Below are 115,343 nucleotides of genomic sequence, written 5' to 3' on the forward strand. Positions count from 1 at the left end.
GACACCGCTCTCTGCGCAGTTGCCCACTCACCCGGCGACTACGGCGTGTGCTACTCGCCCGTCGCGACGCCTCGCTGCGGATCATTGATCCATTCGCTCCACGACCCGGCGTACAGTTTGCCCAGCGGATAACCAGCCAAGGCCAGCGCAAACAAGTTGTGACACGCCGTCACACCAGACCCGCAGTACGCCACCAACTCATCCGGCGAGCGATCACCCAGTTTTTCGGCGAAACGCCGCTTGAGTTGCTCAGCCGTGAGAAAACGTCCGGTGCTGTCGAGGTTTTCGTTAAAGGCCGCACACTGCGCCCCCGGAATATGCCCGGCCACCGGATCTATCGGCTCAGACTCGCCACGAAAACGCGGCAAGGCACGCGCATCAATCAAGGTCAGGGCCGGGTCGTCCTGCCGCCTCTGAAGCGCATCGGCAGTGATCAGTAACCGGTTGTCCGCAACACCATCAAAATGCCCGCGGGGCAGCTTGACCGAATCAAGGTTCAACGGAAATCCCGCGCCGTGCCAGGCTTTAAGACCGCCATCGAGCAGCAATACCCCGTCCCGCTTGCCCAACCACGCCAACAACCACCACGCCCTTGCGGCAAATGCCCCCGGACCGTCGTCATACAGCACCACATCGCTGTCGTTGTTGATGCCCCATCCGCGCAAACGCTCAATCAGATCATCGGGGTCAGGCAAGGGATGGCGCCCTGTGACACCTTTAATCACCGGGCCACTCAAATCACGCTCCAGGTCCGCGAACTGCGCCCCCTCGATATGACCTTGAGCATAACTGCGCAGCCCATAGTCCGGGTCTTCAAGCGCAAAGCGGCAATCCAGAATGACCAGACCGGGTTGCGTTTGACGTTCGTTCAGGGCGTGCGGGCTAATCAATTGCGCAACGGGCATTGTGAACTCCTGTGACGGGTGAAAAGCAGTTAGTGAGCATCCAGCGCGGTTTCCAGCGCAACGTAATATTCCCTGATGACTTCATCCACAGCCTCTCGGGCCTGATCGGTGACGAACCCGGCTTCCAGCATCAGCAGTTGATAAACACCGCGTTTGATCGCCTGCTCGCTGAGCTGGTCGCTGTTCTCACGCGTGGTACACAGGAATCCGACCCATGAGGTGAGGATGATCCACGCATTGAGCGTTAACGACTCGATTTGCAGCGGGGTCATTTTGAGGATGCCGGCCTCGACGAAGCTCGCATAAATCAACTGGGCCTGCTTCAGGCAGTTTTGCGAAAAAAGCCGGTAACGCGCGGCCAGCTCATTGTCGCTGCGCAACAAGTGCTCAATGTCGCGGTACAAGAATCGATAGCGCCACATGGCATCGAGCAATTGCTGCAAATAAAAATGCTTATCCGCAACAGTCGCTAGCCGCCCCTCAGGCGCACGCAAAAAGCTCAGGACAAGCGTTTCATATTCGCCGAACAATACAGCGATGATCGCCTGCTTATTGGGGAAGTGGTAATACAGATTGCCCGGAGAAATCTCCATGTGAGCCGCAATGTGGTTGGTGCTCACACTGCGCTCGCCCAGCTGGTTAAACAGCGCCAAGCTGGTGTTGATAATGCGCTGGCTGGTTTTTATTCGCGTGGCCATGGGCTTGAGCTTTACTTGAAAACGAATGGCATCTTACGGCCTAACCCCGAATCGACAAACAACGCGACAGGCAGGCCCCTTGATTGACAATTTAGAGCATACGCTCTAGAAACGATCTGGCTCTTGTAAATATTACTTATAAAAATCTACCCGGAGCGGATCATGTCTGTCGACAGTGCCTACCATCAAGACACAACAGTCCTAGCAGGTGATCTCCTCTCTCTGCTCGAAAAACAGCGTCAGGCCTACGCTGCGCATCCTTATCCGCCGCTTGCACAACGCCAGCAGTGGCTTAAAAGTTTAAGGCGGTTGCTCAGTGATGAGCGCGATGTGTTAATCGACGCCATCAGCCAGGATTTTAGCCACCGTAGCCCTGACGAAACCCTGTTTGCCGAGCTGATGCCCAGCCTGCATAACATCGATTACACCCTTAAACACCTTAGACGCTGGCTCAAGCCCTCTTCGCGCAGCGTAGGCGTAATGTTCCAGCCCGCCAGCGCCCGCGTGCTGTATCAGCCGTTGGGTGTAGTCGGGATTATTGTTCCGTGGAATTACCCGCTGTATCTGGCCATGGGCCCCTTGATCGGTGCGTTGGCGGCGGGCAACAGGGTAATGCTCAAACTCAGTGAGTTCACCCCGGCCACCGGGCATTTGCTCAAGGACTTGCTGGGGCGCATTTTCCCCGACGACATGGTCACCGTGGTGCTGGGCGATGCCGAGGTGGCGGTGGCCTTTTCTTCTCTGCCATTCGACCATGTGCTGTTCACCGGCTCCACCCATGTTGGCAAGTCAGTGATGCGCGCGGCGGCAGAACACCTCACGCCAGTCACACTGGAGCTGGGCGGCAAATCCCCTGCCATTGTCTCGGCCGACATACCGCTCAAGGACGCCGCCCAGCGCATCGCCTGGGGCAAAAGCCTGAATGCGGGACAAACCTGTATCGCCCCTGATTACGTGTTAGTGCCTGAAGACCGGGTAGGCGCTTTTATTGATGCGTATCGTCAAGTGATGCACAGCTTCTATCCCACTTTGAGCGATAACCCGGACTACACAGCCATCATCAACGAGCGACAACTGGCGCGTCTTGAGCATTTGAAAGCAGATGCCTGCGCCAAAGGTGCACGCCTGATTCAGCTGTACGAGCAGAGACAGGGCCGACGCATGCCCCATTGCCTGCTGCTGGAGGTCAACGACGACATGCAGGTGATGCAGGACGAAATCTTCGGCCCGCTCCTGCCGATCGTGCCGTATCGAACCCTGGAACAGGCATTGGCCTACGTCAACGACAGACCCCGCCCGCTCGCGCTCTACTATTTCGGTTACAACAAGGCCGAACAGCAGCAGGTGCTTGAAAACACCCACTCAGGCGGCGTGTGTGTGAATGAAACCTTGCTGCACGTGGCCATCGATGATCTGCCGTTTGGCGGCGTCGGACCTTCTGGGATGGGCCGTTATCACGGCCACGAAGGTTTTTTGACCTTCAGCCATGCCAAAGCCGTGCTGACCAAGCAACGGGTTAACAGCTCGTCGGCCATCTACCCGCCCTACGGACGCACACTTGGGCGCTGGGTGCAGAAACTCTTTATTCGCTGATCGAGGAGTGGGCATGCCTGACGCCCGTATTGAACACGCGCTGTTGTCACGCCGGGGCGTAATGAAGGTCGGCCTGCTGGCCAGTACCTTATTGGCCACCGCAGGGCTAACTGCCAGCCTGAGTGGTTGCTCGTCCAGCGACCGAGCCTGCGGCTTTGCTGTCCTGCGCAACAGTGACCTGCCCTTTTTGCAGGCAGTGATCCCCGTCATGCTGGCTGGCAGCGTAAGGCCATCACTGATGCCCGGTGCGAACGATGCCACGCTGCATAAGCTGGACAACAACCTCGATCGCCTGTCCCCTGCGTTGTTAACGCTCACTCAGCAACTGTTTGATGTGCTGGCCATGCCCGTGACACGCGGCCCGCTCACAGGCGTCTGGAGCGGTTGGGAAAACGCCACGCCGGAGCGTATCCGGGATTTTCTCGAACGCTGGCAGAACAGCAGCCTGAGCCTGCTGCGCATGGGGCACGCTTCATTGCTGCAACTGGTGATGATGAGCTGGTATGAACGACCGGAATCGTGGGCACATTGCGGATACCCCGGTCCGCCGACCGTCTGACACGCGCCATCCAAAACAATAAAAACTCAATGGATACCTCTTTATGCCTGTCCCTGACCTTTTTCGCGAAGGCATGGCCCGTGGCTGGAAAACCCTCAACGGTTCTCAGCTCGAACATGACCTGATACTGGACGCCGACGTTGCCATCGTCGGCAGCGGCGCAGGGGGCGGCACCACGGCCGAGATCCTCAGTGCGGCAGGCTTTAAGGTGCTGCTGATCGAAGAAGGCCCACTCAAAACCAGCAGCGACTTCAAGATGCTTGAAGACGAGGCATACGCCAGCCTGTATCAGGAAGGTATCGGCCGCATGAGCAAGGACGGCGCCGTCAGCATTCTGCAAGGCCGGGCCGTCGGCGGGACCACGCTGGTGAATTGGACGTCGAGTTTTCGCACCCCCCCGGCCACCCTCGAGCACTGGGCCCGTGAGCATGCGGTGGTCGGTCATGACAGCGAGCAGATGGCGCCCTGGTTTGAGCGCATGGAACAGCGCTTAGGCGTGGCGCCCTGGTTGATTCCACCCAATGCCAATAATCAGGTGCTGCAAACCGGTTGCGAGCAGTTGGGCTATAGCTGGCACGTGATCCCGCGCAACGTACGCGGGTGCTGGAACCTCGGTTATTGCGGCATGGGCTGCCCGACCAACGCCAAGCAGTCGATGCTGGTGACCACCATCCCTGCCACCCTCGAAAAGGGTGGTCAATTGCTGTATTTGGCCCGCGCCCACCGCCTGCTGATCACCGGCGATCAGGTCACAGGTTTGCAATGCCAAGGCATGGACGCGCGCTGCGTTGCCCCCACTGGCCGACTTATCACCGTCAGGGCACGGCATTACGTGCTGTCGGGCGGCGGCATCAATACGCCAGGTCTGTTACTGAGATCTGACGCACCCGACCCACACAAAACACTGGGTAAGCGGACCTTTCTACACGTGGTCAATTTCTCGGCAGCGCAGTTTCCTACCGCCATTAACGGGTTTTACGGTGCCCCGCAGTCGATTTATTCCGACCATTTTCAGTGGAAAGACGGTGTGACCGGGCCAATGGGTTACAAACTCGAAGTACCGCCCTTGCACCCGGCGCTGGCCGCCACCTTGTTTGCCCGCTATGGCGAAACCGGCGCGCACCCCATGGCGCAGCTGCCCAACACCCAAATGATGCTGGCCCTGATGCGCGATGGTTTTCATCCCGACAGTCCTGGTGGCAGCGTTGAATTACGCAGCGATGGCTCACCGGTGCTGGATTACCGCCTCACGGCGTACGGCTGGGAGGGATTGAGGCGCGCCTTTCACAGCATGGCCGACATTCAATTCGCAGCAGGCGCCAGCGCTGTCATGCCACTGCACAGCGATGCACGGATGTGCACCAACCTGCGAGAAACCCGTGAACTGATCGACAGTTTGAGCCTTGAGTTGTATCGGACACGTCTGGCCAGCGCCCACGTGATGGGCGGTTGCGCGATGGGAGAAAATCCGCACCTGGCCGTAACCGATAGCCTTGGGCGCCATCATCAACTGAGCAATGTGTCGGTACATGACGGCTCATTATTCCCCACCAGCATTGGCGCCAACCCCCAACTGTCGGTGTATGGGCTCACGGCAAAACTGGCGACGCAGTTGGCTGAGCGTCTCGCAAACACACGATGAAAACAGTAAAAAAGCATCAAATCAGCGGCGTCTATAGTGCTTTCTACTGCGAATGGCGACTTGGCCGACCGGGATTGCTGCGATACCATCCGACTCCCCAACGGATTCCCGCCAGGACGACGCGATGAACCGAGTGTTGTACCCAGGTACATTCGACCCTATTACCAAGGGCCATGGCGACCTGGTTGAACGCGCTTCGCGCCTGTTCGACCACGTCATCATTGCTGTCGCTGCCAGCCCCAAGAAAAACCCGCTGTTCCCTCTGGAACAACGCGTTGAGCTGGCGCGCGAAGTCACCAAACACCTGCCCAATGTCGAAGTGGTCGGTTTCTCGACCCTGCTTGCGCATTTCGCCAAAGAGCAGAACGCCAATGTATTTTTGCGCGGCCTGCGAGCGGTGTCGGACTTCGAATATGAGTTTCAGCTGGCGAACATGAATCGCCAACTGGCACCGGACGTTGAGAGTCTGTTCCTCACACCGTCGGAGCGTTATTCGTTCATATCGTCGACGTTAGTGCGAGAAATTGCAGCGTTGGGCGGTGATATCAGCAAGTTCGTGCATCCGGCCGTTGCCGATGCCCTGACTGAGCGCTTTCGCAAGAAGTGACCGCTGAAGCGGCGCCCGCGTGCACTGCGGGCGCCAATGCGGCACAATTGCCCGCATTCGATTTCAGTTGCCCGGGCCGACCGCCCCGGCAGGAGTACCCATGTCCCTGATCATCACCGACGATTGCATCAATTGCGACGTCTGCGAACCCGAGTGTCCGAACGCCGCGATCTCCCAAGGCGAAGAGATCTACGTCATCGACCCGAACCTCTGCACGCAGTGCGTCGGTCATTATGACGAGCCGCAGTGCCAGCAGGTCTGCCCGGTCGACTGCATCCCCCTGGATGAAGCCCACCCGGAAACCGAAGAACAGCTGATGGAAAAATACCGTCAGATCACCGGCAAGGCGTAAAGCAACGCTGTGCAGTCAGTTGCGCGACCCGATTTATTTCTGGCAGCGCGGGCAAAACACGCTTGAGCGCTGGCCCAGCTTGACCTCGCGCAATTCACTGCCGCACACCTTGCACTGCTCGTACGCGCGCCCGTAGACAAACAGTTCTTGCTGGAAGTAGCCGGGCTGGCCATCGCCGCCGATGAAGTCACGCAGGGTGGTGCCGCCGCGCTCAATCGCTGCCGCCAAAATGCGTTTGATCTCAACCGCCAGCTTCAGGTAGCGCGCCCGCGAGATGCTTTTGGCTTCGCGGCGCGGATCAATGCCAGCCGCGAACAGCGCTTCGGTCGCATAGATATTGCCCACCCCCACCACGACCGCGTTGTCCATGATGAACGGCTTGACCGCCATGGCGCGTTTGCGCGACAGCTGGAACAGGCGTTCACCGTCAAACAGGTCGGTCAGCGGCTCAGGGCCCAAGCGCAATAACAGTTCGTGGTTGAGCGGGTCGTGGGTCCAGAGCATCGCGCCAAAACGCCGCGGGTCGGTGTAGCGCAAGGCAAGCCCGGACTCCAGCTCGATGTCCACGTGCTCATGCTTGGCCGCTAACGAACCCGCTTCAACCAGACGCAAGTTGCCGGACATGCCCAAATGACTGATGAGCGTCCCGACTTCAGCGTTAATCAGCAGGTATTTGGCACGGCGCTCCACCCCGATGATTTTCTGCCCGGACAAACGCACATCCAGGTCTTCCGGGATCGGCCAACGCAAGCGCCGCTCGCGCACGATCACCCGGCTGACCCGTTGCCCTTCAAGGTGCGGGGCAATGCCGCGGCGAGTGGTTTCGACTTCAGGTAATTCAGGCATTCGACACTCCGGCGGGGGACAACCTAGTGGGCACCCAACTCGCGGATGCTCTCTTTGAGGTTCTCAAAGTCGTACTCGGACAGACCGATGTAATCCAGCACCAGATGGCTGATGCTGCTCCATTCGTGGTCCTCACGCTGATTGCCCAGGACTTTGTGCGAGGCACAAATATGCTCGGCCATCTTGAGGATCGCCAACAGGTTTTTCAGTTGGCTGTGGCGCGACGAGTCGTCGCTAAAGATCGCCAGCGCGTTGTGGTGATTGGCAATGGCGTGGGTCAGGTGTTCCGGCAAGCGCCAGGACTTGGCTGTGTAGTAGCCGACCACGGCATGGTTGGTGTTGAAATGCGTATTTTCGGTGTCGACCACGCGACTGTTCGCACCGGCATGGGCGTAAGCCTGTTCGAGCACCCCCATGTAATTGGGAAAGCGTTTGAGCATCAACGGAATGCCGCAGTCGTGGAACAGCCCCAACGCGTAAGCCTCATCGACCGCCTGCGAACCGGTGCGCTTGGCCAGCGTCATGCTGGTCATGGCCACATCTTGCGCGGTGTCCCAGAAGCGGTTGAGGGTCACGATGGTTTCGTCACATATCTCGCCCTTGATCGACTGCGCGTTAATCAAGTTGATCACGGTCCGGCTGCCCAGCAACGTCACGGCGCGCTGTATGGACGCAATCTTGTTGGTCAGGCCGTAATGCGGGGAGTTGACGATTTTCAGCAACGCACCCGACAAACCGGGGTCTTGGGCAATCAGCCGGGAGATCGCTTCCAGATCCGGATCGGGCATGTACTGCTCCATCTGCAAATCCACCATGATTTGCGGTTGAGGCGGCACGCTAATGCCTTGCAGCGCTTGGCTGATCTGTTCGGATGAAAGCTCTGGGGGCATGACGACACACTCTGGAATAGCACGCGATTCTAACGGAATTCCTCGCAGCTTTGCGCAGGCAATCCGACGCAATGCGGTGAATCAACCAAGCCCCGCGTACGCGTCTAGGGCTATAATCGCGCCCTTTTCAATACCCGGAGCGACGTCATGTCCCTGCCAAGCCTGCGCCTTAAAGCCAACGCCGATCGACGCCTGCGCGCCGGCCACTTGTGGGTCTACAGCAACGAAATCGATGTAGCCACAACGCCGTTGCACGGTTTCAAGGCTGGCGACCAAGCGGTGCTGGAGACTGCTGGCGGCAAACCGCTGGGCATCGTTGCCATGAGCCCGAACAACCTGATCTGCGCGCGCTTGCTGTCGCGCGACGTCAAAGTACCACTGAACAAGTCGTTCCTGGTTCACCGCCTGAATGTGGCCCTGTCGCTGCGTGATCGCCTGTTCGACAAACCGTTTTACCGCCTGGTGTACGGCGATTCCGATTTGCTGCCGGGTCTGGTGGTGGATCGTTTCGGCGACATTCTGGTGGTGCAACTGGCTTCCGCGACCATGGAACAGCACAAGGCTGACGTCATCGCCGCGCTGGTTCAAGTCGTCAAGCCGAGCGGCATCCTGTTCAAGAACGACTCGGCCGCCCGTGATGCCGAAGGCCTTGAGCGTTACGTCGAAACCGTGTTTGGCCTGGTGCCAGAGTGGGTTGCGCTGGAAGAAAACGGCGTGAAGTTTGAAGCCCCGGTGATCGCCGGACAAAAAACCGGCTGGTTCTACGACCACCGCATGAACCGTGCGCGTCTGGCGCCGTATGCCAAGGGCAAGCGCGTTCTGGACCTGTACAGCTACATCGGCGGCTGGGGCATTCAGGCCGCCGCTTTCGGCGCCAGCGAAGTCATGTGCGTGGATGCGTCTTCGTTCGCACTGGACGGCGTAGAGCGCAACGCGGCACTCAACGGTTTCGCTGACCGCGTGACCTGCCTGGAAGGCGACGTGTTTGAAGCGCTCAAAGAGCTGAAAGCCAACGAAGAGCGTTTCGACGTGATCGTGGCCGACCCACCAGCGTTCATCAAACGTAAAAAAGACCTGAAAAACGGCGAAGGCGCCTACCGTCGCCTGAACGAGCAAGCCATGCGCCTGCTCACCAAAGACGGCATTCTGGTCAGCGCATCGTGCTCGATGCACTTGCCGGAAGACGACCTGCAAAACATCCTGCTGACCAGCGCCCGTCACCTTGACCGCAATATCCAGTTGCTGGAACGCGGCAGTCAGGGCCCGGATCACCCGGTACACCCGGCGATCCAGGAAACCCGCTACATCAAGAGCATCACCTGCCGTTTGCTGCCAAACAGCTAAGTAACGACGCTTCCCTGACCGCTGCCAACGGTGGCGGTCAGGGGTTCATTTTTACGGCTGCGGTTCGCGATCCAGCTCCGGATTCAGCTCGGTTGAGCCGATCTGCAACGCTTGATAGCGGGGTTTCACCACCTTCACCTGCCCCTCGCGAATCTGCTCGATCATCTCCAGAGGGCTGTCGCCACCTTCATAGGTGCCTGCCCGTTTCCATCGCCCTTGGGCGTCACGCGTGAAGAAATACAACGGATCAGACCACTTCTGTTTCGGCAGTTGCAGCACCTCCATCTGACCGTCCTGATTCAGGTCTACCGCCCACAACACGCACCCCGGCGCCCAGCAGGGCTGTCCGCCAATTCCCGGCTCGCCAAATTGCTCACTGCCTTCGACTTCAGGGCCGATCCATTCCAGCACCCGGTCATTCGGCGCGCGCACACCGTTGCCCATGTCCGCATCCTTGAGACGCTTCAACAGCACATCACGTGCTGACGCAGACAGCACCTGACCTTGCTCCACCTGCGCCCGCAGTGCCTCAAAAGCCTGTTTGCCGGGAGGCCCCAGTCGATAACGCAAGGTGTCTGCATCAAAGGTTTCGACGGACGACTTACCGCTCAATACTCGGTTCACCTGATTCTGCGCACTGAACTGCAACGGGCTGAACCACGGCGTATGAATCGCCAGTAACAGCAGCACGCTCAAGAGTGCAATCACTGGGTTGCTAACACGTAAACGCCACAACCACTGACGCTGCGGCAGCACCACTGCCCAAGCCGCTGCAAGGCTGTGCACCAGCATCACGGCCACCAGCAGCATCGCCAACAGGCGGCTCGGCGTCAGGCCATATTGTTCAATTCTTAACCAGGTCGAATACCCGGCCAGCACCACCAGAACCGGCAAACACAACAGGCACAGGTCGATCATGCGCAACAGCCACGTCGGGTAGCCGATCTCGTGTTCGCCGTCCTGTACCACGCCGTTGAGCAAGAACAGATTAACGGCCACCAGGCACACCATGATCGGCGTTGAATACCCTGTGTCCCAGATCGGCTCCAGCCCGGTGAAGGGCAATGCGAACGTGAACACCAGGGCAATCAAAGCGCCGAGTGGCAGCAAGAAGCGGCACAACGTGAGCAGAATGCCGCGCAGCAAGCCGATCACCCGATCATTGTCGCGGCCCATCTTCAAGCCCAGGGCAAACACCATGGCCGTGCTGATGTAGATAAAACCGTCGGTGGAGAACACTTTGTTCAATGCCACAATGCCGAGCATTTTGAACAGGCTGCCCCACAGCAGAATCAAGGCCCAGAACACCCCGTTAAGCAGCAACCCCAGCAACACAATGAAGACGGTGTCCCACGCGTGGCGGAATAAATCTTCGTAGCGCGGGTAACGTCCTTCGCGGGTTGGCCAACTGAGGATGAAGGCCGTGCAGATGTAGGTGATCACGACGGCGAAACAGGTCCAGCTACCCGTCAGCCAACTGCTGGAACGCCACTGCTCCCCACCCTCCCAGAACACCCAGGCACTGATGGCGCTCATCACGGCGGTCAATCCGAGTACAAGCCAGCCGGTGCCGCGGTGACGCACGTTATCGCCCAGTAGCAGCAGGTTGATCCCGCCCACCAGCACCGCGGTCACGAGTGCGAACTTGATGCCGTTTTCGGTGATGGAGCGAGCGAGCCAGAGCAACACTCCCTGCACCAGACCAATGGCCAGGCAGGCCTTGATGGAGCGCGTAATGACCATCTTTCAAAATCCCTGTAAGGAAAGCACCCCGCCACTTTAAGGCGTAACCCACCAATCGCCTACACAAGCTGCGTTTATTAAAACGCCCCGGATATAAACAGCGATTTAACCCTTACATAAGATGAAACTTACGCAAAAGCGGGCAATGCCCCACTTTATATAACATTGTTGTTTTTCATTAAGCAGCTAGTTTTAACCAAGTCACTGAGCGAACACCGCAGTACTCAGCGACTGCACTTACGCACTGAAGTCACCCACTTTTAAGTAAGGAGCAATACGATGAAAGCCATTACGCTGGAAACCAACAAAATCGCCAACCTCGCTTGTTTGGCGGTTACTCAGCGCTAACGCAACGTCGCTGACTATGAAGCCGGGGACATCCGACACCCCGGTTTCATTACCTTCTCAATTCAGAGCTGTTGATCCATGCATATAAATCCTTATTTATTTATATTGGCCCGATCACCGCACCATATTGTCTGGAATTATGCCAATCACACCCAATTTGAACTCGACTTCCATTACAGCAAACGATTAACCCAACTGATTACTTGCCCGGAACTGTTCGACCCTGACAACCGGATTGATCAAGACTTTTTAGCCGCGTCCATTATCACGCCGGATGAAATGCCGGTGCCTGAATGGGGCTGGGACGAACTGTCCATGATCTTTCATATCGGCACTAAAAACCTGCCGCAGGAACACATCCCTCAAGATGTCCATGAATGGGCCTCGCAGTACCTGGCACATTGCAATGAGGTCCTGAATAGCCCGGCCCCTGCGCCCAACCGGGTCGACCCACATAACGCGCCCCTGATTGCGTTACCCGTATGCAGGCCTGCCGACACGTTGAAAGGCACATTGTCGGCGGCGCTGCTCAACCGCAAAACCTCACGCGCCTTCACTGAGCAAAGCCTCACGCTTACCCAACTCAGCTCGCTGCTTTATCTGTCGCTGGGGTATCTCAACGAGCGCCGGGGCGAGGTCAACCCCACGCTCCCCTTGGGCATGGAGTCGCGCCGCAGCAGCCCTTCAGGTGGTGGGCTGAACGCGTGCGAAGGTTACGTCTATGTCCGGCATGTGAACGGCCTGAAACCCGGCATTTATGCCTATTCAAGCGATCTGCATGCTTTGAGCCTGATCAACCCGCTGCCGGAAGAACCGCTGGGGCAACTGCTGTGCGGCCAACACTTCATCAACTCGCTGCCCGTGGGGTTATTCATTACTGCGCGCTTCGACAAGTTGTGGTGGAAGTACGAGCATTCTCGCGCTTATCGAATGGCCTACGTCGAAGCCGGGCATATCTCTCAGACATTTCAGCTCGTCGCCACACAACTTGGGCTCAATACCTGGCTAACCGGCGCCCTGACCGATGACCGGGTTGAAGCACTGCTGGATATGGACAACAGTCCCGAACAGCCGCTGTTCTTTGTGGGTTGCGGCAAAGGTGACGGCCAAGTGCAGTGCCCGGAACTGGTCGCATTAATCAAGCAGGAGGAATCGACGTTGTGAGCGAATCCACGTCCCCGAAAAGGCTTGCCGCGAGCCCCCCATACACCTTGCCTGACTGGGACAACAAGGCCAGCGTGCGCCTGGATCGAACACCTTACTCGCTGCCTGCCGACCTGGAATGTCAGCTGGGCGAGCGTCATTGGTTTGTACCCGCGTTCATGCCTTACCTCGACCACCCGGACATCGTGCAGGCAGGCCAGTCAGTTGCGCGGCGCCTTGAAGCCAATCAACTGGTGTATTTCCTCGACCACACCACGGTGCTGGAACACAAACTGGTGAACCGGGCGGTCGAAACCCTGATTCATAACGAACTTGGCGTTCACGTGCCCGCGGCGATGAAGAACGCGGCCTTGCAGCTTTATATCGACGAGGGCTATCACGCGCTGTTTTCCTGCCAGATCGCAGAACAGGTAGCCGACCTGTACGGGATAAACAACCGCTCGCGCCCCGCTCATCGTATCCAGCGCCTGCTGCATCAAATAGAGGTATGCCGCCCGGCTGACAGGCCGTTGAACTGGTTTTTGATCGGCTTTGTGTCCGAGACGATTATTGCCAAAGAGCTGTTGGGCGCCATCCATGTACCGCTGGTTACCACTGTTTTGGACATGTTCAAAAGCCACCTGGGGGACGAAGCACGGCACAGTCGTTACTTCAGTGAAGTGTTCGCCCATGTGTGGTCACGGCTGGATGACGTTCAACGCGCCCAAGCCTCGACACAATTACTGATCCTGCTTGGCATCTTTTTCGAGAGCGACACCCGCTGGCTCAAAGAAAGCCTCAGCAGTGTCGACCTCAACCCTGCCACCATCGAGCAGATCACCACCCACTTGCAGCAACCCGCCGTTCATCAGCAGCGCGTGCGTGCGGGGTCCAAAGCCACAGTGCTGGCGTTGGCCAATGCCGGTTTTTTTAACTGTGATCACAATCGACGCCTGTTTATGAGTGCAGGGTTTATGGATGCCTGAAACCCCCGCAACCCGACCGGGACTGGCGATTGTGCTGTTGCTGAGCATGGTGGTGCTCGGGGTGTTCCCGCTGGATGTGGTGTTGCCCTCATTTCCCGCCCTGGCTGACTTCTTTGAACGAACACCGGGCGATATCGCACTGTCCATCAGTCTGTTCGCTATCGGTATTTCACTTTCACAACTGCTCATAGGCCCGCTTTCAGACCGCATCGGGCGCAAATCCTTGTTGCTTGCCGGGATGGCTTTGTCGATTCTGGGCGCGGCGGGTTGCGTACTGTCCACCCATTACACGGGATTCCTGTTTTTTCGGTGCATGCAGGCCGTCGGGTGCGGGTGCTTTGTGTTGTCTCAAGCCTTGATTCAGGACCTGTTTATAGGCAAGCAACGTGACCAGTTGCGCATCCTGATGGTCACCGCCAGCGGGCTGGCGATTTCGCTTTCGCCCCTGGCTGGCACCGTGCTGCAAGAGGCATTCGACTGGCCCGGGAGCTTCGGGGTGTTCATTGCGCTGGGTTCAATCGTATGGGCCATGGCGTGGAAGCACTTAAGAGAAAACCCTGCTCGCAAGCCTTCGACCCTCGGCCTGCTGAAGGCGTACGCCATGGTGTGCCGCAATCCCACGTTCATCAGCTACTGGTTGATAGCGGCCATCGCGTTCGCCTGCCACTTTTCATTCATCGTCATTTCACCCTTGTTGTTTCTGGAACAACTGCACCTGTCCAGCTACACCTACTCACTGATTTTGCTGGTGTATGGCGCGGCCTATGTCGGCGGCGGCGTGTTGGCTCACGTCCTCGGCAAACGCATCAGGGCGAACTGGCAGATCATTACCGGGCTGTTGTTGATCGTCCTGGCAGGGGGGTTGATGTGGCTGCTGCACCGCCATACGGGCTTGACGGTTTTTAACGTGTTGCTGCCCATGATTGTCTGCACCACGGGCATCACCCTCGCCCGGCCAATTGCCACCTCGCGGGCCATGGACGTTTTTCCTGATCTGGCAGGCACTGCGTCGTCAGCCGGCAGCGCGCTGATCTTCATCTGCGGCGGGGTTGTCAGTGCCTGGGTCAACCTCAGCCCGGCCAGCCTGCAAGTGACACTGGCGATCACCTTTATGGCGCTGGGCCTGATTGCGTTGGGCCTGATCTTGTCCACTCGCCGACGCCAGCGCGCACAACACCCTGCATAGCCCCCTCCTCTGTGGCCCGTGTGTCAGGCCCATTCCCTCCGCACGCCAGCCGTGTAGAATCGACGCATTCATCGCCAATCATCCCCGGCGGGTTTATGAGCTCAGGCCCAGACGCGCGGCGATCCCGCAGCGTTAACGGCAGCTTGCTGACACGTAGTCATTTTCTGTGTTGTCAGTCAGCAATTAGAAGCTCACTTCCCTGTTTGTTACCTGATTAGCCGCCCGGAGTTGCTCCATGCCTGACTATCGTTCGAAAACCTCCACCCATGGCCGTAACATGGCCGGTGCCCGCGCTTTGTGGCGCGCCACGGGGATGAAAGATGCCGACTTCAAGAAGCCGATCATCGCCATTGCCAACTCCTTTACCCAATTCGTGCCGGGCCATGTGCACCTCAAAGACATGGGCCAACTGGTCGCCCGCGAGATCGAGCGTGCAGGCGGCGTCGCCAAAGAATTCAATACCATCGCGGTGGACGACGGCATCGCCATGGGCCATGACGGCATGCTCTATTCGCTGCCAAGCCGCGAGATCATTGCCGACTCCGTGGAATACATGGTCAATGCCCACTGCGCCGACGCCATCGTGTGCATTTCCAACTGCGACAAAATCACCCCCGGCATGCTGATGGCCTCGTTGCGCCTCAACATCCCGGTGATTTTCGTCTCCGGCGGGCCAATGGAGGCGGGCAAAACCAAGCTCGCCAGCCATGGTCTCGACCTGGTTGATGCCATGGTGATAGCAGCCGACTCCAGCGCTTCTGACGAGAAGGTTGCCGAGTACGAGCGCAGCGCTTGCCCGACGTGCGGTTCATGCTCCGGCATGTTCACCGCCAACTCGATGAACTGCCTGACTGAAGCCCTCGGTTTGGCACTGCCGGGTAACGGCTCGACACTGGCCACCCACAGCGACCGCGAACAACTGTTCCTGCAAGCGGGCCGTACCATCGTCGACCTGTGCCGCCAGTACTACGTCGAGAACGACGAATCCGTACTGCCGCGCAACATCGCCAACTTCAAGGCCTTCGAAAACGCCATGACGCTGGACATTGCCATGGGCGGCTCGACCAACACCATCCTGCATTTGCTGGCCGCTGCCCAGGAGGCCGAGATTGATTTCGACCTCAAAGACATCGACCGCCTGTCACGCCACGTGCCGCAGCTGTGCAAAGTGGCGCCGAACATTCAGAAGTACCACATGGAGGACGTACACCGCGCTGGCGGGATTTTCTCCATCCTCGGCTCGCTGGCCCGTGGCGGTTTGCTGCACACCGACTTGCCGACTGTGCACAGCAAGACCATGGCCGACGCCATCGCCAAGTGGGACATCACCCAGACTGACGATGAAGCCGTGCACACGTTCTTCCGCGCAGGCCCGGCCGGCATCCCGACGCAAACCGCGTTTAGCCAGTCAACCCGCTGGGACACGCTGGACGACGACCGCGAAAACGGCTGCATTCGCAGCGTCGAACACGCTTACTCCCAAGAAGGCGGGCTGGCCGTGCTGTACGGCAACATCGCGCTGGATGGTTGTGTAGTGAAAACCGCCGGGGTCGATGAGTCGATTCACGTGTTCGAAGGCAACGCCAAAATTTTCGAAAGCCAAGACAGCGCCGTGCGCGGCATCCTCGCGGACGAAGTGCAGGCGGGCGACATCGTGATCATTCGCTACGAAGGCCCGAAGGGCGGGCCGGGCATGCAAGAGATGCTCTACCCCACCTCGTACCTCAAATCCAAGGGGCTGGGCAAAGCCTGCGCCTTGCTGACGGACGGCCGCTTCTCGGGGGGTACGTCGGGCCTTTCCATCGGCCACGCCTCACCGGAAGCCGCTGCCGGTGGCGCAATTGGCCTGGTACAGGACGGCGACAAAGTCCTGATCGACATCCCGAACCGCTCGATCAATTTGTTGGTCAGCGACGAAGAGCTGGCGGCGCGCCGCGTCGAGCAGGACAAAAAAGGCTGGAAACCGGTCGAAGTGCGTCCACGCAAAGTCACCACGGCATTGAAGGCATACGCCTTGCTCGCCACCAGCGCCGACAAGGGCGCGGTACGTGACAAAGCCTTGCTGGACAAACTGGTGCCGTAACTCGCCTCGCTCTACCCAACAATCCCGGCCATGTGCCGGGATTTTTAATGAACGGCCAAAAGATGTTCACCCTTGCAACGAAGAGCATCCGGAAAAGATGTGCCCTGCCTGGCATGCTCTGGATTGAAAGCTCATCGTCAGTTCTTTGTTTGAATTTCAGGAATCCCTCGACCGTGCGCTTACGTTCCCTCTGACGACACGTCAACGCAGCGCCGATTTCTGAGTCGTCTGACGCATAGCCGCTATGCTTCTCTATAAGCGACACGAGAGGCACAAACAACCTTCGCACTGTCGACAGTCTTATGCCTAAATCAAAGGTAGTCATTCCAGAACGGTATATTTCTAGCTATATCAACCTGTTAGCATTTCCGGTTCGAAATTGTTACATCCCAAGACTGGTACAAGTCGCCCCTCGGAGCTTTCATGAATTACCCGCTGATCCTCAATCTGCTGGTGTTCCTCGCGTTGCTGTTCGGCTTGTCGCTGACCCGCCACACCGCGTGGAGCCTTGCTAAAAAAGTCCTGCTGGCGCTGGTTGTCGGTGTGATTTTCGGTCTTGGTTTGCACTTTATCTATGGTGCTGAAAACCCTACCCTGAAAACGTCCATCGGCTGGTTCGATCTGGTTGGCAGCGGCTATGTGCAGCTGCTGCAAATGATCGTGATTCCGCTGGTATTTGCGTCGATCCTGAGCGCCGTGGCGCGGCTGCATAACGCGTCGTCGTTGGGCAAGATCAGCTTTTTGACCATCGGCACCCTGCTGTTTACCACCATGATCGCAGCGCTGGTGGGCATCGGCCTGACCAACCTGTTCGGCCTCACGGCTGAAGGTCTGGTGGCGGGCGCTGCGGAGATGAGCCGCCTGCAGATCATTCAAAGCGATTACGCAGGGAAAGTGGCCGACCTGAATGTGCCGCAGTTGCTGCTGTCGTTTATCCCGCAAAACCCGTTTGCCGACCTGGCCCGCGCCAAGCCGACGTCGATCATCAGCGTGGTGATCTTCGCTGCATTCCTGGGCGTTGCCGCGCTGCAACTGTTCAAGGATGAGCCGGAAAAAGGCAGCAAAGTGCTCAATGCCATCGACACCCTGCAAGCCTGGGTGATGCGTCTGGTACGTCTGGTCATGAAACTGACCCCGTACGGCGTGCTGGCGTTGATGACCAAAGTGGTGGCTACGTCGAATTTGCAAGACATCATCAAACTCGGCAGTTTCGTGGTGGTGTCTTACATCGGTCTGGCGCTGATGTTCGTGATTCACGGGCTGATCGTGTCATTGTCCGGGGTCAACCCGCTGCGTTTCTTCCGCAAGGTCTGGCCGGTGCTGACGTTCGCGTTCACCAGCCGTTCAAGCGCAGCCAGCATTCCGTTGAGCATTGAGGCGCAAACCCGTCGCTTGGGGATTCCGTCGTCCATCGCCAGCTTTGCGGCCTCGTTTGGCGCGACCATCGGTCAAAACGGCTGTGCCGGTCTGTACCCGGCCATGCTGGCCGTGATGGTTGCCCCGACCGTGGGCATCAACCCGCTGGACCCGCTGTGGATTGCGACGCTGGTGGCGATCGTGACGTTGAGTTCAGCCGGTGTGGCGGGCGTAGGCGGTGGCGCAACGTTTGCCGCGCTGATCGTACTGCCCGCGATGGGCCTGCCCGTGTCGCTGGTGGCGTTGTTGATCTCGGTTGAACCGCTGATCGACATGGGCCGCACAGCCCTGAACGTGAGCGGCGCCATGGTGGCCGGTACGGTGACCAGCCAGATCATGAATGAGACGGATAAAGCCATCCTGGCTGAAGACGATCATGGTGAGCTGGCGCACGCGTAAGGTTTGAACCTTGCCCCTCTCCCATAAGGAGAGGGGCTTCAACGTCTGCTTAAGCCCTTTCCCACACTTCAAAACTGAACGCCGGCTTTCCGTCTTCAGCTGCATGCGGTTCATTCGACACCAATGTCCACTGCGACTGATCAAATTCTGGAAACCAGGCATCGCCTTCCGGGCTCAGGCCCACACGCGTCAGGTACAACCGGTCGGCATCCGCCAGCCCCTGGGTGTACAGCTGCGCACCGCCAATCAACATGACTTCGCTGACACCTTGTTCAAGTGCCCAGGCTTGTGCGCGCGCCACTGCGTCCTCAAGGGAGGGGAATACTTCGGCACCTTCAAGTTGCAACCCGGTCTGACGACTGACGACAAGGTTCAACCGGCCCGGCAACGGGCGGCCCAGCGAATCCCAGGTTTTACGCCCCATGATGATGGGCTTGCCGAGGGTGGTGGCCTTGAAATACTTGAAATCCGCCGGCAAATGCCACGGCATGCTGTTATCGACGCCGATCACGCGGTTTTCACCGAGGGCTGCGATCAGGCTGAGGGGGAGTGTTTTTTTCATGGCGGCGAGGATACCAGAGCGACCCGCGCCCGCAGTACCCCGTCCGGCGCCGCAGCGGTTATGCTCTTGGCTCACTTGAATGGATCGGCCTGTGACTCAACTCTCTCCTTTGCAACGCCTTTGGCTGACTGAAACCGTGCGTTTGCGCGAAGCACATGCTGGCCCGCTGGATGATCAGGAGGCCAACCGCCGCGCCCGCAGCACCGGCGGTGACTTGCCCGCTCGCCTGGAAAACCGGGCGCTTTGGCTGGCCGAGCGCGATGGTTTACTCAGCGCCATGCAGCATTGGCTGCAAGGCGCGCGGCTGGCACTGTTGGTGCTCGCGGTGATGGCTGTCGTCAGCGGTGCCGGGCTGGCCTTTGCGGCGCTGGGCAATGGCCAGACCCCGGTCAACGTGTTCTGGGCGCTGGGCAGTTTGCTCGGGCTCAACCTGATCCTGCTGCTGAGCTGGGTGGTCGGCCTGGTGTGTGCCGGTGAGCACGGTGCGGGCCTGGGCCGATTGTGGCTATGGCTCAGTGAAAAACTCGCCCGCGATGCCAAGGCTGCACAGCTTGGCCCCGCGTTAGTGCTGTTGCTGCAACGGCGCAAGCTCAATCGCTGGGCCGTTGGCGCGCTGGTCAATGGCCTGTGGCTGCTGGCGATGCTCAGCGCACTGGTGATGATGTTGCTGCTCATGTCTACGCGCCGTTACGGGTTTATCTGGGAAACCACAATCCTTGGCGCCGATGTGTTTGTCGCAGCCACACGGGCGTTGGGTGCATTGCCCAACTGGCTGGGTTTCAGTGTGCCCACCGTGGAGGTGATCCTCGTCAGCAACGACAGCAGCCTCTACAACAACGAACTGGTCCGTCAGTCCTGGGCGATCTGGCTGGTCGGCGTTGTCCTGATTTATGGCGTGATTCCGCGTCTGCTGCTCTACGTGTTTTGCCGGTGGCGCTGGAAGACCGGGCGCAACACGCTGCGACTGGACCTCAACCTGCCCGGCTACAGCCAGTTGCGTGAAGCCTTAATGCCGAGCAGCGAGCGCCTTGGCGTCAATGACATCGCCCCCGAGCAGTTGCATCACGTACAGGCTGGACGTTCGGAACTACAAACCGATGGCGCACTGATCGTGGGCATCGAACTTGACGACCAACAACCCTGGCCACCCACCTTGCCCGCCTCGGTCAAAGACGCAGGCATTCTCGACAGCCGCGAGTCACGGCAAACCTTGCTTGAGCAAATGACCCGTTTCCCGCCTGCGCGCCTGGCGATTGCCTGTGACCCCCGGCGCTCCCCGGATCGCGGCAGCCTGGCCCTGATCGGTGAACTGGCGCGCAGTGCCGCCGCCACCCGGGTGTGGTTGCTGCAAGCCCCGCCCGGTCAGGCGCTGGACGCCGAGCGCCTGAGTGACTGGCACGCCGCGCTGGAGCAACTGGGCCTGCCCTTTGCCGCCAGCGCGCCCTTGAACTGGCTGGAGACAGGTCATGACTAAGCCGCTCACACTGGCCGTGGTCGGCCACACCAATGTCGGCAAGACCTCGCTGCTGCGTACCCTGACCCGGGATGTCGGTTTCGGCGAAGTCTCCCATCGCCCCAGCACCACCCGCCACGTCGAAGGGGCACGCCTGTCGGTGGACGGCGAACCGCTGCTGGAGTTGTACGACACGCCGGGGCTGGAAGATGCCATCGCGCTGCTCGACTACCTTGAGCGCCTTGACCGCCCCGGTGAACGCCTGGACGGCCCTGCCCGGGTGGCGCGCTTCCTTGAAGGCAGTGAGGCCAGACAGCGTTTCGAGCAAGAGGCCAAAGTCCTGCGCCAACTGCTGGCCTCGGACGCCGGGCTCTACGTGATCGATGCCCGCGAACCCGTGTTGGCCAAATACCGTGATGAACTGAGTGTGTTGGCCAGTTGTGGCAAGCCGTTACTGCCGATACTCAATTTCGTCAGCAGCCCGCAGCAGCGCGAACCCGAATGGCGCGACGCGCTGGCGCGCCTCGGTTTACATGCGTTGGTGCGCTTCGACAGCGTGGCGCCGCCCGAAGATGGCGAGCGGCGTTTGTATGAAAGCCTTGCGCTGTTGCTGGAGCATTCACGCGACGCATTGCAACGCCTGATTACCGATCTTGAAGCCCAGCGACAAGCGCGCAAGCACAGCGCGCTGCGGCTAATTGCCGAACTGCTGATCGACTGCGCGGCGTGTCGACGCAGTGTGGTCAGCGACAAAACGGCCGAGCAGGATGCTATCCATCAATTGCGTCAGGCCGTTCGCCAGCGTGAACAACGTTGCGTGGAAGCCCTGCTCAAACTCTACGGTTTTCGTACCAGCGACGCGGCCGCTGGTGATTTGCCGCTGCTGGACGGCCGCTGGGGCGATGACCTGTTCAACCCCGAAACCCTCAAACAACTGGGGGTGCGCGTGGGCGGCGGCATTGCCGCAGGCGCAGCAGCGGGTGCAGGCGTGGACTTGATGGTGGGCGGTCTGACGCTGGGCGCGGCAGCATTGGCCGGGGCCATTGCAGGCGGTGCGCTGCAAACCGCGCGCAGTTATGGCAGCCGGTTGCTGGGCAAAATCAAAGGCCAGCGCGAACTGACCGTGGACGACAGCGTGCTGCGCCTGCTGGCCTTGCGCCAACGCCAATTGCTGCATGCGCTGAACGCCCGAGGGCATGCAGCGGTTGACAGCATCAAGGTGGCGACACCGCAGGAGACCACCTTGCGCGAAGGCAAACTGCCAGAAGCACTGAGCAAGGCCAGGGCGCACCCGCAATGGTCCTCACTCAATCCGCACCCCAAACTGAGTCAGGCTGAGCGTCAGGAGCAGATTGAAGCGTTGGCCCAACACATCTGAGCCAAGGCACCTCACGCCTCCAGCAGCATCCGGGCGATATTGCGCTCGGCCATGGCGGGCCCGATGCTCATGCCCACCCCGGTGTGCATGAGCGCGGCATGCAGGCCCGGCGCCACGTCCAGCCATGAGAACGGTCTGACCCCTTTGGCCCCATACACCCCTTGCCAGCGTTCAACGACCTGCACGCGACAGCCGAGGGTTTCCTCACACAGTTGTAGCATCCAGTTATCGACCTGTTCGCCGTTGAAGGGCGATGGATCGTCGCTGTACTCATGAGAGTCCCCCACAATCAAATCGCCATAAGGGGTCGGGCTCATCAGCAGGTGAATCCCGTGATCATCCAGATGAGGGCTGTTGCACAAAATTTCCTCCTGCACCGCAGCGGCCTCGGGCAAATCGGCAAACGCCCCGTAATGCACACAACTCAACCCCGTGAGCAAAGCATGTTGCAGGTTCAACGCCACCTGCGGGCGCACCCGTAACATTTGCAGGCGACAGACTTGAGGCGTCAGCTGCGCCATGGGCTCTGCAAGCAGGGTCTGGTAATCGTGGCCCGAACAGACAATCACCTGCGCGCCTTCAAAGCTGCCCGCAGTGGTGTGGACCGCGCCCGGCTCGACGTCGCGTACCAGGGTTGAGAAATGGAACTCGACGCCGAGCGCGTTACCCAGGTACTCGATCAACGCCGGGATGGCTTCACGGGAATAGACTTGTTGATCGTCCAGGCCATGCAAAGCGGCGCGATGATGCTTGAACTGGCCGCCATACAAATGGCTGAGATCACGGGCGCCGAGCAATTCGACACGGTAGCCCTGTTCTTGGGCGCGGCCCTGACAGAACGCATCGAGCAGGTGTTCTTCGGCTTGCGTGCGGGCGAACAGGTAAGAACCGTTGCGCTTGAGGTCGAAGCCCGCCTGCCGGGACCAGTCGACCCAAATGCCGCGACTGGCGCGGGCCAGCTCCAGCATCACGCCGGGCGGCTGCCCCGTGACCAGCGCCTGGCCGAAGTTGCGCACCGACGCACCCAGTGGCGTGGCGGTGCGTTCGAAAACCCGCACGTTTAAGCCGCGCCGGGCAGCCGCGTAGGCGTGGGACAGGCCAAGAATCCCGGCGCCGACGATCAGAATCGTGTTGGAAACGGACATAGCGAACTCCTTGGATGGCCCTTTACTGCGCCGCTTTCTCAGTCTTGCCGTCGTACCGCTTACGCCACTCGGCCAAAATCCGGTCACGGTTTTTCGAGGCCCAGGCAAAGTCGTTTTTGATCAAACGCTGCTCATAATCGGCAGGCAATTCGGTCTGCGGCTTGGCAATGCCGGGCTGGGCCAACACAGCAAAGTTCTCTTTGTAGAGTTCCATCGCTTCAGGGCTGGCCGAAAAGTCTGCCAGTTTCTTCGCGGCGTCTTCATGCGGTGTTCCTTTGATCACCGCCGTGGCTTCGATCTCCCAGCCCAGCCCTTCCTTGGGCAACACGATGTCGAGCGGCGCGCCCTGACGCTTGAGCTGCACGGCCGGGTATTCAAACGAAATACCGATCGGAAACTCCCCTGCGGCTGCCAATTTGCAAGGTTTGGAGCCGGAATGAACGTATTGCCCGATGTTCTGGTGCAGATCGTCCATGTACTGCCAGCCCTGCTGCTCACCGAAGGTTTGCAGCCACGCGCTCACGTCCAGAAACCCCGTCCCGGAGGACGCCGGGTTAGGCATCACGATCTTGCCCTTGTATTCAGGCTTGGTCAGGTCTTGCCAGCTCACAGGCTTGGTCAGCCCCTGTTTTTCGGCTTCGATGGTGTTGAAGCAAATCGTCGCGGCCCACACGTCCATCCCCACCCAGCCCGGTGGGTTGGCCGCGTCGCGGTAGTTCGGGCCGATTTTGCCCAAGTCTTTGGGCGCGTAGTGTTGCAGCATCCCTTGCTGGTCGAGGATCGCCAGACTCGACGCCGCCAGCCCCCACACCGCATCGGCCTGTGGACGCGCTTTCTCGGCCAGCAGTTTGGCGGTGATGATGCCCGTCGAGTTGCGCACCCACTTGATGTCCACGTCCGGGTTGGCCTTTTCGAAGGCGCGTTTGTAGGTCTTGAGCTGTTCGGCTTCGAGGGCGGTGTACACCGTCAACTCGGTTTTCGCGGCGAATGCATGGCCGCTCAAAGCCGTGAGGACAGCAGCGACAAGGGCAACAGGCTTGAACATGGTGCGGTTCCTTTGAGGGGGAAGGGGACGGATCATTGCGCCGGGGCGCCCTGACGCCAGGCTTGATAACGGCGCAGCACGCCGCGCGACGCCCAGGCCAGCAGCAGGGAAACACCCGCCGAGGTAAACAAAATCAGGGTCGACATGGCGGCTGCACCGCCCACGTTGCCCGCGTCGTCCATGTTCAGCACGGCCACGGCCGCGAGCAGGGTGTCGGGGCTGTAGAGGAAAATCGCGGCCGACACGGTGGTCATGGCCGACACAAACAGATAACGCACGATGTCCAGCAGCGCCGGAAGGCAGATCGGCACCGTGACCCGCAGGTAATGGCGATACAGCGGGGCCTTGAGCGACAACGCCGCCGCTTCGAACTCGCCATCCAGTTGGCGCAGGGCCGTGGTGGCAGTCATTTGTGCAGTGGTCAAATAATGCGCAATGGTGCACACCACCAGCAGCGTCATGGTTCCGTAAAACACGTGCAGCGGGTTGCCGGTGAGGTTGAAAAAAAACACGTAGCCCAACCCCAACACCAGGCCTGGAACAGCCATGGGCACAAAGCTGAGCATGCGCAAGGCCAGGGTCAGCCCTTTCTGGCCTTTGGTTTTCTCCATCAGGTACGCGCCGGTGAAGATCACAGTGCTGCCGATCAACGCTGTGCACAGCGCCATGGTCAGGCTGTTGCGGTAGGCCAGCCAGCCGCCCCCGGCCGTGTCGTTGAATTGATAGTGGCCGAGCGACAACGACAGGTTGTAAGGCCAAAATTTGACCAGCGACGAATACACCGCCATCCCGAACACCATCAGCAAAACCGCGCAAATCAGCAGCACGATGGCCAGATAGCAGCCGTCACGCACCTTGCCAGGCAACGGTGTGAAGACTTGAGCGCGGCCGCTCATCGCGTCGCCGTGTTGCCTGCGCAACCACGCATCGACGCCGAAGCTGAACAGCGCAGGCAGCAGCAAAACCATGCCGATCAAGGCGCCCCGGCCAAATTGTTGCTGCCCGACCACGGCTTTGTAAGCTTCCAGCGCCAGCACTTGATAATCGCCACCCACCACCACGGGCACGCCAAAATCGGTGATGGTCAGGGTAAACACCAGACAAAACGCCGCAAACACGGCCTGACGCGTTCCGGGCCACGTGATACTGCGAAAGGCTTTGAACGGCCCGGCGCCCATGCTGGACGCGGCATCGAACAGGCGTGCATCGGCCAACGACAGGGCCGAGAGCAAAATCATCAGCGCATGGGGGAAGGTGTAAATCACCTCGCCCAGCACAATCCCCCAAAAGCCATAAATGTTGTCCGAGAGCAGACTGCGCAACATGCCCTGATTCCCAAACAGGTAGACCAGCGCAATCCCTGGCAGCATGGACGGGGCCATCAACGGCAACAGCGACAAGCCGCGCCAGACACGTTTGCCGGGGATCAGGGTGCGTTGCAGCGCGTAGGCAAAGAGATAGGCCAGCGGTACGACAATCACCGCCACGCTCAGCGAAACCTTCAGGCTGTTGCCGAGCAACCAATGGAAGTTGTCACTGACGAGCAGCTCCCGTGCAGCGACCCACCCGCCGCCCTGCCCGTCTTCTGCGCTGAAACCGCGCCAGAAGATCGCCAGCAACGGCATCAGCACCGCGACGCCCAACAGCAGCAGTAACAACAGTTTGCCGCCGACCACGAAAAGCCGGTCGCCCAATTCGGCACGCGACATGCTGCGGGTGTGTTTGCCGGGCAATGGCAACGCCATGTCTGCGGCCATCTCAGGCAAACACCTGCAAACTGGCGGGCGGCAAAGCGACCACAATGTCCTGATGACCAAGGCGCGGCAGGTCGTGGCTGCCCACTTCGGCCATCAGCGCATGGCCTGGCAAATGATTGAGTTCAAGGCTCATGCGGCAGCGGTTGCCCAGGAACGTGATCTCCCGTACGCGGGCCGGGAACAGGTTTTCCTGATGCAGCACCGGGTTGACCGTGATTGCCTCCGGACGGCAAAACAGTCGGCCTGATGCGGCCTGGCTGGCGTCATCCGCCAGTCGCACGTTCAAACCGCCGACCTGCGCCTGGCTGTCGCCGCTGCGCTGGAACGGCAGCCAATTACCTTGCCCGACGAACTCGGCTACAAACGGCGTGGCCGGCGTGTTGTAGATCGCCTGCGGCGTATCGTATTGCTCGACCTTGCCCTGGTTCATCACCGCAATACGGTCGGCCATGAGCATGGCTTCGTCCTGATTGTGGGTGACCATCAGCGTGGTGATGCCAAGCTGGCGCTGCAGTTGACGCAGCTCGGTACACAAATGCTCGCGCACTCTGGCATCGAGGGCCGACATGGGCTCGTCGAGCAACAACAGAGAAGGCGACGGCGCCAGTGCCCGGGCCAGTGCCACACGTTGTTGCTGACCGCCCGAGAGTTGGCCGGGGAATTTTTTCTCGCTGCCACTCAGGCCCACCAGCTCTAACATCTCGCTGACCCGTTTGCGCACCACGTCGCGATTACTGCCCGCCAGCCCGTAGGCGATGTTGGCTTCAACGCTGAGATTGGGAAACAAGGCATAGGACTGAAACAGAATCCCGTAATCCCGCGCTTGAGGTGCGAGGTCGGACACATCGCGACTGCCCAGGTACAACACGCCGCTGTCCTGACGTTCGAGCCCGGCAATGCAACGCAGCAGTGTGGTCTTGCCGCAGCCGGACGGCCCGAGCAGACACACCAGTTCGCCAGCAGCGACCTCCAGCGACACATCCTCCAGCGCGGTGAACGCGCCAAAGCGTTTGCTCACATTGCGCACCTGCATCGGTACGCCGGGTTGGGACACAACGGTTGCGTTGGAGCGGTTCATGGATGCACCTCATCAAGCTGATGAGCGTCATCCTAAAGAGGCAATGCGTACAAGATGTGGCAGCAAGGCAAAAGCTACCGATAGTGGTATTGGCGGATTTGCGCTGAAGGACTTTTCAGCAGCCGGCCATTTCTTGCGCCATCCCCAGAAAGGCCGCTGGCAAACGCGCCGCTTTTCGCTCCTTAAGGCAGTACAGGTATTCGTGAATCACGGGCGCGTTTTCCAGCGTCAGGACTCGCAACTGGGGATCGTGCGGCACTTCCTGACGGGCAATGATGCTGATGCCGATGTTGCGCAAAACGGCTTCACGAATGGACTCGCGACTGCCGATTTCCAGCAACGGACCAACGCCCACCCCTGCACTGGCCAGCAGGTCTTCAGTCAGACGGCGCGTGGTGGACCCTTGCTCGCGCATTAACAGGCAATGCCCGGCCAATGCCGCGAGCGGCACGTGATCCAGCGCGGCCAACGGGTGATTGCGATGCACCGCGAGGACCAGCGGGTCCGAGCCGAGCACGCGGCGTATCAGGCGCGGGTCTTCCAGCAGTTGCGAGGACACCGCAATGTCGACGCGGTATTCCTCCAGCGCCTCCAGGACCTGCTGTGAGTTGCCGATGTCGACCGACACGTCGATCTGCGGCAAACGTTCGCGAAAGGCTTTGACCAGATCGAGGATGTAATACGGCGCCGTCGCGGCGATACGCAGCGCGCCCATACCCTGACCGCTGTTACGCAGGAAGAATTCGATGTCGGCTTCTTGCTGGAGCAACGCCTTGACCATTGGCATCAAGCGCACGCCATCTTCGGTCAAGGTCAGGCGCCGCCCGCCACGGTAGAACAACTCGACGGCGTACTGGCTTTCGAGCTGGCGAATCTGCGTGGTAACCGTCGGCTGGCTGAGCCCGAGCTTTTTCGCGGCCTGAGTCATGCTGCCCAATTGGGCCACCCGGTAAAACGCTTTCAGCTCGGCACTCAGCACTACAGCCTCTCTTGATCTATTTGCGCAACAGGCGCAACCCGTTGAACACCACCAACAGGCTTACGCCCATGTCGGCAAACACGGCCATCCACATGGTGGCCAGACCGAGGAAGGTTACCGCAAGAAAGATGCCTTTGATGACCAGCGCCAACGCGATGTTCTGCTTAAGAATGCTGGACGTTTGACGTGACAGTCGGATGAATGCCGGGATCTTGCGAAGATCGTCGTCCATCAGGGCGACATCGGCTGTTTCTATCGCCGTATCGGTGCCCGCCGCCGCCATGGCGAAGCCGATTTCAGCGCGCGCCAGCGCAGGCGCGTCGTTAATCCCGTCACCGACCATGCCGACGTGGTGGCCTTTGGCATACAGCGCTTCAATAGCTTTCAGTTTGTCATCCGGCAGCAGGTTGCCCTGCGCTTCGTCGATTCCCACTTGAGCGGCAATGGCCTTGGCCGTGTGCGGGTTGTCACCGGTCAGCATCAGGGTTTTGATGCCAAGGGCATGCAACTGCGCGATCGCTTCGCGGCTTGAGGCCTTGACCGTGTCAGCCACGGCAAACAACGCCATAGGCCCCGCGCTGTCGCACAACAAAATCACCGTCTTGCCCTGCTCTTCCAGGGCGAACAGTTTTTCTTCAAGCTCGGGCGAGCACAGGCCCAGTTCTTCCACCATACGGTGGTTGCCCAAGTGATACAGCGTGCCGTCGATTTCGCCGCGCACCCCGCGCCCCGCCAGCGCAGTGAAGTTATCCACAGAGCGCCACGCCAGTTTTTTATCCACAGCCGCATTCGCCACGGCCAGCGACACCGGATGATCGGAGCGCGAGGCCAGGCTGGCGGCCAGCAACACGGCGCTGTCGGCTAATAGCGGGTCCAGCGGCAGGTAATCGGTTTGCACCGGCTTGCCGTGGGTGATGGTTCCGGTTTTATCCAGGGCCAGATAGTCGAGTTTGTGACCGCTTTCGAGGTACACCCCGCCTTTGACCAGAATGCCCTTGCGCGCTGCCGCCGCCAGCCCGCTGACGATGGTGACTGGGGTCGAAATCACCAGCGCGCACGGGCACGCCACCACCAGCAACACCAGCGCACGGTAGATCCAGTCAAACCACAGGTCACCCATGAACAGCGGCGGGATCACGGCCACGGCCAGTGCCAGCAGGAACACCACGGGGGTGTAGATTTTGGCAAAGCTGTCGACGAAGCGTTGAGTCGGCGCGCGAGCGCCCTGGGCTTGTTCCACGGCATGGATGATGCGCGCCAGGGTAGAGTTATTGGCAGCCGCTGTGACACGGTACTCCAACGATCCGGCCTGGTTGATGGTGCCAGCGAAGACTTTATCCCCGACCGTTTTCTCAATCGGCAAGCTCTCACCGGTGATCGGTGCCTGATCGATGGTTGAACGCCCTGAGACCACGTCGCCATCCAGGCCGATGCGCTCGCCGGGGCGTACGCGCACGATGGCATCCAGGGCGATATCTTTGACCTCCAGCACACGCCAGCTGCCGTCTGCCTGCTGCACTGTGGCTTTATCAGGCGCCATTTGCATCAGGCCGCCAATGGCGTTGCGGGCGCGGTCGAGGGATTTGGCTTCGATCAGCTCGGCCACGGTAAACAGGAACATCACCATCGCCGCCTCAGGCCACTGCCCGATCAATACGGCACCGGTAACGGCAATGCTCATCAGCGCATTGATGTTGAGGTTGAGGTTTTTCAGGGCGATCCAGCCCTTCTTGTAGGTGGTCAGACCGCCGCTGAAGATCGACACCAGCGCCACCAGCGCAATCACCCAGGTCGGCGCTGCGTCGGTGAAGTGCAGCACTTCAGCTGCCAACGCACCCACGCCGGACACCGCGAGCGGCCACCCCTGTTTTTTCTCGACAGGCGCAGGCGGGCTATCGCTCCCCGATTCCAAAGGATCGGCTTGCATGCCAAGGGACTTGATTGCGTCGACAATGGGATCGGTAGACGGCAGGTCGTGGGTCACGCCGAGCACGCGGTTAATCAAGTTGAATTCCAGTTGCTGCACACCCGCCAACTTGCCCAGTTTGTTCTGGATAAGCGTTTGCTCGGTCGGGCAGTCCATCGCTTCGATGCGAAAACTGCTCACGCGGGCGCCTGCCGTAGGCGCAGCGCCAAGTTTGATGACGCTAGGACTTTCTGCCGCCGAGCAGCAACTGTGGGCATGGGCCGCAGGCACGTGCTGAGTGCTGTGATCGTGATCGTGATCGTGATCGTGATCGTGATCGTGATCGTGATCGTGATCAGCGTGGGATTTGTGCGGGGTGTGAATGGAATCGCTCATCAGGGTGCGTCCAGAAAAGGTGCTTGTTGCCAAGTAAAGACCCTGTAGCCACTATAGGGTCAAGCGACCTTCGGAGAAACGCGTGATGAAAATCGGTGAACTGGCAAAACTGACCGACTGTCAGGTTGAAACCATCCGTTATTACGAGCGCGAAGGGCTGCTGCCGGCGCCGGCGCGCAGTGAAGGCAATTACCGTTTGTACAACCAGGCGCATGTCGAGCGGCTGACGTTTATTCGCAATTGCCGCAGCCTCGACATGACCCTTGAAGAAATCCGCAGCCTGCTCAGCTTGCGCGATAGCCCGCAGGACCAGTGTGAGAGCGTGAACGCGTTGATTGATGAACACATTCATCACGTCAAGGCGCGAATTGACGGGTTGCTGGCGTTGCAGACACAACTGCTCGACCTGCGCCAACGCTGCAGCGAAGGCGCCGACAAGGACCATTGCGGGATTTTGCAGCAGTTGGAGGTCAGTGGCTCGGTCATGGCGCACGATGGCGAACCCAGCCATGTGGGCAGAAGCCACGGGCATTGATGGGTAAAGTACAGTCAATTAACAAGAAAGCGTCGTTAATTGACTGTTTGTGGAGGTCAAATCAAGTTGAATTCTGCCTGCGTCAGAGTGCTAGCTGACCACCTCAGATTCGGGCTCATGTTGGCCCCAAGAAAAATAAAGTACTGCACTAAAACGCGCTTGCCCACATGGGGCTGGTAGACAACCGGAGGAATAGTGAACGCCATTGATTGGTCTGGGTAGACGGTCATTCTGTGTTGAGAGTCGACCCAAATACCGGAGTCCTGTGTCCAGCGGATCTCCAGCGCGTTATATCGGTGCATGTTGGCAATGGGATCAATAATGACTTTAATGCCATCCGGGTGAGCTGTCGTATCCAGAACACCGTCAACCACACCCATCACCTTCAGGATGGGTTTAGGCCCCAACGATGGCGCGACATACACCAACCTTCCAGGCGAAGGTGTGACTCCCCCCGCTTGTGGCATATGGAAATAGACAATTTCGGATTTCTTCCCTACAAATTTGACAGCCTCGGTGTCAGGCAAGGTGATCAGCACATCCTTATTTTTGCTATCAACACGCACGGGGTCCGATCGATACTCATAAAAATCCTCTGCCGAGAGTACAGTCCAGACCGCCTGAACTTCGTCGCCAACTTCAATCTCTGGTACATCTGTTTCTATTAATACTTTTATTGCATTTCTAAAAAAGGAATGTCCGATCATTTCCTGCGCAATGACCGCTCCCTCGGGTGCAGTGATACCAAAAGAGAATAATCTATCGTCGTAGAGATACAGGACCGCTGGCAGGAATAAACCCGCCTGAACACTTTTACTGCTCGTCCGGGTTTCACGTTTTATAGCGGTGCCAACGTGTTCGCTTGGCCAGAAACCTTCAGTCTTTAATTCATCTTTATGCGTCATGACAGGCTCTCCAGTTGCATAGCAATTGAAGAGCCAAATAAACATGCATCTGCTTTATCAGGAACTGTCACAACTCACAGTTGAATAGACGCTTTCGGTATAGACCCAAGCACCTGTTGTAGCGCCACGTACAACGCTAGGGTTGGACGCGGCGCGGGATTGGGAGTGTGAGTTACACCGCCATCGGCGCGGTCATGGGCGCATGGTGCTCATAACCTTCAAGGCTAAAGTCGCTCGGCTCGATCAGCTCCAGCCACTCGGGCTGGTAAACGCCGGTCTTGGCAAATTCGGGCACGCGCTCCGAAATCACCAGTTTGGGCATCGGGAACGGCTCGCGGGTCAGCTGTTCGTTGAGCATGTCCAGGTGGTTTTCATACACGTGGGCATCGCCGATGAAGTAGGTGAACCAGCGCGGTGTATAACCCGTCAGGCGGCCGATCAGGCTCAGCAACGCAGCACCTTCGGTCAGGTTGAACGGCGTGCCCAGGCCCAGATCGTTGGAGCGAATGTAGAGGCTCAGGGAAATTTCCTTAGTCTCGACGTTCGGGTGGAACTGGTACAGCAGGTGGCACGGCGGCAGCGCCATTTCGTCGAGCTGGGCGCAGTTCCAGCCGTGGAACAGGATACGGCGGCTGCCCGGGTCGTTAATGATAGTGTCGACGCACTGGCGCACCTGATCGATGGCCTTGTACAGCACCACATACGGTTGGCCGTCTTCTTCACCTTCAGCGATCTGCCGGTAGCCCTGGCTCAGGCACAGTTCGATGGCAGCCTGATTGCTGCGCGCGACTTGTTTGTACGCAGGCCATTTGCGCCATTGCACGCCGTAGATTTCGCCAAGGTCGTCTTCACCCTGACGGAACGGGTTGGCCAGCCATTGCGCGTTTTCGTTAGCGTTCTGGTCCCAGACTTTGCAGCCTAGGGCGCGGAAATCCGCTGCACTGTTAACCGGACGCAAAAAGCCGCACATCTCGCCGATGGCCGATTTGAAGGCCATGCGCCGGGTGGTGATGGCCGGGAAGCCTTCCTTGAGGTCGTAGCGCAACATGGCGCCGGGCAGACTGATGGTCTTAACGCCAGTGCGGTTGGCTTGCAGGGTGCCGTTTTTGATGACGTCGGCAACGAGGTCGAGATATTGCTTCATGGTTTTCCTACCGTTTGAATGCAGGACCGCGCAGCCCTGCAATTCGAATTTATTGCGCTGCTTGGCGGGCTGCAGGATCGCGGTGGTAAGCCCACCAGATCAAGAACAGGCCACCGAGAATCATCGGGATGCACAGGATTTGCCCCATCGTCACCCAACCGAACGCCAGATAGCCTAGCTGAGCATCCGGTACGCGGACGAACTCGACGATGAATCGGAAAATACCGTAGAACAGGGCGAACATGCCGGAAACGGCCATGGTCGGGCGCGGTTTGCGCGAGTACAGCCAAAGAATCAGGAAGAGTGCCACACCTTCGAGGGCAAACTGATAAAGCTGCGACGGATGACGCGCCAGTTGTTGCGGATCGGTCGGAAAAATCATCGCCCAAGGCACGTCAGTGGCTTTGCCCCACAGCTCGGCGTTAATAAAGTTACCGATACGCCCGGCCCCCAGACCAATCGGCACCACAGGCGCAATGAAGTCCATGATTTGGAAAAATGACTTGTTGTTGCGCTTGCCGAACCACCAAGTGGCCAGCATCACGCCGATCAGCCCGCCGTGGAACGCCATACCGCCTTTCCACACTTCGAAGATCAGCAGCGGGTTGGCGATGTAGGCGCTCAAGTCGTAGAACAGGACGTAGCCTAAACGGCCGCCGACGATCACGCCCATGGCCACCCAGAACACCAGATCAGAGAGTTTCTCTTTGGTCCAGGTCGGGTCGAAACGGTTCAGGCGGCGCGACAGGATCAGCCACGCGGCGCCAATGCCGATCAGGTACATCAAGCCGTACCAATGGATTTTCAGCGGACCGATGGCCAAGGCCACCGGGTCAATCTGCGGGTAAGGCAGCATTGCGACTCCTTGTTAGATCAGGAAACTCAAACCGACACAGAACAACAGTGCGGCAAACAGCCGTTTCAGCAAGCGCGGCGAAAGTGTGTGGGCCAAACGCGCACCAAAACGGGCGAAAAACATGCTGGTCAGGGCAATCCCGAGCAGCGCCGGCAAATACACAAACCCGAGACTATGCGCGGGCAGGTCGGGGTTGTGCCAGCCAATAATCATGAAACTTAATGCACCTACCAGCGCAATCGGCAGCCCGCAGGCGGCCGACGTGGCCACGGCTTGCTGCATCGGTACACTGCGCCAGCTCAGGAACGGCACGGTCAAGGAGCCACCGCCCACACCAAAAATCGCCGACGCCCAACCAATGACAGTGCCAGCCAGGGTCAGACCGACTTTACCCGGCACCGTTCGGCTGGCTTTGGGTTTGAGTTCAAGCGCCATCTGCACAGCGATGACCAAGGCAAAAACGCCAATGATTTTCTGCAAATGAGGACCGGCGATCGCTTCGGCCGTCAGAGCACCGATACCCGCGCCGATTAAAATGCCCAGCGCCATCCACACAAACAACGGCCAGCGCACCGCGCCTTTGCGGTTGTGTTCACGAATCGAGTTGATTGAGGTAAAGATGATCGTGGCCAATGAAGTGCCCACGGCCAGGTGGGTCAGCACCTCGGGGTTGAAGCCCTGCAACGTAAAACTGAACACCAGCACCGGGACGATGATGATGCCGCCCCCGACCCCGAACAAACCGGCCAATACCCCGGCAAAGCCTCCCAGCACCAGATAGAGCAGAAATTCCATGACGCCCCCCAAATTTGACCCGCATGGTAACGGAGCAAGGGCTTGGGCTCCACACATGGCGCAAGGCGCCTGAGCAATCTATAAGTACAGGGGTTAAAAAAACATTAAGGACTGATCATGTGCTTGATTGTCTTCGCGTGGCGCCCCGGCCATGCACAGCCGCTGGTGGTGGCGGCTAACCGGGATGAGTTCTACGCCCGCCCCGCCAAGCCCCTTGCGCAATGGGCCGATGCGCCGCACGTGTACGCAGGGCGTGACCTGGAGGCTGGCGGCACGTGGCTGGGCATTGGCGCTGACGGCCGCTTTGCGGCGTTGACCAATATTCGCGAGCCGCACAAACCGCCGACACGACGTTCGCGGGGGGATTTAGTGGCGCGTTTTTTATGCGGAAATCAATCGATTTCCGAATTTTTCAACGACATTGGCCGACGATCAGTCGATTACGCAGGCTTCAATTTGCTCGTGGGCACTCGGGACGCGCTGTGGCATTTCAATTCAAAGGTTGTCGCCCCTGAACCCTTGAAGGCCGGTGTTCATGGCCTGTCTAACGCTGGCCTGGACACGCCGTGGCCAAAATTAGTGAAAGCCAAGGCTGCGCTCAGTGAAGTGTTAGACCAGGCTGACCCGCAAGCGCTGCTGGCTATTTTGAAGGATCAACAGACGGCGACGTATAGCGACCTGCCCGATACCGGTGTGGGGCTGGCCACGGAGTTTTTGCTGTCGAGTGTCTTTATTGCCAGCACCACCTATGGCACCCGTGCAAGCACGGCATTGATTGTTAATGCTGACGGTTCCAGGGTGATGGTGGAACACAGCTTCGGGCCCAAGGGCGGGCGCCTGGGGGAAGTCAGGCTGGAGCTGCCCCCACCCTCTCCCTTTGCGAGCGGGCCGGGTGAGGCGCTTTTCAGTACGGTTTGATTGCCGCCGGATTCATCATGCGGGTCAGCCCCATGTTTTTCAGGGCCAGTTGCACGGTGCTGCGAATCACCTGCGGGTTGTCGATGGTCATGACTTCGGCCAACAGCTCCTTGGCGCGACTGAGCTCGACCTGACGGAGCATCCATTTCACTTTCGGCAAGTTGGTGGCGTTCATCGACAGGCTGTCAAAGCCCATCGCCATCAACAGGATCGCCGCCGCCGGATCGCCCGCCATTTCGCCGCAGATGCTCGCAGGCTTGCCTTCGGCGTGGGCGTCGCGCACCACCGATTGCAAGGCTTGAAGCACCGCCGGGTGCAGGTAGTCGTACAAATCGGCAACGCGCGGGTTGTTGCGGTCCACCGCCAGCAAGTATTGAGTCAGGTCGTTGGAACCGACAGACAGGAAATCCACCTGCCTCGCCAGCTCCCTGGTCTGATAGACCGCGGCCGGGATTTCGATCATCACGCCGATGGGTGGCATCGGCACATCGGTGCCTTCATCACGCACTTCGCCCCAGGCACGGTGCAGCAGGTGCAAAGCTTCTTCGAGTTCATGAGTGCCAGAAATCATCGGCAACAAAATACGCAGGTTGTTCAGGCCTTCGCTGGCCTTGAGCATGGCCCGGGCCTGAACCAGAAAGATTTCAGGGTGGTCGAGGGTGACGCGAATCCCGCGCCAGCCGAGGAACGGGTTGTCTTCTTTGATCGGGAAGTACGACAGTGACTTGTCGCCGCCAATGTCCAGGCTGCGCATGGTCACCGGTTGCGGATGGAAGGCGGCAAGTTGCTCGCGATAAATCGCCAGTTGCTCCTTTTCGCTCGGAAAGCGTTGGTTGATCATGAACGGCACTTCGGTGCGGTACAGGCCAACGCCTTCTGCGCCGCGCTGCTGCGCCCGTGCCACATCGGCCAGCAAGCCGGTGTTGACCCACAGCGGCATGCGATGCCCGTCCGGGGTGATGCACGGCAGCTCGCGCAGGGCATCGAGGCCCTGAGACAGCTGACGCTCTTCTTCCACCACGTCGGCATATTGCTTGCGCAGCAGTTCGCTGGGGTTGGTGTAAACCTCGCCGTGGTAACCGTCGACGATCATCTGAATGCCGTCGACCTTGGAATACGGCAGGTCGACCAGGCCCATGACAGTCGGGATACCCATGGCACGGGCGAGGATCGCCACGTGAGAGTTGCCCGAACCGAGTACCGACACCAGACCGGCCAGCTTGCCCTCGGGCACCTCGCCAAGCATGGTCGCCGTCAGCTCTTCACTGACCAGAATCGTGTGATCGGGGTAAACCATGGTTTGTTTATGGTCGTGCTGCAAATAGGCCAGCAGCCGCCGACCCAGGTCGCGCACATCCGATGCCCGCTCGCGCAGGTAATCGTCGTCCATCAATTCGAATCGGTTGACGTGGTCAGTCACCACTTGGCGCAACGCGCCCTGAGCCCACTGACCGGTCTTGATCACATTTTTGACTTCGCTGCCCAGCGACGCGTCGTCGAGCATCATCAAGTAAACGTCGAACAGCGCCTGTTCTTCAGGGCGCAGTTGGGTGGCGAGTTTCTTCGACACGGCACGCATGTCATTGCGCACGCCTTCGAGGGCAGTCTTGAACAGGGCGATTTCCGCCGGGATGTCGGTAATCGCCTTGTCGGGCACCACGTCAAGGTCGGCCGGGGGCAGCATGACCACCGCCGTGCCGACCGCCGCGCCGGGCGAGCCAGGCACGCCGACAAACTTGGCTTCCTGGATGCCCTTGCCCTGACGCCCCAGACCACGAATCGAGCCGGTGGCTTCAGCGTGGGCGATAACCCCGGCCAATTGCGCACTCATCGTCACCAGAAAGGCTTCTTCGCCTTCGTCGAACTGGCGACGCTCCTTTTGCTGGATCACCAGAACGCCGACCACACGCCGGTGGTGGATGATCGGCGCACCCAGGAAGGCGGCATAACGCTCTTCACCGGTCTCGGCGAAGTAACGGTAGCGAGGGTGATCGGCGGCGTTTTCGAGGTTCAGAGGTTCTTCACGGGTGCCCACCAGGCCGACCAGGCCTTCGTTGGGCGCCATGCTGACCTTGCCGATCGAGCGCTTGTTCAAGCCCTCGGTGGCCATCAACACAAAACGGTTGGTCTCTGGATCAAGCAAATAGACCGAGCAGACCTGACTGCCCATGGCCTCTTTGACGCGCAACACAATAATCCCCAACGCCGCCTTGAGATCCTTGGCGGAGTTAACTTCCTGGACGATCTTGCGCAGCGTATTGAGCATGGCTCGGGGTCGAACTCCGTGTCAGGCGCGCGTTAAAAGGCGCGGGGCAAGCTCTTTGAGAGCGCGACGGTAGACCTCGCGCTTGAATGTCACCACCTGGCCCAACGGATACCAATAGCTGACCCAGCGCCAGCCATCGAATTCCGGTTTACCGGTCAAATCCATCCGCACCCGCTGCTCGTTAGAGATCAGGCGCAGCAAAAACCATTTCTGCTTCTGGCCGATGCACAGCGGCTGGCTGTGGGTACGGACCAAACGTTGCGGCAGACGATAGCGCAACCAGCCTCGCGTACAGGCGAGTATTTCTACATCTTCGCGTTCAAGGCCAACTTCTTCGTTCAGCTCACGGTACAAGGCGTCTTCTGGCGTCTCATCAGGGTTGATACCACCCTGCGGAAACTGCCACGCGTCTTGATTGATTCGGCGAGCCCAAAGTACCTGACCAGCATCATTTGTCAGAATAATCCCGACATTAGGACGGAAACCATCGGGGTCGATCACGGCAACAACCTCGCAAACGCATGTCGCCGCATTGTTCCACAAAGGTTGTGAAAGCAGCAACGCGCCACCCTGTCTTATGTGCACTCTTATTAAAAGACCGTATTCTTGTGCGCTTTCAACCGACAGCTCAGCGGGTAATTGCAATGCGTCTGGCTTTATTCGACTTGGACAACACCCTTTTAGGCGGCGACAGCGACCACGCATGGGGCGACTACCTGTGCGAACGCGGCATTCTCGACGGTGCTGCTTATAAAGCACGCAACGATGCGTTTTATCAGGATTACCTGGCAGGCACACTCGATAATGCGGCCTATCTGAATTTCAGCATGGAAATTTTCGGCCGTCATGACATGGCGCAACTGGATCAGTGGCACCGCGAATTCATGCGCGACTGCATCGAGCCGTTGATGCTGCCCAAAGCGCAAGCACTGCTGGCCCAACACCGCGACGCAGGCGACACGCTGGTCATCATCACCGCCACTAACCGCGTGGTCACCGCCCCCATTGCCAAACGCCTGGGCGTGGAACATTTAATCGCCACCGAGTGCGAAATCGTCGATGGCCGCTACACCGGCCGCAGCACCGACGTCCCGTGCTTTCGTGAAGGCAAGGTCACACGCCTGACACGCTGGACAGAAGAAAACGGCTACACGCTCGAAGACAGTTACTTTTACAGTGACTCGATGAACGACTTGCCGTTGCTGGAACGTGTCACCCATCCAGTAGCCGTGGACCCGGACCCCAACCTGCTGGCCGAAGCCAAGAAACGCGGCTGGAAGGTAATGTCGCTACGCGACTGAATGTAAAAGCCCCTCCTGGCAGAGGGGCTTGACGGGGTCAGGGCTCGTTTTAAACCGGCTTCGCGCCCATCAAACCTGCGATGGCGACAAAACAAACTGCGCAAAAAATAGCCAGTCCCAACGTGAAACGGGGGTGTTTGGCGACGCGCCCCAAACGCAGGCGATTGAGGCGTACCACCAGCCACACCCAACTCAGCGCACCCAGCAGGTATAAACAACTGCCCGCCAGCAGCCACAGTTGACTCAACGGCCAGCCCGCCAGATGCACCAGCCACCATCCGCTAACGGGTAATGCCAGCAAACACAGCCCCATCAATGCCCAGACAAAGCCCCAGGGGCGTCGTAACACGCCGCCCGACAGGTTTTTATCCCCGGCCCGGTAACGGCGAGTGACCACCACCAGCAACGCGATTGCGCAGACGAACAGCAGCAGCGTCGACACCCCATGCAACAGCTTCAACGCGGTGAAGGTTTCCATGTCATTGATTCCTTGAACGGTCCATTCAGCTTAGCGGCAATCAGCCAAGAAACAGCTGATAAGCCGGGTTATCACTTTCATCCCAATACGGGTAGCCGATGTCCGCCAATGCGGCAGGCACCAGATGGCGCTCGTCCGCAGGTACTTGCAGGCCCGCCATCACACGGCCATCAGCCGCGCCGTGGTTGCGGTAGTGGAACATTGAAATATTCCAGCGCCCGCCCAACTTGTTGAGGAAGTTGAACAAGGCACCCGGGCGTTCCGGGAATTCGAAGCGGAACAGTTGCTCATCACTGACTTTATCGGCATGCCCGCCCACCATGTGGCGGATGTGCAATTTGGCCAGTTCGTTGTCAGTCAAGTCCACCACCGGGAAGCCCTGTTCCCGCAGGCTCGCCAGCAGGGCGCTGCGCGGATCATTGATCGGGTGTGTCTGCACGCCGACAAAAATATGCGCTTCGCGCCCGGTGTGGTAGCGGTAGTTGAATTCAGTGATCTGGCGCTTGCCGATGGCCTGACAGAACGCCTTGAAACTGCCGACTTCTTCGGGAATGGTCACCGCGATAATGGCTTCACGGCCTTCGCCCAGTTCGGCGCGTTCAGCGACATGGCGCAACCGGTCGAAATTGACGTTGGCACCCGAGTCGATGGCGACCAGCGTTTGCCCCTTCACGCCACGCTGTTCGACATATTTCTTGATCCCGGCCACGCCCAGCGCGCCGGCAGGTTCGGTGATCGAGCGGGTATCATCGAAGATATCCTTGATGGCTGCACAGATCTCGTCCGTGCTGACCGTGATGACTTCATCCACGTAGTCTTTGCAGATATCAAACGTATGCTGGCCAATCTGGCCGACGGCCACGCCGTCCGCAAAAATGCCCACGGTCGGCAATACCACACGCTCGCCAGCGGCCATGGCGACTTGCAGGCAGTTGGAATCGTCAGGTTCAACGCCAATGACCTTGATGTCCGGCCGCAAGTACTTCACGTACGCGGCAATCCCTGCAATCAGCCCGCCGCCGCCCACCGGCACAAAAATCGCGTCCAGTGGCGCCGGGTGCTGGCGCAGAATTTCCATCGCCACGGTGCCCTGCCCGGCGATGGTGTGCGGGTCATCGTAGGGGTGTACGTAGACGTAGCCTTTTTGTTCGACCAGTTGCAGCGAATACGCCAGCGCCTCAGGGAAGGAGTCGCCGTGCAGCACCACAATGCCGCCACGCGAGCGTACGCCTTCAATCTTGATCTCCGGCGTGGTTTTAGGCATGACGATGGTGGCCTTGACCCCCAATTTTTTGGCGGCCAGGGCCAAGCCCTGAGCGTGATTGCCTGCAGAGGCCGTGACCACGCCACACGCGCGCTCGGCGTCAGTGAGGTGCATCAACTTGTTATAAGCGCCACGAATCTTGAACGAGTACACCGGCTGCAGATCTTCGCGTTTAAGCCAAATCTGATTGCCCAACCGCTCGGTCAGCTGGTTGGCGGCTTGCAAGGGCGTTTCAACGGCCACGTCATAAACGCGCGAGTTGAGGATCTTCTTAACGTACTGTTCGAGCATCGGAAAGCGTCACTGTGCGAGTTAGCAGGGACCAAGGAGTCTACCCCAGCGTTTACGCGGCCGACCACACGAAATGGGAGGTTTATACAGACCCTCCCCCTGACCCTCTTCTAAAAGGGAGAGGGAACTGAACAGGCGTGCTCGCTGAGCCAGACAGCAGCGCAAGGGCAAAGGGTCGCACCCATTGTCAGACCACGCCCACAGTTTGGCGCTTGCCCGTATAATGCCGCCCTTCTGTTTCCCTTCCCGCCCCGGAGCCCGCATGACCCAGGATCAACTCAAACAGGCCGTCGCCCAGGCGGCTGTCGATTTCATCCTTCCAAAACTGGATGACAAGAGCATCGTCGGGGTCGGCACCGGCTCCACCGCTAACTGCTTCATCGACGCACTCGCCCAGCACAAGGGTGCGTTCGACGGCGCTGTCGCCAGCTCCGAAGCCACCGCCGCACGCCTCAAGGGCTACGGGATTCCGGTCTACGAGCTGAACACCGTCAGCGATCTGGAGTTCTACGTGGACGGCGCCGACGAAAGCGACGAAAACCTGAACCTGATCAAGGGCGGCGGTGCTGCCCTGACCCGCGAGAAAATCGTCGCTGCCGTTGCCAAAACCTTTATCTGCATTGCTGACGCCAGCAAGCTGGTGCCGGTGTTGGGTGCATTTGCGCTGCCAGTTGAAGTGATCCCGATGGCCCGCAGCCACGTGGCCCGCGAATTAGTCAAACTGGGCGGCGACCCGGTTTACCGTGAAGGCGTAATAACCGACAACGGCAACATCATCATTGACGTGTTCAACATGCAGATCACCAACCCGGTGGAGCTGGAGCGCCAAATCAATGCCATCGTCGGCGTGGTGACCAACGGTTTGTTTGCCGCACGACCTGCTGATTTGCTGTTGCTGGGCACGCCTGAAGGCGTAAAGACCCTGTCCAGGTAATTCCTCGGGCATGAAAAAGCCGACGCATGCGTCGGCTTTTTTGTGCGCGGTGGTTTATCCGCGCTTGTAAACGATTTCCTTGGTGTCACCGTCACAGGTGCCAACCACTTTGCCATTAGCCGAAGCGCCTTTGTCGACGATCTCCAGCGAATAATGTGGAACACCTTTGGCGTCAATCTTGGCGGCAATTTCGCTTTTCAGCTCACCGCAGTCTTTCGCAGCGAAAGCGGTGCTCGCCAGTGCCATCAAACCGACAGCCACTAAAATCTTCTTCATCCGTCACATCCCCTGTTCAAAACAAAAAGGGTGCGCCGTGCTTGCGCAACGTCGCACCCAGACGGTGTAGCGGAGTTTATGGCAAACGGCCAGCTCACAAGTTCAAAAGGTTTGCACGACTCAGCTGCTGGCGATACGGAATCCGACCTTGAGCGTCACCTGATAGTGCGCCACTTTGCCGTCCTTGATATGCCCGCGGGTCTCCAGCACTTCGAACCATTCCATGTGCTTGATGCTTTTGTTGGCCTCGGCCAGTGCATTACTGATGGCGTCTTCTATGCTGCTCGGGGACGAGCCTACCAGTTCGATTTTTTTGTAGGTGTGATGGTCAGACATAACGTTCTCCATTTGTCGTAAGTCAAAGCCTAGCAGCGAATGTGCTGAATACTTGGGAAGCGATGCAAAAGGAAAAGTTCAGGTTTACTGCACTTTCTGAAAACGCCGCAGTCGGACTTAACACACACAGTCACTCATCAATGCAGGAGAGCCCAAATGGCTAGCAATTCTTTACGTAAAGCCTCGTTGCAAAGTATGGAAGCTGAGATCGAGAGCCTGCTTAAGTCTCTGGAAAGCCTCAAGGATGATGCCTCGGAAGAGTCCAAAAAGACCCTCAAGGCACTCAAAGGCAATGCTGAGAATGCCCTCAAGCATTCCCGTCATCTGCTGAGCGAAACTTTTGAAGAAGTGAAAGACAAAACCCGCGAGACGGCCATCGCCACTCGTGAATACGCCCAAGAGCATCCCTACGCGACTGCGGGCGTTGCCATCGGCGCGCTGGGCCTGCTGGCCGCTTACCTGATGTGCAAACGCGGCAACTAAACCGCGTTACGCGCAAGCTCAGCCTTGAGCCATTGCGCCAGTTGCCGGGCGCGCCCATCTGCGGCGCGCTTGGGCAGCCATAACGCCAGTTGCGCCGGGGTTTCCCCGAAACCCCATGGCGCAATCAGGCGTCCTGCCTTCAGATCCTCCGTAACCAACGGCTCAGGGGCAATTGCCACGCCCAACCCGGCGACGGCGGCTTCCAGCAAGTAATACAAGTGCTCAAACCCTTGTCCGAATTTCAACGCAGTTGCGTCGAGTGCCTGCTGCTGCGCCCAACTCGGCCATGCCTGTGGCCTTGAGGTCGTATGCAATAAGGGTTCGTCCAGCAAGGCGCCCGGCGGCGCATTGCGCAATTGCTCATAACGGACGAAACGCGGGCTGAGCACCGGCCCGATACGTTCGCTGCCCAGTTCATACACTTGCATATCGGCAGGCCACGGCGGTTCAGCGAATACCAGCAGCGCGTCGAGACCCGGTTTACGAGGGTCCAGATCGCCTTCACCGGCTGACAGGTGCAAACGCAAATCCGGCAAATCGGCATTCAACCGACCCAGGCGCGGGATGAACCAGCGCGCCAGCAAACTTCCCGAACACCCCAGCACAAAGGGCGCGTCGACATGGCTTTGCGTGAGTTCACTGCATACGTTTCGTAAGCGATCAAACGCCTCGCTGCTGGCATCGCGCAGTCGCACACCGGCATCAGTCAACCTCAAACCGCGGCCTTCCTTGACGAACAGGCTGACGCCCAGGTGCTCTTCAAGAACTTTGAGTTGCCGACTGACGGCGCCGTGGGTGACGTTCAACTGCTCGGCCGCCTGACTCACGCTGTTCAGGCGGGCGGTGGCTTCAAAAGCACGCAGGGCATTTAAGGGAGGAAGGTCGCGGCTCATGGTATCTGTGAGTTTTCCTGACAGGTTGCAGCGATCTTATCGGTTTTCATCCCGGTCTGTCGCGCGTAGAGTCAGGCCCATCGACCTTCGTACCTTTTCAGCTGGAGCGTCCCATGACCCAATCCAATTTGCGTAGCGGCCCTGATGCCAATGGCCTGTTCGGTTCATTCGGCGGCCGTTACGTGGCAGAAACCCTGATGCCGTTGATCCTTGAACTGGATCGTGAATACGAGCTGGCCAAGCACGACCCCGAATTCATTAAAGAGCTGGCCTACTTTCAGCGCGACTACGTGGGTCGCCCCAGCCCGCTGTACTACGCCGAACGCCTGACCGAATTCTGCGGCGGTGCAAAGATCTACCTCAAACGTGAAGAGCTGAACCACACCGGCGCGCACAAGATCAACAACTGCATCGGCCAGATTCTGCTGGCACGGCGCATGGGCAAAAAACGCATCATTGCTGAAACCGGCGCCGGGATGCACGGCGTAGCCACCGCCACCGTAGCGGCGCGTTTCGGCCTGCAATGCGTGATTTACATGGGCACGACCGACATCGAACGCCAGCAGGCCAACGTGTTCCGCATGAAGCTGCTGGGCGCCGAAGTGATCCCGGTCGTGGCCGGCACCGGCACGCTCAAGGACGCCATGAACGAAGCCCTGCGTGACTGGGTGACCCATGTCGACAGCACGTTCTACCTGATCGGCACCGTGGCGGGCCCGCACCCGTACCCGGCGATGGTGCGGGATTTCCAGGCGGTAATCGGCAAGGAAACCCGTGACCAAATGCTGGCGCAGGAAGGCCGTCTTCCCGACAGCCTGGTGGCCTGCATCGGGGGCGGCTCCAATGCCATGGGCCTGTTCCACCCGTTCCTGGATGACACACAGGTTGAAATCATCGGCGTGGAAGCGGCCGGGTACGGCATCGAAACCGGCAAACACGCGGCCAGCCTCAATGGCGGCGAGCCAGGCGTGTTGCACGGTAACCGTACCTTTCTGTTGCAAGACGACGACGGTCAGATTATCGACGCACACTCGATTTCTGCGGGTCTCGACTATCCCGGCATTGGCCCGGAACACGCGTGGTTACACGACATCGGTCGCGTTGAATACACCTCGGTCACTGACGACGAGGCCCTCGACGCGTTCCATAAATGCTGCCGCCTGGAAGGCATCATTCCCGCACTGGAAAGCGCCCACGCGCTGGCTGAAGTATTCAAGCGCGCGCCGACCCTGCCAGCCGATCACCTGATGGTGGTCAACTTGTCCGGCCGGGGCGACAAAGACATGCAAACCGTGATGCACCACATGGAACAATCCCAGCAGGAGAAACACTGATGAGCCGCCTGCAAACCCGCTTTGCTGAACTCAAGCAACAGAACCGCGCCGCATTGGTGACCTTCGTCACGGCGGGCGATCCTGACTACGCCACCTCGCTGGCCATTCTCAAAGGGCTGCCAGCGGCGGGGGCTGACGTGATCGAGTTGGGCATGCCGTTCACCGATCCGATGGCCGATGGCCCGGCCATTCAGTTGGCCAACATTCGCGCCCTCGGCGGCCATCAAAATTTGGCCAAAACCCTGCAAATGGTGCGCGAGTTTCGTGAAGGGAATAGCGATACACCACTGGTGTTGATGGGTTACTTCAACCCGATCCACCATTACGGCGTGGCAAAATTCATTGCCGAAGCGAAGGAGTCGGGCGTTGACGGCATGATCGTGGTCGACATGCCGCCGGAGCACAACAGCGAGCTGTGCGACCCGGCACAAGCGGCGGGTCTGGACTTCATCCGCCTGACCACACCCACCACCGACGACGCACGCCTGCCCAAAGTACTGACCGGCAGTTCGGGTTTTGTGTATTACGTATCGGTGGCGGGTGTGACCGGCGCCGGCTCAGCGACCACCGACCAGGTGAGTGAAGCGATTGAGCGTCTGCGTCGGCACACTGATTTGCCAATCAGTGTCGGGTTTGGCATTCGCACCCCGGAACAGGCGGCCGCCATTGCCCGTTTGGCCGATGGCGTGGTTGTCGGGTCGGCGCTGATCGACAAGATCGAAAATGCCGCCACACCTGAGCAGGCCGTGGATGGCGTGCTGAGCCTGTGCGCAGCGTTGGCTGAAGGTGTTCGCAAAGCCCGCGGCTGACCGGGGCAAACCTGCTGGCAGGTTGTGCCAGCAGGTCATCGGACGGATTTCCGCTTGTTGAGCACCCTTGCCAGACGGTCTCCCCCTTGCTGGATCACCGCCACCAGCACCACCAGCAACACAATCACGGTGAGCATCACTTGCGTGTCAAAGCGCTGGTAGCCATACCGATAGGCAATGTCACCCAGCCCGCCCGCACCGATGGCACCTGCCATGGCGGAGGAATTGATCATGGTCACCAGGGTGATGGTGAATCCGCCGACGATGCCGGGTAATGCTTCAGGCAGCAGGACATGCCAAATGATGTGATGGCGTTTACAGCCCATGGCTTGTGCCGCCTCGATCAGGCCGTGGTCCACTTCACGCAAGCTGACTTCTGCAATCCGCGCAAAGAACGGGGTCGCGGCGATGGTCAGTGGCACAACGGCCGCCCACACGCCGTACGTCGTACCGACAATCAGCCGGGTGAAAGGGATCAGCGCCACCATCAGAATCAAAAACGGGATGGAGCGAAACAGGTTCACGAACGCGCCCAACGCTTTATTCAGCGCGGGCGCCTGATAAATGCCGCCCTTGTCGCTGGTCACCAGAATCACGGCCAGTGGAATGCCCAGCACGAGCGCGATCAACGACGACACGCCGACCATCAGGAAGGTGTCGATCACCCCCTGCCACAAACGATCAAATGCCATAACCGACCACCTCGACCTGTTGTGCCCAATGTTGAGCGCGTTTACGCAATTCCTCTGCGCCCAGTGATACACCGCTGACACTGAGCAGCAGTTGCCCCAGCGCATGGCCCTGAATCTGCTCAACCCCGCCATGCAGCAAGCGCACCTGGCCGCCGAGTGCAGCAAACAAGGCGCCAAGGTCAGGCTCCTGCGCCTGCTGGCCCGTAAATCGCAGGCGCAGGATCACATCCGATTGCGCCGACACGGGTTGCGCGCTAATGCGCGCCTGCAAGCCTTCGGGCAACGCATCCTGTAGCGGTGCGAGCAGGGTTTTGCTGACCTCGTGCTGCGGGTTGCCAAACACTTGCCACACAGGGCCCTGCTCAACGATTCGTCCTTGTTCCAGCACCACCACCCGATGACAGATGTCGCGAATCACCGCCATCTCATGGGTGATAAGTACGATGGTCAACCCAAGCCGCTGATTGATTTCGCGCAACAAGCCGAGGATCGATTGGGTGGTTTCGGGATCAAGTGCCGACGTGGCTTCGTCGCACAATAAAATGGCAGGGTTATGCACCAATGCGCGGGCAATGCCTACGCGCTGTTTCTGCCCACCGGACAGCTGCGCCGGGTAAGCCGTGTGCTTGCCTTGCAGGCCCACCAGCTCCAGCAGCTCGCGGACTTTTTGCTCACGTTGCAATTTGGGAACGCCAGCCACTTTCAGCGGCAGCTCCACGTTCTGCCACACGGTCTTGGCGGACATCAGGTTGAAGTGCTGGAAGATCATGCCGATCTGCCTGCGCAACGCCACCAGCGCGTTTTCATCAAACCCGCCAATGTCGACCTGATCAATCAGCACGCGGCCGCTGCTGGGCTGTTCAAGGCGGTTGATGGTGCGAATCAACGACGATTTACCCGCACCACTGCGGCCGATGATGCCGAAGATCTCCCCGCGTTGAATCGCCAGGTCGATGCCCTTGAGCGCATCCACCGGGCCTTGGCGTCCGTCATAGGTTTTGCCCACGCCGATAAAACGCACATGGGCGCGGCTTAATTCAGGGTGCAATTGAGTCTGGGTCGCACTGGGCGGCTGGACGTCGAGCCGCCCCGTGCGAGCAATGGCCACGCTCATGATCAGCCTCCCCAGCCCGGCTGGTACAAGGTGCCGTAGGTTTCATCCAGCGAGGCCTTGACCACCGGCGAGTGCTGATAAATGTCCACGAATTTGGCGATGCGCGGATCGTCCTTGTTCTGCGGTTTGATGACGAACTGAATCACGTACTCCGGGTGATCGAGACCATCAAACAGCAGGGCGGATTGTGCATCGAACGTTTTGGCCAGACGGATGTAAGCCGGATATCCCTGGACCAAATCGGCGTCATCGTACGCGCGCACCAATTGCACGGCCTCGACTTGCAAAATATTGATTTTTTTCGGGTTGGCGGTGATGTCGGCTTCGGTGGCTTTGTAACCGACACCCGGTTTGAGCGTAATCAATCCCGCCTTGGCCAGTAACTGCAGACCGCGACCGCTGTTGATCGGGTCATTGGCGATCGCCACTGTGGCACCTGCGGGTAGGGCTTCCAGGCTTTTGTACTTTTTGGAGTACAAACCGATGTTGTTGATGATCCCCGGTTTGAACGGCACCAGATCACTGCCGGATGCTGCGTTGGCGTTTTCCAGAAATGGAATGTGCTGGAAATAGTTAATGTCGATATCGCCCGCGGCCAGTGCGGTGTTGGGCACGATCCAGTCCGTGAACTCTACCAGCTCCACCTTCAGACCCTGTTTGTCAGCTTCAGCGACGGCTTTTTCCAGCGGCATGGCAAAAGCGGCCGTCGTGCCGACCTTGAGCGGGCTATCGGCGGCGTGGGTAAATCCGCTGAGCAGACCGAGGGCTAACACCAGTGCGTTGACTGGGTGAGTGATGTGTTTTTTATTCATGGGTAGGTTCCAGTCAAGGGGTGAAATTCAGTGACGCTGCTTCAAGCGCTGTGGCGGTAACCCGCGCCGGTGTGGCGTTGGGGCAAGTGCGCATCGCCTTCGGTAAACAGTTTTTGACGCAGGCTGCCGTGGTCGTAGGCCGTCTTGTACGAACCCCGGCGCTGCAGTTCGGGAATCACCCACTTGATGAAGTCCTCGTAACTTTCGGGAGTGACAATGCGGGTCAGGTTGAAGCCGTCTAGGCCGGTTTCAGCAATCCACGATTCCAGCTCATCGGCTACTTGTTCCGGTGAACCCACCACGGTCATGTAGCGACCGCCCAACGCGTGCTGTTCGAGCAGTTTGCGACGTGTCCAATCGTTGGTTTGCAGCACCTGGGTGGCGGACTGAATGGCGTTGCTCTTGACGTACTGGATCGGTTCGTCCAGTTCGTAGTCCGAGAAGTCGATGCCCGTGGAGCTGGAGAAATGCGCCACACCGGCTTCGGCGCTGGCAAAGCTCAGGTATTCCTCGCGTTTGGCGCGCGCCTGTTGCTCAGTCGGCGCGACGATCACGTTGAGCCCCATGAACACCTTGATGTCATCCGGGTTGCGCCCGGCCGCCTCGGCGCTGGCACGCACTTTATCGACCTGCTGCCGGGTCGCCGCTTTGGTCTGACCGCTGATGAACACGCATTCAGCGTGGCGTCCGGCGAAGGCCAGACCACGATCGGAGCTGCCTGCCTGAAACAGCACCGGCGTGCGCTGGGGCGAGGGCTCGCACAAGTGATAGCCCTCCACCTGATAGAACTCGCCGTGGTGCTTCACCTTGTGCACCTTCTCCGGCCGGGCATAGATGCGCTGCGCCGGATCGTTAATCACCGCGCCGTCTTCCCAACTGCCTTCCCACAGTTTGTAGAGCACCTCAAGGTATTCGTCGGCCTGGTCATAACGGCGGTCATGCTCAACTTGTTCCTTCAACCCCATCGCCTTGGCAGCGCTGTCGAGGTAGCCGGTTACGATGTTCCAGCCCACCCGGCCGCGACTCAGGTGGTCCAGTGTCGACATGCGACGCGCGAATAAATACGGCGGTTCGTAAGTCAGATTCGCCGTCAGACCAAACCCAAGGTGTTTGGTGACCGCTGCCATCGCCGAAACCAACAACAAAGGGTCATTGACCGGCAATTGAATCGACTCTTTGAGCGGCACATCCACCGACTGCTGATACACGTCGTACACGCCGACGATGTCCGCAATAAACAGGCCGTCAAAAAGCCCGCGCTCCAGCAACTGCGCCAGTTCTGTCCAGTACTGGAGGGTATTGAATTGAGTGGAGTTATCCCGCGGATGCGTCCACAGCCCATGGTTGATATGGCCAATGCAATTCATGTTGAAGGCATTGAGCAGGATTTTCTTCTTGGCCATCAGATGGTCCCCCGCCGTGGTGGGTTTTCATCATTGAGGTAGTAATTGCCCACAGCGTGATACTTCCAGCGCACCGGATCATGCAGGGTGTGCACCCGGGCGTTACGCCAGTGGCGGTCCAGCCCGTGCTCGGCCAGGGTTGCCTGGCTACCCGCCAGTTCAAACAACGTACTGCCGGCGGCCAGGGAAATCTCCGTGCTCAAGGCGCGCACCTCGGCCACGGCGATAGATGCGGCGGCCACTGTCTGCGCGTTCGGGTTGGCCTGGGCAATATCAAGGAACTCCCCGGCCCGCTCCAGCAGGGCTTCGGTTGCACTCAGGCGCACGCTCAGGTGACCAAAACTTTTGAGGGTCAACGGGTCTTCGCTGGCGATGTCGGTGGTGGCGTCGATCCACGGGCGGGTTTTGGTGCGCACAAAGTGCAACGCGTCTTCATAAGCTGCCCGTGCAATACCGGTGTCGATGGCCGCATGAAGGATCTGCGCCAGAGGGCCAACCGTCGTCGGACGTTCGAAAGCGCTTTGGAACGGAATCACGTCTTCAGCGGCCACAAACACGTTGTCGAACACCACCGAACCACTGCCAGTGGTGCGCTGGCCGAAGCCACTCCAGTCATCAATCACGGTCAGTCCATCGCTGTCACGTGGCACAAACGCCAGATGCTGCACACCGTCGTCATCGACGACAGAGGTCGGAATGCGCTGCGCATACAGCGCGCCCGTGGCGTAAAACTTGCGCCCGGTAATGCGGAAACCATGCTCGGCCTTGGCCAGATGAGTGGTGCGCTCATGGGCGTTTTTGGTACCCAGCTCTGCCAGCGCATTGCCGAAACGCTTGCCCGCGAGGACCTCTTCGTAGAAACGCTGCTGTTGCTGCGGCTGACCATTTACACGCAGGACTTCAAGTGCATAAAAATGGTTTTGCGGGATTTGCCCGAGCGAGCTGTCGGCAGCCGAAATCAAGGCAATCACGCTGGCCAGCGTGGTCGTTGAAACCCCCGCACCGCCATAGGCTTTGGGCACGGAAATGCCCCACAGGCCGGTGCGGGAAAACAGTTCGAGTTCATCATGCGGCAAGCGCCGTTCGCGGTCGCGCAGGGCGCTGTCGCGCTTCAGGATGGTAGCCAGCTCACGTGCTACGCTCAGGGCCTCGGTGTCGCTGCGCAGCACCGGGACCTGTTGGGATGTCAGTGACATGGTTCTCTCCAGCGTCAGATCCAGGAATGCCGGGCAGGCAAGGTGCCGTTCAGGCGGTAGGCGCCGATGGCGTGGTATTTCCAGCGCACGGGGTCGTGAAGCGTGTGAACGCGGGCGTTACGCCAATGCCGGTCAAGGTTGAACTCCGCCAGGGTGGCGCGGCTGCCGGATAGCTCGAAGAGCTTTTCGCTGGCCAATAACGAGAGTTCGGTGCTCAGGACTTTGGCTTCGGCCACGGCAATTGAGGCCCGAGCGGCTGCCTGAGCGTCGACGGGGTAGGCGCTGACGTCATCCAGCACGCGTGCGGCCTTACGCAGCAGCGCTTCGGCGGCATGCAACTCAATGCTGAGCTTGCCAATGTCAGCGACCACATACGGATCATCGCTGTTGCGCTCAACGTTGGCGTCAATCCACGGGCGAGAGCGTTCGCGTACGAAACGGATAGTGTCGGCAATGGCTTCGCGGGCGATGCCCAGGTCAATGGCCGCCTGAACCAGCTGCGACACCGCGCCTTGAATATTCGGGCTTTCGTTAATGCGCCAGTTGTCGACCACCAGGTCAGCGTCAACGCGCACATTGTTGAGCAGCACGGTGCCACTGGCGGTCGTGCGTTGACCAAAGCCTGACCAGTCGTCCACCACGCGTAAACCCGGCGTTGCACGCTGCACAAAGGCAATGACTTGCTTGCCTTCGTCGTTTAGCGCTTTGACGGCAATCCAGTGGGCAAACAACGCGCCGGTCGAGTAAAACTTCTGACCGTTGATAACGAACGCATCACCCTCAGCCGTGATTCGCGCTTTGAGGTCGAGGGTATTTTTACTGCCGCGCTCCGGGCCGGCATTCCCGATGCGCCCCCCCTTCAGCACGCGACTAAACAGCTGCTCTTTTTGAGCCTGAGTTGCCGTATTCAGCACCAGGTTCAGGATTCCGACCTGATTTTGCGGGATCTGCCCGAGTGCCGGGTCGGCTGCCGAGATGATCGCAAAGACTTCGGCCAAGGTGACATAAGACACCTGAGGGCCGCCAAACTCGCGGGGAATGGTAATACTGCCCAAACCACTTTGGGTGAACGCCTCGATCTGGGACCACGGCAGTTGGCGTTGCCGGTCACGCTTGGCAGCCTGTTCGCGGGCCACCGCAGCCAGGGCGTGCGCAGCTTCAAGGGCTTCATTATCCGTACGCAGAATGTGCGCAGATAACAACAAAGGCGCGACGTCCTGGTCGCTGTGCAAATGTGCATTAGCCAAATCAGACATTAGTACCGCTCCTTGGCTGCACCCAATGCCCTGGCGTTACGCACAAGGGTGATTGTGTTACTGACCATACCTACCTCGCATCTCATGGGAGCGCCATTCAAACGGCGCGGGTAATCACTAGAGAGTCCGGTGGTCCGGTCTATATACCCTAATCGAGTATAAAAATTTTAAACACTAACTTTTAGGAATATGGATAGACGCTTCTCACATCATTTTTTCTTATTTCCTACGGCGTTGTGCCGTCTATTCTCGCCAATTAGGCCTCGGCTCGGCTGCGCGCAACAGCTCGCGGGGTGCAGGGTTAACGTAACGTTTGTTGGCGCCGACCTTGATGCTGCGAGGAGGCGCCCAGCGCGAGTTGTTGCCGACGCGATCAATCACGCAATAGGTGATTTCCAGCTTCGGGTCTTCTCCGGCCTCCTGAATGATCTCGGGCGCCACGAACACGTTGACGGGTCTACCAATATCCATCACACGCAATTTGGGTACATCCATGCGAATGTCGCCCCACATCAGCGTGATGGCGTCTTCGACTGCCATGTTGGGATAAGGCTCGATGGTCAGCGGCACCCCACGCTTCATTTGACTTGGGTTGATCCCATAGCGCTGGATCGGATCAGGAATGGTCACGGGCGCCAATCCCTGATTTTCCTCACCGATGGCCTTTCCGCCTGGCGAATCCAGCTTTACCAGGACTTTGAGTTGAGTGGAAAGTGCAGGGCTGCTGCCGATATGCATGACGCGATAATAAAGCCGGGACGTACCGTTCTGAATGAAACTCTCAGGCACTCTAAGCTGGCAGGGCTGCCCCACATCCAACTTGCCAACTTGCTGGGAAGTTACATAACAGCCATCCCAGAACAAATCGATCAGGTCGCCCTCCTCCATATTTGGATAAGGCAGTATTGTAATGAACAACTGCTCGGCGGCTAACGCACAAATAGTGCTTTTATTAGTTTGATAAAGGGTGGGCGCCGCGAGCTTTTGAGTGTGCGAGGTGAACGGCATATAGAAACTCCATAATCAATTATTAAGTACATAACCGCGTACGCCAGAGCATTTACATGCCTGACAGGGAGGCAAGCAACGGATGTCGTTAGCCCTGAATTCGTGTGATTGTCGCGAACTCGATCACCCCTGCAGTCGGTGCAATCGATAGTAAGTACATGCACTGGCAATCTTTTTATTAGATAAGAGGCTAAGAAGGTGGGTGTCAAGTTAGAACTAAACGAATACACATGTCTTCGCGCTATTCGGAAAGATCCTACTTACGAAACGCTTCTGTCACTAGAAGTGTGCATGTGTAAGTTTAAAATCTACACATATGTAATGTGCGCTCGCACAAGTTTTAGTGTTCTAAAGCACAGTTAACATATTAGCCGCTTTAAATACTTTTCCGGATGTATCGCTTTTTTGTTATCGCGCGTATTTACAGACAATTCCTACATCGGCTTGAACATAGACCGCCGGGACGGTCTGAGTTCATGTTGGGCGAGCCACCCTAATATGGCGATACGCCAAAGCTGAGTTTTTTTCGGCTTCCCTCTAAGCTGGTAGGCCACAGCTGAAATTTTTGTCAAAAATTTCACATGTAATATGGATAATCCCTACGCGAGAAAACCGTCTCTGCCGCCTGTTTGTATTATTTAGACGTAGCAAAAAATTCTGGAAGAGCACACCAATGCCCACCGATCCTCAGCAAAATCCGCCCGCCAGTCGAGCTTCCCGCTTTGTCTTGCGCTGGTATTACTGGCTTTTATTATTGGCAGTTTTGCTCTACGGCCTGATGATAGCGATGCACTGGGACGATCGTGGCGCGTTATGGGTGCTAGAGCGGTTTGAGAGCAAGACAGAACAGAATGAAAGCGTCTGGCTGCCTGATTACACGGCGGTCATCGATGCCAAAGTGTTGCCCGGCATGGAAAAAGATGAAGCGTCTGACCTTGCGTATTCGCCACTCACAAAGACGTTGTTTTCGGTCATGGGGAAAAACCCGTTTTTGGTCGAGTTAACCCTTGAGGGTGAGGTGTTGCGCAAGATCCCATTGGAGGGCTGGAATAACCCGGAAGGGCTGACCGTGATGGAAAACGGGTTGCTGGCGATCGTTGATGAACGCATGCACTCACTGTCACTTGTGAAGGTCGACGCCAATACCAAGCGCTTGAACATCGCTGATTTCCCGCAATACGAACTGGGGCTTTCAAAGAATCAGAACAAGGCTTTTGAAGCCATTGCCTGGGACCCGCGCCGCCAACAATTGCTGTTGGGCGAAGAGCGACCGCCCGCCATGTTCACGTGGAAAAGCGATGGCAGCCAGGTGCTCAGGGGTGACAAGCAAAAAGTAATCAGCGATGAGCTGGATCTGCGCAACCTTTCGGCTTTGAGCGTTGATCCGCGCACAGGTCATACGCTGGTGCTGTCAGCCGATTCGCACATGTTGCTCGAACTGGATGAGCAGGGTCAGCAAGTCAGTTTCATGACCCTGCTCGGCGGCTTCAATGGCTTGAAAGACACAATTCCTCGTGCTGAAGGCGTCGCCATTGATGAACATGGGACTCTGTACATGGTGAGTGAACCCAACCTGTTTTATCGCTTTGAGAAAACGAAGAAATAACCTATTGCTGCGTAGGATTTTTCTATGAGGCGTCAGCGACCATTGTGGATTAAGGTTTAATTCATACAGCCGTGGTATTTACACGGCCTGATCTGATTTGAGTCCGACCCCCATGCGCCGCACCCGCCGCACTACCGTTTTTATTATTAGCCTCATGATTGTGCTGTTCGTGGCCGCAGGCTTTGCTGCGCAGCACTTTCGCCTGTTTGAGCGAACATGGTTCAACGCCCGCCAACTGTGGGAACCGGTTGATCCGAATAGCATTAACCTGGGTGAGTATCAGGCCGTGCTTCAGGGCCAGAAGATTGATGGCCTTGAGGATGACGTATCGGCACTCACCTACGACCCGGTGCGCAAAAGCCTGTTCACGGTCACCAACAAGCAAGCCGAGTTGGTGGAGCTGTCGCTGGATGGGCGAATTTTGCGACGTATCCCGTTAATCGGTTTTGGGGATGCAGAGGCAGTGGAGTTCATTGGTCCGGATACCTACGTCATTACCGATGAGCGCCAGCAGCGTTTGATCAAAGTCCATGTGGATGACAACACCCACGTACTGGACGCCGCTGATGCAGAACAGCTGACGTTGGGCATCAACCTGTCGGGTAATAAAGGGTTTGAAGGGCTGGCGTACGACTCGGCGGGCAAGCGTCTGTTTGTGGCTAAAGAGCGTGATCCCATGCTGATCTACGAAGTGCGCGGCTTTCCTCAGTCCAATCCCCAGCAGCCGTATGCAACCCACGTGGTAAACAACCCGCGCCGCGATTCCCGACTGTTCGTGCGCGACTTGTCGAGCCTGCAATTCGATGAACGTAGCGGCCACTTGCTGGCGCTGTCTGACGAGTCGAAGCTGTTGATCGAACTGGACGTAGAAGGACGCCCTATCAGCATGTTGTCCCTGAAGAAAGGACGGCATGGCTTGAAGAAATCGGTCCCGCAAGCTGAAGGCATCGCGATGGATGATGAAGGCACGGTATACGTGGTCAGTGAGCCGAATCTGTTTTACGTATTTAAAAAGCCCTCGGCCGATCAGTGATCGGCTGAAACAGGTGCTGTGCGCTTGGGCAGGAACGGCGGCAAATACAGCGCCAGATATGCCTCGAAAACCCGCATGCCCTCTTCGGCCATACGCGGCGTAATGCTGCCATGAAGCTGGATGGAACGTGCATACACGCGATCCCCCAATTCCATCGCCAAGGTAAAGACGTCTACATCGTCGGGCAGGGCTGGCAGTTCGAAATGCCGGGAAAAGACGGTGTGGAGCAGTTGGCCCAGTTCCAGGTCGTGTTGGCGGTCGGCCTGAGTGACTTCAGTCAAACCATGTTGCGCCAGAATCAGCTGTCGCGCGGCCGCATCCTCGTTGTAAATCCTCAGCATGCGTTGCTCCAACACACGCGCTAAATCGTGCCAGCCGTGCAGTTGCGCATGCTCGACAGGGGCTTGCAGGCAGCCACGAAAGGCCGCATGCACATCACTGGTGAGGGCTTCGAGCAACCCCGGCACACCGGAGAAAAAATGGTAGACCGAGGACGGAGGAATGTGCGCCCGCTCTGCCACGCTGTAAATGGACAAACTGGCCACCCCTTCGGTGGCAAGCAACGTGCGGGCGGCATCGAGTATTGCCTCAATCCGACCCTGGCTACGTGCGCGGGCCTTGCGAGGTGTTGCGCGTGAGGCGGCGGGACGCGTCATGGGTGTCTCCTGCGGGGCAGCAGGCATTGTACGAGCCGTATGAGCAGTTAGCCACTGACCCTCACCGTGCGTGGGCTCACCGGCTGGACCGAATGTGAGTCCGTGGGAAACATCAACTGAAAAGTCGCTATCTGCGCCTGCGACACCTCTACGGGAGTCTTCAAGAGATGCCAGCGGACCTTCTCAATGCAGGCTGGGTCAGGTAAGGCCCTTTTGTATACAAAGTAGTCCCGTTGAGCCGGCAGAAACTGTTCCACATTGAAATGCCCCAGCACGTAGGCATCGTCCTTGTGCCGAGGCATCACCCCCAATAACTGGGCCAGGCCGTTGTTTTCTTTTCCTTGCTCGAACTGAATGGCAATCACCGCCAGCGCACCTTTGTCATCGCGATGAACAAGGTGCGCAACCAGTGGGTAAATCCGGCCCTGAATGTGCTCTGCGCTGGGTGTATGAAAATGCAACTGCACAAATTCGTAGACTTTATTGCCTAACCTGAGCTCACCTTTGGTGTCTGTAAGCACTTCCAGACTATGGCCGTTATGCCTCACAGTGGCAGGCCCCGGGAGATAGCGGGTCTTCAATGCCGGCAAGTCGGCAAGCACCGCGCGCTCAATATTGATGGGCGCCTGCTGCTCCCCGGCGTTACACAACGCGTATTTTGGGTCCAACGCTGCCAAATTTTCAGCCAAGGCAGAGTGATAGACCAGCAACGCCAGTAACAAAATAAGCGCAGCCAAGCGGTGATGTTTGAGAGCTGAACGCTTCAAGACAAGATGCATAAAAAGGCAGTCCGATAAAGGTCATGGAGCGCCCTACGTGAGGCTCAACAAGTCGATCATCTTGGGAGCTTCAGATGCATTTATATGTAGGATTTATCCTGTTTCTCATCAGAAAAAGCCTGAATAACCGAAAGTAATGACCATAAAAAACGCCGCGGGCTTGGGAGCCGGCGGCGTCTTTATAAAGCACGGACCGTTTACACGGTGTGCAAGTACCAGTTGTATTCGAGATCGGAGATGGAGTGTTCAAACTCTTCCAGCTCACTCTCCTTGCAGGCCACAAAAATATCGATGTATTTCGGGTCGATGTATTTGGCCATGACTTCGCTGTCGTCCAGCTCGCGCAGGGCATCACGCAAGTTGTTGGGCAGGCTTTGCTCGTTCTGCTCGTAGCTGTTGCCTTCGACCGGTGCACCCGGCTCGATTTTGTTGGTCAGGCCGTGGTGAACACCGGCCAGAACAGACGCCATCAACAGATACGGGTTGGCATCGGCACCCGCAACCCGATGCTCAATACGCACAGCGTCGGACGAACCGGTCGGAACGCGGATCGCAACCGTGCGGTTGTCCAGCCCCCAGCACGGCGAATTCGGCACGTAGAACTGTGCGCCGAAACGACGGTAGGAGTTAACGTTAGGGCAAAGGAACGCCATTTGGGCGGGCAGGGTCTCCAGCACACCGCCGATTGCATGGCGCAATGCGGCGTTCTGCTCGGGATCCTCGCTGGCAAAAATGTTCTTGCCGTCTTTGTCCAGAATCGAAATATGTACATGCAACCCGTTACCCGCCTGGCCCGGATAAGGCTTGGCCATGAACGTGGTGTCCATCTCATGGTCGTAGGCGATGTTTTTGATCAGGCGCTTGAGCAATACCGCGTAGTCGCAAGCCTTGATCGGGTCGGCAACGTGGTGAAGGTTCACTTCGAACTGAGCCGGGGCGCTTTCTTTAACAATGGCGTCAGCCGGGATGCCTTGCTCTTTCGCACCTTCCAGAATGTCCTGGAGGCAATCGACGTACTCGTCGAGGTCGTCGATCAGGTACACCTGTGTCGAATGCGGGCGTTTGCCAGAAATTGGCGAGCGCGGAGGTTGCGGACGACCGTTCACGTTCTCCTGGTCAATCAGGTAGAACTCCAGCTCGAACGCGGCGCAAATGGTCAGGCCCAGATCGTCAAATTTGGTCACCACTTGACGCAGGACTTCGCGCGGATCGGCGAAGAAAGGTTCACCTTCAAGTTCGTGCATGGTCATCAGCAGTTGCGCGGTTGGGCGCTTTTGCCATGGTTCATTGCACAGGGTGTCAGGGATTGGATAACAGATTCGGTCTGCGTCACCGATGTCCAGACCCAAACCGGTGCTTTCCACCGTCGAGCCATTGATATCCAGGGCAAATAAAGAGGCTGGCAGGTTGATGCCTTTCTCGTAAACCTTGTGGAGGCTGGTGCGTTCAATGCGCTTGCCGCGCACTACACCATTCATATCCGCAATTAGAAGGTCAACGTACAGAACCTCAGGATGTTCCTTAAGGAACGCGTTCGCTTCATTCAGCTGAACGGCACGCGGGGGTACCGACATGATGCAACACCTTTGTTGTTAAAAATATCAATCATTGAGCGCTACGGGTTTCAGTCAACCCGAACGGCATACCGAAGTCAAGCAGCCTGTTTTTCGCCCTAAAAAAGCGCCGAAAGGCCATTTTTGACGCTTTTTAGGGCGTCATTTATCCAAAAAAAACTGTGCCGCCCGCAGGCTTGAGCGGGCCGTGTTGTATTTTTTACGGGGGTGTTGTGTAAAAAAATGAACAAGGCTAAGCTCGATTCAAACCCATAACAGCAATAATACCGGGGTGTTACATGTCACGCCTGCCGTTAATCGGCGTCACCGCCTGCACCAAGCAGATCGGTTTGCATCCTTATCACATTACCGGTGACAAGTACGTGCGAGCTGTTGCGGTAGCAGCCAAAGGCTTGCCTCTGATCGTTCCGTCGTTGGCGGAGCTTATTGATCCGACCGATATTCTTGACGGTCTGGATGGCCTGCTATTTACCGGGTCACCCTCCAATATCGAACCTCATTTGTATCACGGCCCGGCCAGTGCCCCTGGCACGCTGCATGACGCTGACCGTGACCGCACCACCCTGCCCTTGATCCGTGCCGCATTGGCAGCGGGCGTACCCGTGCTCGGCATTTGCCGCGGGTTTCAGGAGTTGAATGTAGCCCTCGGCGGCTCGCTTCACCAGAAACTCCACGAAGTCGACGGTTTCATCGAGCACCGTGAAGACCCCAGCGCCCCCGTTGACGTGCAATACGCCCCTAGCCACGCCATGCACGTTCAGCCCGGCGGCGTATTGGCCGGCCTGGGCGTACCCGCCGAGTTCGAAGTCAACTCCATTCACACCCAAGGCATTGACCATCTGGCCCCGTGTTTGCGGGTTGAAGCCACTGCTCCGGACGGTCTGGTAGAAGCGGTTTCGGTCGAAGGCGGCAAGGCTTTTGCTTTAGCGGTTCAGTGGCACCCCGAATGGCAGGTAAGCTCTAACCCGATTTACCTCGCCATCTTCCAGGCATTTGGAGATGCCTGCAGACGGCGCGCAACACAACGCGACGCCGATGCGTCAGTAAACGCCTGACTTATTCAAGTCAGGAAACTCAGCCCAGAGGCATTTATGAGTAACAACCTCGACCAGCTCACCGATTGGTTGAAAGACCACAAGATCACAGAAGTCGAATGCATGATCGCCGACCTTACCGGGATTACTCGCGGCAAGATCTCGCCGACCAACAAGTTCATTGCCGAAAAAGGCATGCGCCTGCCCGAGAGCGTATTGCTGCAGACCGTAACGGGCGACTACGTCGAAGACGACATCTATTACGAACTCCTCGATCCGGCCGACATTGATATGGTCTGCCGGCCCGACGAGAACGCCGTATTTCTCGTGCCTTGGGCGATTGAGCCTACGGCCCAGGTGATTCACGACACCTACGACAAGCAAGGCAACCCGATTGAGTTGTCGCCGCGCAACGTGCTGAAAAAGGTGCTCAAACTCTACGCCGACCACGGCTGGCAGCCCATCGTGGCACCGGAGATGGAGTTTTACCTGACCAAGCGCAGCGACGACCCGGACTACCCGCTGCAACCGCCAGTCGGTCGCTCTGGCCGCCCGGAAACAGGTCGCCAGTCCTTCTCTATAGAAGCCGCCAACGAATTCGATCCGCTGTTCGAAGATGTTTACGACTGGTGCGAACTTCAAGAGCTGGATCTGGACACCTTGATCCATGAAGACGGCACCGCACAGATGGAAATCAACTTCCGTCATGGTGACGCGTTGTCGCTGGCCGACCAGATTCTGGTGTTCAAGCGCACCATGCGCGAAGCTGCGCTCAAGCACGACGTGGCCGCTACCTTCATGGCCAAGCCCATGACGGGCGAGCCTGGCAGCGCCATGCATTTACACCAGAGCATCATCGACATCGCAACCGGCAAAAACGTCTTCTCCAATGAAGACGGCACCATGAGCCAGCTGTTCCTCAATCACATCGGGGGCCTGCAGAAGTTCATTCCAGAGCTGCTGCCGCTATTTGCACCGAATGTGAACTCCTTCCGTCGCTTCTTGCCTGACACGTCGGCACCCGTGAACGTGGAATGGGGTGAAGAGAACCGGACCGTGGGTCTGCGGGTACCGGACGCCGGCCCGCAAAACCGTCGGGTCGAGAACCGCCTGCCGGGCGCCGACGCCAATCCGTACCTGGCGATTGCTGCCAGCTTGCTGTGCGGCTACATCGGCATGGTCGAAGGCGTTAACCCGAGCGCGCCTGTTGTCGGCCGCGGGTATGAGCGCCGCAACCTGCGTCTGCCGTTGACCATTGAGGACGCTCTTGAGCGCATGGAAAACAGCAAGACCATCGAGAAGTACCTGGGTACCAAGTTCATCACCGGCTACGTGGCTGTAAAACGTGCCGAGCATGAAAACTTCAAGCGCGTCATCAGTTCGTGGGAGCGGGAATTCCTGCTGTTCGCCGTCTGACACGCCGGGGCCGCGCTTGGGAAGCGCGGCTCCCCACTGAATAAAGGAGAGCCGTATGACCAACAAGAACCCGCAAACCCGCGAATGGCAAAACCTCAGTAACGATCACCACCTCGCGCCATTCAGCGACTTTAAACAGTTGAAAGAAGTCGGACCGCGCATCATCACTCACGCCAAGGGCGTGTACCTGTGGGACAGCGAAGGTCACAAGATTCTCGACGGCATGGCCGGCCTGTGGTGTGTAGCCATCGGTTACGGGCGTGACGAGCTGGCCGACGCTGCCAGCAAACAAATGCGCGAACTGCCTTACTACAACCTGTTTTTCATGACTGCGCACCCGCCGGTGCTTGAGCTGTCGAAAGTCATTGCCGAGATTGCGCCTGAAGGCATGAACCACGTGTTCTTCACTGGCTCCGGTTCCGAAGGCAACGACACCATGTTGCGCATGGTCCGCCACTACTGGGCGATCAAGGGCAAACCGAACAAGAAGGTCATCATTAGCCGCAAAAACGGCTACCACGGTTCGACCGTGGCCGGTGCAAGCCTGGGCGGCATGACCTACATGCACGAACAGGGCGACTTGCCGATCCCGGGCATCACCCACATCCCGCAGCCTTACTGGTTCGGCGAAGGCGGTGACATGTCGCCGGAAGAGTTCGGCATCTGGGCGGCCAACCAACTGGAAGAAAAAATCCTCGAAATCGGCGTCGATAACGTCGGTGCGTTCATCGCAGAGCCCATTCAGGGTGCGGGCGGCGTGATCGTGCCGCCTGAAACCTACTGGCCGCGCATCAAAGAAATTCTCGCCAAATACGACATCCTGTTCGTGGCCGATGAAGTGATTTGTGGTTTTGGCCGTACGGGCGAGTGGTTCGGTAGCGATTTCTACGGCCTCAAGCCCGACATGATGACCATCGCCAAGGGCCTGACTTCGGGCTATATCCCGATGGGCGGCCTGATCGTGCGCGATGAAGTGGTGGCGGTGCTCAACGAAGGCGGTGATTTCAACCACGGCTTTACCTACTCCGGCCACCCGGTGGCCGCTGCGGTTGCGCTGGAAAACATCCGCATCCTGCGCGATGAAAAAATTATCGAAAAAGTTCACGCCGAAACGGCACCGTATTTGCAAAAGCGTTTACGCGAACTGAACGATCACCCGCTGGTGGGCGAAGTGCGCGGGGTGGGCATGCTGGGCGCCATCGAACTGGTGCAGGACAAGGCCACGCGCAAACGTTACGAGGGCAAAGGCGTCGGCATGATCTGCCGCCAGTTCTGCTTTGATAACGGTCTGATCATGCGCGCCGTGGGCGACACCATGATTATTTCGCCACCGCTGGTGATTACCAAGGACGAGATTGATGAGCTGGTGACCAAGGCTCGCAAGTGCCTGGATCTGACCTTGGAAGTCCTGCAAGGTTAACTGCTAGGCTTCGAGCACAAGACAACTGCCGTTTTAATGTAGGTAATTGCGCTCGAAGCCTTAAGAATCAAGGCTCTTCCCTTGAAAGCCTGCCCCGGATCTTGCCAGACTAGCCGCCGGCTTTAGTCACCCTGAGATCAGGACGCTGAATCGGTGGTTTAAAAGAATAATTGGAGCATTACAGATGAAGGCATCAGGTTTTAAAAAAGCTGGCAAGACCCTTCTCGCCCTGTCCTTGATGGGTGTGATGGCGGGGGCAGCCCAAGCGGCAGATAAAGTGCTGCATATCTACAACTGGTCCGATTACATCGCACCCGATACCGTGAAAAAGTTTGAAGACCAGACCGGTATCAAAGTCGTGTACGACGTGTTCGACAGCAACGAGACCCTCGAGGCCAAGCTGCTAGCGGGCAAATCAGGCTACGACATCGTCGTGCCTTCCAACAATTTCCTGGCCAAGCAGATCAAGGCCGGGGTTTACCAGGAGCTGGACAAGTCCAAGCTGCCTAACTGGAAAAACCTCGACCCTGCGTTGCTCAAGGCCGTTGGCGATGCCAGCGACAAAGACAACAAACACGCGTTCCCGTACATGTGGGGCACCATCGGCATCGGCTACAACCCTGAAAAGGTGAAGGCTGCTCTGGGCGTCGACACCATCGACTCCTGGGACGTGCTGTTCAAGCCCGAGAACGCGGCCAAGCTGAAAAGCTGTGGCATCAGCTTCCTCGATTCCCCGACCGAGATGATCCCGGCTGCCTTGCATTACCTGGGCTACCCGACCGACACCCAAGACAAAAAGCAATTGGCCGAAGCCGAAGCCCTGTTCCTGAAGATCCGTCCTTCGGTGGGTTACTTCCACTCCTCCAAGTACATCTCCGACCTGGCCAACGGCAACATCTGTGTCGCTGTGGGTTACTCGGGTGACCTGGAGCAGTCGATTTCCCGTGCCAAGGAAGCCGGTGACAAGGTCAAGCTCAAGTACGTGATTCCTAAAGAAGGCGCTGGTAGCTTCTATGACATGGTTGCCATTCCTAAAGACGCCGAAAACGTTGATGCGGCTTACGCTTACATGAACTTCCTGATGCAACCGGAAGTGATGGCCGAAATCACCAACAGCGTACGTTTCCCGAACGGTAACAAGGCTGCAACGCCACTGGTGAACAAAGATATCTCGGGCGACCCGAGTATCTACCCGTCCGACGAGGTGAAAGCCAAGTTGTACGCAATCAGCGATTTGCCACCGGCCACCTTGCGTTTGCTGACCCGCAGCTGGACCAAGATCAAGTCGGGCAAGTAAGCCTCCTGTCGCCGCGGCGCAGGGTTGCGATTGAGACAAAAGGACACCGGTTTTTGCCCTTTTGCAGGCCCTTAAGGCCTTATCGCAGCCCGGCGCAACGGCGACAGAATCCGGCGATCGCGCAATTAATCGCAGAAAACTTTGCTGTGCAGGTTTATCGAGGGTAAGTTGCGCGCCGGTTTTGTCTTTGGCGGTACTGCTGCCGTGTGACGCGGGCAACTCAGGCCCAACTATTTTGAGGACCATCACGTGTCTATATCTTTGTTTCGCAAGACCTTGCTGGTCGGCGCTGGTTTGACGCTTGCCGTCAGCGTACAAGCGGCACCCACCGTGCACATCTATAACTGGTCGGACTATATTGCCCCGACCACGCTGGCCGATTTTGAAAAGGCCGCCGGTATCAAACCGGTCTATGACGTCTTCGATTCCAACGAAACCCTGGAAGGCAAACTGCTGGCCGGACGTACCGGTTATGACGTGGTCGTGCCGTCCAACCATTTTCTGGGCAAGCAGATCAAAGCGGGCGCGTTCCAAAAGCTCGACAAATCGCAGCTGCCCAACTATTCCAACCTGGATCCGGCCTTGCTCAAGCGTCTTGAGCAAAACGATCCGGGCAACCTGTATGCCGTGCCTTATCTCTGGGGCACCAATGGCATCGGCTACAACGTCGACAAAGTCAAAGAAGTTCTGGGCGTGGACACGATCGACTCGTGGGATGTGGTGTTCAAACCCGAAAACATGAAAAAGCTGCAAAGCTGCGGCGTGGCCTTCCTCGACTCGGCCGACGAAATGTTGCCCACCGTGCTCAACTACTTGGGTAAAGATGCCAACAGCACCAACCCCAAGGATTACAAAGAAGCTGAAAAGACCCTGATGTCGGTGCGTCCATACGTCACCTACTTCCATTCTTCCAAATACATTTCGGACCTGGCCAACGGCAATATCTGTGTTGCCATCGGTTTCTCCGGTGATGTGTTCCAGGCCAAGGCGCGTGCCGAAGAGGCCAAAAAGGGCGTTAACATCGCCTACATCGTGCCCAAGGAAGGCGGCGCACTGTGGTTTGACATGCTGGCGATCCCCAAGGACTCCAGCAACGTCAAGGAAGCCCACACGTTCATCAACTACTTGCTCAAACCTGAAGTGATCGCTCAGGTCAGTGACTATGTCGGCTATGCCAACCCTAACCCGGCTGCCGACAAGGTGATGGACCAGTCCATTCGTACCGACGAAGCGGTTTACCCAACCCAGGCGGTGCTGGACAAAACGTACGTTTCCACCGAACTACCCCCGAAAGTGCAACGTCTGATGACGCGCACGTGGACCAAGGTCAAGACGGGTAAATAACCCTCTGGATCACCTATCCAAGGCCCGACCAACTGGATCGGGCTGCTAAATTTGTTGGGAGTTTCGTAATGGCTGTTGCCTCCGGCGCCTATAAGAAAGCCCTCGAGGGCGACCAGACCCCTAAACAGGTACTGGTCAAAATCGACCGGGTCACGAAAAAATTCGACGAGACGATTGCCGTGGACGACGTGTCCCTGGAAATCAACAAGGGCGAAATCTTCGCCTTGCTCGGCGGATCGGGATCGGGCAAATCCACCTTGCTGCGTATGCTCGCCGGTTTCGAGCGCCCAACAGAGGGCCGTATTTTCCTCGACGGCGTGGACATCACGGACATGCCGCCCTACGAGCGGCCGATCAACATGATGTTCCAGTCCTACGCGCTTTTTCCGCACATGACGGTGGCGCAGAACATCGCGTTCGGTCTCAAGCAGGACAAAATGTCCAACGCCGAGATCGATGCCCGCGTGGGCGAAATGCTCAAGCTGGTCCACATGAGCCAGTACGCCAAGCGCAAGCCGCACCAGTTGTCCGGTGGCCAGCGCCAGCGTGTGGCCTTGGCCCGCTCATTGGCCAAGCGCCCGAAGCTGCTGCTGCTCGACGAACCGATGGGGGCGCTGGATAAAAAACTGCGCTCGCAAATGCAACTCGAACTGGTGGAAATCATCGAGCGCGTGGGCGTGACCTGCGTGATGGTGACCCACGACCAGGAAGAGGCCATGACCATGGCCCAGCGTATCGCGATCATGCATTTGGGCTGGATTGCCCAGATCGGCAGCCCGATCGACATTTATGAAACCCCGGTCAGCCGCCTGGTGTGCGAATTTATCGGCAACGTCAACCTGTTCGAAGGTGAAGTGGTCGATGACGCAGAAGGGTATGCCCGTATCAACTGCCCGGAGCTGGAGAACGACATCTACGTCGGTCACGGCATCAGCACCTCGGTAGAAGACAAGCATGTGACCTACGCGATTCGCCCGGAAAAAATGCTCGTCACCACTGAAAAGCCGACCTACGAGTACAACTGGTCGCGCGGCAAGGTGCATGACATCGCTTATCTGGGCGGGCACTCGGTGTTCTATGTCGAACTGCCGAGCGGCAAGCTGGTTCAATCGTTCGTGGCCAACGCCGAGCGCCGCGGCGCACGTCCGACCTGGGACGACGAAGTTTACGTCTGGTGGGAAGACGACAGCGGCGTGGTACTGCGCTCATGAACATGCGAAAACTTAAACGCCGACTGCAACGAATAACCCCCGGTGGCCGCCATGCGGTGATCGGGATTCCATTCCTGTGGCTGTTTTTGTTCTTCATGCTGCCGTTCTTCATCGTGTTGAAGATCAGCTTTGCCGAGGCCGACGTCGCGATCCCGCCTTACACCGAGATCTACAGCTACGTTGACCAAAAAATCCAGATCCTGCTGAACCTGGGCAACTACGCCATGTTGGGCGACGATGAGTTGTACATCGCCGCTTATCTGGGCTCGTTGAAGATGGCGTTCTTCAGCACGCTGCTGTGCCTGCTGATCGGCTATCCGATGGCCTACGCCATCGCCAATGCGCGTAAAGAGATGCAGACCGTGCTGGTGCTGCTGATCATGATGCCTACCTGGACAGCGATCCTGATCCGCGTTTACGCGTGGATGGGCATTCTGAGCAACAACGGGCTGCTTAACGGCTTCCTGATGTCGATGGGCTGGATCAGCGAACCGTTGCAGATCCTCAACACCAACATCGCGGTCTACATCGGCATCGTCTATTCGTACCTGCCGTTCATGATCCTGCCGCTGTACGCCAACCTTGTTAAACACGACACCAGCCTGCTGGAAGCCGCGTCTGACTTGGGTTCAAGCACGTTCAACAGCTTCTGGAAAATCACCGTCCCGCTGTCCAAAAACGGCATCATCGCTGGCTGCATGCTGGTGTTCATCCCGGTCGTGGGTGAGTTCGTGATCCCTGAACTGCTGGGCGGCCCGGAAACCCTGATGATCGGTAAGGTGTTGTGGCAAGAGTTCTTCAACAACCGTGACTGGCCGGTGGCGTCTGCCCTTGCCGTGGTCATGCTGGCGATCCTGATCGTGCCTATCATCCTGTTCAACCGCAGCCAGGCTAAAGAGCTGGAGGGCAAGATATGAATCGCTTCCGTTTTTCTAGCTTCATGTTGGTCGCGGGGTTGTTGTTCATCTACCTGCCGATGCTGATTCTGGTGATCTACTCGTTCAACGCCTCCAAGCTGGTGACGGTGTGGGGCGGCTGGTCGCTGAAGTGGTACACCGGCCTGCTGGACAACACGCAGCTGATGGGCTCCGTAATGCGCTCGCTGGAAATCGCCCTGTACACGGCAATTGCGGCGGTCGCCCTGGGTACCCTGGCGGCGTTCGTGCTGACGCGCATTAGCCACTTCAAAGGCCGCACGCTGTTTGGCGGCCTGGTGACAGCTCCGCTGGTCATGCCTGAAGTGATTACCGGTCTGTCGCTGCTGCTGCTGTTCGTGGCCATGGCGCAGATGATTGGCTGGCCGCAAGAGCGCGGCATCGTCACCATCTGGATCGCTCACACCACATTCTGTGCCGCGTATGTGGCGGTGGTGGTGTCGGCGCGGTTACGTGAACTGGACCTGTCGATCGAAGAAGCGGCCATGGACCTGGGCGCCAAGCCCTGGAAAGTGTTCTTCCTGATCACCATCCCGATGATCGCACCTTCGCTGGCGGCGGGCGCCATGATGTCCTTTGCCCTGTCGCTGGACGACCTGGTTCTGGCCAGCTTTGTGTCCGGCCCCGGCTCCACGACCTTGCCGATGGAAGTGTTCTCGGCCGTACGCCTTGGAGTGAAGCCCGAGATCAACGCCGTGGCCAGCCTGATCCTGCTGGCGGTGTCGCTGGTGACCTTCCTGGTGTGGTTCTTCAGCCGTCGTGCCGAAGAACACCGCAAGAAAGCCATCCAGCAAGCCATTGATGAGGCGGCTGCCGAGTCATGGAAGCAACCGGATGTTCGCCGTCCCAAGTCGCCCAGCGCGGCTTAAGGCAGCGCAATAAAAAACCTCGCCTTCCTGTTCAAGGGGGCGAGGTTTTTTTATGGGCGCCAGATCAGATGCCGCTCGGGACGTTTCAGGGTTTGGCGACTTTCCAGGCACCGTCCATTTTGCCGTCGCCTTTCTTTTCCCCGGCTTTCTTGTCCATTACAAAGGTGTACAACGGTTTGCCGTCATAGGCCCACTGGACTTGCTGGTCATCGCGGATGATGGTGGTCCATTTGCCTTCGCCTTTGTCCGTGCTTTCAGCCTTCAACGGCGGCCAATTTGTTGCGCATTGGTCATTGCACATCGATTTGCCGTCTGCATCTTTGGCGAAGGTGTACAGCGTCATGCCTTTATGGTCGACCAGCACACCGTCTTTGATCATCGCCGGTTCGGCGGCAAATGCTAATCCCGGCAAGGCCAACACAGCACCTAACAGTAAAGCCTTCAGGGAAAATGAGCTGCGTGTCATCGGAATCGTCCTCTTCGTGATTGTACGATTTGAACCAAAAGCGTAGTTCATTCGCCCTTGGAACGTGGCGATTGCCCAAAGTTGTCACACGACTGCAATATTTCCGTTATCTAATGCGCCACAAGACAGATAAATGACACGAGGATTACGGCATGGTTGGCAGGAGCATTCTGATCGTCGATGACGAGGCACCGATCCGCGAAATGATCGCCGTGGCCCTGGAAATGGCAGGCTACGACTGCCTGGAGGCGGAGAATGCTCAGCAAGCCCACTCCATCATTGTCGACCGCAAACCCGATTTGATCTTGCTCGACTGGATGCTGCCGGGTGGCACGTCAGGTATTGAACTGGCCCGCCGCCTCAAGCGTGAGGAAATGACCGCGGACATCCCGATCATCATGCTCACGGCCAAGGGTGAAGAGGACAACAAGATTCAAGGTCTGGAAGTCGGCGCGGACGACTACATCACCAAACCATTTTCCCCTCGTGAACTGGTGGCGCGTCTCAAAGCCGTATTGCGGCGTGCAGGCCCGGCGGACAGCGAGTCCCCGATTGAAATTGGCGGCTTGTTGCTCGACCCGATCAGCCACCGCGTCACCATCGACGGCACCCCCGCCGAGATGGGCCCGACCGAATATCGCCTGCTGCAGTTCTTCATGACCCACCAGGAACGCGCCTACACCCGCGGGCAATTGCTCGACCAAGTGTGGGGCGGCAACGTTTACGTAGAAGAGCGTACCGTAGACGTGCACATCCGCCGTTTGCGCAAAGCCCTCGGCGAGGCTTACGAGAATCTGGTACAAACCGTGCGCGGCACCGGGTATCGCTTCTCCACCAAAGCCTGATACCCCTTCCAGACTCAACGGCAAGCAAGGACCCGCGCGACGTGAATCAAAACTGGCATAGCACGCTGATTCGTCATTTGTTGCTTCTGGTCACTGCCTGCCTGTTGGTCGGGCTGGTCACCGGTTATTACGGCTGGAGCCTGGCCGCAGGCGTGGCCTTGTATCTGGGCTGGACGCTCAAGCAGCTGCTGCGCCTGCATGACTGGCTGCGTAATCACCAACCCGATGAAGCACCGCCCGACGGCTACGGCCTGTGGGGCGAGGTGTTCGACAGCATTTATCACCTGCAGCGCCGCGATCAACGGGTGCGCGGGCGCCTGCAAGCCGTGATCGACCGCGTGCAGGAGTCCACAGCCGCGCTCAAAGACGCTGTGGTGATGCTCGACAGCGATGGCAACCTTGAATGGTGGAACCGCGCCGCAGAGACCTTGCTGGGCCTCAAGACGCCACAGGACAGCGGGCAGCCCGTGACCAACCTGGTGCGTCACCCGCGCTTCAAGGAATATTTCGAGCAAGACAGCTATGCCGAACCGCTGGACATCCCTTCGCCAGTCAACGACCACCTGCGCATCCAGCTGTACATCACCCGCTACGGCAACAACGAACATTTGATGCTGGTGCGCGACGTCACACGCCTGCACCAGCTCGAACAGATGCGCAAAGACTTCATCGCCAACGTGTCCCACGAGCTGCGCACCCCGCTGACCGTCATCTGCGGTTACCTGGAAACCCTGCTGGATAACGTCGATGACGTGAACCCGCGCTGGAAACGCCCGCTGTCGCAGATGCAGCAACAGGGCGAGCGTATGCAAACCCTGCTCAACGACTTGCTGCTGCTGGCCAAACTGGAAGCCACGGATTACCCGTCGGACAACCAGCCCGTGCCTATCGACAGCCTGCTGCGTACCATCAAAAACGACGCCCAGGCGTTGTCCGGGCAGCGCAATCAAACCATCACGCTGGACGTTGAAGCCGACATTGCCCTCAAAGGCAGTGAGACCGAGCTGCGCAGTGCGTTTTCAAACCTGGTATTTAACGCCGTCAAATACACGCAAGACGGCGGGAGCATTCGCATTCGCTGGTGGGCCGACGGGTCGGGCGCGCACTTGAGCGTGCAGGACTCCGGGGTCGGGATCGATAACAAACACCTGCCACGCCTGACCGAACGCTTCTACCGCGTCGACTCCAGCCGTAACGCCAGCACCGGCGGCACGGGCCTGGGCCTGGCCATCGTCAAGCATGTGCTGTTGCGTCATCGTGCCCGCCTTGAGATCAGCAGCGTGCTCGGCCACGGCAGCACCTTCACCTGCCATTTCCCCCCTGTTCAGGTGACAAAATCGGTCAACCCCGACCTGATTGACTGAGCCATGCGGCGTTCGCCCACTAGGCAACAGCTACATCAATGGTTACATTGCTTGCCATGTGCCTGCCCTTCAGGCACTTGACCTTTCCCTTTTTTGAAACAACGGAACCATTAAAACTCCATCATGGACCCTTCCCCTGGCTTGACCCTCGCCACACTGTTCGCCGATTTCGGCATGATTCTTTTTGCACTGATCCTGGTTTTGCTCAACGGCTTCTTCGTTGCGGCGGAATTTGCCATGGTCAAACTGCGCTCAACCCGGGTCGAAGCCATTGCCGACCAGAACGGCTGGCGCGGACGCATCCTGCGCACCGTTCATAGTCAGCTCGACGCCTACCTGTCGGCGTGTCAGTTGGGTATCACGCTGGCCTCGTTGGGCCTGGGCTGGGTCGGTGAACCTGCGTTCGCACACCTGCTTGAGCCGCTCCTCAGCGCGCTGGGCGTGGAGTCGGCCGAAGTGGTCAAGGGCGTGTCGTTCTTCACCGCCTTCTTCATCATTTCATACCTGCACATCGTGGTCGGCGAACTGGCCCCCAAATCCTGGGCCATTCGCAAACCCGAGGCGCTGTCGCTGTGGACCGCTGTGCCGCTGTACCTGTTCTACTGGGCCATGTACCCCGCCATTTACCTGCTCAATGCCAGCGCCAACGCGATTTTGCGCATTGCCGGCCAGGGTGAACCGGGCGCGCACCACGACCACGCCTACAGCCGCGAAGAACTCAAACTGATCCTGCACTCCAGCCGGGGTCAAGACCCGAGTGACCAAGGCATGCGGGTATTGGCGTCGGCCGTGGAAATGGGTGAGCTGGAAGTGGTCGACTGGGCCAACTCCCGTGAAGACCTCGTAACCCTAGATTCCAAGGCGCCGCTCAAAGAAATCCTCGCGCTGTTCCGTCGCCACAAGTACAGCCGTTACCCGGTCTACGATGCAGAAACCAACACCTTCGTCGGTTTGCTGCACATCAAAGATCTGCTGCTGGAACTGGCTGACCTCGACCACTTGCCCGAGACGTTCAACCTCGAAGAACTGACCCGGCCTCTGGAGCGCGTTTCGCGGCACATGCCGCTGTCACAGTTGCTGGAACAGTTTCGCAAGGGTGGCGCGCACTTCGCACTGGTGGAAGAAGCTGACGGCAAAGTCGTGGGCTACCTGACCATGGAAGACGTGCTTGAAGTGCTGGTGGGCGACATTCAGGACGAACACCGCAAGGCCGAACGCGGCATTCTTTCGTACCAGCCCGGCAAACTGCTGGTGCGGGGCGACACGCCGCTGTTCAAGATCGAACGCCTGCTGGGGGTCGATCTTGACCACGTCGAAGCCGAAACCGTGGCGGGCTTGATCTACGACACCCTCAAGCGCGTGCCGGAAGAAGAAGAACTGCTGGAAGTCGAAGGCTTGCGCATCATCATCAAAAAGATGAAAGGACCGAAAATCGTCCTGGCCAAAGTCCTCAAGCTGGACTGAAGCCACACCTGTTGTCGCTGACGCGCCGCTTTGCCGCGTCAGCGACAACAACCTCTGTCGCCCATAACATCCCACCCTTCAGTAATTTCTGCCCGGCGAAAGCTGGCTGAAAGCATTCCCCTCTAGCATCGCGTCACTCCCGGCAAAAGACCGGCAGGCCAGAGCAGCGGCCCAATCCGCTCTCAGCGCCCACTCGACAACAATAAGAATGGTGACTGTTTATGCTGACCTTCCTTGGCTTTGCCATGGTCATTACGTTCATGTACCTGATCATGACCAAACGCCTGTCCGCCCTGATCGCGTTGATTCTGGTCCCGATCCTGTTTGCGATCTTTGGCGGTTTTGCACCGAAGATCGGCCCCATGATGCTCGAAGGCATTACCAAGCTGGCCCCGACCGGGGTGATGCTGATGTTTGCCATTCTGTATTTCGCCCTGATGATCGACTCCGGCCTGTTCGACCCGGCCGTGCGCAAGATCCTCAAACTGGTCAAGGGCGACCCGCTGAAGATCAGCGTCGGCACGGCCGTACTGGCATTGGTGGTGTCGCTGGATGGCGACGGTGCCACCACCTACATGATTTGCGTGGCGGCGATGCTGCCGCTGTACAAGCGCATCGGCATGAGCCCGCGCATCATGGCCGGGCTGATTATTCTGGCCGGCGGGGTGATGAACATGACGCCCTGGGGCGGGCCGACTGCGCGGGCCGCCAGTGCGCTGCACGTCGATCCCTCTGACATTTTTGTGCCCATGATCCCGGCCATGCTCGCGGGCTGTGCCACCATTCTGGTCATAGCCTGGTGCTACGGCCTGCGCGAGCGCGCGCGCCTGGGTCAGTTGCAGGTTCAGGGCGACGACGTGGATCACAGCGAAATCAGCGTGTCGCAATTCCCCGATGCGCGCCGTCCCAAGCTGATCTGGTTCAACGGTGCTCTGACCTTGGCGTTGATGATTACGCTGATCGCCGGTTTGTTGCCGCTGCCCGTCCTGTTCATGGTCGCGTTCAGTATCGCGATGATCGTCAACTACCCTTGCCTGCAACAGCAAAAAGACCGCGTCGCCGCCCATGCAGGCAGTGTGCTGGCGGTGGTAGGGCTGATTTTCGCGGCAGGTATTTTCACCGGCATCCTCTCCGGCACCGGCATGGTGGATGCCATGTCGAAAAGCTTGCTGGCCGTCATTCCCCCGGCGCTGGGGCCATACCTGGCAGTCATCACCGCACTGGTGAGCCTGCCGTTCACCTTCTTCATGTCCAACGATGCGTTCTACTACGGCGTGTTGCCAGTCCTGGCCGAAGCCGCGAGCCATTACGGCATCACTGCGGTCGAAATGGCCCGCGCCTCGATTGTCGGCCAGCCCGTGCACTTGCTCAGCCCCTTGGTGCCCTCCACGTACCTGCTGGTGGCGCTGGCCGGTATCGAGTTTGGCGATCACCAGCGTTTCACCCTCAAATGGGCGGTTCTGGTGTGCATGGGTATTCTGCTGGCCGCCTTACTGCTCGGCACCTTCCCGCTGTACAGCACGCTATAACGCCTGCCCCCGTCAGAGGCTGTTCAGGACAGCAGCCTCTAACAAGGCGTTTTCGTACAAGTGTTGCAGAAATGTTTCAACCCTCTGCCAGCTATGCGATGCTGGCGTTCTGCTTATTTGCCGACTACAGCTTAAGAAACAACTGTAGGAGCTGGCCGCAGCCCTTTGATCCGGCCCTTCAGGGCATCCATCGCACAGGGAGCCTGCATGCTGACCCTGCTTAATCTGCTTTCCGCCGTGACCCTGTTGATCTGGGGCACGCACATTGTTCGGACCGGCATTCTGCGGGTCTACGGTACAAACCTGCGCCACGTGATCGGGCAAAACGTCTCCAAGCGCATGCTGGCGTTTGTCGCCGGTATCGTGGTGACAGCCATGGTGCAGAGCAGCAATGCCACCGCCATGCTCGTCACCTCCTTTGTCGGCCAGGGTTTGATGGCGCTCACGCCTGCCTTGGCGACGATGCTGGGGGCCGACGTCGGGACGGCCCTGATGGCCCGGGTGCTGACGTTCGACCTGTCATGGCTGTCGCCCCTGCTGATTTTCCTTGGCGTGATCTTCTTCCTCTCGCGCAAACAGACCCGTGCCGGGCAACTGGGACGCGTCGGCATTGGCTTGGGCTTGATCATTCTCGCCTTGCAGTTGATCGTCGAAGCGGCAGCGCCCATCACGCAAGCGCAAGGCGTAAAGGTGATCTTCGCCTCACTGACCGGCGACATCTTGCTGGATGCCTTAATCGGCGCCTTGTTCGCGATGATTTCTTACTCCAGCCTGGCCGCTGTGCTGCTCACGGCCACATTGGCTGGCGCCGGGGTCATCAGCTTGCCCGTTGCAGTGGGGCTGGTGATTGGCGCCAATATCGGCAGCGGCGTCCTGGCATTTCTCAGTACCAGCATGCAAAACGCTGCCGGGCGGCAGGTCGCGCTCGGAAGCCTGTTGTACAAATTGATCGGCTTGCTGCTGATTATCCCGGTGCTCGACCCGCTGGTGGCGTGGATGGACAGCCTCAGCTACAGCGCCCAAGAACTCGTGATCGGGTTTCACCTGCTCTACAACACGGCGCGTTGCTTCCTGATGCTGCCCACGGTCGGGCCGATGGCGCGGGTTTGCGCATGGCTCTTGCCCGAGCGAGAAAACGCCAACGGCGCCGTCAAACCGCGTCATCTCGACCCGACGGCACTGGAAACACCGAGCCTTGCGCTGGCCAACGCAGTACGTGAAACCCTGCGCATCGGTGACCTGATCGACAGCATGCTGGTCAACATGCTGGACGTGCTGCGCGGCAAGCAAACCGCCATCACTCAGGAGATGCGCACCCTGGCCGATGATGTCGAAGTGCTCTACAGCGCGGTGAAACTCTATCTGGCGCAAATGCCCCGTGAAGACCTTGGCGAGCAAGACAGCCGCCGCTGGGCCGAAATCATCGAACTGGCGATCAACCTCAAGCTGGCCAGTGACCTCATCGAACGCATGTTGCGCAAAGTGCAACAACAGAAAACCTCGAAGCGTCGGGCGTTTTCCGAAGACGGGCTGGAAGAACTGACCGGCCTGCACACCCAGTTGATCGACAACCTGCGGTTGGGGCTGACGGTATTCCTGACCGGCGACCCGCAAAGCGCACGGCAATTACTGCGTGAGAAACGCCGTTTCCGCGCGCAGGAACGTCGACTGGCGCACGCTCACGTCAGCCGTTTACAGCGCAAAATCACCCAAAGTATCGAAACCAGCTCCATGCACCTGGAACTGATCGCTGACATGCAACGCCTTAATTCACTGTTTTGCGCCAGTGCCTACGTGGTGCTTGAAACCTCTGAAACCGGCGCACTGCTGCTGGACGAGATGACCGATACCCACCATTCGCCTTGAACGTTGCACGAACCACTGTTGTCAGTCTTTAGAACCCGCATCGACGGCATCACACACCCGACAGGGATTCAGGGATTTTTTATGCGTTGCCTGCTGTTCATCTGCCTGCTGCTCGGCGCAGCCCAGAGCTTTGCCCTTGATCGTTCCAGCGTTGAGGGCTACCAACTGGCCAACGGCCTGCAACTGATCCTCAAACCCACCAGTGACCGCGGACACGTGTCGATCCGGTTGGTAGTGGGGGTGGGGCTGGATGATTTCAGCTGTGCCGACCAACAACTGCCGCACCTGCTTGAACACATGCTGTTCAGCGGCACCGATGACTCGGGCGAAGGCGGCCTTGAAGAACGCATGCAGGCGCTGGGTGGCGAGTGGAACGCCTTCACTAGCCATGCCGACACCACGTTCGTGATCGAAGCGCCCGCGAAGAATCAGCGCAAGGTGCTTGATCTTTTACTGAGCCTGTTGACCCAGACCCAACTCACCGATCAGCGGATCGCTGCCGCCAAGCAGGTGGTCGAACGCGAAGACGGCGGCCATTATTCGCACTTGCAGCGCTGGCTGGATCGTCAGGATCTGGGCCATAGCGCGAGCAATCAACTGGCGGTCGAACTCGGCCTTAAATGCGCCGAACGCGCGCCCGTACACAACCTCACCCGCGGACAACTCGAAGGTGTGCGCAAGGATTGGTATGCGCCCAACAACATGACGCTGATCGTCGTCGGCGAACTTGACCGCTTGCTGCCGGCCTATCTGGAACGCACCTATGGCGCGCTGGAAGCCGTTGAGCCCAGCGACCACAAGCCCTTGGCCGACATTGATGCCAAAGCCGATGCCGAACGCGTTTTACTGCGCGGTGTGGTGGGTGACACCGCCAAGTTGCACTGGTTGCTGCCAGAACCGGTGATCGCCGGGCAAAGCGACGAAACCTGGAACCTGCTGCGCGACTATCTGGAGTGGGCGCTGTACAGCGAACTGCGGCTCAAGCATGGGCTGTCTTATGGGCCGTGGTCAGAGCGCGAAGTGTTTGGCGGGGTGGGCTTCCTGAGCCTGAACGCCGACCTTGAACGTGACGATGTCGAACAGGCGCAACAGGTGATGTCGCAACTCAAAGCCCACTTGCTCAAGCACGGCCTCGACCCGCAGCGCTTCGCCCGCCTCAAGCAAGCCGCCATCGCACGCCAGGCATGGGCGGTGCAGGGCAACAGCTCGCTGGCCGACTATTACTGGAGCGCGCTGGGCGATTACGATGAAAGCCGCTTTGCCGACCCGGCCAAGCGCTTGCAGACGGTAACGCTTGAAGACGCCAATCATGCGTTGCGCCAGTTGTTCGCAGAGCCGGGCTATGTGCGCATCGAGAAGCCGCTGTTCAGCTACAACGGCTTGAGCGTGGCCATTGTGGCAGCGCTGGTGCTGCTGGTTTTGATAGCGCTGGGCTGGCGCATTTGGCGCCATCGTCATCATTAATCGCGTAATTGTCTAAAACCGACATCCCTTGATACCGTAAAATCATTGCCATTTCGCGGCCGGTCACTCCGGCTGCCAGCGTGCGGAGTATTCATCGTGAGCGAGCGTTCCAACCCTTGGCAATTGCAAACCATCGTCGGCCAGTTACGCACCGCGCGTAACCAGTGGCGCACGCAAAACGGGCGTGTCAGTGGCGAGTTGGGCGGTCGCGAGTTGCCGTCGCGGGCTGCGATGGCCGAGATTCTGGAAGCGTTGTGCGGTGCATTGTTCCCGATGCGCCTGGGCCCGGTGGACTTGCGCGAAGAAAGCGAAGACTTCTACGTCGGTCACACGCTCGACGTAGCCCTTAACGCCTTGCTCGCGCAGGCGCGTCTGGAGTTACGCTACGCCGCGCGCCAAAGCGGCCAGCCCGATGATGGCGTCGATGCCACGGCCACCCTGCTGATTCAGGATTTCGCCCTGGCGCTGCCGGGCCTGCGCACCCTGCTCGACACCGACGTTCTGGCCGCCTACCACGGCGACCCGGCAGCCCGCAGCGTGGATGAAGTGCTGCTGTGCTATCCGGGCATTCTGGCGGTGATTCATCACCGTCTGGCGCACCATCTGTATCGCGCGGGCTTGCCGCTGCTGGCACGCATCAGCGCGGAAATCGCCCACTCGGCCACCGGCATCGACATCCACCCCGGCGCGCAGATTGGCCGCAGCTTCTTTATTGATCACGGGACAGGCGTGGTGATTGGAGAAACCGCGATCATCGGTGAGCGGGTCAGGATTTATCAGGCCGTTACCCTGGGCGCCAAGCGCTTCCCGGCGGACGAGGCCGGGCAGTTGCAAAAAGGCCACCCGCGTCACCCGATTGTCGAAGACGACGTGGTGATTTACGCCGGGGCGACGATCCTGGGCCGCATCACCATCGGTCAGGGCTCGACCATCGGCGGCAACGTCTGGTTGACCCGCAGCGTACCGGCCGGTTGCAACCTGACCCAAGCCAACCTGCAACACGACGACGGCACCCAGAAATAACAACGCCCACAAAAAACCCCGAAGGGCTCACGCCCTTCAGGGTTGTGGATAACCCACGCATTACAACTTGGCGATCGACACTTCCGTGGATTTCACGAAGGCGATGACTTCGCTGCCCACCACCAGTTCCAACTCTTTGACCGAGCGGGTGGTGATGACCGAGGTGACGATTCCGGACGCGGTTTGCACGTCGATTTCAGACAACACGTCCCCCAGTACGATTTCCTTGATGTGGCCTTTGAACTGGTTACGCACGTTGATGGCTTTGATGGTCATGGTGTCGATTCCTGTCTTGGGATAAAAAACGGCGGTTATTGCGCCCAACGCAATTGTGTGGGCAGCGGTGCAACGGGTTCCGGTTCGGGCGGCGAACCGGGTAAAGCCAGTACACGGTTGAGCACTTCGGTTTCCAGCGCCGCCAACCGATGCGAACCGCGCGCCCGAGGGCGCGGCAACGCGATGGTGAGGTCGAGCCCAACGGCGCCGTCTTCGATCAAAATCACGCGGTCGGCAATGGCCACGGCTTCGCTGACGTCGTGGGTCACCAGCAACACAGTGAAGCCATGCTGGCGCCACAAACGTTCAATCAACTGCTGCATCTCGATGCGGGTCAGGGCATCCAGCGCACCCAACGGTTCGTCCAGCAGCAACAAACGCGGCTGGTGAATCAGCGCGCGGGCCAAGGCCACACGCTGTTTTTGCCCGCCCGACAGCGCTGCCGGCCACTCGTGGGCTCGTTCGGCAAGGCCGACTTCTTCCAGCGCGTTAAGGGCCTTGGAGCGCCAGTCCCCTTTAAGCCCCAGACCGACGTTATCGATGACCTTTTTCCACGGCAGCAAACGCGCTTCCTGGAACATCAGGCGTGTGTCGTCATGGGCCTCTTGCAGCGGCGCACTGCCCGCCAGCAGTTCACCGCCGGTAGGTTGGTCGAGCCCGGCGATCAGCCGCATCAGCGTACTTTTGCCGCAGCCGCTGCGGCCCACCACGGCCACAAACTGACCGGCCGGAATGTGTAAATCGATGTCGCGCAGTACCTGACGTTCGCCAAACGCTTTTTGCAGGCCATTGATCGCCAACGGGATGCCCTGACGCAAACGCGGAGGTTGTTGAGCTGTCATGCTGCACCGCCTTTAACCACTTGGTACGCCGGGTGCCAACGCAACCAGACGCGCTCCAGCCCACGGGCCGCGCTGTCGGCCAACTTGCCGAGCACCGCGTACAAAACAATCGCCAGCACCACCACGTCAGTTTGCAAAAACTCGCGGGCATTCATCGCCAGATAGCCAATGCCGGAGCTGGCAGAGATGGTTTCAGCCACGATCAAAGTCAGCCACATAAAGCCCAGCGCAAAACGCACACCCACCAAAATCGAGGGCAAGGCGCCCGGTAAAATCACTTGCCAAAATAGGCTGAAGCCGGACAAGCCGTAACTGCGCGCCATTTCGACCAACGCCGGGTCCACGTTGCGGATGCCGTGATAGGTGTTGAGGTAAATCGGGAACAACGTGCCCAACGCGACCAAAAAGACCTTGGCCGACTCGTCGATCCCGAACCACAGAATCACCAGCGGAATCAGCGCCAGATGCGGCACGTTGCGGATCATCTGCACCGAGCTGTCGAGCAGGCGCTCGCCCCACTTCGACAGGCCCGTGACGAAACCCAATGCCAGGCCGATACTGCCGCCGATCACAAACCCAAGCCCGGCGCGCCAGCCGCTGATGGCGAGGTGTTTCCAAATCTCGCCACTGCGCACCAATTCGACCCCCGCTGCGATCACGGCACTGGGCGCTGGCAGAATCCGCGTCGACAACCAGCCCGCCGACACTGACAATTGCCACACCGCCAGCAGCAACACGGGCAAGACCCACGGAGCCAGGCTGTGACCGACATTATTGAGGCGCGAAGCCTTCACCGTACTCATGCTGGCCTCAGCTCTGCGACGCGGCTTTGGGAAGAATGTCGTTGGCCACCATCTCGCCAAACGGACTCACGTAACCGGCACTTTTAGGCAACTCGGGGCGCTCGACATCGAGGTGTGGGAACAGCAATTCCGCCACCCGATACGACTCTTCCAGGTGCGGATAACCCGAAAAAATGAACGTATCGATGCCCAGATCGGCGTATTCCTTGACCCGTGCAGCCACGGTAGGGCCATCGCCGACCAGCGCCGTGCCGGCACCGCCACGCACCAACCCCACGCCCGCCCACAGGTTGGGGCTCACTTCAAGGTTGTCACGGCTGCCGCCATGCAAGGCGGCCATGCGCTGCTGACCCACCGAGTCGAACCGCGACAGCGATGCCTGAGCGCGAGCAATGGTGTCGTCGTCCAGATGGGAAATCAGTTTGTCAGCGGCTTTCCAGGCTTCTTCGTTGGTTTCACGCACGATCACGTGCAGGCGAATCCCGAAGCGTACGCTGCGGCCATGCTGGGCGGCCTTGGCGCGCACCTGCTCGATTTTCTGCGCGACAGCCGCGGGCGGCTCGCCCCAGGTCAGCACCATCTCGACCTGTTCAGCAGCCAAGTCCTGGGCCGCTTCCGAGGAACCACCGAAGTACAGCGGCGGACGCGGCTGCTGAATCGGTGGATAGAGCAGCTTGGCGCCTTTGACGCTGATGTGCTGACCGTCGTAATCCACCGTTTCGCCTTCCAGCACACGGCGCCAGATGCGGGTGAATTCGACCGACGCCTGATAACGCTCCTCATGGCTGAGGAACAGGCCGTCACCGGCCAATTCTTCCGGGTCGCCACCGGTCACCAGATTGAACAGCGCACGCCCACCGGACAAACGATCCAGGGTCGCGGCCTGACGAGCCGCCACGGTCGGGGACACAATGCCGGGGCGCAGCGCCACGAGGAATTTCAAGCGCTGGGTCACCGGGATCAGCGAAGCGGCCACCAGCCATGAGTCTTCGCAGGAACGGCCGGTGGGAATCAACACACCACCGAAACCCAGACGGTCTGCCGCTTGTGCCACTTGTTGCAAGTACCCGTAGTCAACAGCACGGGCGCCTTCGGAGGTGCCAAGGTAATGGCCATCACCGTGGGTAGGCAGGAACCAGAAAATATTGAGGCTCATGGAGTGGTCTCCTAAATGGGTACGGCAAACGTTAGAGGGCGTTGGCCACAGCGGCCGGGGGCGTCCAGATCACGTCTTTGACCACCAGCGGCTTGGGAATCAGCTTGAGCTGGTGAAACGTGTCCGCAATTTTTTGCTGCGCATTGACCACTTCCGGGGTCAGAAACTGCGCGCCATAGCCTTGGCGCTTGACGGCCGTCAGCGTGATTTCAGGCGACAACCCCAACAGCGGCGCTACTTGTTGAGTCACCTCTTCAGGGTTGGCCTTGGCCCAGTCCCCGATGTTGCGCACCTCATTCACCAACACTTCGATCACCTTGGGGTGCTGTTCGGCGTAGGGCTTGGTGGCCAGATAGAACTGATGGTTGTCCGCAATACCGCTGGCATCGCGCAACGTGCGGGCTTGCAACTGTTGCTCGGCCGCTGCCTGGTACGGGTCCCAGATTACCCAGGCATCGACACTGCCGCGCTCGAACGCGGCACGCGCATCCGCCGGGGGCAGAAAGACCGTCTGGATGTCGGTGTAATGAAGGCCTGCGTCTTCCAGTGCCCGTACCAACAGGTAGTGGACGTTAGAGCCTTTGTTGAGCACGACTTTTTTGCCCTTGAGGTCTTTCACCGAGGTGATTGGTGAATCCTTGGGCACCAGAATCGCTTCACTGGTGGGGGCCGGGGGCTCGTAGGCGACATACAGCAGATCGGCGCCCGCGGCCTGGGCAAACACGGGTGGCGTTTCGCCCGTCACGCCAAAGTCGATCGACCCGACGTTCAAGCCTTCCAGCAATTGCGGGCCGCCGGGGAATTCAGTCCATTGAACGTCAACGCCTTGTTCGGCCAGACGCTTTTCCAGCGTGCCTTTGGCCTTGAGCAGCATCAGCGTGCCGTATTTCTGATAGCCAATGCGCAGGGCATCCGCTTGAGCTTCCAACACAACGCCGAAGGACACAGCCGCAGCAAACAGTGCGACCAGACCTCGACGCAAAATGACAGGGCGCATGGCGCTCTCCTTTTGTTTTTCGAGATTCAGATAGCACCTGCCGAGCCGTTAGCGGATCAGTAAGGTGGGACTACATAAGAGGGTGTTTCAAATGCTCCAGCGAGCCGTCACCAGGCGCTCGTTGAGGATGTTCGGGTCCAGCGGTTTAGGGCGACGCGCCAGCGCGGAGTAAAACTGCTCCAGCGACTCGTTCAGCCGTTGTTCCAGCACGGGTGCCAACTGCGGCTGGGCGCTGCCTTCGCCGTAAGCAATCTGGCTGTCATCGGCAAAAATGCCGTGCAGCATTTCCTGTGCCTTGAGCGCCGACAGCACGGGCTTGAGCGCGTAATCCACGGCCAGCATGTGAGCGATGCTGCCCCCCGTGGCAATCGGCAATACCACTTTGTGGCTCAGCGCCCGCTCAGGCAGCAAATCGAGCACAGTTTTCAAGGCACCGCTGAAAGACGCCTTGTACACCGGCGTCGCGATGACCAGCCCGTCGGCGTTTTCGATCTGTTGCAACAAGTCGATGATCTTGGGGCTATCGAATCGCGCATGCAGCAAATCTTCAGCCGGAAAATCACGCACCTGATAGCTCACCACTTTGACGCCTTGCTGGTTGAGCCAGTGTTTGGCGCGATCCAGCAACACCCCGGAACGGGATCGTTGGCTTGGGCTTCCTCCGAGTGTCACGACCAGCATCTAGAGAATTCCTTGCATGAATGTGTGCAAATCGCCGTCAGCGTTTTCGCTTGGGTAGGCAGACCATAACAGGCGATTTTTATATCCATAAATCATATTTATTCATTTGTTTATTCTTTTTAAGCATATATCTGGGCGCCTTTACCGATCCTCACAGGGGATATACCTGCCACCAAGAGAATCGCCTACGCGCCAGCTGGACAATGACTGTATGTACCACCTATGCGCGTCGCACCTGGCTTAGCGTCCATCACTGGAATGGCCTCCCGTCTTCACCCCCCACGAGGGCCATTAACAGCATGGAGTGACGCATATGAGTAACACCGACTCGACTGTTTTTTATTCAGAAACCGCCCTCAAAAGCCTGTATGAAATAAGTTTGGATAAGGCAGTTGAAGACGTTGAAATAACGAGCGATGAGCGTGACATGTACAAGAGAGTGGCCGTGACGCTCGGATCGGAACGCAGCCAAGGACCTGCTCCTGTGTTCGTAAGCAACATCATGATCAATGGCACCGGACACGACCCCGCCCAGTTAAGAGGCATGTTTGTCGTGTCGTCAGCCCACACTGATAACACCGCTTACTTATTATTTACGGTCGCCCACGGGGTGAGTCGATACGACTCCTGGAGCACGCTCAATTTCTACCTCGTTAACAGCCTTCTCGATCAGGCTTCGGACTTATTGCCCTGTATCCCCTTGCCGCTACGCCATTTAGGGGGGGGCCAATTTTCAGGATCATTTAGCAGACGTCTGATCGCAGACGATGTCTTCGCAACGACCAGCGTTTATTACGAATTCGGCATTCAAGCCGACAGTGAATATTTATTGAAGGCGCTTGCTGAGGTCCCTTCACTTCGATCGGTGGCTCGTACTCAGCTTCAAACTGGCCTGACACAACAATACGAATACTCTAAAAAAAAGCACTCTTTATGCGGCCCTGACCACGGCGGGCCACAGGTGCAGGAGACAAGCCCTGAAGTTGATTATGTGCTGGCACATTACTGCAAACATTCAGGACGCGAGCAATGGGGCATAGAACTCTCATCCCCTGCGGCCTGCAGTGGTGATGCGCTGATACGAGCCAGTCAGGATAAAGCCGACATGATCCGCTGGCTGATGGAAATCAAAAAAAACCTGGCCAATGATTTATTCAATGCCATTGAGGCGCACTGGCAACATGGAAAACCTGACCGCGCTGACCTTGGCAGTTACATAGAACACGCCCTGCGAGACCGCTTCATCAATGAGCTGCTACAGGCCAGGCACCTCGGGTATGTAACGCAGGCAGAGCTTGTCAGGCTATACCGTTACGCGAATGGTCACAGCGACGATACGTTGGTACTGACCTCTGTGCTTATTGAAACGCCTCAAGACTATTTACTTGAAGTCGTAGGTTGGTACTGCATTCACCTTGGCGATCAAAATACCAAAGTGTGTGCCATGACTGATGCCGGCTTGCAATGGTTTGACAATACCTCTGAGCTCCTGGAGTACCTTGAAGAGCGGCTGACGCTCAGAGCACTTAAACACACGGCTGAAGAAGGCCCAGGCACCTTGCCTGACCCCGTGTCCCGGTACATGTTTCATAGAGACCGGGATCGATTAAATAACCTCACAACACTTAAAGTGCTTTTCATCACACAAACAAGTGGCCTGTATCAAAGACTCCCACAGACCTTACTCAGCAAGATGCATTCTGACACCACCTATCTAAGCCATTGGTACAGCACTCACTTTTTACCCCCGCTGGGGTTTACGCTCTCAGACGCCGCCAGCCATGTACATGCATTACTAGATGACGCGTTGGATATCCGCGCACTCATTAACCCAGCCCTCACCAAACTTAATACGACTCAACGCTGGAGCAGCCAACCCTCAATTGCAGACACCGGCATCGACGCAGGCGAATATTTTTTAACCCGGGAAATGAAATCAGGCGACATCATCAAACACACGCTGACCACGCTAAGCGAAGGCATTGATGCATTTGTAGACACGCTGCCCACTCTGGAATCAGCGGCCTACCACCAGTTGTTTCATGCATGGAGAAAAAAAGAAGGCAGTGAGCTTGACCTGCACAGGATCACGGTTGAAACCCAAGCAACTGCAGACCGGCCTGCCACGTCACGCTCAATCATTGATACATTGCTGGAACATGTGACCCGCTATCATCAACTCCCTACTGACTATCGTGATGTGTCATTTACCGAGCGCATGGATGATACCGCCGCCTCATTCAAGATACCGGAGATCAAAAGTAAAAAACTGTATGACCTTGTGCTGATAGAAGGAAAACACTTTTACTTAAATACGCTCGCTTATTGTAAAAACAGCTTAACTAACAATAAGAATCCTCAAACGCACCAAAACAGAAAGACAATGGCTAAGTTTAAAGCCGACTTATTATGGGGAGAAGGCTATCACTACTTCCGTTACAGCACGCAGTTATCGGTGCATGATGCAGGCTGCATCTCAGCACTCAGCGCACATCGCCAGCGCGACCAGCGCCAAACGTATTATTACTTTGCACCTGATGTGTACAGCGTCTCTGTGTATTCACCCGCTCAGGAAATAAGCGCCCTGTTAGCGGATTGTTTTGTCATCACCGAACACGGTGGCCTTCAATCAGAATGCGCTGGCCACGCCATTTTATGGACCCCAAGCCGAAGATTCGAAGCCTTTCAAAACCTCGCGGCATGTCAGCAAGCACTGCGTGCTCGTTTGGCGCACCGGATAGACCATCTTGAATTAACCAACTGCATGCACAGCCTCAACCGGGCGTCTGTCAGTGCTCAACGGGAAAGACTGCTTATCGAGGAACGTCCGTTATTTGAATTTGAGTTGCTGACGGGCGATTACCTTGAAGACCTCGCCACACAATCACTTGATCAACACACCACGGATATTCAACAGACGCTGGCAAACGCCATGGAGTCCAACTATTCCAGTGAAACGTTCAAGAGTGCTATGCAGGCCTACCTTGAGCGCATTCGCGCAGGCTTTAATATCCCGGGGTTTTTATTGGAAGTAGAAACGGCCATTTTCCAAAGGAAGCTGCCCGCTGTTTTAAAAGATGCGACAACCCAGGAACACTATGAATACGCGCTGATTCTGGAGCGTTACCAGGCGGTTTATCAGGGCGAGCAGGATTATTTATACGGTGTGCCGGACTTAACCGGTTTTGCCCGTAAGGCGCTCAATGAAACCCTGAGCAAAGACTTCCCTCAGCAGGCACTCGACTCGACGCATATCCGCGTGAAAACCCTGGGCCCCTCGTGGATTGTCAAAGTGACGACCCCCGCCAGCGAAACGCCTGTTCAAACGTTTAACCTCACGGACTATGTGTTGACCGGACTGGCCGCGCCTCCCGGGAAAATCGAACTCAGCGCACCTGATGCCACCCCATTGCCCCCTGGGTTGAATGAGCCTTACATCAAAGAGAAATTGCTAGCGCTGGACATACACATTGCCTATCAAACACTGCTCAAAGACGCGTTAGCCCCTGATCAGCCCGAGTATCAGAAGCGCTTCAAGCTGTTCAGCCAACAGTTACCTGCACAAACGCTCGAAAGTGCATTCATGGGCAAACTTTCAGGCGTATTGAGCGAGGCAGCGTACCGCTATGTAGAGCATGTTCTGAGCTTTCCCGACGCCCTGGCGCGACCTCCTTGTCAGGACACCCCGCTTATCATCCGCCCCCTGCAACTATGCGCCTCAGACTCAGCGACACCTGACCCTGTCAAAGGGATGTATTTAATCGGCCCCACAGACATAACCCAGGGACCGCTCATTGTATGGACCACGTACAGTCAGTCCATGATGTTCAAAGAATTCCAAAACGAAGCCGGTTTAATCGCAGCGCTCACAACCCATGAATCGCTTCAGGCAGAAGTGTTAAAGCGAGTGCCTCAATATGAACGCAGCAAGTATGAGAATGGGGGCTTCAGTAATCCTCACGTCACCTTCATCACACGTTTTATTCCCAGTCTCGATCTGATTGCGCAAGGGCCGGTCAGTCTTTCAAACGCCCCGATTCTGGAAAATTATCTGCCTCGGCTCTACCGTGAAAATCTGGATTTCCTGTTGGCAATGGCCGCAACACCCACTGGCATTGTCGAGACGTCCGATGCGGAGTGGTTCAATCAACTCATTTCGTTGGGAATGTCTACCGTACTGCCGTCTTACGTACCGGCCAGATTGAGCATTCCTGTCATGATTTTGCAAACGTTCGGGCTGGTGAGGGAAGCCATTAAAGCAGGCGAGCAGGGGTATTGGGGTCAGGCCATCAGTGAATTCGTTATTGCGTTCATGTTGGTTGCATCTGAGGTCTACACGCGCTCCAGGAAACCAACGGGTACGCCCTGGGTTTCACCTTTTGTCCCGCCTCTTGTCAGCGGCCCCGAAGACAGAATAACCGCTGCATTAAGCATTGCCCGTTACAGCAGTGAACAGATCTCATTGTTGGACCCCTACATTGACCACACCGTCTCATTGAAGGATTTAAGCCTTGACCGGACGACCGGGGTTTATCAAAACACAACGTCGAACAATCACTATATTGTCATGAGGGGTAAGGTGTACCCGGTCAACTTAATTGCCCAGCGCTGGCGAATCAAGATTGACGCGCAGCGCGAAGGCCCCGCGCTAAAACTCAACTCGTTACAACGCTGGGAATTGGACCTGCGAGAACCCCTATTGGGTGGCGGACCGGTATTCTCGCGAGTACATGAACCCATTGGTGACAGCAGCTTTCCTATTGAAATTGTCGGCATGCCGCTGATGTTTGCCTTGCGCCCTGATAAAGCCGCCGCGATTGTGTTAGCCCACGAAACAGCGGTCAGTTATTTAACTGAAGCGTCCAAAGTATTAAAACAAATCGACAGAGACAACCGTCAATACGCACCGTTGGCCCAATGGTTAAAAAATCACCTGGGCATAAATAATTTGCGCCATGCCCACATTGATAAACTCGCCTCTGCAGTGTCCGCCATTCTTGGCCGCCTATTGAAACGGTCCATGAACCCTCTTACTTCATTGCGGTATGTCTCGGGGAAGCAATCGTCTCGCGAGAGCCTGCGCGTCGCCTTTGTTCATCGGCAGGACGAGGTGAAATACATCTATTTAGATGACAACTTCTTTCAACCGGTTATCTCCCCCTACGGGCCCGACCCTTTAACGGGCATTAAAAAAACCATCCCGCCTTTTAACATTGATAATCACTGGCGCGCGGTCACGCTTATCCATGAAGTGTCACATCAAGTCGTTAACACAGAAGACATCGCTTACTTAAACTCTAGTTTCCCCTACCCTGAACTGTTTGAATCACGCACTGCCAATGAGCGTGCCATCTTTAATATCATCTACGACCTGCACAATAAAACGCTGTCTAATTCGACACCGCGCAATGAGTTGTTCAGTCAAATCACAGATTCGGGGACAAACAGCATTCTCAAACAAACCGGTAAGGCGACGCTGGACCAAGCCAGGGATGAGTTCATCACTAACCCGACCCAAAGGGTGAATATTATCCTCTCGAATGCGGACTCATTAGCAATGATCATCGCCCGGTTGGGCGGAAAGATAGATCAATATGTGCCCGTTAATCCTTGAGCCGCTGGTTGTCACGGGTCTTGCCCCCTCAGTGACCCAGAAAGAACAACGCGCGATGTTTGTAGGTCTGTATCGAATATTAAAAACTGTTTCATTGGACGCGCCAAAGCACCGGGTCCACTCTGGGCTCAGGTTTAGGCAAGGGGAGCGGCAGGGAGCTGCGACTATTCATGTGTTGCGAATTGATCGCTTTGGTCTTCGGTAAACACCCTGCCCGGCATTGCGCCGGGCAGGATTTTTCTTACCTTTGCGCTACGCCCGAATTACAGCAACGGGATCGAGTAGCTGACGATCAAACGGTTTTCGTCCTGATCGCGCTGGTTGGCAATGTCGTTACGCCACATGGCGTTTTTCCACATCAAGCCGAGATTTTTCAACGGCCCTTCCTGCACGACGTAAGCCACTGTGATGTCACGTTCCCACTCGCTGGCACCATTGCTGGTTTGGCCACTTTTGCCGTAGGTATCAATGTTATCGCCACGCAGGTAAACAGCGCCTGCAGTCAGGCCAGGCACACCCAGCTTGGCAAAGTCGTACGAGTAGCGTGCTTGCCAGGTGCGCTCGCCAGCACGGGCGAACTTGGAAATTTGCATGTCAGTGGTCAGGTAAGCCGAAGAGCCATCACCCTGGTTCAGCCAAGGGAAGTCGCTGCTGCCGTTGCTCACCTGATAGCCGCCACCGAAGGTGTGACCTTCAACGGTGTACAGGAACAGGCCGCTGTACAGGTTGTTGGAAACCTTGCCTTTACCGTTCTTCGACACGCTGTTGGCGTAGTCACCGTTACTGAAGTAAGCAGGGTCGTACGCATTTTTACCGTCATCACGGCTGTTGAAGTAGCGCAGGTCAGTTTTCAACACGCCCGGGCCGATCGACCAGTTGTGTACCAGACCGAGGAAGTTCTGTTTGTAGAACTTGTCCAGGTTGCCGTAGTAGTACTGCAGCAACAGGTCTTTGGTGACTTTGTAATCGCCGCCAGCGTAGATGAACTTATTGCTGTTGGCAGTGCGAGCGCTTGCACCACCAATCGACATCTGTTCGTTGTTGCTGGAGTTACGGCCTTTAACGTGCTCGATCTGACCACCGATCAGGGTCAGGTCCTTGAACTCGTTGGAGGTGATCTGGCCACCTTCAAAGGTCTGAGGCAACAGACGACCATCGTTATAGGAGATGACCGGCAGTTTCGGCATCAAGGTGCCGTAACGCAGTTCGGTCTGGGAAATTTTGGCTTTGGCGGTCAGGCCCAGGCTGGAAAATTCATTCACAGCATCGCCATTGGACTTGCTTGGGAAAACGGTGCCGCCGTATGAACCTACGCCGTTTGTACCGCCACCCGAATCCAGACGCACACCCAGCAGCCCGATGGCATCAATACCGAAACCGACGGTACCTTGGGTGAAGCCCGAGGTGTAGTCCAGCTGGAAGCCTTGGCCCCACTCTTCTTGTTTATTCTGAGCGCCAGCGGCCTTGGTGCCTGAGTCGCGGTTATCCGTATTGATGTAGAAGTTACGCAGTTTCAGCGTTGCCTTGCTGTCTTCGATGAAGCCGGCAGCGTTCGCTTGTTGTGCCAACAAACCTACGGCCACAGCCACGGCCAAGGTGGACTTGTTCATTGTCTTGCTCCTTTGCTTTTCTAATTTTTGTAGTTCTTTAGCCCGAGATCTGACGCCTCGGTGCTACAGATGCGCGATTAGCGCCAGACAGTGACTGACAAGTCAATCGTAACTTTTCGTGTCTACGACCTTTGTCTAGTCTTCTGCGATTTGTGCGTAGGGTAATGGCTTTCTGTTAAACCCAAAAAGAATTATTTCTGAAATTCTCAGATCAAACAGCTATATAAGCGACTTTTCCTACGCACAGGTGAAGGGATGCTATCGGCCTTTGGTCTAATTTCTAAATAGATATTTATGAAATTTTTAAGTCGGTTTTCATCTAAGGCGACGAGCGGGTCAGTGCCCCGTGTAAAAACCGGATCAGTTTTATTGGACGCCCTGAAGGCGGCAGGAAGAACTTCATAAGCTAATGCTTAAAAGTTATTTATTTAGCCATTCTTAGATCATTTAACCTCGCTTTCTGCCGATATCCGGCCGCCTGTCGAGGAGCTTCATCGTGAAACTGTATTCTCCCCTACGCCTTCTGGCTGCTTTGTCCCTGGCAACTGCAAGCTTCTTCGCACAGGCTGCCACGGATGTCACTGTTGCCTACCAAACCACCGTAGACCCTGCAAAAGTTGCTCAGGCAGACGGCGCCTACGAGAAAGCCACCGACGCCAATATCAAGTGGCGCAAATTTGATAACGGCGCAGACATCATTGCCGCTATCGCTTCGGGCGATGTGCAAATCGGCTACCTGGGCTCAAGCCCGTTGACCGCTGCGATCACCCGTAACGTCCCGGTCGAGACCTTTTTGATTGCCACCCAGATTGGGGGTGCCGAAGCGTTGGTAGCGCGCGACGGCTCAGGCATTAATAGCCCGCAGGATTTGGTCGGTAAGAAAGTTGCCGTGCCGTTTGTATCGACAGGCCACTACAGCCTGCTGGCCGCGTTGAAGCATTGGAATATCGACCCGTCGAAGGTGACGATTCTGAACCTCGCGCCGCCCGCCATTATTGCCGCCTGGAAGCGGGGTGACATCGACGCAACCTACGTGTGGGACCCGGCTCTGGGCACCACCAAGGAAAACGGCAAGGTGCTGATCACCTCGGGTGAGTTGAGCCAATTCGGTGCACCGACGTTTGATGCGTGGATCGTGCGCAAAGACTTCGCCGCCAAACACCCTGAGGTCGTCAAAGCCTTCGCCAAAGTGACACTGGATGCTTATGCCGACTATCACAAAGACCCAAAAGCCTGGCTGGCCAATCAGAGCAATATCGACAAGCTGGTGAAGCTGTCAGGCGCCAAGGCGGCTGATATCCCGTTGCTGCTGCAAGGCAATGTGTACCCGCTAGCCACCGATCAGGCGGTCTTGCTCGGGGCGCCAACCACCAAAGCATTGGCTGACACGGCGGCCTTCCTTAAAGAGCAAGGCAAGGTGGACGCCGTGCTGCCTGATTACGCACCGGCGGTGAACGCCAGCTACATCGCTCAATAACTCACGCTTTTTCAGGAGTCGCCCGACATGGCCTTGTTATCACTGGAGCGCATCAGCGCACAGTACCCGGGGGCTGCCGAGCCGGTACTGTCGGATATTTCCGTCAACCTTGGCCCGCAGCAACTGCTGGTCGCACTCGGCCCGTCGGGCAGCGGCAAAACATCGTTGCTGAACCTGATTGCAGGCTTTGTCGAACCCAGCGGTGGACGCATCACCCTGGATGGCGCGCCCGTGCATGGCCCAAGTGCCGAGCGCGGAGTGGTGTTTCAGGATGACGTGTTGCTGCCGTGGCAAGACGTGCTGGCCAACGTGGCGTTCGGTCTTGAACTGGCAGGCATGGCCCGTGATAAACGCGAAAGCCGCGCCCGCGAAATGCTCGACCTGGTGGATTTGTCTGGCTTTGAAAAACGCCGGGTGTGGGAGCTATCGGGCGGTCAGAAACAGCGCGTGGGGCTTGCCCGCGCCTTGGCGGCCGACCCTCGCCTGCTGCTGATGGACGAGCCGTTTGGCGCCCTCGACGCCTTCACCCGCGAGCAAATGCAGGAGCTGTTACTGCAAGTGTGCCGACGCACCGCCAAACCGGTGTTTCTGATTACCCACGACATCGAAGAAGCCGTGTTTCTGGCCACCGACCTGATCCTGCTGGCGCCCAATCCAGGCCGCATTGTCGAGCGCCTGACACTGGACTTCGGTCAGCGTTATACCGCTGGCGAGTCCGCCCGCGCCATCAAGTCAGATCCCCGTTTCATTGAAACCCGCGAACACGTGCTTGAGCGGGTGTTTTCACAACGCGGCGCCGCCCAGCGGCAGGAGCGCGCATGAGCAGCTATGAATTGGTGAACGACGCCTCCCCGACCGCCGTGGCTCAAGCGCAGCGCCCGGTCAAACGTCAATTGAGCACGCGCTGGATCAGCGTATTGACACTTCTCACGCTAATCGCTGCCTGGTGGGCCGTGACGGCTGCGGGTTTGATTGAGCCGCTGTTTTTGCCACCGCCGTCTGCGGTGTTGGAAAAAGGCGGGTTGCTGGTCACTTCGGGATACATGGATTCCACCTTATGGCAGCACTTGGGTGCGAGCTTGAGTCGCATTGGGTTGGGCCTGGGTTTTGCCATTCTCACTGCAATTCCGGTGGGCATTGCAATTGGTCATAACCGCATTGCGCGGGGGATTTTCGACCCGCTTATCGAGTTCTATCGTCCGATCCCTCCTTTGGCTTACTTGCCGCTGATCGTGATCTGGTGCGGCATCGGTGAGCTGTCGAAAGTGTTGCTGATTTACCTCGCGATTTTCGCGCCGATTGCCATTGCCACCGCCACCGGCGTGCGCAATGTTGACCCGGCCAAAGTGCGTGCCGCGCAGTCACTGGGCGCTACCCGTTGGCAACTGATTCGGCATGTGATCTTGCCCAGCGCCCTGCCCGACATTCTGACCGGCGTGCGCATTGGCCTGGGCGTCGGCTGGTCCACATTGGTGGCTGCCGAGTTAATCGCCGCCACCAGCGGTCTTGGTTTCATGGTGCAGTCGGCCGCGCAATTTCTGGTCACTGACGTGGTGGTGCTAGGAATTCTGGTAATTGCCATCATCGCCTTTGCCATGGAGATGGGCCTGCGCGCCCTGCAACGCAAGCTGGTGCCGTGGCACGGCCAGGCTCACTAACTGTTTCGAACTAACACGACGCTGATCAATCGGCGCGCTGATGAAGAGAATGACCATGAGCCTGACCCTTACCCCGATTAGCACTGCCCTTGGCGCGCAGATTGAAGGCGTTGACCTGACTCAGCCGCTGAGCGTCGAACAACGCGAAGCCATTGAGCAGGCGCTGCTCAAGCATCAAGTGATCTTCTTCAAAAATCAGTCGATCAACCCGCAGCAACAAGCGCGATTCGCGGCCAATTTCGGCGATCTGCATATACATCCGATTTACCCGAATATCCCCGAGCAGCCTGAAGTGCTGGTGCTGGACACCGCCGTGACGGACGTGCGCGACAATGCCGTCTGGCACACCGACGTCACTTTCTTGCCCACGCCTGCGATGGGCGCGGTGTTGAGCGCCAAGCAATTGCCCGCTTTTGGTGGCGACACCTTGTGGGCCAGTGGAATTGCAGCGTTTGAGGGGTTGTCCGCACCCTTGCAGCAGCTGCTGGACGGGCTGACGGCGACCCACGATTTCACCAAGTCGTTCCCGCTGGAGCGCTTTGGCTCGACCCCGGAAGACTTTGCACGCTGGGACCAGACGCGCAAAAACAACCCGCCCCTGTCGCACCCGGTTGTTCGCACACACCCAGTGAGCGGCCGTAAGTCGCTGTTCGTCAACGAGGGCTTTACCACACGCATCAATGAGCTTTCTGAAGCTGAAAGCGATGCCATCCTCACGCTGTTGTTTGCCCATGCCACTCGCCCTGAGTACACCATTCGCTGGCGCTGGCAGGAAAACGACGTCGCCTTTTGGGACAACCGTGTGACCCAGCACTACGCCGTGGATGACTACCGTCCGAATCGCCGCGTGATGCACCGCGCCACCATTCTGGGCGATGCACCGTTTTGAAGTGATGGACGCAGACACATCGCGTCACCGCGGTTTGTCTGGCGCTAGTGACGCCTGCTGCCATGGGGGTCGGTCATGAAGGGCCGTGTTTTCCGGGTTGACTCGGGAATGCTGACTTCCTGCAGCACAAAGTGGGACGCGAACGGGGCATAGGCTTTCACCACCGCTTGGGAGAAACCGGCCGATTTAATGGTGAACGTTGATTCGAGCGGATACACCCGTTCGGCCTCATTGACCGGTGACAGCAACTCCATGGCGCTGGTGCCTTTCACGGTGAACATGACCGGTTTCAACGTCACTTTGCGCGTGTCGTACGTACCGAATGCAAATCGCTTGGCCACGCTCATCATGTCGCTGACGGACATAAATTGCTCGGTCCGCAGGATGTCCTTGTTTTGGGCATGCGCTTCTAGCGCTCTTAACCCCAATTCACTCACCTGTTGCCCCCTGTACGTGGTGGTTTCCGTGGTGCCGGGGTTGCGCAGAATATGTTGATTGAACAGTGTGACCGCACTTTTGCGCCCGATACTTAACGCGTCACTCATTCCGGAGACATCAGGGTCAAAAGTGGTGGCATCGGATCGTTCCATGGCTGAATACATTGTGGGAATGTCCTCCCACAGCCTGGGACCAGGGTTGTCGGGATGCATTGCAGGGTTGGTCAAATAGCGTGCCATTTCATTGAAGTAATTGGCAGACGCGATATACACCTCACCCAAACCTGCAAGGATATTGGCCGGCCTGGTCGCACCCAAGCTCACCGACTGGTTGTATAGATCCATTTCATCGAAGTTAAATCCTTGGGTTCGCAATGCTCCGATGATGTCCGCGTGAGGCCCTTGGGTAGAGCTGTACCGGTACGCAAACGTATCAAGCTCTTTGAGGTAAATGGCTGGAAAGTTCTCGCGCAGATAACGATCAAGCGCCTGCACCCGCGCTGGCCGGGTGTCGGCTGACACACCATTCAAACCATAAAGATCGATCCGGGAAACCGGGTTATTGGACACCATCGCGTAGCGGTTCAACCCGTCCAGGGTACCGGCAGGATCGGGACTGATCCAGCGTTGCAACCACGGTGCGTAATAACGCATCCCGTAGTAATACAACCCGCTGGCATCCATCTCCTTGCCTGAATAACGAATGGTTTTGTAGCGGGCTTGCAGCGATGTCCTGGCCGCCCACCAGGCAGTGGCGCCATAGGGGTAGTAACTTTCCTGAGTAATGAGCTGCGCTCGCCCATCAAGCTCCAGCGAACTGCTGCCTACAAGGTCAACCAGGCTGAAACGTATTTGAGTTTCAGGGGCAGTGCGTGCGCGCCCCTGATCCCATTGCAACACCCTGATACTGCTCAAGCCCGCACTCACGCACACCACGTTCAATTGTTCACCGGTCGCACTGTCATGCCGGATCTCAAGGCCCGGCAAATACCGAACCATCCGGGTGTGCGTCATTGTGCTTGCCTGTGAGGTATGCACTTTTTGCACACGCTGCCCCGAGGCGTCGTAACGGTAGACTTCGTCATCGTTTTGGCCGTCAGAACGCTGCACAAACGTCACTTTGCGCAGTTGATTGGCGACACTCCATTGCAAGGCCTGCCCTGCAGACAACGCCTGCTGATTGCCATTCATATCGAACGCCCTTCCCAGCCCCGGTGTCGGGGGCGTCACGCCCGGGTCCTCTTGCAGCACGCCATGGTTACTGGCATCGGCCACTGCCATTCGCTGCCTGTACCCGCCCCCCGTATTCACGCTGTGGCGCAACTGAAGCAAGTTGCCCGCTTCATCGTAGGCGTACACCTGTCTGTAGTTGCGCCAAACAGTGTCGTCCTTCATACCGAACAGCATGCACGGCGGCAAAAACCGGGTAGCGTCGTTGTTCGCATTCTCACGGCCGGTGGCGTAAATCAGCTGATAAAGCGTGTCGTAACCATAGGTGCTGACGGGGTCCACTTGAGCGTTGAACGACCACTGCACCGGTTGGGCGCCGTCACTGATTTTTGTCACGTTACCGACACGGTCATATTCGTAGGCCAAGTCTTGCAAGGGATCCGTTGTCTCAGCTTCACGGTAGGCCAGTAATCGCTCCAGCCGGCCATCGGGCGCCGCATATTGAGCCAGGGTGCTGACGTTATTAGCGGCGCGTTCGGATTCCAGTTGAGCACTGGCGTTATACACGCGCTGACTCATCAGCACTTGCCGGCGCTCGCCCTTGAGGGTCAAGGCGTTTTCAAGCAACAGCCCGTCGATGCCGTACGCCAAGTGCTGAGTATGCCCTTTGGCATCGGTTTGGCCGATTACCGAGGCAAACGCATCGTATTGCCAGGCCGTCACAAAGCGCGGCGTTTCCAACAGCGCGTCACGCTCACTGACTGCCTGCGGCCAGTCCACCGGTTCCAATGACTGGCAAAACTGACGCGCTTCCTTCAAAAGCTGACCCTTCAGCGAATACTGCTCATAACGCAAGGTGCCGGACGGGTCATCGTGACGTATCAAGCGGCCGGATCGGTTGGCAGCCTGATCTTCAGGGGTCGTGCCACCGTACGTCAGGACTTCCACACAACGTTCCCGGGGTTCACCGGCCTCCCGTTCATGCCGGGATGTCAGCCTGAGCCATTGATCGAACACGTGACGTTGCTGGCTGCCTCGCGAGGCCCGGCTTTGCAAGACCTGCCCCGCCGATCCGCGCAACCACCAGCGACTGCCCGCGTCAACGCTGTAGCTGTGCAATGGCTGCCCGCTGAGGCTGTAGAGGGTGTTTTGATTAGAGCCGGTAACGGTCGCGTGCTGACGCTGCGTGTGCAAACGCGGGTCCCATTGCGCCAGCAGCAAACCCGTGGCACTCCACATCTGACTGCTGATACGGGGCACGGCCTGAGCGCGGGGTAAGGTTCGGTGATACGCCACCTGACGCACAGTCAGGGCGCGGGGGTCGTAAGCCGTGAGGCTCGGGGTGTGATGATGCAAAGACGAAGGCATGAGCATGACCGCAAAAAGACAAGGTCATGCCAGCCTGAAGGCCCGGTAAGGCCGTCAGGTGGTCATTATTTATAGCGCCGGGATGCGCGTATCAGACTTGCTTCATCACCTGCGCCAGCAGCTCATAGGAATGAATACGGTCGGCGTGCTCATACAAATCGCAGGTGAAAATCAGCTCGTCGGCCCCCGTCTGCTCAACCAGTACCTGAAGCTTGGCGCGGATTTTTTCCGGGCTACCGACCATTGCCAGACCCAGGAAACTCATCACCGCCTCTTTTTCGTGAGGCAGCCACACGCCGTCCATGCTCTTGACCGGCGCACGCTGTACCAGACTTTGCCCACGCATCAACGCCAGAATGCGCTGGTAAACCGATGTGGCCAGGTACTCGGCCTGTTCATCGGTATCGGCTGCCACCAAGGGGACGCCCAGCATCACATACGGGGTGTCGAGCACTGCCGAGGGTTTGAAATGATTGCGGTAAACACGAATGGCTTCGTGCATCAACCGGGGTGCGAAATGGGAGGCGAACGCGTAAGGCAGTCCGCGCTCACCCGCCAGTTGTGCACTGAACAAACTGGAGCCCAGCAGCCACACGGGCACGTTCGTACCCGTACCCGGCATCGCAATCACCCGCTGATCCGGTGTACGTGGCCCCAGATACCGCATCAGCTCCGCCACATCTTCAGGAAAATCATCGGCGCTGCCGGAGCGTTCCCGGCGTAACGCCCGGGCGGTCATTTGATCAGAGCCCGGCGCGCGGCCGAGGCCCAGATCAATCCGCCCCGGGTACAGGCTTTCAAGGGTGCCGAACTGCTCGGCGATCACCAGCGGCGCATGGTTTGGCAGCATCACGCCGCCCGAGCCCACGCGAATGGTCGACGTGCCGCCCGCCAGATACCCGATCAACACCGATGTCGCGGAGCTGGCAATGCCATCCATGTTGTGATGCTCAGCCACCCAAAAACGGTTGTAGCCAAACTTTTCTACGTGCTGCGCCAAGTCCAGCGAATTGTGCAGCGACTGAGCAGCAGTGCCGCCTTCGCGCACAGGCACCAAATCGAGGGTCGAGAACTTGATATCGGACAGGGATGTCATCAGCCGGCTACTCCTAGTGGGACGCAGGCTCAGACGCTCGCCAAAACCTGCCAGTGCTCTTTGCAATATGGGCATATACCCGAGTTTCAATAGCAGACTATGAAATGAGCTACTAAAAAAGACGATTGGTCTGACAGGATGAACTTTAGTGCGCCGACTACCCTCACAACTTCACACCAGGCGTGAAACCTTCACGCCGTTCTTCAGGAGGCACGCATGAGTATTAAAAAGACAGCATCGGCTCATTGGGCAGGCGATCTTAAAACCGGCATCGGCTCCATCTCCACTGAAACCGGCGTACTGCGTGAAGCACCTTACGGCTTCAAGGCACGCTTTGAAGGCGGCAAAGGCACCAACCCCGAAGAGTTGATCGGTGCGGCCCACGCGGGTTGCTTCTCGATGGCCCTGTCGATGATTCTCGGTGATGCAGGGCTCAAGGCCGACAGCATCGATACCACCGCAGAAGTCACGCTGGACAAACAAGACGACGGTTTTGCGATCACCGCCGTGCACCTGGTGCTCAAGGCTAAAGTGCCGGGCGCCACCCAGGAGCAATTCGATGAATTGACCACCAAGGCCAAAGAAGGCTGCCCGGTCTCGAAGGTTCTCAATGCCAACATCACCCTCGACGCCACGTTGTTGAGCTGACCAGACGCGGCACGGTATCTCTGCCCGCTCACTGTTGAGCAGGCAGAGGCGACCTCAACAATGCCCGTCTATGTGCCCTGGATCAGTCCCGAGTGACGCCCGATGTGATCGAATCATCTCCGCGTGCGTCAATGCATGACTTTGCGCATTGCAATCAAGGGAGTCTCACCATGAAACGTTTCGCTCTAGCTGTTATCTGCTGCGCCATGGCCACCACCGCGTTGGCCGCACCCAAGCCGTGTGATGAACTCAAGGCTGAAATTGAGGCCAAGATTCAGGCTAATAACGTGTCGTCCTACACCCTGGAAATCGTGACCAACGACGAAGTTCAAGACCAAAACATGGTGGTGGGCACCTGCGAAAACGGTACGAAAAAGATCATCTACCAGAAGAACGACAACTGATCGCTACGGAATACAGTTGACCAGCCGCTCCTCGGCCAACACCTTGCCCTCGGCGTTATAGAGCCGGGCATAGGCGTTAAACCCCAGGGAGCGTGCCTGCAACCGGTAGCGCTGCCCCGGCTGGAAATCGGTGTAATTGAGCGTCAGGTAACACAACCGTTCCTGCGGGTTACTGAACTGACTCATGCCCCCGATAAAGACCTCGTAATCGAAGCGCACCATGAGTTCGTGGCTGCCCGGGGACACCTGAAAATAGCGGCCATCGGCCACGCGCTGATTGTCCAGTCGCTCCGCCATCACCAGCTTGCCCGTTTGGGTTTCAAGATCAACCCACGCCAGAGCCCGATTGTGCTCAGGTAAAGGCGTGCTGGCACACGCACTCAGCACACACGTGAGTGCTAGCCCTAAAAACGTCCGCATGCTTATTCCTCCACTCGTCTTAAGTGCCAGCATAGCGCCGTTGCTGTCAGCTGTGGCGCGCCGCCCCTTTCAACAGCTAGGCTTGCCGCACTCTTTGACTGGACTGACCAATGACGCCAAGCGCTCGATGTTTGCTGCTACTTGCTGCAATGACCCTGCTCAACGGCTGTTCAAGCGTGAACTATTACTCACAACTGGCCAGCGGCCAGTTGCACCTGTTGAAAGCCCGCGAGCCAGTGGAGCACGTCATTGCAGACCCCCAGCGTCCGGCTGCCCTGCGCAAGCAACTGCGCAACGCCCAGGCAGCACGCACGTTCGCCAGCAAGCAGTTGCTTTTGCCCGACAACGCAAGCTATCGCCTGTACGCTGACCTCAAACGGCCGTACGTGGTATGGAATGTGTTTGCTACGCCAGAATTTTCACTCAAACCCATCACCCATTGTTTCCCGATTGCCGGGTGCGTTGCCTACCGCGGTTACTACTCTGTGGGGGGCGCGCGGGGTGAGGCTGCCCTGCAGCGCCAGCAAGGACGAGACGTGTTTGTCAGTGGTGTTGAAGCCTATTCAACCTTGGGCTGGTTCGACGACCCGATCCTCAACACCATGCTGACCTGGGGTGACGAACGGCTCGCCAGCGTGATTTTTCATGAATTGGCTCACCAGCGTGTGTATGTAAAGGACGACACGGAATTCAACGAATCCTTCGCCAACTTCGTTGAACAGGAAGGCACGCGTCAGTGGCGCGCTTTCCAAGGTTTACCGGCCCCGGATCCGCGCGCGTTGCTGCAACGCGATCAATTTATCGGCCTGATTCTGCAAACGCGCCAAGGGTTAGAAACGCTGTATGCGCAATCGTTACCGGCCGAACGCATGCGCCAGCGCAAGGCCGCGACGTTTGAACAGATGCGCGTGCAATACCGTCAAATGCGCGATCAGCAATGGGCAGGGAACACACGTTTTGATCCGTGGATCAACAGCCCCATGAACAACGCCAAACTGCTGCCATTCGGGCTATACGATCAATGGGTGCCAGCGTTCGCGGCGCTGTTCAAGCAAAGCGGCAATGACTGGCAAACGTTTTATGCCGCTGTGGAAACCCTCGCTACGCTACCTCTGCCCGAACGCAAGGCCGCCTTGCGCCAGCAGCTCGCAGACGGTTAAGCCTTACCCGGTTTCAACCAGTTCATGACCACACAGGAGGCAAACGCGCTGGTGCTGCACGCGCCACTGCTCAAGGCAGCACGCAGCGCAGGGATGTCAGCCTTCATCATGTACTTGGCGCCATCCTTGTAATGCGCATTTTCGCCAAACCCGCCCTGGGTCATTTCTTTCAGGGCGTCTTCTTTGCTCCAGTCCTGCACCACCACGCGATACATGGCGGACATCAGCCCGGTACGGTCGGCGCCATGCTTGCAATGCATCAACACCGGCCCCTTTGCCTGTGCTGTCTGAATGGCGCGCAACGCAGCCAGCACGTCCTGGTCGTCTACATGATTGGTGCGATACGGCAACTGCACCTGAGTGACACCGGGGGTTTTCAGCCACGTGCTATCGGACTCGGGCAGGAAGTTGATCACCGTCGCAATCTGCAATTTTTCCAGCAGCGGCTGCGCATTGCTGTCCGGCAAAGCGCTGCGATAGAGCGTGGGCGACATTTGATACAGGTTGTACTGCGTGGCGACAGGCTGGGCCCATTGCACAGAACGGGATACAGGACTTTCTTCCGCCCGCGCCTGTGGCAAAGCGGCCAGCGTCAGGAATGCCAGGCACAGCGCGGGAAACATCCGGGAGTTCGCCATATCAGTTCAACCGTTTTTATAAGGATCAGAGAAAGTGCGGCGAGGGTGGATGAACCTGAATCAAAACTCTGTGAGGCGCTTGTCAAAAAATCGTGATGCCAGGAAAGGGCCGGCATTATTTAGGCCGGGGTGCGGCAAAATTACGCATGAATCGATTCACCCAGGCGATTGGCCTGTTAGTATTTGTAACCAATGTTTGCCTGCGCGTTGTTTTTTCCCGGTCGAGCTCGACCCGCGCCGCCTGCCAAAACGAAAAGCTGCCCATGAGCAGCTGTAATCCGTGAATGCCTGATGAGGTGCCTGATGTCTGAACAAGACAACCCGCGGCGTGAGTTTCTGCGCAAAACCCTGACCCTGATTCCTGTGGTGACTGTCGCCAGTACCGGCCTCGGCGGCTCGGTGCTGATGGCATCGGCCAGCGTCGATGCCAAAGCCGTGGCCAACGAAGGGCAATCGCCCGCGCCTGCTGCTGGCAATGCGTATGAACCTACCTACTTCACCGCTGAAGAATGGGCATTTGTGAATGCCGCCGTAGCGCGCCTGATTCCAGCAGACGAACAAGGCCCCGGCGCGTTGGAAGCAGGTGTTCCGGAATACATCGACCGCCAGATGAACACGCCTTACGCCAGCGGCGCGCTGTGGTTCATGCAAGGCCCGTTCAATGCTGACGCACCGGCCGAAATGGGTTGGCAGAGCAAATTGGTCCCCAAGCAGATTTATCGCCTGGGCATTGCCGCTACGGATGAGCACTGCAAAAAGCACTACGGCTCAGTATTTGCTGGGCTAGACAGCGCTACCCGAGATGACGTGCTCAAGCAACTGGAGGCAGGGTCGCCCCAATTCGAAAGCGTGCCGGCAAAAATATTCTTCAGTTTTCTGCTGCAAAACACCAAGGAAGGGTTCTTCTGCGACCCGATTCACGGTGGCAACAAAGGCATGGTCGGCTGGACGCTGATTGGCTTCCCCGGCGCCCGCGCCGACTTCATGGACTGGGTAGAACGCAATGAGCAGTACCCCTTCCCGGCTGTATCCATCCGCGGCGAGAGGGCCTGAACATGACCGTTATGAAAAAAGTGGATGCCGTGATCGTTGGGTTCGGCTGGACGGGCGCGATCATGGCCAAAGAGCTGACCGAAGCGGGCCTGAACGTTGTCGCCCTCGAACGCGGCCCGATGCAGGACACGTACCCGGACGGTAACTACCCGCAGGTTATCGACGAACTGACCTACAGCGTGCGTAAAAAGCTCTTCCAGGATGTGTCGAAAGAAACCGTCACCATTCGCCACAGCGTAAACGATGTCGCGTTGCCAAACCGCCAGTTGGGTGCTTTCCTGCCCGGCAACGGTGTGGGCGGTGCCGGCTTGCACTGGTCGGGCGTGCATTTCCGTGTCGACCCGATCGAATTGCGCATGCGCAGCCATTACGAAGAGCGCTACGGTAAACACTTCATCCCCAAGGACATGACCATTCAGGACTTCGGCGTAAGTTACGAAGAACTGGAGCCGTTTTTCGACTACGCCGAGAAAGTCTTCGGCACGTCAGGCCAGGCCTGGACCGTCAACGGGCAGTTGGTGGGCGAAGGCAAAGGCGGCAACCCCTATGCGCCAGATCGCTCAAACCATTTCCCGCTGGAATCACAGAAAAACACCGTATCTGCACAGCTGTTTCAGAAAGCTGCCAATGACGTTGGCTACAAACCCTACAACCTGCCCTCTGCCAATACCTCCGGGCCCTACACCAACCCCTATGGCGCGCAAATGGGCCCGTGCAACTTCTGCGGTTTTTGCAGCGGCTATGTCTGCTACATGTATTCCAAAGCCTCGCCCAACGTGAACATCCTGCCTGCGCTCAAGCAAGTGCCCAACTTTGAGCTGCGCCCCAACGCTCACGTGATTCGCGTCAACCTCGACAGCGACAAAACCAAAGCCACAGGCGTTACCTACATCGACGCACTGGGCCGCGAAATAGAGCAGCCCGCCGACCTGGTGATTCTGGGCGCGTTCCAGTTCCACAACGTGCGTTTGATGCTGCTCTCGGGCATTGGCAAACCCTACGACCCGATCACCAACGAAGGCGTTGTCGGCCGAAACTTTGCCTACCAGAACATGGGCACGATCAAGGCCTACTTCGATAAAGACGTGCACACCAACAACTTCATCGGCGCAGGCGGCAATGGCGTGGCGATCGATGACTTCAATGCCGACAACTTCGATCACGGGCCGCACGGCTTTGTCGGCGGCTCACCCATGTGGGTCAACCAGGCCGGGAGCCGTCCGATTGCCGGTACGTCCAACCCGCCGGGCACTCCCGCGTGGGGCAGCGCGTGGAAGAAAGCCACCGCCGATTACTACACCCACCAAGTGTCCATGGATGCTCACGGTGCACATCAGTCTTACCGTGGAAACTACTTGGATCTCGACCCGGTTTACCGCGATGCCTATGGCCAGCCATTGCTGCGTATGACGTTCGACTGGCAAGAAAACGACATCAAAATGAACCGTTTCATGATGGAAAAAATGGGCAAGATCGCCCAGGCAATGAACCCGAAAGCCATCGCCCTGCTGGGTAAAAAAGTCGGTGACCACTTCAACACTGCGTCCTATCAAACCACCCACCTTAACGGCGGCGCGATCATGGGCACCGACCCGAAAACCAGTGCGCTTAACCGCTATTTGCAGAGCTGGGACGTGCATAACGTATTCGTGCCGGGTGCGTCTGCCTTCCCGCAAGGCTTGGGCTACAACCCGACAGGGCTGGTTGCGGCACTGACCTACTGGTCGGCGCGGGCCATCCGCGAGCAGTACCTGAAAAACCCCGGCCCGTTGGTTCAGGCATAAGGAGCGATGACCATGAAAGCACTTGTTATCGCGACCTTTACACTGTTGGGCAGCGTCTCGGCCATGGCCGACGGGGCAGATCCGCAAGCCTTGATCCAGCAGGGCGAGTATCTGGCGCGCGCCGGGGATTGCGTGGCCTGCCATACCGCCAAGGACGGCAAGCCGTTTGCGGGTGGCCTGCCGATGGAAACCCCGATTGGCACCCTTTACTCAACCAACATCACGCCTGCCAAAAGCGGCATCGGCGATTACAGTTTTGCAGACTTCGACAACGCCGTGCGTCACGGCATCGCCCGAAATGGCAGCACCCTGTACCCGGCGATGCCCTACCCGTCCTATGCCCGGGTGAATCAGGCCGATATGCAAGCGCTGTACGCCTACTTCATGAAAGGCGTGAAGCCCGTCGAGCAAGCGAACAAGGCGGCGGATATTCCGTGGCCCATGAGCATGCGCTGGCCGCTGGCCATGTGGCGCTGGACGTTTGCACCCGCGGTTGCGGATTTCACCCCGGTTGCGGGCCAGGACCCAGTGGTCAGCCGCGGCGCGTATCTGGTCGAAGGTTTGGGCCACTGCGGCGCCTGTCATACCCCGCGAGCCCTGACCATGCAGGAAAAAGCCTTGAGCGCGACGGACGGCAGCGCCTTTCTCTCGGGCAGTGCGCCACTGGAAGGCTGGATCGCCAAAAACCTGCGCGGGGACCACAAGGACGGCCTGGGCAGTTGGGACGAAACGCAGCTGGTGCAGTTCCTGAAGACCGGGCGCAGTGATCGCAGCGCGGTGTTTGGGGGAATGAGTGACGTGATCGTCCACAGCATGCAGTACATGTCTGATGCCGACCTGACAGCAATCGCACGTTATTTGAAGTCGTTGCCTGCGGTGAATTCAGCCGACAAACCCCATCAGTACGATCCGGCCGTGGCCGATGCGCTATGGAACGGCGACGACAGCAAGCGCGGTGCAGCGGTTTACATCGACAACTGCGCTGCGTGCCACCGCACCGACGGCCATGGCTATACCCGCGTGTTCCCGGCGCTGGCAGGCAACCCGGTGTTGCAGTCCGAAGACCCGACCTCGTTGATTCATATCGTGCTCAAGGGCGGAACACTGCCGGCAACACACACCGCGCCGTCGACCTTCACCATGCCCGCTTTTGACTGGCGCTTGTCGGATCAGGAAGTGGCCGATGTGGTCAATTTCATTCGCACCAGCTGGGGCAATAAAGGGTCGGACGTCAACGCGTCTGATGTGAAAAGCATGCGCGACTCATCCACACACCCGTGAGGGGGCTGACGCCTCGGCTGCTGAGGAGCAGCCGGGGGGCGCTTATTTCTCGACCACCTGCCATTTCTGCGCCAGAGCGGCCAATCGGCCGTCGTCCCGGATGCGTTGCAACGCGTTATTGAGGCTCTTCTGAAAAGCCGGGTTGCCTTTCTGAAACGGGATCGCCAGTTTGATTTCTGTCGGGGTGCGAGCCTGATTCGCCGGTTCGACAAATGAAGACGCCTGCGCTACGCCTGTCACAGGTGTACGCAGATTGTCGTAGGGCTGACTGAAATCGAACCGATTCTGCAGTTCTGGAGCCAAAGCGATGTGATTGATTGCAACATCGTATTTCCCGCTTTCGACCCCCGACAGCAACTCGTTGTGATCCGTAACCAGGAGTGAGGCATGCACCTCAAGCTCGTTGGCCAACAGCTCGCCCAGCTCGACGTCGAAACCGGTCAACTGGCCGTCCTGCTTGAAGCTCCAGGGTGGCGAAGCAGCATCGAGGGCAATGCGCAACTCGCCCCGATCGTTCACGTCATCAATCAATTCGGCGTGAGCCAAAGGGCTCATCAGTGGCAATAACAGCATCAGGCCTGACAGAAGGCGCATGGTCACTCCTTTGAACGGGATGCAAGCGATTCGCAATAAAGGTTCGCTTTGCTTTATGTTGGTCAACTGCGGGTTGGACAGCGTACCGACTGGAAGTTGTCTTAACCCTATGAATTTTGTGAAAAACGGAGAAAAAAATGAAAAATCTATTGTCTCGCGTTGCACTGGCTTCAGTCCTGATGGGCGCTTCGGTGATCGCCATGGCGGCTACTCCGGCGCCTGAAGGCGCAAAAGTCGCCATCCTTTCCCCGGCTGACGGCGCCACTGTGGATAAAACCTTCACGGTCAAATTCGGCGTTGAAGGTATCAAGCTGGCACCTGCGGGCGACCAGACACCGAACACGGGCCATCACCACCTGTTGATCGACGTTGACCAGCCAATTGCCGCGGGCCAAGTGATCCCGGCAGATGCCAACCACGTGCATTTCGGCAAGGCGCAAACCGAAGCTGAAGTCACGTTGGCGCCCGGCAAGCACACCTTGCAACTGGAGCTGGCAGACAAGAACCACATGACGTTTGAACCCGTCATCGTTTCGAAGAAGATCACGGTTAACGTGAAGTAATTTCTTCGACGCACAAAAAAGGAGACCCGAGGGTCTCCTTTTTTTGTGGCGCGCGACTTAGAACAGTACGCGGCAACGGATGGTGCCGTTGATGCTTTGCAGCTTCTCTTGCGCCAGGTCCGAGGACTCGGCGTCGACGTCGATCACCACATAGCCAACTTTCTCGTTGGTTTGCAGGAACTGGCCGGAAATGTTGATGCCGTTTTCTGCGAAGACCTTGTTGATCTCGCTCATCACACCCGGAATGTTCTGGTGGATGTGCAGCAAACGGTGCTTGCCAGGGTGAGCCGGCAATGCCACTTCAGGGAAGTTGACGGAGGACACCGACGTACCGTTGTCGCTGTACTTGACCAGCTTCTCTGCCACTTCCAGACCGATGTTGGCTTGGGCTTCAGCGGTAGAACCGCCGATGTGCGGGGTCAGGATCACGTTGTCCAGGCCACGCAGCGGACTTTCGAACTCTTCGTCATTGGAGCGCGGCTCGACCGGGAACACGTCGATGGCGGCGCCGATCAGGTGCTTGTCCTTGATCGCGTCAGCCAACGCGTCCAGCTCTACCACGGTGCCACGTGCGGCGTTGATCAGAATGCCGCCCTTTTTGATGGCGCGGATTTCTTTCTCACCGATCATCCACTGAGTGGCAGCGGTTTCAGGCACGTGCAGGGTCACGATGTCGGACATACCCAGCAGTTCGTGCAGGTTGCCCACTTGCGTGGCGTTACCCAACGGCAGCTTGGTCACGGTGTCGTAGAAGAACACCTGCATGCCCAGGCCTTCAGCCAGTACCGACAGCTGAGTACCGATCGAACCATAACCGACGATACCCAGCTTTTTGCCACGGATTTCGAAGGAGTTGGCAGCGCTTTTGATCCAGCCACCGCGATGGCAAGAGGCGTTTTTCTCAGGGATGCCACGCAGCAACAGGATCGCTTCTGCCAACACCAACTCGGCCACCGAACGGGTGTTGGAGTAAGGGGCGTTGAAAACAGCGATACCGCGTTCGCGAGCAGCGTTGAGGTCGACCTGGTTGGTACCGATGCAGAAACAGCCAACAGCCACCAACTTCTTGGCGCAATCGAACACTTCTTCGGTCAGTTGAGTGCGAGAACGGATGCCGATGAAATGGGCATCAGCGATCTTTTCCTTCAACTGATCTTCAGGCAAGGAACTGGTGATGTACTCAATGCTGGTGTACCCGGCGGACTTGAGAACATCAACAGCGGATTGGTGGACGCCTTCCAGAAGAAGGAACTTGATCTTGCTCTTATCGAGAGAAGTCTTGCTCATCTGCGTAAACCTGTGTCCCAGAGAAAAATGGCAGGGAAGTGGACAGCCTGAGCTGACCTGGCCGGCGTGAAGACCGGCACCGAGAATCGTCCTACGGCTCGATTCTACGGGGGGGCCGTATGCTAGCATAAGCGCCCCGCTAAACACCCATTCCTGCGACGTGAAGCGTTCTCAGGATGACCATGAATTGTTCGAGAGTTCTGTTGATGACCCATCCTGCCTTGATTGATGAGCTAAAGACCCTGGTAGAGCCTGGCAAGGTTCTCACCGACGCCGATTCCCTCAATGCTTATGGCAAGGACTGGACCAAGCATTTCGCCCCTGCGCCGCTCGCCATCGTGTTCCCGAAAACCACCGAACAGGTACAGGCCATTGTGCTGTGGGCCAACGCTCACCATGTCGCGCTGGTACCCTCGGGCGGTCGTACCGGTTTGTCGGCGGCAGCCGTGGCGGCCAACGGCGAAGTGGTGGTGTCATTCGACTATATGAACCAGGTGCTGGACATCAACCTGACTGACCGCACGGTGGTGTGCCAGCCGGGCGTGGTCACCGAGCATCTGCAGAACCTCGCGCAAGAACACGGCCTGTATTACCCGGTGGACTTCGCCTCGGCAGGTTCCAGCCAGATTGGCGGCAATATCGGCACCAATGCCGGCGGGATCAAAGTGATTCGCTATGGCATGACCCGCAACTGGGTCGCGGGCATGAAAGTGGTCACCGGCAAGGGTGACGTACTCGAACTGAACAAAGACCTGATCAAAAACGCCACGGGTTATGACATGCGCCAGCTGTTCATCGGCGCTGAAGGCACGCTGGGCTTTGTCGTTGAAGCCACAATGCGCCTGGACCGTGCGCCCAAGAACCTGACGGCCATGGTGCTCGGCACGGCTGACTTCGACTCGATCATGCCGGTCCTGCATGCCTTCCAGAACAAACTGGATCTGACGGCATTCGAATTCTTCTCCGACAAGGCGCTGGCCAAAGTCATGGCGCGTGGCGATGTGCCTGCGGCGTTTGACACCGACTGTCCGTTCTACGCGCTGCTGGAATTCGAAGCGACCACCGAGGAAGTGGCCAACGCGGCTCTGGAAACCTTCGAGCACTGCATGGAGCAAGGCTGGGTGCTGGACGGCGTGATGAGCCAGAGCGAAACCCAATTGCAAAACCTGTGGAAACTGCGCGAGTACATCTCCGAAACCATTTCCCACTGGACGCCGTACAAAAACGACATCTCGGTCACCGTTTCGAAAGTGCCTGCGTTTTTGAAAGAGATTGATGCGATCGTCGGTGAACACTACCCGGATTTCGAAATTGTCTGGTTTGGTCACATCGGTGACGGCAACCTGCACCTGAACATCCTTAAGCCTGAAAACCTGAGCAAAGACGACTTTTTCGCCAAATGCGCGACCGTCAACAAGTGGGTGTTTGAAACGGTCGAGAAGTACAACGGTTCGATTTCGGCCGAGCACGGCGTGGGCATGACCAAGCGTGATTACTTGACGTACAGCCGATCACCGGTCGAGATCGAGTACATGAAAGCCATCAAGGCTGCATTTGACCCGAACGGCATCATGAACCCGGGCAAAATTTTCGCGATTTAATCAGCGGCACAACAGCGGTAGTCGCTGCCCAAGAGTGGTTGAACAACCCGTTTCCCTGGAGCACGCGTGCACTCGGTCTCCAGGGCAACGTCGGCAGCGACGCGTTAAGCGAACCCACCAGCGGAGTCGGTCAATGAGCTATCAGCACCAGTATGTCGACGGTACGAAGATTCACTTTCCAATCGGCAAAGTGGTGTGCATCGGGCGTAACTATGCCGAGCACGCCAAAGAGTTGGATAACCCGATCCCGACTGAGCCTTTGTTGCTCATTAAACCCGGCAGTTGCGTAGTGCCGCTGGAGGGCGGTTTTACCATCCCGACCGAGCGCGGTTCCGTGCATTACGAGGCCGAAATCGCTGTGCTGATCGGCAAGCCGCTGTCCAACAACCCGAGCACAGAAGAGGTGCTGGACGCCATCTCCGGGTTTGCTCCGGGCCTGGACCTGACCCTGCGCGACAAACAGGCCGAGCTGAAAAGCAAAGGCCTGCCCTGGGAAATCGCCAAATCGTTTGACGGCGCCTGCGTGTTGGCACCGTTCGTGGCGAGCTGCACCTTCCCGGACCTGAAGAACATTGGAATTCGTTTGACCATCAATGGCGACGTGCGCCAGGACGGCAACAGTGCCCTGATGCTCAATCCAATCGTGCCGATGATTCAGCACATCGCGTCCTGCTTCTCACTGCAAGCAGGCGACGTGGTCATGACCGGCACGCCGGCAGGTGTAGGTCCGTTGACGGTCGGGGATGAGATTGTTCTGGAACTGAGCGGGGTCAGACCCTTCGAAAGCTGCGTGCGTTAAACCCACCGTTAAATCCCTCTCTCCAGCCCCTCCCTTTGGGAGAGGGCTGACTGTCACTCTCAAACTCTCAAACTCTCAAACTCTCAAACTCTCAAACGTCGATTCCAGCAAACCGCTATTCTGTCGAGGATTTTTCCTATACAGAATGTGAACCCGCCGCATGCCAAACTGGAACCACTACTTACAGCGCGTCATTGAATTAATGAAGCGCTATCCGGGGCTGATTGCGCTGTTCGGCTTCTGTTCGGGAGTGGGCAGTTTCATTCTGGTTGATCGTCAGCAAGGCATGGCCCGCTGGATCGCTGTGATTTTGCTGGTGAGCTGGGTCTGGCTGATGCTGGAAAACACCTTCACGCAGCTGTTCATGCGCGTGTTCAAGCGCGAAATCCCTCCGCCGCTGCTGCGTTACGCCACGCAGATGATCCATCAGGAAAGCCTGTTTTTCGTCTTACCGTTTTTCTTTATCACCACCACCTGGAACAGCGGCCAGATGGTCTTCACCGGGCTGCTCGGCGCCACCGCGCTGGTGACCATTACCGACCCGCTCTATTACAAATGGCTAGCCCCCAAGCGCTGGCTGTTTCTGGCGGTACACACGCTGGCGCTATTCGCGGCGCTGCTGACCGCACTGCCGATCATCCTCAACCTCACCACCTCGCAAAGCTACATGCTGGCATTGGGCGCCGCTGTGGTGCTGTCCATCCCCAGTCTGGCCGTGAGTTTGCCGCTCAAGACCCTGCGCGGCTGGCTGTTGCTGCCGTTGATGGTGATTGCTCTTGGCGGCACAGGCTGGCTGCTGCGCTCATGGGTGCCGCCCGCCACGCTGTGGATGACGGAAGTGGCGGTTACCACGCAATTGCAGGACCGCACGCCGGGCGAGAGCCTCAAGCGCATTGACGTCAACGCACTGCGGGCGCAGGGGTTGTATGCCTACACCGCGATCAATGCGCCACGGGGTTTGAACGAGCGTATCTATCACGTGTGGAAGCTCAATGGTCAGGAAGTAGACCGCATCGCGCTGGATATCAAAGGCGGGCGCAAGGAAGGTTATCGCGCCTGGACCCACAAACAGAACTTCCCGCCCAACCCTGTAGGCCGCTGGCAAGTACGGGTGTTGACGGGGGACGGGCAGATGATTGGCGTGTTGCGCTTCCGGGTTATCGACGCAGATCAATCACCTTCAGCGTCCAGTCAGGCAAACTGACCGTATTGTGCTATTACCTATGGTCTACGTATTCGCGAAACGAGCTTGGAGCCGACGATTATTACTGCTAAGGCTGGCGACGCCCAATTAGACACTTCGAGCACACCGGCCCGACTCCACATCAGTGGCGACTGGACGCTGGCCAATTACGCACGCCTCAAGCAACTGACCGAGCAGTTGGCGGGCAAGTACGACGACAGCACCCGCGTGGACCTGGATGATGTCAGCCGCCTCGACACGGCAGGCGCTTCGCTGCTGGTCGAACTGCTGGGCGCCGAACGCGTCAGCCAACTGGCCGACGCGACCTCCAAACTCCCCGCCGCCGACCGCGCCCTGTTGCAAACGGTCTATTCCTCAATGCGCGACTTTTGCGTGCCAGCCAAGCCACCAGAGCAGAACACCGGCATTCAGGTGCTCAGCCGCATTGGCTGCGCGGTCGACAAGCTGTGGCAAGACTCGCTGAAACTGCTGGGTTTCATCGGCCTGATCCTGCAAACCCTGGCCCGCAACCTGTTTCGACCCAAACAATGGCGCATCACCCCGGTGGTGGCGCATATCGAACAAATCGGCCTGAACGCGGCCCCGATTGTGGTGCTGCTGACCTTTATGGTTGGCGCGGTGGTGGCGTTCCTTGGCGCGACGGTGCTGGCCAACTTCGGCGCAGGCATTTTCACCGTCGACCTGGTGGCGTTTTCGTTCTTGCGAGAATTTGGCGTGTTGCTGACTGCCATCCTGCTCGCAGGTCGCACCGCGAGTGCGTTCACGGCACAAATCGGCTCGATGAAAGCCAACGAAGAGATCGATGCCATTCGCACGCTGGGCCTCGACCCCATGGATTTGCTGGTGCTGCCACGTGTCCTGGCGCTGCTGATCGCGCTGCCGCTGCTCACCTTTTTGGCAATGATGGCGGGGATTCTGGGTGGCGCCGTGGTGTGCATCGTATCGCTGGGTATTTCGCCCGACATGTTCATCTCACTGCTGCACTCGGACATCGGTGTGCAGCACTTTCTGGTGGGCATGGTCAAAGCGCCCTTCTTCGCCTTCCTGATCGCCGCGGTCGGCTGCCTGGAAGGGTTCAAGGTCGCGGGCAGTGCTGAATCGGTGGGCGAACACACGACCTCCAGCGTGGTGCAATCGATCTTTATCGTGATCGTGCTGGATGCCGTGGCGGCGTTGTTCTTCATGGAGATGGGCTGGTGAGTGCTTCTGTGCAAAAAAACCGCGAGGCGGTGATTGAAGTGCGCGGCCTGTGCAATCGCTTTGGCAGCCAGACTGTGCACGAGCACCTCGACCTGGATGTGTATAAGGGCGAGATATTGGGTGTGGTGGGCGGCTCCGGCACGGGTAAATCCGTGCTGTTGCGCAGCATTGTCGGCCTGCGTCGCCCCAATGAAGGCGAAGTGCGGGTATTCGGTGAAGACTTGATGAGCTTGCCCGAAGAAAAACGCTCGCAGGTTGAACGAAGGTTCGGTGTGCTGTTTCAGCAAGGCGCGCTGTTTTCGTCACTGACCGTCACCGAGAACATCGCCCTGCCACTGATCGAACACGCAGGCCTTAGCCGCCCGGACGCCGAGCACCTGGCGCTGGTGAAACTGGCCCTGGCCGGGCTGCCGTTGTCTTCGGCCGACAAATACCCGTCGTCGCTGTCGGGCGGGATGGTCAAGCGTGCTGCACTGGCCCGCGCACTGGCGCTTGACCCGGATATTCTGTTTCTCGACGAGCCCACCGCCGGGCTAGACCCGATTGGCGCAGCGGCGTTTGACCAGTTGATCCTGACCCTGCGTGATGCGCTGGGCCTGAGTGTGTTCCTTGTCACGCACGACCTCGACACGCTCTATACCATTACCGACCGGGTGGCAGTGCTGTCACAAAAACGCGTGTTGGTGGCCGAACCGATCAAGCAGGTCGAAGATTACGACGACCCGTGGATTCATGAGTATTTCCATGGCCCTCGTGGCCGCGCCGCGTATGAAGCGGCAATCCAGCGTAAGGAGCAATGACATGGAAACCCGCGCCCATCATGTATTGATTGGCTTGTTCACTGTGCTGGTTATCGTCGGCGCCATGCTATTTGGCTTGTGGCTGGCCAAGGCCAGTATGGACAGCACCTTTAAAGACTACGAAGTGGTATTCAACGAGGCTGTCAGTGGTTTGTCCAAGGGCAGCTCGGTGCAATACAACGGGATCAAAGTCGGGGACGTGATCGAGTTGCGCCTTGACGACAAGGACCCGCGCCGCGTGCTGGCGCGTATCCGCCTCGCAGCCAATACGCCGGTCAAAGTCGACACCAAGGCCAAGCTGGCGCTGACGGGTGTGACAGGGACGTCGATCATTCAGCTCAGCGGCGGAGACCCCAACAGCCCGCCGCTCAAAGGCAAAGACGGCAAACTGCCTGAAATCGTGGCCTCGCCCTCGCCCATTGCGCGCCTGCTGACCGACGGTTCTGACGTCATGGCCAACGTGAACATGCTGCTGCACAACGCCAATCGCCTGTTCTCCCATGAAAACGTCGACCGCGTGGGCAAGACCCTGAACAACCTTGAACAAACCACCAACGCCATTGCCGGCCAGCGCGGCGATATTTCCCAGACGTTGAAACAACTGGCGCAGGTCGGCAAACAGGCGAGCATCACGCTGGAGCAAACCACGGCGCTGATGCGCAACGCCAATGGCCTGCTGAGCACTCAGGGCAAGCAGATGTTCGGCAGCGCCGAGCAAGCGATGCAGTCTCTGGAGCACAGTGCCGCCACCATCAACACCTTGCTCAGTAATAACGAAGAGTCACTGAACAACGGCATGCAAGGGCTCAATCAACTGGGCCCGGCCGTTAATGAGCTGCGCGAAACCCTGAGTACGCTGCGCGCTATCTCGCGGCGCCTGGAAGCCAATCCAAGCGGTTA

103 protein-coding genes (2 of these 103 only partly in view) are annotated in these 115,343 nt (G+C 58.1%); 56 read left to right on the plus strand and 47 right to left on the minus strand.

Going from position 1 to position 115,343, the window contains the following annotated elements:
* A protein-coding gene (locus CJF39_RS00535) for an AraC family transcriptional regulator (protein WP_094991669.1) crosses the window boundary here: on the plus strand, positions 1–2 show a 2-nt sliver of it. 826 nt of this gene lie to the left of the window's left edge; a 2-nt sliver of its 828-nt coding sequence is all that appears in the window; the start codon falls outside the window, past its left edge; only part of the stop codon is in view: it crosses the left edge, with 2 bases visible at positions 1–2.
* A 48-nt stretch (positions 3–50) separates the two neighbouring features.
* Here the strand turns inward: CJF39_RS00535 and CJF39_RS00540 are convergent, their stop codons facing one another.
* On the minus strand, positions 51–905 hold the full coding sequence (locus CJF39_RS00540) for a sulfurtransferase (RefSeq protein WP_094991670.1): 855 nt from the start codon (positions 903–905) through the stop codon (positions 51–53).
* A gap of 29 nt (positions 906–934) precedes the next feature.
* Positions 935–1,603 (minus strand): TetR/AcrR family transcriptional regulator, encoded by a 669-nt coding sequence (locus CJF39_RS00545; protein ID WP_094991671.1) that lies wholly within the window; start codon positions 1,601–1,603, stop codon positions 935–937.
* Between the two features lie 162 nt (positions 1,604–1,765).
* On the opposite strand from CJF39_RS00545, the gene CJF39_RS00550 reads away from it, so the two are divergent.
* From CJF39_RS00550 to CJF39_RS00570, 5 genes are all read left to right on the plus strand, one after another.
* Complete coding sequence (locus tag CJF39_RS00550) at positions 1,766–3,196, plus strand: coniferyl aldehyde dehydrogenase (protein WP_094991672.1); 1,431 nt, start codon at positions 1,766–1,768, stop codon at positions 3,194–3,196.
* Between the two features lie 13 nt (positions 3,197–3,209).
* On the plus strand, positions 3,210–3,755 hold the full coding sequence (locus CJF39_RS00555; RefSeq protein ID WP_094991673.1) for a twin-arginine translocation pathway signal protein: 546 nt from the start codon (positions 3,210–3,212) through the stop codon (positions 3,753–3,755).
* Between the two features lie 43 nt (positions 3,756–3,798).
* Complete coding sequence (locus tag CJF39_RS00560; RefSeq protein WP_094991674.1) at positions 3,799–5,397, plus strand: GMC family oxidoreductase; 1,599 nt, start codon at positions 3,799–3,801, stop codon at positions 5,395–5,397.
* A gap of 124 nt (positions 5,398–5,521) precedes the next feature.
* A complete protein-coding gene (gene coaD / locus CJF39_RS00565) occupies positions 5,522–6,004 on the plus strand; it encodes a pantetheine-phosphate adenylyltransferase (protein WP_047278434.1) in 483 nt (160 codons plus the stop codon).
* Positions 6,005–6,104: 100 nt separating this feature from the next.
* Positions 6,105–6,356 (plus strand): YfhL family 4Fe-4S dicluster ferredoxin, encoded by a 252-nt coding sequence (locus CJF39_RS00570; protein WP_047278436.1) that lies wholly within the window; start codon positions 6,105–6,107, stop codon positions 6,354–6,356.
* A gap of 33 nt (positions 6,357–6,389) precedes the next feature.
* Here CJF39_RS00570 and mutM read toward each other — a convergent pair whose 3' ends face one another.
* A complete protein-coding gene (mutM, locus tag CJF39_RS00575) occupies positions 6,390–7,202 on the minus strand; it encodes a bifunctional DNA-formamidopyrimidine glycosylase/DNA-(apurinic or apyrimidinic site) lyase (protein ID WP_094991675.1) in 813 nt (270 codons plus the stop codon).
* Between the two features lie 23 nt (positions 7,203–7,225).
* A complete protein-coding gene (locus CJF39_RS00580; protein ID WP_170942632.1) occupies positions 7,226–8,038 on the minus strand; it encodes an HDOD domain-containing protein in 813 nt (270 codons plus the stop codon).
* 201 nt (positions 8,039–8,239) lie between these two features.
* On the opposite strand from CJF39_RS00580, the gene CJF39_RS00585 reads away from it, so the two are divergent.
* Positions 8,240–9,436 (plus strand): class I SAM-dependent rRNA methyltransferase, encoded by a 1,197-nt coding sequence (locus CJF39_RS00585; RefSeq protein WP_094991677.1) that lies wholly within the window; start codon positions 8,240–8,242, stop codon positions 9,434–9,436.
* Between the two features lie 51 nt (positions 9,437–9,487).
* On the opposite strand, the gene CJF39_RS00590 is transcribed toward CJF39_RS00585, so the two are convergent.
* On the minus strand, positions 9,488–11,179 hold the full coding sequence (locus CJF39_RS00590) for a DUF4153 domain-containing protein (RefSeq protein WP_094991678.1): 1,692 nt from the start codon (positions 11,177–11,179) through the stop codon (positions 9,488–9,490).
* 426 nt (positions 11,180–11,605) lie between these two features.
* On the opposite strand from CJF39_RS00590, the gene CJF39_RS00595 reads away from it, so the two are divergent.
* The 5 genes from CJF39_RS00595 (at position 11,606) to CJF39_RS00615 (ending at position 18,740) form a co-directional block, all read left to right on the plus strand.
* Entirely contained in the window at positions 11,606–12,691 is a 1,086-nt protein-coding gene (locus tag CJF39_RS00595) for a SagB/ThcOx family dehydrogenase (RefSeq protein ID WP_094991679.1), read from the plus strand.
* The gene (locus CJF39_RS00600; protein ID WP_249275303.1) at positions 12,688–13,656 is read left to right on the plus strand and encodes a diiron oxygenase; all 969 of its coding nucleotides are present in this window, start codon (positions 12,688–12,690) and stop codon (positions 13,654–13,656) included. The genes CJF39_RS00595 and CJF39_RS00600 overlap by 4 nt, the downstream gene beginning before the upstream one ends.
* The gene (locus CJF39_RS00605; RefSeq protein ID WP_094991680.1) at positions 13,649–14,842 is read left to right on the plus strand and encodes an MFS transporter; all 1,194 of its coding nucleotides are present in this window, start codon (positions 13,649–13,651) and stop codon (positions 14,840–14,842) included. Before CJF39_RS00600 ends, CJF39_RS00605 begins: the two co-directional genes overlap by 8 nt.
* Before the next feature lie 235 nt (positions 14,843–15,077).
* Positions 15,078–16,925, plus strand: coding sequence for a dihydroxy-acid dehydratase (gene ilvD, locus CJF39_RS00610; protein WP_094991681.1), 1,848 nt, complete (start codon positions 15,078–15,080; stop codon positions 16,923–16,925).
* Positions 16,926–17,348: 423 nt separating this feature from the next.
* Positions 17,349–18,740 carry an L-cystine transporter gene (locus tag CJF39_RS00615; protein ID WP_094991682.1) on the plus strand — a complete coding sequence of 464 codons (1,392 nt, stop codon included), beginning with the start codon at positions 17,349–17,351 and terminating at the stop codon, positions 18,738–18,740.
* Positions 18,741–18,789: 49 nt separating this feature from the next.
* On the opposite strand, the gene CJF39_RS00620 is transcribed toward CJF39_RS00615, so the two are convergent.
* On the minus strand, positions 18,790–19,302 hold the full coding sequence (locus CJF39_RS00620) for a dihydrofolate reductase (RefSeq protein WP_094991683.1): 513 nt from the start codon (positions 19,300–19,302) through the stop codon (positions 18,790–18,792).
* Between the two features lie 91 nt (positions 19,303–19,393).
* Between CJF39_RS00620 and CJF39_RS00625 the strand changes: the two genes are divergently transcribed.
* The gene (locus tag CJF39_RS00625; RefSeq protein ID WP_094991684.1) at positions 19,394–20,776 is read left to right on the plus strand and encodes a DUF2868 domain-containing protein; all 1,383 of its coding nucleotides are present in this window, start codon (positions 19,394–19,396) and stop codon (positions 20,774–20,776) included.
* Positions 20,769–22,133 carry a GTPase/DUF3482 domain-containing protein gene (locus CJF39_RS00630; RefSeq protein WP_094991685.1) on the plus strand — a complete coding sequence of 455 codons (1,365 nt, stop codon included), beginning with the start codon at positions 20,769–20,771 and terminating at the stop codon, positions 22,131–22,133. Before CJF39_RS00625 ends, CJF39_RS00630 begins: the two co-directional genes overlap by 8 nt.
* Before the next feature lie 11 nt (positions 22,134–22,144).
* Here the strand turns inward: CJF39_RS00630 and CJF39_RS00635 are convergent, their stop codons facing one another.
* The 6 genes from CJF39_RS00635 to CJF39_RS00660 all read right to left on the minus strand — a co-directional run bounded on the left by CJF39_RS00635 (position 22,145) and on the right by CJF39_RS00660 (position 30,439).
* The gene (locus tag CJF39_RS00635; RefSeq protein WP_094991686.1) at positions 22,145–23,278 is read right to left on the minus strand and encodes a TIGR03364 family FAD-dependent oxidoreductase; all 1,134 of its coding nucleotides are present in this window, start codon (positions 23,276–23,278) and stop codon (positions 22,145–22,147) included.
* 22 nt (positions 23,279–23,300) lie between these two features.
* On the minus strand, positions 23,301–24,323 hold the full coding sequence (locus CJF39_RS00640; RefSeq protein ID WP_094991687.1) for a putative 2-aminoethylphosphonate ABC transporter substrate-binding protein: 1,023 nt from the start codon (positions 24,321–24,323) through the stop codon (positions 23,301–23,303).
* A 32-nt stretch (positions 24,324–24,355) separates the two neighbouring features.
* Complete coding sequence (locus CJF39_RS00645; protein ID WP_094991688.1) at positions 24,356–26,080, minus strand: putative 2-aminoethylphosphonate ABC transporter permease subunit; 1,725 nt, start codon at positions 26,078–26,080, stop codon at positions 24,356–24,358.
* Between the two features lies 1 nt (position 26,081).
* Entirely contained in the window at positions 26,082–27,158 is a 1,077-nt protein-coding gene (locus CJF39_RS00650; RefSeq protein ID WP_094991689.1) for a putative 2-aminoethylphosphonate ABC transporter ATP-binding protein, read from the minus strand.
* A gap of 115 nt (positions 27,159–27,273) precedes the next feature.
* Positions 27,274–28,137, minus strand: coding sequence for a LysR family transcriptional regulator (locus tag CJF39_RS00655; RefSeq protein WP_094991690.1), 864 nt, complete (start codon positions 28,135–28,137; stop codon positions 27,274–27,276).
* A 16-nt stretch (positions 28,138–28,153) separates the two neighbouring features.
* Positions 28,154–30,439 carry a heavy metal translocating P-type ATPase gene (locus tag CJF39_RS00660; RefSeq protein WP_094991691.1) on the minus strand — a complete coding sequence of 762 codons (2,286 nt, stop codon included), beginning with the start codon at positions 30,437–30,439 and terminating at the stop codon, positions 28,154–28,156.
* Between the two features lie 85 nt (positions 30,440–30,524).
* Between CJF39_RS00660 and cadR the strand changes: the two genes are divergently transcribed.
* The gene (cadR, locus tag CJF39_RS00665) at positions 30,525–30,974 is read left to right on the plus strand and encodes a Cd(II)/Pb(II)-responsive transcriptional regulator (protein WP_094991692.1); all 450 of its coding nucleotides are present in this window, start codon (positions 30,525–30,527) and stop codon (positions 30,972–30,974) included.
* Between the two features lie 56 nt (positions 30,975–31,030).
* Here cadR and CJF39_RS00670 read toward each other — a convergent pair whose 3' ends face one another.
* The 4 genes from CJF39_RS00670 to CJF39_RS00685 form a co-directional block, all read right to left on the minus strand.
* Complete coding sequence (locus CJF39_RS00670) at positions 31,031–31,879, minus strand: hypothetical protein (protein WP_094991693.1); 849 nt, start codon at positions 31,877–31,879, stop codon at positions 31,031–31,033.
* Positions 31,880–32,051: 172 nt separating this feature from the next.
* Positions 32,052–33,023: a thymidylate synthase gene (locus CJF39_RS00675; RefSeq protein ID WP_094991694.1), complete on the minus strand. Its 972-nt coding sequence runs from the start codon at positions 33,021–33,023 to the stop codon at positions 32,052–32,054.
* A 49-nt stretch (positions 33,024–33,072) separates the two neighbouring features.
* Positions 33,073–33,879: a prolipoprotein diacylglyceryl transferase gene (gene lgt, locus CJF39_RS00680; RefSeq protein WP_070412770.1), complete on the minus strand. Its 807-nt coding sequence runs from the start codon at positions 33,877–33,879 to the stop codon at positions 33,073–33,075.
* Between the two features lie 12 nt (positions 33,880–33,891).
* Positions 33,892–34,674 (minus strand): sulfite exporter TauE/SafE family protein, encoded by a 783-nt coding sequence (locus CJF39_RS00685; protein WP_070412771.1) that lies wholly within the window; start codon positions 34,672–34,674, stop codon positions 33,892–33,894.
* Positions 34,675–34,791: 117 nt separating this feature from the next.
* Between CJF39_RS00685 and CJF39_RS00690 the strand changes: the two genes are divergently transcribed.
* On the plus strand, positions 34,792–35,592 hold the full coding sequence (locus CJF39_RS00690) for an NRDE family protein (protein ID WP_094991695.1): 801 nt from the start codon (positions 34,792–34,794) through the stop codon (positions 35,590–35,592).
* Here CJF39_RS00690 and ptsP read toward each other — a convergent pair.
* A complete protein-coding gene (gene ptsP, locus CJF39_RS00695; protein WP_094991696.1) occupies positions 35,579–37,858 on the minus strand; it encodes a phosphoenolpyruvate--protein phosphotransferase in 2,280 nt (759 codons plus the stop codon). The genes CJF39_RS00690 and ptsP overlap by 14 nt on opposite strands.
* A 21-nt stretch (positions 37,859–37,879) precedes the next feature.
* Positions 37,880–38,359 carry an RNA pyrophosphohydrolase gene (locus CJF39_RS00700; protein ID WP_047278492.1) on the minus strand — a complete coding sequence of 160 codons (480 nt, stop codon included), beginning with the start codon at positions 38,357–38,359 and terminating at the stop codon, positions 37,880–37,882.
* A gap of 143 nt (positions 38,360–38,502) precedes the next feature.
* Between CJF39_RS00700 and CJF39_RS00705 the strand changes: the two genes are divergently transcribed.
* Positions 38,503–39,159 (plus strand): HAD family hydrolase, encoded by a 657-nt coding sequence (locus tag CJF39_RS00705; RefSeq protein WP_094991697.1) that lies wholly within the window; start codon positions 38,503–38,505, stop codon positions 39,157–39,159.
* 49 nt (positions 39,160–39,208) lie between these two features.
* Here the strand turns inward: CJF39_RS00705 and CJF39_RS00710 are convergent, their stop codons facing one another.
* Both CJF39_RS00710 and ilvA read right to left on the minus strand, forming a co-directional pair.
* Positions 39,209–39,637 (minus strand): DUF2269 family protein, encoded by a 429-nt coding sequence (locus CJF39_RS00710; protein ID WP_094991698.1) that lies wholly within the window; start codon positions 39,635–39,637, stop codon positions 39,209–39,211.
* 40 nt (positions 39,638–39,677) lie between these two features.
* Positions 39,678–41,192, minus strand: coding sequence for a threonine ammonia-lyase, biosynthetic (ilvA, locus tag CJF39_RS00715; protein ID WP_094991699.1), 1,515 nt, complete (start codon positions 41,190–41,192; stop codon positions 39,678–39,680).
* Between the two features lie 262 nt (positions 41,193–41,454).
* Between ilvA and rpiA the strand changes: the two genes are divergently transcribed.
* On the plus strand, positions 41,455–42,126 hold the full coding sequence (gene rpiA, locus CJF39_RS00720) for a ribose-5-phosphate isomerase RpiA (protein ID WP_094991700.1): 672 nt from the start codon (positions 41,455–41,457) through the stop codon (positions 42,124–42,126).
* 54 nt (positions 42,127–42,180) lie between these two features.
* On the opposite strand, the gene CJF39_RS00725 is transcribed toward rpiA, so the two are convergent.
* A complete protein-coding gene (locus CJF39_RS00725) occupies positions 42,181–42,402 on the minus strand; it encodes a DUF1161 domain-containing protein (protein WP_094991701.1) in 222 nt (73 codons plus the stop codon).
* Between the two features lie 120 nt (positions 42,403–42,522).
* Entirely contained in the window at positions 42,523–42,738 is a 216-nt protein-coding gene (locus CJF39_RS00730) for a dodecin (RefSeq protein ID WP_047278502.1), read from the minus strand.
* 156 nt (positions 42,739–42,894) lie between these two features.
* Here CJF39_RS00730 and CJF39_RS00735 point away from each other — a divergent pair, with 156 nt between their 5' ends.
* Positions 42,895–43,221: a DUF883 family protein gene (locus tag CJF39_RS00735; RefSeq protein ID WP_047278504.1), complete on the plus strand. Its 327-nt coding sequence runs from the start codon at positions 42,895–42,897 to the stop codon at positions 43,219–43,221.
* On the opposite strand, the gene CJF39_RS00740 is transcribed toward CJF39_RS00735, so the two are convergent.
* A complete protein-coding gene (locus CJF39_RS00740; RefSeq protein WP_094991702.1) occupies positions 43,218–44,114 on the minus strand; it encodes a LysR family transcriptional regulator in 897 nt (298 codons plus the stop codon). The genes CJF39_RS00735 and CJF39_RS00740 overlap by 4 nt on opposite strands.
* Positions 44,115–44,227: 113 nt before the next feature.
* Between CJF39_RS00740 and trpB the strand changes: the two genes are divergently transcribed.
* Together trpB and trpA are read left to right on the plus strand one after the other, a co-directional pair.
* Positions 44,228–45,448: a tryptophan synthase subunit beta gene (gene trpB / locus CJF39_RS00745; protein WP_094991703.1), complete on the plus strand. Its 1,221-nt coding sequence runs from the start codon at positions 44,228–44,230 to the stop codon at positions 45,446–45,448.
* Positions 45,448–46,257 carry a tryptophan synthase subunit alpha gene (gene trpA, locus CJF39_RS00750; RefSeq protein ID WP_094991704.1) on the plus strand — a complete coding sequence of 270 codons (810 nt, stop codon included), beginning with the start codon at positions 45,448–45,450 and terminating at the stop codon, positions 46,255–46,257. Before trpB ends, trpA begins: the two co-directional genes overlap by 1 nt.
* Positions 46,258–46,292: 35 nt before the next feature.
* Here trpA and CJF39_RS00755 read toward each other — a convergent pair whose 3' ends face one another.
* The 7 genes from CJF39_RS00755 to CJF39_RS00785 all read right to left on the minus strand — a co-directional run bounded on the left by CJF39_RS00755 (position 46,293) and on the right by CJF39_RS00785 (position 53,738).
* Positions 46,293–46,949, minus strand: coding sequence for a methionine ABC transporter permease (locus CJF39_RS00755; RefSeq protein ID WP_094991705.1), 657 nt, complete (start codon positions 46,947–46,949; stop codon positions 46,293–46,295).
* Positions 46,939–48,063, minus strand: a complete 1,125-nt coding sequence (locus CJF39_RS00760; protein ID WP_094991706.1) for a methionine ABC transporter ATP-binding protein — start codon at positions 48,061–48,063, stop codon at positions 46,939–46,941. The genes CJF39_RS00755 and CJF39_RS00760 overlap by 11 nt, the downstream gene beginning before the upstream one ends.
* A gap of 2 nt (positions 48,064–48,065) precedes the next feature.
* Positions 48,066–48,875, minus strand: a complete 810-nt coding sequence (locus tag CJF39_RS00765; protein WP_094991707.1) for a MetQ/NlpA family ABC transporter substrate-binding protein — start codon at positions 48,873–48,875, stop codon at positions 48,066–48,068.
* 41 nt (positions 48,876–48,916) lie between these two features.
* Positions 48,917–50,278 (minus strand): LLM class flavin-dependent oxidoreductase, encoded by a 1,362-nt coding sequence (locus CJF39_RS00770; protein ID WP_094991708.1) that lies wholly within the window; start codon positions 50,276–50,278, stop codon positions 48,917–48,919.
* A complete protein-coding gene (locus CJF39_RS00775) occupies positions 50,278–51,474 on the minus strand; it encodes an SfnB family sulfur acquisition oxidoreductase (RefSeq protein WP_094991709.1) in 1,197 nt (398 codons plus the stop codon). The genes CJF39_RS00770 and CJF39_RS00775 overlap by 1 nt, the downstream gene beginning before the upstream one ends.
* 14 nt (positions 51,475–51,488) lie before the next feature.
* Positions 51,489–52,730 carry an SfnB family sulfur acquisition oxidoreductase gene (locus CJF39_RS00780; RefSeq protein WP_094991710.1) on the minus strand — a complete coding sequence of 414 codons (1,242 nt, stop codon included), beginning with the start codon at positions 52,728–52,730 and terminating at the stop codon, positions 51,489–51,491.
* A 243-nt stretch (positions 52,731–52,973) separates the two neighbouring features.
* On the minus strand, positions 52,974–53,738 hold the full coding sequence (locus CJF39_RS00785; RefSeq protein WP_094991711.1) for a hypothetical protein: 765 nt from the start codon (positions 53,736–53,738) through the stop codon (positions 52,974–52,976).
* Between the two features lie 673 nt (positions 53,739–54,411).
* On the opposite strand from CJF39_RS00785, the gene CJF39_RS00790 reads away from it, so the two are divergent.
* Entirely contained in the window at positions 54,412–55,344 is a 933-nt protein-coding gene (locus CJF39_RS00790) for an SdiA-regulated domain-containing protein (RefSeq protein ID WP_094991712.1), read from the plus strand.
* Between the two features lie 112 nt (positions 55,345–55,456).
* Entirely contained in the window at positions 55,457–56,377 is a 921-nt protein-coding gene (locus tag CJF39_RS00795) for an SdiA-regulated domain-containing protein (RefSeq protein WP_094991713.1), read from the plus strand.
* Here the strand turns inward: CJF39_RS00795 and CJF39_RS00800 are convergent.
* The 3 genes from CJF39_RS00800 to CJF39_RS00810 all read right to left on the minus strand — a co-directional run bounded on the left by CJF39_RS00800 (position 56,371) and on the right by CJF39_RS00810 (position 59,386).
* Positions 56,371–57,033 carry a TetR/AcrR family transcriptional regulator gene (locus tag CJF39_RS00800; protein ID WP_094991714.1) on the minus strand — a complete coding sequence of 221 codons (663 nt, stop codon included), beginning with the start codon at positions 57,031–57,033 and terminating at the stop codon, positions 56,371–56,373. The two genes, CJF39_RS00795 and CJF39_RS00800, sit on opposite strands and share 7 nt — an antisense overlap.
* A 47-nt stretch (positions 57,034–57,080) precedes the next feature.
* Positions 57,081–57,800, minus strand: coding sequence for a carbonic anhydrase (locus CJF39_RS00805; protein WP_170942629.1), 720 nt, complete (start codon positions 57,798–57,800; stop codon positions 57,081–57,083).
* A gap of 209 nt (positions 57,801–58,009) precedes the next feature.
* The gene (locus tag CJF39_RS00810; RefSeq protein WP_020295897.1) at positions 58,010–59,386 is read right to left on the minus strand and encodes a glutamine synthetase family protein; all 1,377 of its coding nucleotides are present in this window, start codon (positions 59,384–59,386) and stop codon (positions 58,010–58,012) included.
* 278 nt (positions 59,387–59,664) lie between these two features.
* Here CJF39_RS00810 and CJF39_RS00815 point away from each other — a divergent pair, with 278 nt between their 5' ends.
* The 8 genes from CJF39_RS00815 to CJF39_RS00850 all read left to right on the plus strand — a co-directional run bounded on the left by CJF39_RS00815 (position 59,665) and on the right by CJF39_RS00850 (position 68,912).
* Complete coding sequence (locus CJF39_RS00815) at positions 59,665–60,441, plus strand: gamma-glutamyl-gamma-aminobutyrate hydrolase family protein (RefSeq protein ID WP_094991716.1); 777 nt, start codon at positions 59,665–59,667, stop codon at positions 60,439–60,441.
* A 36-nt stretch (positions 60,442–60,477) separates the two neighbouring features.
* Positions 60,478–61,836, plus strand: a complete 1,359-nt coding sequence (locus CJF39_RS00820; protein WP_094991717.1) for a glutamine synthetase family protein — start codon at positions 60,478–60,480, stop codon at positions 61,834–61,836.
* Between the two features lie 55 nt (positions 61,837–61,891).
* Positions 61,892–63,256 carry an aspartate aminotransferase family protein gene (locus tag CJF39_RS00825; protein ID WP_094991718.1) on the plus strand — a complete coding sequence of 455 codons (1,365 nt, stop codon included), beginning with the start codon at positions 61,892–61,894 and terminating at the stop codon, positions 63,254–63,256.
* A gap of 184 nt (positions 63,257–63,440) precedes the next feature.
* A complete protein-coding gene (locus CJF39_RS00830; protein ID WP_094991719.1) occupies positions 63,441–64,553 on the plus strand; it encodes a polyamine ABC transporter substrate-binding protein in 1,113 nt (370 codons plus the stop codon).
* Positions 64,554–64,802: 249 nt separating this feature from the next.
* Entirely contained in the window at positions 64,803–65,897 is a 1,095-nt protein-coding gene (locus CJF39_RS00835; protein ID WP_094991720.1) for a polyamine ABC transporter substrate-binding protein, read from the plus strand.
* A gap of 68 nt (positions 65,898–65,965) precedes the next feature.
* Positions 65,966–67,108 (plus strand): ABC transporter ATP-binding protein, encoded by a 1,143-nt coding sequence (locus CJF39_RS00840; protein WP_047278543.1) that lies wholly within the window; start codon positions 65,966–65,968, stop codon positions 67,106–67,108.
* Positions 67,105–68,025, plus strand: coding sequence for an ABC transporter permease subunit (locus tag CJF39_RS00845; RefSeq protein WP_094991721.1), 921 nt, complete (start codon positions 67,105–67,107; stop codon positions 68,023–68,025). The genes CJF39_RS00840 and CJF39_RS00845 overlap by 4 nt, the downstream gene beginning before the upstream one ends.
* Positions 68,022–68,912, plus strand: a complete 891-nt coding sequence (locus tag CJF39_RS00850; protein WP_047278547.1) for an ABC transporter permease subunit — start codon at positions 68,022–68,024, stop codon at positions 68,910–68,912. The genes CJF39_RS00845 and CJF39_RS00850 overlap by 4 nt, the downstream gene beginning before the upstream one ends.
* Positions 68,913–68,997: 85 nt before the next feature.
* Here the strand turns inward: CJF39_RS00850 and CJF39_RS00855 are convergent, their stop codons facing one another.
* On the minus strand, positions 68,998–69,378 hold the full coding sequence (locus CJF39_RS00855) for a COG4315 family predicted lipoprotein (RefSeq protein WP_094991722.1): 381 nt from the start codon (positions 69,376–69,378) through the stop codon (positions 68,998–69,000).
* Positions 69,379–69,530: 152 nt separating this feature from the next.
* On the opposite strand from CJF39_RS00855, the gene phoB reads away from it, so the two are divergent.
* The 7 genes from phoB to epsC all read left to right on the plus strand — a co-directional run bounded on the left by phoB (position 69,531) and on the right by epsC (position 78,933).
* Positions 69,531–70,223 (plus strand): phosphate regulon transcriptional regulator PhoB, encoded by a 693-nt coding sequence (gene phoB, locus CJF39_RS00860; protein WP_094991723.1) that lies wholly within the window; start codon positions 69,531–69,533, stop codon positions 70,221–70,223.
* A 41-nt stretch (positions 70,224–70,264) separates the two neighbouring features.
* The gene (gene phoR / locus CJF39_RS00865; protein ID WP_094991724.1) at positions 70,265–71,587 is read left to right on the plus strand and encodes a phosphate regulon sensor histidine kinase PhoR; all 1,323 of its coding nucleotides are present in this window, start codon (positions 70,265–70,267) and stop codon (positions 71,585–71,587) included.
* A 123-nt stretch (positions 71,588–71,710) separates the two neighbouring features.
* Positions 71,711–73,051, plus strand: a complete 1,341-nt coding sequence (locus tag CJF39_RS00870; RefSeq protein ID WP_047278557.1) for a hemolysin family protein — start codon at positions 71,711–71,713, stop codon at positions 73,049–73,051.
* 221 nt (positions 73,052–73,272) lie between these two features.
* On the plus strand, positions 73,273–74,580 hold the full coding sequence (locus tag CJF39_RS00875; protein ID WP_094991725.1) for a CitMHS family transporter: 1,308 nt from the start codon (positions 73,273–73,275) through the stop codon (positions 74,578–74,580).
* A gap of 207 nt (positions 74,581–74,787) precedes the next feature.
* Positions 74,788–76,446, plus strand: coding sequence for a Na/Pi cotransporter family protein (locus CJF39_RS00880; RefSeq protein WP_094991726.1), 1,659 nt, complete (start codon positions 74,788–74,790; stop codon positions 76,444–76,446).
* A gap of 81 nt (positions 76,447–76,527) precedes the next feature.
* Entirely contained in the window at positions 76,528–77,910 is a 1,383-nt protein-coding gene (locus CJF39_RS00885) for a M16 family metallopeptidase (protein WP_094991727.1), read from the plus strand.
* A gap of 96 nt (positions 77,911–78,006) precedes the next feature.
* On the plus strand, positions 78,007–78,933 hold the full coding sequence (epsC, locus tag CJF39_RS00890; RefSeq protein WP_094991728.1) for a serine O-acetyltransferase EpsC: 927 nt from the start codon (positions 78,007–78,009) through the stop codon (positions 78,931–78,933).
* A gap of 60 nt (positions 78,934–78,993) precedes the next feature.
* Here the strand turns inward: epsC and CJF39_RS00895 are convergent, their stop codons facing one another.
* The 6 genes from CJF39_RS00895 to ssuE form a co-directional block, all read right to left on the minus strand.
* Positions 78,994–79,209 carry a TOBE domain-containing protein gene (locus CJF39_RS00895; RefSeq protein WP_003444581.1) on the minus strand — a complete coding sequence of 72 codons (216 nt, stop codon included), beginning with the start codon at positions 79,207–79,209 and terminating at the stop codon, positions 78,994–78,996.
* A 35-nt stretch (positions 79,210–79,244) separates the two neighbouring features.
* Positions 79,245–80,051 carry an aliphatic sulfonates ABC transporter ATP-binding protein gene (ssuB, locus tag CJF39_RS00900; protein ID WP_094991729.1) on the minus strand — a complete coding sequence of 269 codons (807 nt, stop codon included), beginning with the start codon at positions 80,049–80,051 and terminating at the stop codon, positions 79,245–79,247.
* Positions 80,048–80,854, minus strand: a complete 807-nt coding sequence (ssuC, locus tag CJF39_RS00905; RefSeq protein ID WP_094991730.1) for an aliphatic sulfonate ABC transporter permease SsuC — start codon at positions 80,852–80,854, stop codon at positions 80,048–80,050. The genes ssuB and ssuC overlap by 4 nt, the downstream gene beginning before the upstream one ends.
* A gap of 7 nt (positions 80,855–80,861) precedes the next feature.
* Positions 80,862–82,010, minus strand: a complete 1,149-nt coding sequence (ssuD, locus tag CJF39_RS00910) for an FMNH2-dependent alkanesulfonate monooxygenase (RefSeq protein ID WP_094991731.1) — start codon at positions 82,008–82,010, stop codon at positions 80,862–80,864.
* 31 nt (positions 82,011–82,041) lie between these two features.
* Positions 82,042–83,007, minus strand: coding sequence for a sulfonate ABC transporter substrate-binding protein (locus tag CJF39_RS00915; RefSeq protein ID WP_094991732.1), 966 nt, complete (start codon positions 83,005–83,007; stop codon positions 82,042–82,044).
* 87 nt (positions 83,008–83,094) lie between these two features.
* Positions 83,095–83,688 (minus strand): NADPH-dependent FMN reductase, encoded by a 594-nt coding sequence (ssuE, locus tag CJF39_RS00920; protein WP_094991733.1) that lies wholly within the window; start codon positions 83,686–83,688, stop codon positions 83,095–83,097.
* A gap of 313 nt (positions 83,689–84,001) precedes the next feature.
* Here ssuE and CJF39_RS00925 point away from each other — a divergent pair, with 313 nt between their 5' ends.
* On the plus strand, positions 84,002–89,302 hold the full coding sequence (locus CJF39_RS00925) for a dermonecrotic toxin domain-containing protein (protein ID WP_094991734.1): 5,301 nt from the start codon (positions 84,002–84,004) through the stop codon (positions 89,300–89,302).
* Positions 89,303–89,565: 263 nt separating this feature from the next.
* On the opposite strand, the gene CJF39_RS00930 is transcribed toward CJF39_RS00925, so the two are convergent.
* Positions 89,566–90,912, minus strand: a complete 1,347-nt coding sequence (locus CJF39_RS00930) for an OprD family porin (protein ID WP_094991735.1) — start codon at positions 90,910–90,912, stop codon at positions 89,566–89,568.
* A 496-nt stretch (positions 90,913–91,408) separates the two neighbouring features.
* Between CJF39_RS00930 and tauA the strand changes: the two genes are divergently transcribed.
* Genes tauA through tauD form a run of 4 tightly spaced genes read left to right on the plus strand, consistent with a single transcriptional unit; the run spans position 91,409 to position 94,936 of the window.
* The gene (gene tauA / locus CJF39_RS00935; RefSeq protein ID WP_094991736.1) at positions 91,409–92,389 is read left to right on the plus strand and encodes a taurine ABC transporter substrate-binding protein; all 981 of its coding nucleotides are present in this window, start codon (positions 91,409–91,411) and stop codon (positions 92,387–92,389) included.
* A 27-nt stretch (positions 92,390–92,416) separates the two neighbouring features.
* Complete coding sequence (tauB, locus tag CJF39_RS00940; protein ID WP_094991737.1) at positions 92,417–93,211, plus strand: taurine ABC transporter ATP-binding subunit; 795 nt, start codon at positions 92,417–92,419, stop codon at positions 93,209–93,211.
* Positions 93,208–94,047, plus strand: a complete 840-nt coding sequence (gene tauC, locus CJF39_RS00945) for a taurine ABC transporter permease TauC (RefSeq protein ID WP_094991738.1) — start codon at positions 93,208–93,210, stop codon at positions 94,045–94,047. Before tauB ends, tauC begins: the two co-directional genes overlap by 4 nt.
* A gap of 55 nt (positions 94,048–94,102) precedes the next feature.
* Entirely contained in the window at positions 94,103–94,936 is an 834-nt protein-coding gene (tauD, locus tag CJF39_RS00950) for a taurine dioxygenase (protein ID WP_094991739.1), read from the plus strand.
* A 44-nt stretch (positions 94,937–94,980) separates the two neighbouring features.
* Here tauD and CJF39_RS00955 read toward each other — a convergent pair whose 3' ends face one another.
* A complete protein-coding gene (locus CJF39_RS00955) occupies positions 94,981–97,911 on the minus strand; it encodes an RHS repeat-associated core domain-containing protein (RefSeq protein WP_170942630.1) in 2,931 nt (976 codons plus the stop codon).
* Positions 97,912–98,002: 91 nt separating this feature from the next.
* Complete coding sequence (locus CJF39_RS00960) at positions 98,003–99,007, minus strand: LLM class flavin-dependent oxidoreductase (protein WP_094991741.1); 1,005 nt, start codon at positions 99,005–99,007, stop codon at positions 98,003–98,005.
* 216 nt (positions 99,008–99,223) lie between these two features.
* Between CJF39_RS00960 and CJF39_RS00965 the strand changes: the two genes are divergently transcribed.
* Together CJF39_RS00965 and CJF39_RS00970 are read left to right on the plus strand one after the other, a co-directional pair.
* The gene (locus CJF39_RS00965) at positions 99,224–99,655 is read left to right on the plus strand and encodes an OsmC family protein (protein ID WP_094991742.1); all 432 of its coding nucleotides are present in this window, start codon (positions 99,224–99,226) and stop codon (positions 99,653–99,655) included.
* A 170-nt stretch (positions 99,656–99,825) separates the two neighbouring features.
* Positions 99,826–100,059, plus strand: coding sequence for a DUF1161 domain-containing protein (locus tag CJF39_RS00970; protein WP_094991743.1), 234 nt, complete (start codon positions 99,826–99,828; stop codon positions 100,057–100,059).
* A 3-nt stretch (positions 100,060–100,062) separates the two neighbouring features.
* Here CJF39_RS00970 and CJF39_RS00975 read toward each other — a convergent pair whose 3' ends face one another.
* Positions 100,063–100,479 carry a hypothetical protein gene (locus CJF39_RS00975; protein ID WP_094991744.1) on the minus strand — a complete coding sequence of 139 codons (417 nt, stop codon included), beginning with the start codon at positions 100,477–100,479 and terminating at the stop codon, positions 100,063–100,065.
* Between the two features lie 110 nt (positions 100,480–100,589).
* Here CJF39_RS00975 and CJF39_RS00980 point away from each other — a divergent pair, with 110 nt between their 5' ends.
* Entirely contained in the window at positions 100,590–101,639 is a 1,050-nt protein-coding gene (locus CJF39_RS00980) for an aminopeptidase (RefSeq protein WP_094991745.1), read from the plus strand.
* On the opposite strand, the gene CJF39_RS00985 is transcribed toward CJF39_RS00980, so the two are convergent.
* Positions 101,636–102,277 (minus strand): dual specificity protein phosphatase family protein, encoded by a 642-nt coding sequence (locus CJF39_RS00985; protein WP_094991746.1) that lies wholly within the window; start codon positions 102,275–102,277, stop codon positions 101,636–101,638. The two genes, CJF39_RS00980 and CJF39_RS00985, sit on opposite strands and share 4 nt — an antisense overlap.
* Before the next feature lie 303 nt (positions 102,278–102,580).
* On the opposite strand from CJF39_RS00985, the gene CJF39_RS00990 reads away from it, so the two are divergent.
* From CJF39_RS00990 to CJF39_RS01000, 3 genes are all read left to right on the plus strand, one after another.
* Complete coding sequence (locus tag CJF39_RS00990; RefSeq protein WP_094991747.1) at positions 102,581–103,330, plus strand: gluconate 2-dehydrogenase subunit 3 family protein; 750 nt, start codon at positions 102,581–102,583, stop codon at positions 103,328–103,330.
* A gap of 2 nt (positions 103,331–103,332) precedes the next feature.
* A complete protein-coding gene (locus CJF39_RS00995; RefSeq protein ID WP_169962317.1) occupies positions 103,333–105,114 on the plus strand; it encodes a GMC family oxidoreductase in 1,782 nt (593 codons plus the stop codon).
* Positions 105,115–105,177: 63 nt separating this feature from the next.
* Positions 105,178–106,395 carry a c-type cytochrome gene (locus tag CJF39_RS01000; RefSeq protein WP_432760226.1) on the plus strand — a complete coding sequence of 406 codons (1,218 nt, stop codon included), beginning with the start codon at positions 105,178–105,180 and terminating at the stop codon, positions 106,393–106,395.
* Between the two features lie 42 nt (positions 106,396–106,437).
* On the opposite strand, the gene CJF39_RS01005 is transcribed toward CJF39_RS01000, so the two are convergent.
* Entirely contained in the window at positions 106,438–106,989 is a 552-nt protein-coding gene (locus tag CJF39_RS01005; protein ID WP_094991749.1) for a transporter substrate-binding domain-containing protein, read from the minus strand.
* A gap of 137 nt (positions 106,990–107,126) precedes the next feature.
* On the opposite strand from CJF39_RS01005, the gene CJF39_RS01010 reads away from it, so the two are divergent.
* Entirely contained in the window at positions 107,127–107,552 is a 426-nt protein-coding gene (locus CJF39_RS01010) for a DUF4399 domain-containing protein (RefSeq protein WP_094991750.1), read from the plus strand.
* Between the two features lie 57 nt (positions 107,553–107,609).
* On the opposite strand, the gene serA is transcribed toward CJF39_RS01010, so the two are convergent.
* Positions 107,610–108,839 carry a phosphoglycerate dehydrogenase gene (gene serA / locus CJF39_RS01015; protein WP_094991751.1) on the minus strand — a complete coding sequence of 410 codons (1,230 nt, stop codon included), beginning with the start codon at positions 108,837–108,839 and terminating at the stop codon, positions 107,610–107,612.
* 206 nt (positions 108,840–109,045) lie between these two features.
* Here serA and CJF39_RS01020 point away from each other — a divergent pair, with 206 nt between their 5' ends.
* The 6 genes from CJF39_RS01020 to CJF39_RS01045 form a co-directional block, all read left to right on the plus strand.
* Positions 109,046–110,440 (plus strand): FAD-binding oxidoreductase, encoded by a 1,395-nt coding sequence (locus tag CJF39_RS01020; protein ID WP_094991752.1) that lies wholly within the window; start codon positions 109,046–109,048, stop codon positions 110,438–110,440.
* Positions 110,441–110,573: 133 nt separating this feature from the next.
* The gene (locus CJF39_RS01025; protein ID WP_094991753.1) at positions 110,574–111,239 is read left to right on the plus strand and encodes a fumarylacetoacetate hydrolase family protein; all 666 of its coding nucleotides are present in this window, start codon (positions 110,574–110,576) and stop codon (positions 111,237–111,239) included.
* Between the two features lie 160 nt (positions 111,240–111,399).
* Complete coding sequence (locus CJF39_RS01030; protein WP_094991754.1) at positions 111,400–112,443, plus strand: DUF5924 family protein; 1,044 nt, start codon at positions 111,400–111,402, stop codon at positions 112,441–112,443.
* 57 nt (positions 112,444–112,500) lie between these two features.
* Positions 112,501–113,643, plus strand: coding sequence for an ABC transporter permease (locus CJF39_RS01035; protein ID WP_094991885.1), 1,143 nt, complete (start codon positions 112,501–112,503; stop codon positions 113,641–113,643).
* Positions 113,644–113,651: 8 nt separating this feature from the next.
* Positions 113,652–114,443: an ABC transporter ATP-binding protein gene (locus CJF39_RS01040; RefSeq protein WP_170046391.1), complete on the plus strand. Its 792-nt coding sequence runs from the start codon at positions 113,652–113,654 to the stop codon at positions 114,441–114,443.
* A gap of 1 nt (position 114,444) precedes the next feature.
* A protein-coding gene (locus tag CJF39_RS01045) for an MlaD family protein (protein WP_094991756.1) crosses the window boundary here: on the plus strand, positions 114,445–115,343 show its 5' portion. Its footprint extends 40 nt past the window's final position; 899 of the gene's 939 nt are visible here — the first part of the coding sequence; its start codon is at positions 114,445–114,447; its stop codon lies off the right edge, out of view.

This window comes from Pseudomonas lundensis (assembly GCF_002269125.1).
Lineage (GTDB): Bacteria > Pseudomonadota > Gammaproteobacteria > Pseudomonadales > Pseudomonadaceae > Aquipseudomonas > Aquipseudomonas lundensis_A.

Bases quoted from the DNA above. Each gene is read 5' to 3' on its own strand.
- CJF39_RS00540 (WP_094991670.1), bottom strand. From the start codon at position 905: ATGCCCGTTGCGCAATTGATTAGCCCGCACGCCCTGAACGAACGTCAA.
- CJF39_RS00545 (WP_094991671.1), bottom strand. From the start codon at position 1,603: ATGGCCACGCGAATAAAAACCAGCCAGCGCATTATCAACACCAGCTTG.
- CJF39_RS00550 (WP_094991672.1), top strand. From the start codon at position 1,766: ATGTCTGTCGACAGTGCCTACCATCAAGACACAACAGTCCTAGCAGGT.
- CJF39_RS00555 (WP_094991673.1), top strand. From the start codon at position 3,210: ATGCCTGACGCCCGTATTGAACACGCGCTGTTGTCACGCCGGGGCGTA.
- CJF39_RS00560 (WP_094991674.1), top strand. From the start codon at position 3,799: ATGCCTGTCCCTGACCTTTTTCGCGAAGGCATGGCCCGTGGCTGGAAA.
- coaD (WP_047278434.1), top strand. From the start codon at position 5,522: ATGAACCGAGTGTTGTACCCAGGTACATTCGACCCTATTACCAAGGGC.
- CJF39_RS00570 (WP_047278436.1), top strand. From the start codon at position 6,105: ATGTCCCTGATCATCACCGACGATTGCATCAATTGCGACGTCTGCGAA.
- mutM (WP_094991675.1), bottom strand. From the start codon at position 7,202: ATGCCTGAATTACCTGAAGTCGAAACCACTCGCCGCGGCATTGCCCCG.
- CJF39_RS00585 (WP_094991677.1), top strand. From the start codon at position 8,240: ATGTCCCTGCCAAGCCTGCGCCTTAAAGCCAACGCCGATCGACGCCTG.
- CJF39_RS00590 (WP_094991678.1), bottom strand. From the start codon at position 11,179: ATGGTCATTACGCGCTCCATCAAGGCCTGCCTGGCCATTGGTCTGGTG.
- CJF39_RS00595 (WP_094991679.1), top strand. From the start codon at position 11,606: ATGCATATAAATCCTTATTTATTTATATTGGCCCGATCACCGCACCAT.
- CJF39_RS00605 (WP_094991680.1), top strand. From the start codon at position 13,649: ATGCCTGAAACCCCCGCAACCCGACCGGGACTGGCGATTGTGCTGTTG.
- ilvD (WP_094991681.1), top strand. From the start codon at position 15,078: ATGCCTGACTATCGTTCGAAAACCTCCACCCATGGCCGTAACATGGCC.
- CJF39_RS00615 (WP_094991682.1), top strand. From the start codon at position 17,349: ATGAATTACCCGCTGATCCTCAATCTGCTGGTGTTCCTCGCGTTGCTG.
- CJF39_RS00620 (WP_094991683.1), bottom strand. From the start codon at position 19,302: ATGAAAAAAACACTCCCCCTCAGCCTGATCGCAGCCCTCGGTGAAAAC.
- CJF39_RS00630 (WP_094991685.1), top strand. From the start codon at position 20,769: ATGACTAAGCCGCTCACACTGGCCGTGGTCGGCCACACCAATGTCGGC.
- CJF39_RS00635 (WP_094991686.1), bottom strand. From the start codon at position 23,278: ATGTCCGTTTCCAACACGATTCTGATCGTCGGCGCCGGGATTCTTGGC.
- CJF39_RS00640 (WP_094991687.1), bottom strand. From the start codon at position 24,323: ATGTTCAAGCCTGTTGCCCTTGTCGCTGCTGTCCTCACGGCTTTGAGC.
- CJF39_RS00645 (WP_094991688.1), bottom strand. From the start codon at position 26,080: ATGGCCGCAGACATGGCGTTGCCATTGCCCGGCAAACACACCCGCAGC.
- CJF39_RS00650 (WP_094991689.1), bottom strand. From the start codon at position 27,158: ATGAACCGCTCCAACGCAACCGTTGTGTCCCAACCCGGCGTACCGATG.
- CJF39_RS00660 (WP_094991691.1), bottom strand. From the start codon at position 30,439: ATGAGCGATTCCATTCACACCCCGCACAAATCCCACGCTGATCACGAT.
- cadR (WP_094991692.1), top strand. From the start codon at position 30,525: ATGAAAATCGGTGAACTGGCAAAACTGACCGACTGTCAGGTTGAAACC.
- CJF39_RS00670 (WP_094991693.1), bottom strand. From the start codon at position 31,879: ATGACGCATAAAGATGAATTAAAGACTGAAGGTTTCTGGCCAAGCGAA.
- CJF39_RS00675 (WP_094991694.1), bottom strand. From the start codon at position 33,023: ATGAAGCAATATCTCGACCTCGTTGCCGACGTCATCAAAAACGGCACC.
- lgt (WP_070412770.1), bottom strand. From the start codon at position 33,879: ATGCTGCCTTACCCGCAGATTGACCCGGTGGCCTTGGCCATCGGTCCG.
- CJF39_RS00685 (WP_070412771.1), bottom strand. From the start codon at position 34,674: ATGGAATTTCTGCTCTATCTGGTGCTGGGAGGCTTTGCCGGGGTATTG.
- CJF39_RS00690 (WP_094991695.1), top strand. From the start codon at position 34,792: ATGTGCTTGATTGTCTTCGCGTGGCGCCCCGGCCATGCACAGCCGCTG.
- ptsP (WP_094991696.1), bottom strand. From the start codon at position 37,858: ATGCTCAATACGCTGCGCAAGATCGTCCAGGAAGTTAACTCCGCCAAG.
- CJF39_RS00705 (WP_094991697.1), top strand. From the start codon at position 38,503: ATGCGTCTGGCTTTATTCGACTTGGACAACACCCTTTTAGGCGGCGAC.
- CJF39_RS00710 (WP_094991698.1), bottom strand. From the start codon at position 39,637: ATGGAAACCTTCACCGCGTTGAAGCTGTTGCATGGGGTGTCGACGCTG.
- ilvA (WP_094991699.1), bottom strand. From the start codon at position 41,192: ATGCTCGAACAGTACGTTAAGAAGATCCTCAACTCGCGCGTTTATGAC.
- rpiA (WP_094991700.1), top strand. From the start codon at position 41,455: ATGACCCAGGATCAACTCAAACAGGCCGTCGCCCAGGCGGCTGTCGAT.
- CJF39_RS00725 (WP_094991701.1), bottom strand. From the start codon at position 42,402: ATGAAGAAGATTTTAGTGGCTGTCGGTTTGATGGCACTGGCGAGCACC.
- CJF39_RS00730 (WP_047278502.1), bottom strand. From the start codon at position 42,738: ATGTCTGACCATCACACCTACAAAAAAATCGAACTGGTAGGCTCGTCC.
- CJF39_RS00735 (WP_047278504.1), top strand. From the start codon at position 42,895: ATGGCTAGCAATTCTTTACGTAAAGCCTCGTTGCAAAGTATGGAAGCT.
- CJF39_RS00740 (WP_094991702.1), bottom strand. From the start codon at position 44,114: ATGAGCCGCGACCTTCCTCCCTTAAATGCCCTGCGTGCTTTTGAAGCC.
- trpB (WP_094991703.1), top strand. From the start codon at position 44,228: ATGACCCAATCCAATTTGCGTAGCGGCCCTGATGCCAATGGCCTGTTC.
- trpA (WP_094991704.1), top strand. From the start codon at position 45,448: ATGAGCCGCCTGCAAACCCGCTTTGCTGAACTCAAGCAACAGAACCGC.
- CJF39_RS00755 (WP_094991705.1), bottom strand. From the start codon at position 46,949: ATGGCATTTGATCGTTTGTGGCAGGGGGTGATCGACACCTTCCTGATG.
- CJF39_RS00760 (WP_094991706.1), bottom strand. From the start codon at position 48,063: ATGAGCGTGGCCATTGCTCGCACGGGGCGGCTCGACGTCCAGCCGCCC.
- CJF39_RS00765 (WP_094991707.1), bottom strand. From the start codon at position 48,875: ATGAATAAAAAACACATCACTCACCCAGTCAACGCACTGGTGTTAGCC.
- CJF39_RS00770 (WP_094991708.1), bottom strand. From the start codon at position 50,278: ATGGCCAAGAAGAAAATCCTGCTCAATGCCTTCAACATGAATTGCATT.
- CJF39_RS00775 (WP_094991709.1), bottom strand. From the start codon at position 51,474: ATGTCACTGACATCCCAACAGGTCCCGGTGCTGCGCAGCGACACCGAG.
- CJF39_RS00780 (WP_094991710.1), bottom strand. From the start codon at position 52,730: ATGTCTGATTTGGCTAATGCACATTTGCACAGCGACCAGGACGTCGCG.
- CJF39_RS00785 (WP_094991711.1), bottom strand. From the start codon at position 53,738: ATGCCGTTCACCTCGCACACTCAAAAGCTCGCGGCGCCCACCCTTTAT.
- CJF39_RS00790 (WP_094991712.1), top strand. From the start codon at position 54,412: ATGCCCACCGATCCTCAGCAAAATCCGCCCGCCAGTCGAGCTTCCCGC.
- CJF39_RS00795 (WP_094991713.1), top strand. From the start codon at position 55,457: ATGCGCCGCACCCGCCGCACTACCGTTTTTATTATTAGCCTCATGATT.
- CJF39_RS00800 (WP_094991714.1), bottom strand. From the start codon at position 57,033: ATGACGCGTCCCGCCGCCTCACGCGCAACACCTCGCAAGGCCCGCGCA.
- CJF39_RS00810 (WP_020295897.1), bottom strand. From the start codon at position 59,386: ATGTCGGTACCCCCGCGTGCCGTTCAGCTGAATGAAGCGAACGCGTTC.
- CJF39_RS00815 (WP_094991716.1), top strand. From the start codon at position 59,665: ATGTCACGCCTGCCGTTAATCGGCGTCACCGCCTGCACCAAGCAGATC.
- CJF39_RS00820 (WP_094991717.1), top strand. From the start codon at position 60,478: ATGAGTAACAACCTCGACCAGCTCACCGATTGGTTGAAAGACCACAAG.
- CJF39_RS00825 (WP_094991718.1), top strand. From the start codon at position 61,892: ATGACCAACAAGAACCCGCAAACCCGCGAATGGCAAAACCTCAGTAAC.
- CJF39_RS00830 (WP_094991719.1), top strand. From the start codon at position 63,441: ATGAAGGCATCAGGTTTTAAAAAAGCTGGCAAGACCCTTCTCGCCCTG.
- CJF39_RS00840 (WP_047278543.1), top strand. From the start codon at position 65,966: ATGGCTGTTGCCTCCGGCGCCTATAAGAAAGCCCTCGAGGGCGACCAG.
- CJF39_RS00845 (WP_094991721.1), top strand. From the start codon at position 67,105: ATGAACATGCGAAAACTTAAACGCCGACTGCAACGAATAACCCCCGGT.
- CJF39_RS00850 (WP_047278547.1), top strand. From the start codon at position 68,022: ATGAATCGCTTCCGTTTTTCTAGCTTCATGTTGGTCGCGGGGTTGTTG.
- CJF39_RS00855 (WP_094991722.1), bottom strand. From the start codon at position 69,378: ATGACACGCAGCTCATTTTCCCTGAAGGCTTTACTGTTAGGTGCTGTG.
- phoB (WP_094991723.1), top strand. From the start codon at position 69,531: ATGGTTGGCAGGAGCATTCTGATCGTCGATGACGAGGCACCGATCCGC.
- CJF39_RS00870 (WP_047278557.1), top strand. From the start codon at position 71,711: ATGGACCCTTCCCCTGGCTTGACCCTCGCCACACTGTTCGCCGATTTC.
- CJF39_RS00875 (WP_094991725.1), top strand. From the start codon at position 73,273: ATGCTGACCTTCCTTGGCTTTGCCATGGTCATTACGTTCATGTACCTG.
- CJF39_RS00880 (WP_094991726.1), top strand. From the start codon at position 74,788: ATGCTGACCCTGCTTAATCTGCTTTCCGCCGTGACCCTGTTGATCTGG.
- CJF39_RS00885 (WP_094991727.1), top strand. From the start codon at position 76,528: ATGCGTTGCCTGCTGTTCATCTGCCTGCTGCTCGGCGCAGCCCAGAGC.
- CJF39_RS00895 (WP_003444581.1), bottom strand. From the start codon at position 79,209: ATGACCATCAAAGCCATCAACGTGCGTAACCAGTTCAAAGGCCACATC.
- ssuB (WP_094991729.1), bottom strand. From the start codon at position 80,051: ATGACAGCTCAACAACCTCCGCGTTTGCGTCAGGGCATCCCGTTGGCG.
- ssuC (WP_094991730.1), bottom strand. From the start codon at position 80,854: ATGAGTACGGTGAAGGCTTCGCGCCTCAATAATGTCGGTCACAGCCTG.
- ssuD (WP_094991731.1), bottom strand. From the start codon at position 82,010: ATGAGCCTCAATATTTTCTGGTTCCTGCCTACCCACGGTGATGGCCAT.
- CJF39_RS00915 (WP_094991732.1), bottom strand. From the start codon at position 83,007: ATGCGCCCTGTCATTTTGCGTCGAGGTCTGGTCGCACTGTTTGCTGCG.
- ssuE (WP_094991733.1), bottom strand. From the start codon at position 83,688: ATGCTGGTCGTGACACTCGGAGGAAGCCCAAGCCAACGATCCCGTTCC.
- CJF39_RS00925 (WP_094991734.1), top strand. From the start codon at position 84,002: ATGAGTAACACCGACTCGACTGTTTTTTATTCAGAAACCGCCCTCAAA.
- CJF39_RS00930 (WP_094991735.1), bottom strand. From the start codon at position 90,912: ATGAACAAGTCCACCTTGGCCGTGGCTGTGGCCGTAGGTTTGTTGGCA.
- tauB (WP_094991737.1), top strand. From the start codon at position 92,417: ATGGCCTTGTTATCACTGGAGCGCATCAGCGCACAGTACCCGGGGGCT.
- tauC (WP_094991738.1), top strand. From the start codon at position 93,208: ATGAGCAGCTATGAATTGGTGAACGACGCCTCCCCGACCGCCGTGGCT.
- tauD (WP_094991739.1), top strand. From the start codon at position 94,103: ATGAGCCTGACCCTTACCCCGATTAGCACTGCCCTTGGCGCGCAGATT.
- CJF39_RS00955 (WP_170942630.1), bottom strand. From the start codon at position 97,911: ATGCCTTCGTCTTTGCATCATCACACCCCGAGCCTCACGGCTTACGAC.
- CJF39_RS00960 (WP_094991741.1), bottom strand. From the start codon at position 99,007: ATGACATCCCTGTCCGATATCAAGTTCTCGACCCTCGATTTGGTGCCT.
- CJF39_RS00965 (WP_094991742.1), top strand. From the start codon at position 99,224: ATGAGTATTAAAAAGACAGCATCGGCTCATTGGGCAGGCGATCTTAAA.
- CJF39_RS00970 (WP_094991743.1), top strand. From the start codon at position 99,826: ATGAAACGTTTCGCTCTAGCTGTTATCTGCTGCGCCATGGCCACCACC.
- CJF39_RS00975 (WP_094991744.1), bottom strand. From the start codon at position 100,479: ATGCGGACGTTTTTAGGGCTAGCACTCACGTGTGTGCTGAGTGCGTGT.
- CJF39_RS00980 (WP_094991745.1), top strand. From the start codon at position 100,590: ATGACGCCAAGCGCTCGATGTTTGCTGCTACTTGCTGCAATGACCCTG.
- CJF39_RS00985 (WP_094991746.1), bottom strand. From the start codon at position 102,277: ATGGCGAACTCCCGGATGTTTCCCGCGCTGTGCCTGGCATTCCTGACG.
- CJF39_RS00990 (WP_094991747.1), top strand. From the start codon at position 102,581: ATGTCTGAACAAGACAACCCGCGGCGTGAGTTTCTGCGCAAAACCCTG.
- CJF39_RS00995 (WP_169962317.1), top strand. From the start codon at position 103,333: ATGACCGTTATGAAAAAAGTGGATGCCGTGATCGTTGGGTTCGGCTGG.
- CJF39_RS01000 (WP_432760226.1), top strand. From the start codon at position 105,178: ATGGCCGACGGGGCAGATCCGCAAGCCTTGATCCAGCAGGGCGAGTAT.
- CJF39_RS01005 (WP_094991749.1), bottom strand. From the start codon at position 106,989: ATGCGCCTTCTGTCAGGCCTGATGCTGTTATTGCCACTGATGAGCCCT.
- CJF39_RS01010 (WP_094991750.1), top strand. From the start codon at position 107,127: ATGAAAAATCTATTGTCTCGCGTTGCACTGGCTTCAGTCCTGATGGGC.
- serA (WP_094991751.1), bottom strand. From the start codon at position 108,839: ATGAGCAAGACTTCTCTCGATAAGAGCAAGATCAAGTTCCTTCTTCTG.
- CJF39_RS01020 (WP_094991752.1), top strand. From the start codon at position 109,046: ATGACCCATCCTGCCTTGATTGATGAGCTAAAGACCCTGGTAGAGCCT.
- CJF39_RS01025 (WP_094991753.1), top strand. From the start codon at position 110,574: ATGAGCTATCAGCACCAGTATGTCGACGGTACGAAGATTCACTTTCCA.
- CJF39_RS01030 (WP_094991754.1), top strand. From the start codon at position 111,400: ATGCCAAACTGGAACCACTACTTACAGCGCGTCATTGAATTAATGAAG.